The sequence below is a fragment of the Bradyrhizobium sp. USDA 4474 genome, assembly GCF_054057515.1.
The window spans coordinates 6,015,648-6,129,435 of sequence record NZ_JBSRZJ010000002.1; the positions used below are offsets into that span (position 1 = coordinate 6,015,648).

At 64.6% G+C, this 113,788-nt stretch carries 100 protein-coding genes and 6 pseudogenes (1 of these 106 running past the window's edge); 50 read left to right on the top strand and 56 right to left on the bottom strand.

Annotation, left to right across the window (positions count from 1 at the left end; all coding sequences use genetic code 11):
• Positions 1 to 22: 22 nt before the first annotated feature.
• Positions 23 to 709, bottom strand: a complete 687-nt coding sequence (locus ACVW16_RS29820) for a hypothetical protein (protein ID WP_456734535.1) — start codon at positions 707 to 709, stop codon at positions 23 to 25.
• 291 nt (positions 710 to 1,000) lie between these two features.
• Here ACVW16_RS29820 and ACVW16_RS29825 point away from each other — a divergent pair, with 291 nt between their 5' ends.
• Positions 1,001 to 1,546: a sigma-70 family RNA polymerase sigma factor gene (locus ACVW16_RS29825; protein WP_456702583.1), complete on the top strand. Its 546-nt coding sequence runs from the start codon at positions 1,001 to 1,003 to the stop codon at positions 1,544 to 1,546.
• A 2-nt stretch (positions 1,547 to 1,548) separates the two neighbouring features.
• On the top strand, positions 1,549 to 2,187 hold the full coding sequence (locus tag ACVW16_RS29830) for an NrsF family protein (RefSeq protein ID WP_456702584.1): 639 nt from the start codon (positions 1,549 to 1,551) through the stop codon (positions 2,185 to 2,187).
• Here the strand turns inward: ACVW16_RS29830 and ACVW16_RS29835 are convergent.
• Positions 2,184 to 3,284 (bottom strand): DUF2336 domain-containing protein, encoded by a 1,101-nt coding sequence (locus ACVW16_RS29835; RefSeq protein WP_456734536.1) that lies wholly within the window; start codon positions 3,282 to 3,284, stop codon positions 2,184 to 2,186. The two genes, ACVW16_RS29830 and ACVW16_RS29835, sit on opposite strands and share 4 nt — an antisense overlap.
• Positions 3,285 to 3,344: 60 nt before the next feature.
• Positions 3,345 to 4,502, bottom strand: a complete 1,158-nt coding sequence (locus ACVW16_RS29840; protein ID WP_456734537.1) for a GGDEF domain-containing protein — start codon at positions 4,500 to 4,502, stop codon at positions 3,345 to 3,347.
• A gap of 436 nt (positions 4,503 to 4,938) precedes the next feature.
• Here ACVW16_RS29840 and ACVW16_RS29845 point away from each other — a divergent pair, with 436 nt between their 5' ends.
• The 4 genes from ACVW16_RS29845 (at position 4,939) to ACVW16_RS29860 (ending at position 8,996) form a co-directional block, all read left to right on the top strand.
• Positions 4,939 to 5,508: a sigma-70 family RNA polymerase sigma factor gene (locus tag ACVW16_RS29845; RefSeq protein WP_456702587.1), complete on the top strand. Its 570-nt coding sequence runs from the start codon at positions 4,939 to 4,941 to the stop codon at positions 5,506 to 5,508.
• Positions 5,505 to 6,197: a hypothetical protein gene (locus tag ACVW16_RS29850; protein WP_456702588.1), complete on the top strand. Its 693-nt coding sequence runs from the start codon at positions 5,505 to 5,507 to the stop codon at positions 6,195 to 6,197. The genes ACVW16_RS29845 and ACVW16_RS29850 overlap by 4 nt, the downstream gene beginning before the upstream one ends.
• Before the next feature lie 16 nt (positions 6,198 to 6,213).
• The gene (locus tag ACVW16_RS29855; RefSeq protein WP_456734538.1) at positions 6,214 to 7,917 is read left to right on the top strand and encodes a S8 family serine peptidase; all 1,704 of its coding nucleotides are present in this window, start codon (positions 6,214 to 6,216) and stop codon (positions 7,915 to 7,917) included.
• A gap of 494 nt (positions 7,918 to 8,411) precedes the next feature.
• The gene (locus tag ACVW16_RS29860) at positions 8,412 to 8,996 is read left to right on the top strand and encodes a TIGR03809 family protein (RefSeq protein WP_456734539.1); all 585 of its coding nucleotides are present in this window, start codon (positions 8,412 to 8,414) and stop codon (positions 8,994 to 8,996) included.
• A 122-nt stretch (positions 8,997 to 9,118) separates the two neighbouring features.
• Here ACVW16_RS29860 and ACVW16_RS29865 read toward each other — a convergent pair whose 3' ends face one another.
• The 13 genes and pseudogenes from ACVW16_RS29865 to ACVW16_RS29925 all read right to left on the bottom strand — a co-directional run bounded on the left by ACVW16_RS29865 (position 9,119) and on the right by ACVW16_RS29925 (position 21,766).
• Positions 9,119 to 10,489: a TIGR03808 family TAT-translocated repetitive protein gene (locus tag ACVW16_RS29865; RefSeq protein WP_456734540.1), complete on the bottom strand. Its 1,371-nt coding sequence runs from the start codon at positions 10,487 to 10,489 to the stop codon at positions 9,119 to 9,121.
• A gap of 85 nt (positions 10,490 to 10,574) precedes the next feature.
• Entirely contained in the window at positions 10,575 to 11,237 is a 663-nt protein-coding gene (locus ACVW16_RS29870; protein WP_456702592.1) for a pyroglutamyl-peptidase I family protein, read from the bottom strand.
• The gene (gene meaB, locus ACVW16_RS29875) at positions 11,234 to 12,223 is read right to left on the bottom strand and encodes a methylmalonyl Co-A mutase-associated GTPase MeaB (RefSeq protein ID WP_456702593.1); all 990 of its coding nucleotides are present in this window, start codon (positions 12,221 to 12,223) and stop codon (positions 11,234 to 11,236) included. The genes ACVW16_RS29870 and meaB overlap by 4 nt, the downstream gene beginning before the upstream one ends.
• 54 nt (positions 12,224 to 12,277) lie before the next feature.
• Entirely contained in the window at positions 12,278 to 13,264 is a 987-nt protein-coding gene (locus ACVW16_RS29880; RefSeq protein WP_456734542.1) for a tripartite tricarboxylate transporter substrate binding protein, read from the bottom strand.
• Between the two features lie 113 nt (positions 13,265 to 13,377).
• Positions 13,378 to 14,139 carry an RsiV family protein gene (locus tag ACVW16_RS29885; protein WP_456770925.1) on the bottom strand — a complete coding sequence of 254 codons (762 nt, stop codon included), beginning with the start codon at positions 14,137 to 14,139 and terminating at the stop codon, positions 13,378 to 13,380.
• Positions 14,140 to 14,366: 227 nt separating this feature from the next.
• Positions 14,367 to 16,523 (bottom strand): methylmalonyl-CoA mutase, encoded by a 2,157-nt coding sequence (scpA, locus tag ACVW16_RS29890; RefSeq protein WP_456802536.1) that lies wholly within the window; start codon positions 16,521 to 16,523, stop codon positions 14,367 to 14,369.
• 16 nt (positions 16,524 to 16,539) lie between these two features.
• Positions 16,540 to 17,004, bottom strand: coding sequence for a GFA family protein (locus ACVW16_RS29895; RefSeq protein WP_456702595.1), 465 nt, complete (start codon positions 17,002 to 17,004; stop codon positions 16,540 to 16,542).
• Positions 17,001 to 18,875: pseudogene (locus tag ACVW16_RS29900) on the bottom strand (methylmalonyl-CoA mutase family protein). Before ACVW16_RS29900 ends, ACVW16_RS29895 begins: the two are co-directional and overlap by 4 nt.
• A gap of 81 nt (positions 18,876 to 18,956) precedes the next feature.
• Positions 18,957 to 19,448, bottom strand: a complete 492-nt coding sequence (folK, locus tag ACVW16_RS29905; RefSeq protein ID WP_456702597.1) for a 2-amino-4-hydroxy-6-hydroxymethyldihydropteridine diphosphokinase — start codon at positions 19,446 to 19,448, stop codon at positions 18,957 to 18,959.
• A 1-nt stretch (position 19,449) separates the two neighbouring features.
• The gene (folB, locus tag ACVW16_RS29910; RefSeq protein WP_456702598.1) at positions 19,450 to 19,818 is read right to left on the bottom strand and encodes a dihydroneopterin aldolase; all 369 of its coding nucleotides are present in this window, start codon (positions 19,816 to 19,818) and stop codon (positions 19,450 to 19,452) included.
• The gene (folP, locus tag ACVW16_RS29915) at positions 19,815 to 20,675 is read right to left on the bottom strand and encodes a dihydropteroate synthase (protein WP_456702599.1); all 861 of its coding nucleotides are present in this window, start codon (positions 20,673 to 20,675) and stop codon (positions 19,815 to 19,817) included. Before folP ends, folB begins: the two co-directional genes overlap by 4 nt.
• 290 nt (positions 20,676 to 20,965) lie before the next feature.
• Positions 20,966 to 21,373, bottom strand: coding sequence for a DUF4332 domain-containing protein (locus tag ACVW16_RS29920; protein ID WP_456702600.1), 408 nt, complete (start codon positions 21,371 to 21,373; stop codon positions 20,966 to 20,968).
• 27 nt (positions 21,374 to 21,400) lie between these two features.
• Complete coding sequence (locus ACVW16_RS29925; RefSeq protein ID WP_456702601.1) at positions 21,401 to 21,766, bottom strand: DUF2267 domain-containing protein; 366 nt, start codon at positions 21,764 to 21,766, stop codon at positions 21,401 to 21,403.
• A gap of 345 nt (positions 21,767 to 22,111) precedes the next feature.
• Here ACVW16_RS29925 and ACVW16_RS29930 point away from each other — a divergent pair, with 345 nt between their 5' ends.
• The 4 genes from ACVW16_RS29930 to ACVW16_RS29945 all read left to right on the top strand — a co-directional run bounded on the left by ACVW16_RS29930 (position 22,112) and on the right by ACVW16_RS29945 (position 27,700).
• A complete protein-coding gene (locus ACVW16_RS29930) occupies positions 22,112 to 23,731 on the top strand; it encodes a helicase HerA-like domain-containing protein (protein ID WP_456734546.1) in 1,620 nt (539 codons plus the stop codon).
• Positions 23,732 to 23,869: 138 nt separating this feature from the next.
• Positions 23,870 to 25,294 (top strand): glycosyltransferase family 87 protein, encoded by a 1,425-nt coding sequence (locus tag ACVW16_RS29935; protein WP_456734547.1) that lies wholly within the window; start codon positions 23,870 to 23,872, stop codon positions 25,292 to 25,294.
• On the top strand, positions 25,242 to 26,636 hold the full coding sequence (locus ACVW16_RS29940) for a M20/M25/M40 family metallo-hydrolase (protein WP_456734548.1): 1,395 nt from the start codon (positions 25,242 to 25,244) through the stop codon (positions 26,634 to 26,636). The genes ACVW16_RS29935 and ACVW16_RS29940 overlap by 53 nt, the downstream gene beginning before the upstream one ends.
• Positions 26,637 to 26,751: 115 nt before the next feature.
• Positions 26,752 to 27,700, top strand: a protein-coding gene (locus ACVW16_RS29945) for an IS630 family transposase (protein ID WP_456738136.1) whose coding sequence is annotated in 2 segments (ribosomal slippage) — positions 26,752 to 27,087 and positions 27,089 to 27,700 — 948 coding nt in all. Because the reading frame shifts where the segments join, the coding sequence is not laid out codon by codon here.
• A 190-nt stretch (positions 27,701 to 27,890) separates the two neighbouring features.
• Here the strand turns inward: ACVW16_RS29945 and ACVW16_RS29950 are convergent.
• Together ACVW16_RS29950 and ACVW16_RS29955 are read right to left on the bottom strand one after the other, a co-directional pair.
• On the bottom strand, positions 27,891 to 28,670 hold the full coding sequence (locus tag ACVW16_RS29950) for a class II aldolase/adducin family protein (protein WP_456702605.1): 780 nt from the start codon (positions 28,668 to 28,670) through the stop codon (positions 27,891 to 27,893).
• A 180-nt stretch (positions 28,671 to 28,850) separates the two neighbouring features.
• Positions 28,851 to 30,500: a glycosyltransferase family 39 protein gene (locus tag ACVW16_RS29955; protein ID WP_456702606.1), complete on the bottom strand. Its 1,650-nt coding sequence runs from the start codon at positions 30,498 to 30,500 to the stop codon at positions 28,851 to 28,853.
• Positions 30,501 to 30,813: 313 nt separating this feature from the next.
• On the opposite strand from ACVW16_RS29955, the gene ACVW16_RS29960 reads away from it, so the two are divergent.
• Both ACVW16_RS29960 and ACVW16_RS29965 read left to right on the top strand, forming a co-directional pair.
• Positions 30,814 to 31,719 (top strand): DUF308 domain-containing protein, encoded by a 906-nt coding sequence (locus tag ACVW16_RS29960; RefSeq protein WP_456734549.1) that lies wholly within the window; start codon positions 30,814 to 30,816, stop codon positions 31,717 to 31,719.
• A gap of 177 nt (positions 31,720 to 31,896) precedes the next feature.
• Entirely contained in the window at positions 31,897 to 32,313 is a 417-nt protein-coding gene (locus ACVW16_RS29965; protein ID WP_092226764.1) for a MucR family transcriptional regulator, read from the top strand.
• Positions 32,314 to 32,317: 4 nt separating this feature from the next.
• On the opposite strand, the gene ACVW16_RS29970 is transcribed toward ACVW16_RS29965, so the two are convergent.
• Together ACVW16_RS29970 and ACVW16_RS29975 are read right to left on the bottom strand one after the other, a co-directional pair.
• On the bottom strand, positions 32,318 to 32,746 hold the full coding sequence (locus ACVW16_RS29970) for a SufE family protein (protein WP_092226763.1): 429 nt from the start codon (positions 32,744 to 32,746) through the stop codon (positions 32,318 to 32,320).
• A gap of 71 nt (positions 32,747 to 32,817) precedes the next feature.
• Complete coding sequence (locus ACVW16_RS29975) at positions 32,818 to 33,246, bottom strand: DUF5330 domain-containing protein (protein ID WP_456702609.1); 429 nt, start codon at positions 33,244 to 33,246, stop codon at positions 32,818 to 32,820.
• Between the two features lie 386 nt (positions 33,247 to 33,632).
• Here ACVW16_RS29975 and ACVW16_RS29980 point away from each other — a divergent pair, with 386 nt between their 5' ends.
• The 4 genes and pseudogenes from ACVW16_RS29980 to ACVW16_RS29995 all read left to right on the top strand — a co-directional run.
• The gene (locus tag ACVW16_RS29980) at positions 33,633 to 35,483 is read left to right on the top strand and encodes an ATP-binding protein (protein ID WP_456734550.1); all 1,851 of its coding nucleotides are present in this window, start codon (positions 33,633 to 33,635) and stop codon (positions 35,481 to 35,483) included.
• The gene (locus ACVW16_RS29985) at positions 35,476 to 36,180 is read left to right on the top strand and encodes a peptidoglycan-binding protein (RefSeq protein ID WP_456734551.1); all 705 of its coding nucleotides are present in this window, start codon (positions 35,476 to 35,478) and stop codon (positions 36,178 to 36,180) included. The genes ACVW16_RS29980 and ACVW16_RS29985 overlap by 8 nt, the downstream gene beginning before the upstream one ends.
• A gap of 63 nt (positions 36,181 to 36,243) precedes the next feature.
• Entirely contained in the window at positions 36,244 to 36,588 is a 345-nt protein-coding gene (locus ACVW16_RS29990) for a DUF1491 family protein (protein ID WP_456705223.1), read from the top strand.
• A gap of 37 nt (positions 36,589 to 36,625) precedes the next feature.
• Positions 36,626 to 36,902, top strand: a pseudogene (locus ACVW16_RS29995) (amidohydrolase family protein); the annotation flags it as partial.
• A 19-nt stretch (positions 36,903 to 36,921) separates the two neighbouring features.
• On the opposite strand, the gene ACVW16_RS30000 reads toward ACVW16_RS29995, so the two are convergent.
• Positions 36,922 to 37,899, bottom strand: a complete 978-nt coding sequence (locus ACVW16_RS30000) for a DUF2336 domain-containing protein (protein ID WP_456734552.1) — start codon at positions 37,897 to 37,899, stop codon at positions 36,922 to 36,924.
• 252 nt (positions 37,900 to 38,151) lie between these two features.
• Here ACVW16_RS30000 and ACVW16_RS30005 point away from each other — a divergent pair, with 252 nt between their 5' ends.
• Both ACVW16_RS30005 and ACVW16_RS30010 read left to right on the top strand, forming a co-directional pair.
• A complete protein-coding gene (locus ACVW16_RS30005) occupies positions 38,152 to 38,340 on the top strand; it encodes a hypothetical protein (RefSeq protein ID WP_456734553.1) in 189 nt (62 codons plus the stop codon).
• A 15-nt stretch (positions 38,341 to 38,355) separates the two neighbouring features.
• A complete protein-coding gene (locus ACVW16_RS30010) occupies positions 38,356 to 39,117 on the top strand; it encodes a hypothetical protein (protein ID WP_456702613.1) in 762 nt (253 codons plus the stop codon).
• A 10-nt stretch (positions 39,118 to 39,127) separates the two neighbouring features.
• On the opposite strand, the gene ACVW16_RS30015 is transcribed toward ACVW16_RS30010, so the two are convergent.
• On the bottom strand, positions 39,128 to 40,102 hold the full coding sequence (locus tag ACVW16_RS30015; RefSeq protein ID WP_456734554.1) for a dienelactone hydrolase family protein: 975 nt from the start codon (positions 40,100 to 40,102) through the stop codon (positions 39,128 to 39,130).
• Positions 40,103 to 40,195: 93 nt separating this feature from the next.
• Between ACVW16_RS30015 and ACVW16_RS30020 the strand changes: the two genes are divergently transcribed.
• From ACVW16_RS30020 to ACVW16_RS30045, 6 genes are all read left to right on the top strand, one after another.
• Entirely contained in the window at positions 40,196 to 43,615 is a 3,420-nt protein-coding gene (locus tag ACVW16_RS30020) for a CHAT domain-containing tetratricopeptide repeat protein (RefSeq protein ID WP_456802537.1), read from the top strand.
• Positions 43,616 to 43,640: 25 nt separating this feature from the next.
• Complete coding sequence (locus ACVW16_RS30025; protein ID WP_456734556.1) at positions 43,641 to 44,084, top strand: hypothetical protein; 444 nt, start codon at positions 43,641 to 43,643, stop codon at positions 44,082 to 44,084.
• Positions 44,081 to 44,278: a zinc-ribbon domain-containing protein gene (locus ACVW16_RS30030; RefSeq protein WP_456734557.1), complete on the top strand. Its 198-nt coding sequence runs from the start codon at positions 44,081 to 44,083 to the stop codon at positions 44,276 to 44,278. The genes ACVW16_RS30025 and ACVW16_RS30030 overlap by 4 nt, the downstream gene beginning before the upstream one ends.
• A 2-nt stretch (positions 44,279 to 44,280) precedes the next feature.
• On the top strand, positions 44,281 to 45,045 hold the full coding sequence (locus ACVW16_RS30035) for a hypothetical protein (RefSeq protein ID WP_456734558.1): 765 nt from the start codon (positions 44,281 to 44,283) through the stop codon (positions 45,043 to 45,045).
• 790 nt (positions 45,046 to 45,835) lie between these two features.
• Positions 45,836 to 46,261, top strand: coding sequence for a hypothetical protein (locus tag ACVW16_RS30040; protein WP_456702619.1), 426 nt, complete (start codon positions 45,836 to 45,838; stop codon positions 46,259 to 46,261).
• Between the two features lie 123 nt (positions 46,262 to 46,384).
• A complete protein-coding gene (locus ACVW16_RS30045; protein ID WP_456734559.1) occupies positions 46,385 to 48,346 on the top strand; it encodes a PAS domain S-box protein in 1,962 nt (653 codons plus the stop codon).
• Positions 48,347 to 48,378: 32 nt separating this feature from the next.
• Here ACVW16_RS30045 and ACVW16_RS30050 read toward each other — a convergent pair whose 3' ends face one another.
• A complete protein-coding gene (locus tag ACVW16_RS30050) occupies positions 48,379 to 50,436 on the bottom strand; it encodes a LuxR C-terminal-related transcriptional regulator (RefSeq protein WP_456802538.1) in 2,058 nt (685 codons plus the stop codon).
• Positions 50,437 to 50,747: 311 nt separating this feature from the next.
• Between ACVW16_RS30050 and ACVW16_RS30055 the strand changes: the two genes are divergently transcribed.
• The 3 genes from ACVW16_RS30055 (at position 50,748) to chrA (ending at position 53,858) form a co-directional block, all read left to right on the top strand.
• On the top strand, positions 50,748 to 51,566 hold the full coding sequence (locus tag ACVW16_RS30055; RefSeq protein WP_456734561.1) for a chromate resistance protein ChrB domain-containing protein: 819 nt from the start codon (positions 50,748 to 50,750) through the stop codon (positions 51,564 to 51,566).
• Positions 51,567 to 51,756: 190 nt separating this feature from the next.
• A complete protein-coding gene (locus ACVW16_RS30060; RefSeq protein WP_456705224.1) occupies positions 51,757 to 52,617 on the top strand; it encodes a DUF1259 domain-containing protein in 861 nt (286 codons plus the stop codon).
• A gap of 56 nt (positions 52,618 to 52,673) precedes the next feature.
• Positions 52,674 to 53,858 carry a chromate efflux transporter gene (gene chrA, locus ACVW16_RS30065; RefSeq protein ID WP_456702623.1) on the top strand — a complete coding sequence of 395 codons (1,185 nt, stop codon included), beginning with the start codon at positions 52,674 to 52,676 and terminating at the stop codon, positions 53,856 to 53,858.
• 149 nt (positions 53,859 to 54,007) lie between these two features.
• Here the strand turns inward: chrA and ACVW16_RS30070 are convergent, their stop codons facing one another.
• Positions 54,008 to 54,247, bottom strand: a complete 240-nt coding sequence (locus ACVW16_RS30070; RefSeq protein WP_456702624.1) for a DUF1127 domain-containing protein — start codon at positions 54,245 to 54,247, stop codon at positions 54,008 to 54,010.
• A gap of 796 nt (positions 54,248 to 55,043) precedes the next feature.
• On the opposite strand from ACVW16_RS30070, the gene ACVW16_RS30075 reads away from it, so the two are divergent.
• The 4 genes from ACVW16_RS30075 to ACVW16_RS30090 all read left to right on the top strand — a co-directional run bounded on the left by ACVW16_RS30075 (position 55,044) and on the right by ACVW16_RS30090 (position 56,682).
• Positions 55,044 to 55,283, top strand: coding sequence for a hypothetical protein (locus tag ACVW16_RS30075; RefSeq protein ID WP_456702625.1), 240 nt, complete (start codon positions 55,044 to 55,046; stop codon positions 55,281 to 55,283).
• A gap of 389 nt (positions 55,284 to 55,672) precedes the next feature.
• Positions 55,673 to 55,882, top strand: a complete 210-nt coding sequence (locus tag ACVW16_RS30080; RefSeq protein ID WP_456734562.1) for a hypothetical protein — start codon at positions 55,673 to 55,675, stop codon at positions 55,880 to 55,882.
• Positions 55,883 to 55,897: 15 nt separating this feature from the next.
• Positions 55,898 to 56,062 (top strand): hypothetical protein, encoded by a 165-nt coding sequence (locus ACVW16_RS30085; RefSeq protein WP_456734563.1) that lies wholly within the window; start codon positions 55,898 to 55,900, stop codon positions 56,060 to 56,062.
• Positions 56,063 to 56,499: 437 nt separating this feature from the next.
• Positions 56,500 to 56,682, top strand: a complete 183-nt coding sequence (locus tag ACVW16_RS30090) for a hypothetical protein (protein ID WP_456702628.1) — start codon at positions 56,500 to 56,502, stop codon at positions 56,680 to 56,682.
• A 12-nt stretch (positions 56,683 to 56,694) separates the two neighbouring features.
• Here ACVW16_RS30090 and ACVW16_RS30095 read toward each other — a convergent pair whose 3' ends face one another.
• From ACVW16_RS30095 to ACVW16_RS30120, 6 genes and pseudogenes are all read right to left on the bottom strand, one after another.
• Positions 56,695 to 56,850, bottom strand: coding sequence for a hypothetical protein (locus ACVW16_RS30095; RefSeq protein WP_456702629.1), 156 nt, complete (start codon positions 56,848 to 56,850; stop codon positions 56,695 to 56,697).
• Positions 56,851 to 57,020: 170 nt separating this feature from the next.
• Complete coding sequence (locus ACVW16_RS30100; protein WP_456702630.1) at positions 57,021 to 57,284, bottom strand: hypothetical protein; 264 nt, start codon at positions 57,282 to 57,284, stop codon at positions 57,021 to 57,023.
• A 1,060-nt stretch (positions 57,285 to 58,344) separates the two neighbouring features.
• Entirely contained in the window at positions 58,345 to 59,112 is a 768-nt protein-coding gene (locus ACVW16_RS30105; protein WP_456734564.1) for a hypothetical protein, read from the bottom strand.
• Positions 59,113 to 59,693: 581 nt separating this feature from the next.
• Complete coding sequence (locus ACVW16_RS30110; RefSeq protein WP_456702632.1) at positions 59,694 to 60,278, bottom strand: DUF1254 domain-containing protein; 585 nt, start codon at positions 60,276 to 60,278, stop codon at positions 59,694 to 59,696.
• Positions 60,275 to 60,853 (bottom strand): DUF1214 domain-containing protein, encoded by a 579-nt coding sequence (locus tag ACVW16_RS30115; RefSeq protein WP_456702633.1) that lies wholly within the window; start codon positions 60,851 to 60,853, stop codon positions 60,275 to 60,277. The genes ACVW16_RS30110 and ACVW16_RS30115 overlap by 4 nt, the downstream gene beginning before the upstream one ends.
• A gap of 9 nt (positions 60,854 to 60,862) precedes the next feature.
• Positions 60,863 to 63,155 (bottom strand): annotated as a pseudogene (locus ACVW16_RS30120) (transglycosylase domain-containing protein).
• Positions 63,156 to 63,445: 290 nt separating this feature from the next.
• Between ACVW16_RS30120 and ACVW16_RS30125 the strand changes: the two are divergent.
• Positions 63,446 to 63,961: a YcgN family cysteine cluster protein gene (locus ACVW16_RS30125; protein WP_456702635.1), complete on the top strand. Its 516-nt coding sequence runs from the start codon at positions 63,446 to 63,448 to the stop codon at positions 63,959 to 63,961.
• 18 nt (positions 63,962 to 63,979) lie between these two features.
• Here the strand turns inward: ACVW16_RS30125 and ACVW16_RS30130 are convergent, their stop codons facing one another.
• Positions 63,980 to 64,282: a hypothetical protein gene (locus ACVW16_RS30130; RefSeq protein WP_456802639.1), complete on the bottom strand. Its 303-nt coding sequence runs from the start codon at positions 64,280 to 64,282 to the stop codon at positions 63,980 to 63,982.
• Between ACVW16_RS30130 and ACVW16_RS30135 the strand changes: the two are divergent.
• Positions 64,173 to 65,703, top strand: a pseudogene (locus ACVW16_RS30135) (MDR family MFS transporter). The gene ACVW16_RS30130 and the pseudogene ACVW16_RS30135 sit on opposite strands and share 110 nt — an antisense overlap.
• Positions 65,704 to 65,709: 6 nt before the next feature.
• Here ACVW16_RS30135 and ACVW16_RS30140 read toward each other — a convergent pair.
• From ACVW16_RS30140 to ACVW16_RS30160, 5 genes and pseudogenes are all read right to left on the bottom strand, one after another.
• Positions 65,710 to 67,386, bottom strand: a complete 1,677-nt coding sequence (locus ACVW16_RS30140) for an alpha/beta hydrolase (protein ID WP_456734566.1) — start codon at positions 67,384 to 67,386, stop codon at positions 65,710 to 65,712.
• A 50-nt stretch (positions 67,387 to 67,436) separates the two neighbouring features.
• Positions 67,437 to 71,009, bottom strand: coding sequence for a GAF domain-containing protein (locus ACVW16_RS30145; protein ID WP_456738495.1), 3,573 nt, complete (start codon positions 71,007 to 71,009; stop codon positions 67,437 to 67,439).
• 95 nt (positions 71,010 to 71,104) lie between these two features.
• Positions 71,105 to 72,751: pseudogene (locus ACVW16_RS30150) on the bottom strand (thiamine pyrophosphate-requiring protein); the annotation flags it as partial.
• A gap of 106 nt (positions 72,752 to 72,857) precedes the next feature.
• A complete protein-coding gene (locus ACVW16_RS30155) occupies positions 72,858 to 73,202 on the bottom strand; it encodes a hypothetical protein (RefSeq protein ID WP_456734568.1) in 345 nt (114 codons plus the stop codon).
• Between the two features lie 131 nt (positions 73,203 to 73,333).
• On the bottom strand, positions 73,334 to 74,233 hold the full coding sequence (locus tag ACVW16_RS30160; RefSeq protein ID WP_456734569.1) for a LysR family transcriptional regulator: 900 nt from the start codon (positions 74,231 to 74,233) through the stop codon (positions 73,334 to 73,336).
• 99 nt (positions 74,234 to 74,332) lie between these two features.
• Between ACVW16_RS30160 and ACVW16_RS30165 the strand changes: the two genes are divergently transcribed.
• The 3 genes from ACVW16_RS30165 to ACVW16_RS30175 all read left to right on the top strand — a co-directional run bounded on the left by ACVW16_RS30165 (position 74,333) and on the right by ACVW16_RS30175 (position 76,816).
• Positions 74,333 to 75,538: an arabinose transporter gene (locus ACVW16_RS30165; protein ID WP_456734570.1), complete on the top strand. Its 1,206-nt coding sequence runs from the start codon at positions 74,333 to 74,335 to the stop codon at positions 75,536 to 75,538.
• A gap of 90 nt (positions 75,539 to 75,628) precedes the next feature.
• Complete coding sequence (locus ACVW16_RS30170) at positions 75,629 to 76,318, top strand: carboxymuconolactone decarboxylase family protein (RefSeq protein ID WP_456734571.1); 690 nt, start codon at positions 75,629 to 75,631, stop codon at positions 76,316 to 76,318.
• 102 nt (positions 76,319 to 76,420) lie between these two features.
• Positions 76,421 to 76,816 (top strand): (R)-mandelonitrile lyase, encoded by a 396-nt coding sequence (locus tag ACVW16_RS30175; protein WP_456738137.1) that lies wholly within the window; start codon positions 76,421 to 76,423, stop codon positions 76,814 to 76,816.
• A 43-nt stretch (positions 76,817 to 76,859) separates the two neighbouring features.
• On the opposite strand, the gene ACVW16_RS30180 is transcribed toward ACVW16_RS30175, so the two are convergent.
• The 4 genes from ACVW16_RS30180 to ku form a co-directional block, all read right to left on the bottom strand.
• Positions 76,860 to 77,024, bottom strand: a complete 165-nt coding sequence (locus tag ACVW16_RS30180; protein WP_456705227.1) for a Flp family type IVb pilin — start codon at positions 77,022 to 77,024, stop codon at positions 76,860 to 76,862.
• Positions 77,025 to 77,208: 184 nt separating this feature from the next.
• Positions 77,209 to 77,427 carry a hypothetical protein gene (locus ACVW16_RS30185; protein ID WP_456734572.1) on the bottom strand — a complete coding sequence of 73 codons (219 nt, stop codon included), beginning with the start codon at positions 77,425 to 77,427 and terminating at the stop codon, positions 77,209 to 77,211.
• Positions 77,428 to 77,561: 134 nt separating this feature from the next.
• Complete coding sequence (locus tag ACVW16_RS30190) at positions 77,562 to 77,798, bottom strand: hypothetical protein (RefSeq protein WP_456702644.1); 237 nt, start codon at positions 77,796 to 77,798, stop codon at positions 77,562 to 77,564.
• Positions 77,799 to 77,856: 58 nt separating this feature from the next.
• On the bottom strand, positions 77,857 to 78,831 hold the full coding sequence (gene ku / locus ACVW16_RS30195; RefSeq protein ID WP_456702645.1) for a non-homologous end joining protein Ku: 975 nt from the start codon (positions 78,829 to 78,831) through the stop codon (positions 77,857 to 77,859).
• A gap of 233 nt (positions 78,832 to 79,064) precedes the next feature.
• On the opposite strand from ku, the gene ACVW16_RS30200 reads away from it, so the two are divergent.
• From ACVW16_RS30200 to ACVW16_RS30260, 13 genes and pseudogenes are all read left to right on the top strand, one after another.
• Positions 79,065 to 79,220, top strand: a complete 156-nt coding sequence (locus ACVW16_RS30200; RefSeq protein ID WP_177242965.1) for a hypothetical protein — start codon at positions 79,065 to 79,067, stop codon at positions 79,218 to 79,220.
• A 231-nt stretch (positions 79,221 to 79,451) separates the two neighbouring features.
• Complete coding sequence (locus ACVW16_RS30205) at positions 79,452 to 80,126, top strand: response regulator transcription factor (RefSeq protein ID WP_092226734.1); 675 nt, start codon at positions 79,452 to 79,454, stop codon at positions 80,124 to 80,126.
• Between the two features lie 95 nt (positions 80,127 to 80,221).
• Positions 80,222 to 81,598 carry an ATP-binding protein gene (locus ACVW16_RS30210; RefSeq protein ID WP_456734573.1) on the top strand — a complete coding sequence of 459 codons (1,377 nt, stop codon included), beginning with the start codon at positions 80,222 to 80,224 and terminating at the stop codon, positions 81,596 to 81,598.
• Positions 81,599 to 81,747: 149 nt separating this feature from the next.
• Positions 81,748 to 83,152 (top strand): annotated as a pseudogene (locus tag ACVW16_RS30215) (hypothetical protein).
• A gap of 99 nt (positions 83,153 to 83,251) precedes the next feature.
• Positions 83,252 to 83,521 carry a hypothetical protein gene (locus tag ACVW16_RS30220; protein WP_456738138.1) on the top strand — a complete coding sequence of 90 codons (270 nt, stop codon included), beginning with the start codon at positions 83,252 to 83,254 and terminating at the stop codon, positions 83,519 to 83,521.
• Positions 83,522 to 83,652: 131 nt separating this feature from the next.
• Positions 83,653 to 84,768 carry a c-type cytochrome biogenesis protein CcmI gene (ccmI, locus tag ACVW16_RS30225; protein WP_456734574.1) on the top strand — a complete coding sequence of 372 codons (1,116 nt, stop codon included), beginning with the start codon at positions 83,653 to 83,655 and terminating at the stop codon, positions 84,766 to 84,768.
• A gap of 37 nt (positions 84,769 to 84,805) precedes the next feature.
• Positions 84,806 to 85,315: a cytochrome c maturation protein CcmE gene (gene ccmE, locus ACVW16_RS30230; protein WP_456702649.1), complete on the top strand. Its 510-nt coding sequence runs from the start codon at positions 84,806 to 84,808 to the stop codon at positions 85,313 to 85,315.
• A complete protein-coding gene (locus ACVW16_RS30235; protein ID WP_456702650.1) occupies positions 85,312 to 87,294 on the top strand; it encodes a heme lyase CcmF/NrfE family subunit in 1,983 nt (660 codons plus the stop codon). Before ccmE ends, ACVW16_RS30235 begins: the two co-directional genes overlap by 4 nt.
• Positions 87,295 to 87,298: 4 nt before the next feature.
• Positions 87,299 to 87,781 carry a cytochrome c-type biogenesis protein gene (locus tag ACVW16_RS30240; RefSeq protein ID WP_456734575.1) on the top strand — a complete coding sequence of 161 codons (483 nt, stop codon included), beginning with the start codon at positions 87,299 to 87,301 and terminating at the stop codon, positions 87,779 to 87,781.
• A gap of 250 nt (positions 87,782 to 88,031) precedes the next feature.
• Complete coding sequence (locus ACVW16_RS30245) at positions 88,032 to 89,609, top strand: Do family serine endopeptidase (protein WP_456702652.1); 1,578 nt, start codon at positions 88,032 to 88,034, stop codon at positions 89,607 to 89,609.
• A 276-nt stretch (positions 89,610 to 89,885) separates the two neighbouring features.
• A complete protein-coding gene (locus tag ACVW16_RS30250) occupies positions 89,886 to 90,566 on the top strand; it encodes a response regulator transcription factor (RefSeq protein ID WP_092226828.1) in 681 nt (226 codons plus the stop codon).
• Positions 90,550 to 92,010, top strand: a complete 1,461-nt coding sequence (locus ACVW16_RS30255; RefSeq protein WP_456702654.1) for an ATP-binding protein — start codon at positions 90,550 to 90,552, stop codon at positions 92,008 to 92,010. Before ACVW16_RS30250 ends, ACVW16_RS30255 begins: the two co-directional genes overlap by 17 nt.
• Positions 92,007 to 94,982, top strand: coding sequence for a bifunctional [glutamine synthetase] adenylyltransferase/[glutamine synthetase]-adenylyl-L-tyrosine phosphorylase (locus ACVW16_RS30260; protein WP_456734576.1), 2,976 nt, complete (start codon positions 92,007 to 92,009; stop codon positions 94,980 to 94,982). The genes ACVW16_RS30255 and ACVW16_RS30260 overlap by 4 nt, the downstream gene beginning before the upstream one ends.
• Here ACVW16_RS30260 and ACVW16_RS30265 read toward each other — a convergent pair.
• From ACVW16_RS30265 to ACVW16_RS30290, 6 genes are all read right to left on the bottom strand, one after another.
• Positions 94,977 to 95,252: a glycoside hydrolase family 3 C-terminal domain-containing protein gene (locus tag ACVW16_RS30265; RefSeq protein WP_456702656.1), complete on the bottom strand. Its 276-nt coding sequence runs from the start codon at positions 95,250 to 95,252 to the stop codon at positions 94,977 to 94,979. The genes ACVW16_RS30260 and ACVW16_RS30265 overlap by 6 nt on opposite strands.
• A gap of 73 nt (positions 95,253 to 95,325) precedes the next feature.
• On the bottom strand, positions 95,326 to 95,565 hold the full coding sequence (locus ACVW16_RS30270) for a formate dehydrogenase subunit delta (protein ID WP_456702657.1): 240 nt from the start codon (positions 95,563 to 95,565) through the stop codon (positions 95,326 to 95,328).
• Positions 95,549 to 96,382: a formate dehydrogenase accessory sulfurtransferase FdhD gene (gene fdhD, locus ACVW16_RS30275; protein WP_456734577.1), complete on the bottom strand. Its 834-nt coding sequence runs from the start codon at positions 96,380 to 96,382 to the stop codon at positions 95,549 to 95,551. Before fdhD ends, ACVW16_RS30270 begins: the two co-directional genes overlap by 17 nt.
• A 4-nt stretch (positions 96,383 to 96,386) precedes the next feature.
• On the bottom strand, positions 96,387 to 99,260 hold the full coding sequence (fdhF, locus tag ACVW16_RS30280; protein WP_456734578.1) for a formate dehydrogenase subunit alpha: 2,874 nt from the start codon (positions 99,258 to 99,260) through the stop codon (positions 96,387 to 96,389).
• Positions 99,261 to 99,270: 10 nt separating this feature from the next.
• Complete coding sequence (locus tag ACVW16_RS30285) at positions 99,271 to 100,827, bottom strand: formate dehydrogenase beta subunit (protein ID WP_456734579.1); 1,557 nt, start codon at positions 100,825 to 100,827, stop codon at positions 99,271 to 99,273.
• A complete protein-coding gene (locus tag ACVW16_RS30290) occupies positions 100,824 to 101,312 on the bottom strand; it encodes a formate dehydrogenase subunit gamma (protein ID WP_456734580.1) in 489 nt (162 codons plus the stop codon). The genes ACVW16_RS30285 and ACVW16_RS30290 overlap by 4 nt, the downstream gene beginning before the upstream one ends.
• A 224-nt stretch (positions 101,313 to 101,536) precedes the next feature.
• Here ACVW16_RS30290 and ACVW16_RS30295 point away from each other — a divergent pair, with 224 nt between their 5' ends.
• Positions 101,537 to 102,430, top strand: a complete 894-nt coding sequence (locus ACVW16_RS30295) for a LysR family transcriptional regulator (RefSeq protein ID WP_456734581.1) — start codon at positions 101,537 to 101,539, stop codon at positions 102,428 to 102,430.
• A 206-nt stretch (positions 102,431 to 102,636) separates the two neighbouring features.
• On the opposite strand, the gene ACVW16_RS30300 is transcribed toward ACVW16_RS30295, so the two are convergent.
• The 10 genes from ACVW16_RS30300 to oxlT form a co-directional block, all read right to left on the bottom strand.
• Positions 102,637 to 104,967 (bottom strand): PAS domain-containing sensor histidine kinase, encoded by a 2,331-nt coding sequence (locus tag ACVW16_RS30300; protein WP_456734582.1) that lies wholly within the window; start codon positions 104,965 to 104,967, stop codon positions 102,637 to 102,639.
• Between the two features lie 224 nt (positions 104,968 to 105,191).
• Positions 105,192 to 106,565 (bottom strand): cation diffusion facilitator family transporter, encoded by a 1,374-nt coding sequence (locus ACVW16_RS30305; protein ID WP_456734583.1) that lies wholly within the window; start codon positions 106,563 to 106,565, stop codon positions 105,192 to 105,194.
• A gap of 271 nt (positions 106,566 to 106,836) precedes the next feature.
• Positions 106,837 to 107,808, bottom strand: a complete 972-nt coding sequence (locus ACVW16_RS30310) for a zinc-binding dehydrogenase (protein ID WP_456734584.1) — start codon at positions 107,806 to 107,808, stop codon at positions 106,837 to 106,839.
• 25 nt (positions 107,809 to 107,833) lie between these two features.
• Positions 107,834 to 108,829 (bottom strand): NAD(P)H-dependent flavin oxidoreductase, encoded by a 996-nt coding sequence (locus ACVW16_RS30315; protein ID WP_456802539.1) that lies wholly within the window; start codon positions 108,827 to 108,829, stop codon positions 107,834 to 107,836.
• Between the two features lie 214 nt (positions 108,830 to 109,043).
• Entirely contained in the window at positions 109,044 to 109,718 is a 675-nt protein-coding gene (locus ACVW16_RS30320; protein WP_456734586.1) for a hypothetical protein, read from the bottom strand.
• A gap of 58 nt (positions 109,719 to 109,776) precedes the next feature.
• Positions 109,777 to 109,980: a hypothetical protein gene (locus ACVW16_RS30325; RefSeq protein ID WP_456702668.1), complete on the bottom strand. Its 204-nt coding sequence runs from the start codon at positions 109,978 to 109,980 to the stop codon at positions 109,777 to 109,779.
• A gap of 386 nt (positions 109,981 to 110,366) precedes the next feature.
• A complete protein-coding gene (locus tag ACVW16_RS30330) occupies positions 110,367 to 111,152 on the bottom strand; it encodes a fumarylacetoacetate hydrolase family protein (protein ID WP_456734587.1) in 786 nt (261 codons plus the stop codon).
• Positions 111,152 to 112,171, bottom strand: a complete 1,020-nt coding sequence (locus ACVW16_RS30335; protein ID WP_456734588.1) for a 2-dehydropantoate 2-reductase — start codon at positions 112,169 to 112,171, stop codon at positions 111,152 to 111,154. Before ACVW16_RS30335 ends, ACVW16_RS30330 begins: the two co-directional genes overlap by 1 nt.
• A gap of 101 nt (positions 112,172 to 112,272) precedes the next feature.
• On the bottom strand, positions 112,273 to 112,698 hold the full coding sequence (locus tag ACVW16_RS30340) for a CBS domain-containing protein (RefSeq protein WP_092226710.1): 426 nt from the start codon (positions 112,696 to 112,698) through the stop codon (positions 112,273 to 112,275).
• A 184-nt stretch (positions 112,699 to 112,882) separates the two neighbouring features.
• A protein-coding gene (oxlT, locus tag ACVW16_RS30345) for an oxalate/formate MFS antiporter (RefSeq protein ID WP_456702671.1) crosses the window boundary here: on the bottom strand, positions 112,883 to 113,788 show its 3' portion. 441 nt of this gene lie beyond the right edge of the window; only the last 906 of its 1,347 coding nucleotides appear in the window; its start codon lies off the right edge, out of view; the stop codon is at positions 112,883 to 112,885.

Below are 113,788 nucleotides of genomic sequence, written 5' to 3' on the forward strand. Positions count from 1 at the left end.
GAGGTGAGCGCGTCCCGAGGACTCAGGCCATGAACATGCGCGCGGCGGAGGCCAGCGTCAGCAGCGTGCCGACGCCAATGAAGATCTTGCCGATCAGGGAGCTCTGATCCCAGGCCGAGCTCGGCTGGCTGCTCGCCATCACTGGCGCCGGGCGCGGCTGTGCGTCGGTTGCTGCGATCACCGTCTTTTGCGCCCCCGGGTTGTCCTGTTGCAGGGCTCGGTCGAGGTCGTTGAGCTGATCGGCGGCCACGACCTGGTTCTCGGCGCCAGCCGCAGCGGGACTATCGGCCGCCGCCTGCATATCGTCGTTGGCGCGGCCAGTCATCGCCGACGCCGCGGCCGCAGGCGTCGTGTCGGCCGCGGCGACCTGCGCGTTGGCATTGGCAACTTCCGGCGGCATCTGGTTCGACGGCGGGGCGTCGTTGGCGGCCTTGTTGTCTGCCTGTTTGTCTGTCTTGGCCTCGTCCGCAGGGGGCGTCGCGTCCGCGTTGTTGGTCTTGTCGTCGGATTTCTGCGCCGTCTTGCTGTCGGTGTGGCGGCGAGAGGCGTGGTGCCGGTGCTTGCTTGGCTTGGCCGCATCGGTCTGTTTGCTCGCCTCTTCCGGCTTTGAGCCTGTGGCAGAACTCGGCGCGGCCTGCACTGCCGCTCCGAACAGCAGCAATAGTCCGGCCAAAACGATCCATGCCGCGCGCCCGCTGGCTTTCATCATGTTGACGATCTCCCCAATTCGCCCGTCCCGGTACCGAACAGAGACCCCGCTGCATGACGACAGCGGGGCAAAATATGGGAATCTTCGGGCCACACCGGGCAAATCCGGGGCAAACCGGCCGGCCGCGGCGGCCTGCCGGATGCGGGAGGCTTCGATCGGTGTTATGAGCCCTGACGCAGCTTCTGCGGCTGCTTCGGGGCAGGATCCGGCTATGATCACGACTTCGTGATCGTGCGAGCCGGGGCGTAACAAATTGAAAAAGCGGCCGAATTGCAATGATGAGGGGCGCGCGTGCGCGGACGTGAGGACGAATGGACCGGCCTGATGCGGTCGGCCATGGCAGGCGATGATGCGGCGTATCATCGGCTGTTGAAGGCGGTCACGCCGGTGCTGCGCGCCGCCGCGAGGCGCGGCCTGGCCCGGGCCGGGCAGCCCCCTGACCAGGCTGAGGATATCGTGCAGGAGATTTTGTTGGCGGTGCATCTGAAGCGGCACACCTGGGACAGCGAAGCGCCCTTCGCGCCCTGGCTGTTCGCGATCGCGCGCAACAAGCTGATCGATGCGCTCAGGCGCCGCGGTCGGCGCATCTTCGTCAACATCGACGATTTCGCCGAGACGCTGCCCGGCGAAGCGCCACAGGAGACGGCCTCGACGGGGGAGATCACCACGCAGCTCAACACGCTGCCGCAGCGCCAGCGCGACGTGTTGCAGTCGATCGCGGTCGACAGCGCCTCGATCAAGGACACGGCGGCGAAATTTGCGATGAGCGAAGGTGCGGTGCGGGTCGCGCTGCATCGGGGGCTTGCGGCCCTGACCGCCAAACTACGGGACCGCTAGGCATGGACACCGATCAACTCATTCGCACGCTCGCGGCCGACAACGCCCGCCGCGCCCCGCGCGTGGGCGCCTTGCTGACCACGGGACTGCTGGTCGCGGCGCCCTTGTCGATCCTGATCTTCGCGACGTTCCTCGGCGTGCGCTCGGACGTGATGAGCGCCATGCACAACCCGTTCTTCGACATGAAGTTCGCGGTCACGCTGTCGCTCGCGATCCCCGCGATCATCATCAGCCTGCATCTGTCGCGGCCGGAAGCCTTGATGCGCGGCTGGGGCTGGCTCCTGCTGCTGCCTGTGGGATTGCTTGCAGTCGCGATCGGCAGCGAGGCGATGATGGCGCCGGCCATGCCGATGGCGATGCGTCTCGTCGGCAAGAACTCGCGGGCGTGCCTGTCGGCGATTCCCGCAATGTCGCTGCCCTTGCTGGCGGGCGCGTTGTTCGGCCTGCGCCACGGCGCGCCGTCCCGGCCTGCGCTGGCCGGCGCGCTGGCCGGCCTGTTGTCGGCCGGGCTCGCCGCCACCCTTTACGCCTCGCATTGCACGGACGACTCGCCGCTGTTCGTCGCGACCTGGTACACCATCGCGACCGCGCTGGTGACCGCGATCGGCGCGGTAGTCGGGTCGAAGGTCTTGCGGTATTAGGCCGCCGACGTCGTGCCCTGCATGCGGTGGAAGCGCAGCACCTGCTGGGCAGTGGAGCTGCGCAGGCCCTCATAGGTGTCGCGCAGCGTCAGCATGTCGGCCTTCGGCCCGCCCGAGAGTTTTTCGCGCATGGCGATGATCGCGCGAACGCTCGCCCATTGCATGCCGGCGACCTTGGCGAGGATCATCAGACCCTCGACCTGACTCTCGATCATCATGTTCTCGGCGGTCTCGACCGGAACGTCGGCGAGCGCCGCGAGCCCGGCATTGGCCTCGTCGAACTTGCCCTGCTCGGCGAAGGTCGCGACCTGGATTTCGGTCAAACGGCCGTCGTCATGGAGCGATTTAACCAGCGCGCGTGCCATCTCGGTCTGCTTGGTCATGGCGGCGGCGCGGACCCGCTGCGCGGCCTCCTGGACCACGCTGGAGACTTCGTCCGCGAGTCCAGGATGGGCGGCCTCCAGCTTCCTGCGGACGCTCAGCGACGCCTTGGCGACCAGTTTCAGATAATGATGCCGCGGCAGGTCGGGCCGCAGGCCGATGCAGGCGGCAAGGTCGTCGTCGCGCTCGGCGCGGGTGACGAGATCGGTCAGGCTGCCCTCGGAGAGCCGCGCGCCCGGATTATTGACCGTCGACTGCACCACGTCTTGGTTGCCGCGCGTCACCAGCACGTCGGTCAGTGCTTCGGACAGCACTCGCCGCAGCGAGATCGCCTTGAGGTGGGCCTGGCTCTTGCGGCGCGCGATATCGATCAGGGTCGTTTCGTCCAGCCGCTCTGATTTCGACAGCACGGGACCTGCGACCTCGATGACGTCGTCGAGCGCAAGCGTACGGATGATCTGCGGCGGCGCGGCTGCGACCGGGGCGAGGCGGTCGGCGAGCAGCGCCCTCGCCGAGGTCTCGATCTGCTCGATCAGGCATTGGAAGACGTCGTCGAACACCCGGACATGGTCCTCGGTATAATCCGCCACGTTGTTGAGGAAGAGATCGGTGACCCGGCGCAGCGTCTCGACCCGTCGGGCTACGGTGCCGTGCGCGAGCGCCGACTGCAATTCGTCGAGGATGTTTTCTGATGATTTGACGGATTTGGATGTCATGGCCCTGTCCTGGAGCGTTCGGTCCGGCGCGTTCATGCCCGCCGGCAAAAAATGGATTGGTCAGCTCGTGGCAATGCGGTTGCGCCCCTGAGCCTTGGCGGAATAGAGCGCGCTGTCGGCGCGCGCGAGAAATGTGTCGGCAGTATCATTGTCGCGCAGCGTCACGACGCCGGCGGAAATCGTCACGCGCATGCCGGGCGAGAATGCGCTCCAGTCGAGATCGGCGACGATGCCGCGCAGCCGGTCGAGCATGTGCGATGCGGCGTTGCTCTCGGTGCCCGGCAGCAGGAGCAGAAACTCCTCGCCGCCATAACGACCGAAACGGTCGCCGGGGCGGATGTTGGCGAACATGGTGATGGCGAAGGTCCGCAGCACCTCGTCGCCGATGGGATGGCCGTGGGCGTCGTTGATGCGCTTGAACCAGTCGAGATCGATCAGCGCGATGGCGCATGGCGCGGCGGCCTGCCGCGACTTCTCGATCTCTGCATCGAGAAGCCGCATGATGCTGCGGCGGTTGTAGGAGCCGGTCAGCTCGTCGAGCTCGGCGAGCTCCTCGATGCGCCGATAGGCCGCCTTCAGCTCGATGCTGCGCCGATACAGGATCTTGCGGAGCGTGGCGCCGAACAGGCCGAGGAAGGCGCACTGGCCGATCACCAGCACGAAGCACAGCATCGACGCGATCCGTTCGAGCCGGGTCGCAACCGGCATGCCGATCGGCAGATCGGAGCCGAGGAACACGGCCGCAAGCGCGACCGTCGCGATTGCCCATGTCAGCATCGCCTGGGCCGGGGTCATGCGCAGCGTGCCGAAGGCGAAGATCAGGAACAGCACGCTGATGAAGGCGATCCCGATCGTCGGCACCGACACCAGGAAAATGAATTGCAGCGCCATGTGCGCCGAGATCTGGAAGACCGTGAGATAATGGTCGTCGCGCTTCTCGCCGACGCCGGCCTCCGACATCACGGTGAAGATGCCGATGATCAGGAGGCCGCCGACCCAGAACAGCGATGGAACGTTGATGTGGATGGCGCCGTCATAGGCATAGAGCAGCAGCACGGCGGCGCCGAGCGAATAGCTCACGGCCTGGCCGATATACATCTGGCGGCGCTGGCGGGCCCGGCGCGCCAGCACTGCGGGTGCGGCCGCCTCGGGCGCGAGGACGATATCCGCGACCTCTGCGGCACTCCTCTCCGGAAAGGACGTCGCGGCCGTGCTCATGGTCCTCGCCAAAGGGTGGATGTCAGCCTAAAAAATCTACGTGGCAAGCCTTTAGGTTTGGTATCCTTTTGCACCGAATCCCGGGGGCGCCGCGCGGAGAAGGGTGTTGTGGCAGCACGGGATTCGGCGGTCATTAGGATCCCCAGGCGATATCGCCGGACCAAATACGGCGCCGCGCGACATATGGTTCACATGGCCGTGACGCATCGGCGCATCGAGCCGTCCGCGTCGGCCACGGTAAGTCCGCAACAGAGTATTTCCGTATTATGTTACCGTCCTCGAGCCCCAACACCGACCGCCTCCGGTACGACGAGAAAATCGCGCGCATGTGCGGTAGATCACACAGTTCCCGGCATGACTTGGATAGGTTGGAGAATTTCGCGCCTCCCGTCGAACCGTCCCCCGCCTCGACCCGACCAATCTTGCGAGACGGGCTTTGAGCGTGACACAGGCGGCTACGGACGAGGTCCTGATCGCCAGGATCGCCCAGGGTGACCGGCTCGCCATGCAGGTGCTGTACGGGCGGCACCATGTCAGGGTTTACAGGTTCGGGCTGAGGCTCGTGCGGGACGAGCAGACGGCGGAAGACCTCATCAGTGAGGTTTTTCTGGATGTCTGGCGTCAAGCCGGCAAATTCGAGGGCCGATCCGCCGTTTCCACCTGGCTGCTGGCAATCACCCGATTCAAGGCCCTCTCTGCGCTTCGTCGCCGAAAGGATCTTGAATTGGACGACGAGGCCGCCAATGCGATCGAGGATTCATCCGACAATCCAGAAACGGCGGTTCAGAAGAAAGATACCAGTGAAGCGTTGCGGGAGTGTCTGACGGGCCTCTCGCCGGACCATCGGGAAATCGTCGACCTCGTCTATTACCACGAGAAATCGGTGGAAGAGGTGGCCGAGATCGTCGGCATCCCGGAGAACACGGTAAAGACGCGCCTCTTCTATGCGCGCAAGAAATTGGCCGAACTGCTGCAGGCAGCCGGCATTGAGCGAGGCTGGCCATGATGGCTTTGAGCAAGAAGATGCTGGAGCGAGAGCCCGGGGAGATCGAGTTGCTGCTGCCGTGGTACGCCGCCGGAACGCTGAACCCGCGCGACACCCGACGCGTCGAGGAAGCGCTTGCCGGCGATCCGGAGCTCGCAAAGCAATATGCGGCGATCCGCGGCGAATACGAAGAGACCATCCACCTGAATGAGAGCCTGGGTGCTCCGTCGGCGCGCGCGATGCAGAAGCTGTTCGCCGCAATCGACGCTGAGCCCGCGCGGGCGACCCGTTCGTTGCCGCTCCCGGCGCGTATCGCCACGTTCTTCGCGAGCCTGTCGCCGCGCACGCTGGCCTGGTCCGCGACCCTTGGCGCGATCGCGCTGCTGCTCCAGGCCGGCATCATCGGCGCCGTCTTGATGCAGACCCAGCCCGCGACCTTCCAGACTGCTTCGCTCTCGACCGGTGCGCCGGTCATGCGCGAGCTCGGGGCGGCTACACCTTCGCGGGCGCTGGTGCGCTTCACGCCGGAGGCGCGCGTCGCCGACATCACCGCGCTGCTCGACAATTACCAGGCCTCGATCATCGGCGATGCCAAAGGCGGCATGTTCCGCCTCCAGTTCGACAAGGCGATGAGCCAGGACGAGCTCACTGCGTTGCTCGCCAGAATGCAGCGCGAGAAGTTCGTCAACCTCGCCGTCGCGGCGCCTTAAGGCCGCCCCTGCAGCGATGACGCGCAAGTCCCAGAGCCTGTTGCGAACCGGGGCCTATGCTTCGTCGCTCGGGGCCGCGCTCCTGCTTGCCTGTCCCGGTCTCGACGTCGCCCACGCCCAGGCGATCATGCGCACGCCGACGATCAGCATTCCCACGCGTACGCCCACGATCTCACCGGGCGTCGCGGCGCGTGTCGCGGGAGGCGATCACGGTCCGCATGTGACGCCGCACGTGACGCCCACGGTTCATAGCATCGCGCGGATCGCCCCGAATTCCGTCAACCCCGTGCTGCCCTACGCGCGCTACTCGCCAAATCTCTATCCGGCCTGCTCTAACGCCTCTCGCGATGCCGATGGCGAGTGCCTCGGCCAGCCGAATGGCGGCGGCGACGGCTCCGGCAAGTCGGTCAAAAAGAGCGCCCGCAAGGGACGTGGCAACGCGACGCCGGTTGCCATGACCTCGCGCAATTTCGCCAATGAATTCGTGGCCGAGATCGATGGCGCGCTGTCGCCGACCGAAGCCGACGAGCTTGCGCGACGCCACGGCTTGATCCGCATCTCTTCGGAGAATTTCCCGCTGATCGGGGCTACGGTCGGCCTGTTTCGCATCAGCGACGGCAGGCCGTACGAGACGGCGCGCCGCGAGTTCGCCGCCGATGGCAGCGTACGCTCGCTGCAGCCGAACTTCCGCTATTTGCTGCAGGACGAGAAGCCGGCGGTGCCGACCGAAGGCGATCCGGCGCAATACGCGCTCTCGAAGCTGCGGCTGCCGCAGGCGCACACGCTGGTGCACGGCGCCAACGTGACGGTTGCAGTGATCGATTCCGGGATCGACGCAAAACATCCCGAGCTCGCCAATTCCATTGCCGACGTCTTCGACGCGCTCGGCAGTGGCGAGGGCGCCCATATCCATGGCACCGGCATTGCCGGTGCGATCGTGGCCCATGCCAAGCTGATGGGCAGCGCGCCGGAAGCGCGCATCATCGCCATCAGGGCGTTCGGCGGCACTATCGGCGGTGCCGAGAGCTCGTCCTACATCATCCTGCGGTCGCTCAATTATGCCGCGGAGCACGGCGCCCAGATCGTCAATATGAGCTTTGCCGGTCCCAAGGACGCGGTCATCGAGCGCGCGATCGCGGCGAGTGCCGAGCGCGGCCTCGTGCTGATCGCGGCGGCCGGCAATGCCGGCGCCAAATCGCCGCCGCTCTATCCCGCGGCCAATCCCAACGTGATCGCAGTGAGCGCAACCGATCGGCAGGACAAGTTGTTCACCGCGTCGAACCGCGGCAACTACGTCGCGCTGGCCGCGCCGGGCGTCGACATCTTCCTGCCGGCGCCCGACGGCAAATATCAGATCACTTCGGGTACCTCCTTCTCGGCCGCCTACGTCTCCGGCGTCGCGGCATTGCTGCTCGAGCGCAACTACTGGCTCAAGCCGGAAGCGCTGCGCATGACGCTGGCCAAGACCGCGCGCGACCTCGGTTCACCCGGGCGTGATGATCTCTATGGCGACGGCGAGCCCGATGCGTTTGCTGCGGTGATGGCCATTCCGGTCGACGGCACGACGCCGGTCGCCGCCGCGTCCGCTACAACTAAACGTGAAGATGCCGAGAAGCGTCGCGAGGACCCCGGCATCCGCGCCCTCGAGCAGCGGCCCTCGCTGTCGAATTCCGGCGATAAATCCACGATTTTTCAGGCGGATAGGCCGCCAGCGCAGTAACGGCCGCAACAACATTGCGCGTCGGCCCAGGGTCGAAAAATCGAACGCCGCATTGAACGTTCAGCGTGCTGCCACGACCAAATTATGTGGGAGCGGTCATCCCTCCCCATCAGTCATATCAGGCGCGAGCGCCCATCCACCCCAAGCGCCCATATGGCTCGACCCGTCCGGTTGTCCCCCCGGACGGGTCTTTTCTTTTGGTCCCATCCGATGTCTTGAAGCGCGATGTGCAAGCGCCAGGTCTGATCAGCCTGCGGTTGAGGCCGCAGCTGCGGTCGTCGTCGCAAGGCCGGCGCGGGACGCGGCAAGCCCGCTATGCTTGTTCGAAGCTTGACTCGCAAACCCCTGAGAACTCCGCACGACTACGGTATTTCGTGACGAGAGCCGTGGCGTTGCTGGACAAGTCAAAACTTTTCCACAAAATATTCACGTCGCGTCTAAATTGATTCGTGTGCGTTGCGTCGCGTCCGTATTTTCTCCTGACGGGCTGGTTTATGACACATCGCCAAAGCACGGCTGTTGACCGCGACCTTGCGGCACGCTGGTGCGTTCTTGCCGAACAGCGGCTGGAGCATCTCTCCGAAATGTTCGAGACCGGACGCTGGCGCCGCTATCATTCCGAGCTCGCATTCCTTGAAAACATTCAGGAAGCCAAGCGTGCGGTCCAGACCTGGCGCGCGCTTGCGAGTGGCGGGGACGTCGCCGCGGCTGCCGCGAGCGTGACCTCCGCATTCGGCTGGTCGCCGGCGACCATGCCGCGCGTGCTTCCGCGCGAGCAGGCTCAGACCGTGCAGCCAAAGGCCGTGCACATCGCGCCCGAGACCACCGTGTCGGTCACGCTCGAGCCGACGCCGGGCGTGCTCGCAGATGTCGTCGAGGCGCCCATCGCACCGCTCGTCCCGATGGCGCCGCCAGCTCGAATGGCGCCGACTGCGCCGGCGGAGTCGATCGTCGCGTTCCTGCAGACCTTCGCGCCCCCCGCTGACAACATCGTCGCCGCCCCCGAACGCGTCGTCGAATTCACCTTCAGTCTCGATGGCATCGAGGCAAAGTACCCGCTGCTGCGCAATGCGTTCTAGGCTCAACGTTCCAGAGACCGCCGCGCTCTTCTCCATTCCGGCATCCTGAGGTGCGAAGCATGGGACGCAACGCGTCCCATGGAGAGCCTCGAAGGATGCACGGCCCGACTGCCAACGCGGCGCTACTGCCGCACCGCGTTGCCGCCGATCATCACCTGCGTAAAACGCTGCGCGCCGTCCGCCGACAGGTCCGAGGTCACGGCACGCGCGTGGTCCAGGCCGACGACGGCGCCGCGTGGGGTTTCCGAGATCATGTTGTTGTTGACGAGCGCGGCGCCGGCGCCCGGCGCGACGGAGACGCCGATGCCGGCGAGCGCCTTGCGGATCACATTGCCCGTGATCGCGACGTCGCGCAGATATTGGCCCCAGCCTGCGACGATGCCGTAGGACGGCGCATTCTCGATCACATTGCCTGTGACCGACGTGTCGGCCTCGACGTAAATGCCGATGCCGGCATCGTCATCCGGCGCCGTGCCGATCGGCCGCTTCGGGATCAAATTGCGGATGATGTTGCCCTGGACCACCGCGATGCGGCCGCCTTCGTTGAAATTGCAGACGGAGATGCCGACGGCCGCGCCATCGACCGTGTTGTTGGCGATCACTGCTGCCTCGAACGAAAACTCGGAATAGAGCGCGACCTCGCGCACGTCGCTGACGCTGTTGCCTGATATGTGGATGTTCGAAGCCGAGTTGCCGCGCACCGCGGAGTAGTCGCAATTCCTGATGCGGTTGCCGCGCACGATGACGTTGGCCGCGCGAAAGGCGTTGATGGCGTTGCCATACTGGCCGGAGCCGCCGGGGCCTGCCTTGATGTCCTCGATGCGATTGTCGGCGACGAGAGTGCCGTCGTCGCCGATTGCGGTGCGCAGGATTTCGATGCCGTTGTCGTTGGTGCCGGCGATGGTGTTGCGGGAGACGCTGAGACCCTTTGCGTCGAACGAGACCACGGCAGTCACCGCGATGTCGGTGAAGATGTTGCCGGCGATTTCGCCCGACACCTGCTCGAGCCAGATGCCGCTGCCGCCGGAGCCGGTGATCTCGCAATCGGTGATACGGACATCGCGGCCGCCCAGGACATGGATCAGCCCGCGCCGGGTCGGCAGTGGAATGCCGGCTCCTTCGAAGGTAATGCCAGTGAGGCCGATCGCGTCAGCGCCGTCGCTCTGTATCGCAGATGCTCCCCCGGTGAAGACGAGTTTCGTCGCGCCGCGCACGCCGATCAGTTGCGCTCCATCAGGCAGCCGCAACAGGCCAGTGCGATAGACACCGGGAGGCAGAGCAAGAGGCATCCGTCCGCGCGAGGCTTCGTCGATGGCCCGCTGGAGCGCGCGGGTCTGGTCCTCGCTGCTGCCGGGGCGCACGCCGTATTGGGTGGCATCGCGGCCGAGCAACGACGTCAGCGGCGCGGCGCGCGCGGCGTCGACCGGCATCGCGAGCGCGCCGGCCACGCCGGCGGTCGAAGCTCCAATGAGATGGCGGCGGCTGAGGTCCATGATGCGTCCTTCGGCGGACGCGGGATGTCCGCGAGAGTTAGGTAGCGCAGGGCGGAGGAGGCCGTGAGGATTGTTCGTGGTAGGGTTAAATGTTTACGCAACCGAATGTGCGTTCCTTGCGGGCCAAGTGCACCATCTCCATCAACATCGCTTCGCCGGCATCCACCAGTTCCTCGAGCGTGATCCGGGGCGCGCCCTTGCGCCGCACTGCGCCGCTGCGGGCAAGCAGCGGAATGTGGATGAATGCCGCCAGCCTCGGGCCGCCTGCCTTCACATTCTCGATCGCGCGCCAGCTCAGGTAATTGCAAAGATAGGCGCCGGCATCGCGCGAGGGCCGCGCATCGATGCCGGTGAGGCGCGCGGCGCGCAGCAGCCTTGCCGTATGCGGACCGAACGTCATGGCGTCGGCATGACCAGCGATGCCGCGCTTGCTCGACCGCGTGTTGGCGGCATCGGGCCACAGCATGGTGACGGCGTTACGCGCGCGGCTCTCGATGCGCAGGTAAGGCGTGCGTGCGGCGAGGCCGAACATCAACAGCGCATCCGGCTTCACCTGCGCCAGCACATCAGGCAATTGGCGGTCGACTGCGGCGTAGGTCACCGGAAAGATATGGCTGAAAATCTCGACGTCATCGAGCGCGGGACGGCGCAGTTGCGCCAGCCGCGTCACCAGGGGCCGGGTCGGATTGTGCGGCGCGCCCGGAAACGGCCCGAAGCCGGTGAGGAGAAGGCGGAGTTTTTCGCTCATTGCAGCAACTCCAGAATCCGCTCGGCGGCGAGCGCCGGGGTGAGATGGCCGTCGGCGACTTCCGCCTCGATCTTTTTGACCCTGGTGCGCACCGACGCCTCGCTCCGCAACCGCGACAGCATGCGGCTTTCCAGCATCGACCACATCCATTTCACCTGCTGGTCGCGCCGGCGCGCGGCGAACTCGCCGGAGGCATTCATCGCGGTGCGGTGATCCAGAACCTTCTGCCAGAGCTTTGCGATGCCGTCGCCGGTCAGCGCCGAATACGTCTCGACAGGGGGATGCCAATGCGCGGATCGGGGGCTCAGAATATGCAGCGCGCCGCGGTAATCCGCGGCCGTGATGTTGGCGCGCTTGACGTTGTCGCCGTCGGCCTTGTTGATCGCGATCATGTCGGCGAGCTCGACAAGGCCCTTCTTGATGCCTTGCAACTCGTCGCCGCCGCCCGGCAGCATCAGGGCCAGGAAGAAATCAGTCATGTCGCAGACCGCGGTCTCGGACTGGCCGATGCCGACGGTTTCCACCAGCACGACGTCGAAGCCGGCCGCTTCGCACAGAAGCATCGCCTCGCGCGTCTTGGCCGCGACACCGCCGAGGGTGCCTGATGACGGCGAGGGGCGGATGAAGGCATCGCGGGACGCCGCGAGTCGCGCCATCCGCGTCTTGTCGCCGAGGATCGAGCCGCCGCTGCGTGCCGAGGAGGGATCGACCGCAAGCACCGCAACCTTGTTGCCCCGTTCGATCAGGTAGCTCCCGAGCACATCGATGGTGGTGGATTTGCCGACACCGGGCGAACCCGTGATGCCGACGCGAAATGCCTTGCCGGTATCGGGCAGCAGCATCTGCACCAGCTCGCGCGCCTGCGCCTGGTGATCGCCGCGCCGGCTCTCCACCAGCGTGATGGCGCGCGCCAGCGCCGCACGATGGCCGGCGCGCAAGTCGCGGGCGAGGGCGGTGATATCAAGCGACGTCTTCTTCTCAGCCATGCCCTGCTTTACAACGGCGGAAGCGGGCGGGCGAGGGCCCCCAGACCTGGTAAATCAGGCTTTGGCAAAGCCGGCCGCCTTCATGGCCCGTCCCATCCGGCGATCCGCCTGGTCCATGAAGGTCGCGAACTGGCCGGCATCGCGCCAGACGGCGCCGAAACCGCGTCCGGTCATGAAGTCCTTGAATGCGGCGGAGTCGTATACCTTCTTCAAGGCTGCGGTCAGGCTGGTGGCGATGTCGGGAGGCAAGCCCCTGGGTCCGCCGATGCCGCGCCATGAACTGGTGGAGTAGTCAACGCCCAGCGCCTCCTTCAGCGTCGGCACGTCGGGGAAGATCGGATTGCGCGCCGGCGCCATGATCGCGAGGCTCCGCGCCTGTCCGGCATCGATCGTCGCGCGCGCCTCCGGCACCGAGCAAGTGGTGAGATCGAGGCTGCCCGTGACGAGATCCTGCATCGCCGCTGCCGCGCCATTCGACGGCGACCACGCGACCTGGTTGGCCGGCAGTCCCATCGCCTGCATCCAGCCGACCAGCGCAAGATGCCAGATGCCGCCTTGTCCGGTTCCTGACGCCTTGAAGCGTCCCTGCGGCGCCAGTCTCATGGCCTCCATGAGCTCCTTCGCCGTCTTGTATGGCGAGGAGGTGGACACCTGGATGCCTGGCGGATCTTCATTCATCATCGCCAGCGGTTCAAAATTCCGCGGTGTCAGATGCGTCGCGGCCTGCCAATGCAGCATCGCGATTTCCACGGTCAGCATGCCGATCGTGTAGCCATCGGGCGGTGCGGTTGCGATCTCGGCGTGGCCGATGACGCCGGACCCGCCGATGCGGTTGACGACGTTGAACGGCTGGCCGAGTTCCTTCTCCAGCAGCGTCGCGATCATGCGCGCCGTCGCGTCCGAGCCGCCACCCGCGCCCCAGGGCACGATCAGGCTCACCGGCCGCGCCGGATAGGATTGTGCGCGTGCACGCGGGAGAACAGCGGACGTGGCGGCAGCCACCGAAGAAGCCGCAAAAACGCGGCGGGTGATTCCTGGCATCAATAGTTCCGGCGGCGCCCTCGGGAATCGGGCTCGTGTCAATGCAATAAGCTACGCAGTTTTGCGCTGATGTCGCAAGCGGCCGTCCCGCGGCGCGGTAAGCAATGGTTTCCCTAGTGTTGCTCGTCAGCGTCGGCTTTGGGCCGCGCTCCGCCGAAAATGCGTGCGCCTTCCGGCGCGAGATAGGGCTTCAAAGTCTCCCACGGAACGAACGCGACATATTGCCCCTCGGCATAGGGGCCGACGGCATAGGGCGGGTAGTGAAACGTAAGACCGGAGCTCTTGTCCGGTTCGGTCGAGGGCGCGAGCGTCACCGCGCCGATCTTGGACAGGCTCGGTTCGACGCCCTTGAACCATTCAGTGGTCGCGGTGTCGCTGCCGTCGCGCTTCTTCTTCTCGATTTTCAGTGAGGCGATGATGGCCTTTGCCATCGCCTTCAGGGTTGGGCCGTTGTCTGCAGTCTCGGCGAAGAACGGCCGGATCGAGATCCGCTTGCTCTCGGACTTGTCCCAAAGAATCGTGTTCACGTCCGAGTTGGGATGAGCGCCATGGGTATCCATGTAGTCGTCGCGCAGCACGCTGACATAGCGATCGGCAACGACGGAGCGGATCGAATATTTGCGCTCGAAATCCCAGCCACCTGCCGTGAAGAATTGCGGATCCTGCTTGCGCGAGGCGGCAGCGTCGGCTGCGTTCTTGTCGAGCCACTTCTTGCCTTCGGCCAGGCAATCGGCAGCGAGCGCGGCATCCGCCTTGATCTTGTCGTCGAGGAAGACGCGGGCTTCGATGTTCCTGTTCTTGACGAGTGCGTCAGGCTTGGCGTCGGCCGCGAGGGAGGGGGAGGCCAGCGCGATGGTCGCGATAGCTGAAAGAATCGCGACAGAGCGCGGGAAAAACCCTGCTCGCCTGTTTGCACAATGATACGTCACGTCAGTATCCATCAACTCTCTATCCGAACGTCGTCGAGGCGCACGGACGTTTGCTTGAGCGCAACGATCGCAAGATGAACCAGCGCAGAACGCGCAGCGCGCACACCAGGACGTGATGATTGTCGCGACAGCACGCCTGCTGGTTTGATGCTGGGAGCCTGAAGGCGGCGGAATTACTCCGCCGCCTCGCTGTGCCCGAGCCGGGCATTCAGCTTGCGGATCAGCTCCTCGGCGGCATCAGCGATCACGGTGCCGGGCGGGAAGATCGCTTCGGCGCCGGCCGCGTAGAGCGCGTCGTAATCCTGCGGCGGGACCACGCCGCCGACGATGATCATGATGTCCTCGCGGCCCTGCTTTTTGAGCGCGGCTTTCAATTCCGGCACGGCCGTGAGGTGCGCAGCCGCGAGCGAGGAGACGCCGAGGATGTGGACGTCGTTCTCGACCGCTTGCCGCGCCGCCTCATCGGCGGTGGCGAACAGCGGCCCGATGTCGACGTCGAAGCCGATATCGGCAAAGGCGGACGCGATCACCTTCTGGCCGCGGTCGTGGCCGTCCTGGCCGATCTTGGCGACGAGGATGCGCGGACGGCGGCCCTCTGCTTCCTCGAACGCATCGATCAGCGCCTGAACCTTCTCGACCTGGTTGCCCATGCTGGACGCCTCCCGCTTGTAGACGCCGGTGATGGATTTGATCTCGGCGCGGTGGCGGCCGAACACCTTCTCCATCGCGTCCGAAATCTCGCCGACGGTTGCCTTGGCGCGCGCCGCGTCGATCGCGAGCGCGAGCAGATTGCCCTTGCCTTCGCCGGCCGAGCGCGTCAGGGCAGCGAGCGCGGCATCGACGTCCTTCTGGTTGCGCTCGGATTTGAGCCGCGTCAGCTTGTCGATCTGCAAGCGCCGCACATTGGTGTTGTCGACCTTGAGGATCTCGATCGGCGCCTCATCCGTAGGCTTGTACTTGTTGACGCCGATCACCGCCTGCTTGCCGGCATCGATGCGCGCCTGGGTCTTCGCCGAGGCCTCCTCGATGCGCAGCTTCGGCACGCCGGCCTCAATGGCCTTTGCCATGCCGCCGAGTTCCTCAACCTCCTGGATGTGGCTCCAGGCCTTGGCCGCAAGATCGCACGTCAGCCGCTCGACGTAATACGAGCCGCCCCAGGGATCGATGATGCGGGTGGTGCCGCTCTCCTGCTGCAGGAACAGCTGGGTGTTGCGGGCGATGCGCGCGGAGAAGTCGGTCGGCAGCGCCAGCGCTTCGTCGAGCGCGTTGGTGTGCAGCGACTGGGTGTGGCCTTGCGTGGCCGCCATCGCCTCAACGGTCGTGCGCATCACGTTGTTGAACACGTCCTGGGCGGTCAGCGACCAGCCCGAGGTCTGGGAATGCGTGCGCAGCGACAGTGAGCGGGGGTCTTTCGGGTTGAACGGCTTCAAGAGCTTCGCCCAGAGCAGCCGTGCGGCGCGCAGCTTGGCCACCTCCATGAAGAAGTTCATGCCGATCGCCCAGAAGAACGACAGCCGCGGCGCAAAGCGGTCGACGTCGAGCCCTGCGGCAAGCCCGGCGCGCAGATATTCGACGCCGTCGGCAAGCGTATAGGCGAGCTCGAGGTCCTGCGTTGCGCCGGCCTCCTGCATGTGATAGCCGGAGATCGAGATCGAATTGTACTTCGGCATCTTTTGCGAGGTGTACGCAAAAATGTCCGAGATGATCCGCATCGAGGGCGCGGGCGGATAAATGTACGTGTTGCGCACCATGAACTCCTTCAGAATGTCGTTCTGAATGGTGCCCGACAGCTTCTCCGGCGGCACGCCCTGTTCCTCGGCGGCGGCAACGTACAGCGCGAGGATCGGCAGCACCGCGCCGTTCATGGTCATGGACACGCTCATCTGGTCGAGCGGAATGCCCGCAAACAGCGTGCGCATGTCGTAGATGGAATCGATGGCGACGCCGGCCATGCCGACGTCGCCGCCGACGCGCGGATGATCTGAGTCATAGCCGCGATGCGTGGCGAGATCGAAGGCGACCGAGAGGCCCTTCTGACCGGCAGCCAGGTTGCGGCGATAAAACGCGTTGGAGTCCTCCGCCGTCGAGAAGCCGGCATATTGCCTGACCGTCCAGGGCTGGTTGACATACATCGTCGGGTAAGGACCGCGCAGGAACGGCGCGATGCCCGGATAGGTCTCGAGGAAATCGAGCCCGGCGAGATCAGCCTCGCCATAGACAGGCTTTACCAGAATGCCCTCGGGCGTCAGCCACGGCTCGGCGCTGCCCGACGGCGCAACGGTTGCGGTCCGCTCGAACGCGACATCAGCGAAATCAGGAATGCGGCTCATCGCTTCAACCATATCCTCAATCATGGTCCGGATGCTGGTGGCTGACGATGGTCGCCATCTTCTCCGGCCCGTAGTTCTGCTGCGTGGTCTGGCTCGGCAGGTTGGAGATGCCGACCACCCAGCCGAGGCGGGACTCGGTGCCGAACTGACGCGTCGGCACCAGGCGATCCGGCCGGTCGAAAGCGCCGGTCATGATCTCGATCCGCTCGCCGTCGATGCGGCCAAAACTCAGCGGCGTGCCGCAAGCCGCGCAATAGCCGCGATCGGCGATCGTGGAGGAGCGGAAGAACGACGGCTCTCCCTTTGTCCAGACGAAGTCCGTGCGGTTGATGTCGGCGAAAGAAGCGAACGGCGCTCCGCTCGCTTTCTGGCACATCCGACAGTGGCAGATCGAGACCCGGTTGGGCGTGGCCGAGATCGCAAAGCGCACTGCGCCGCATTGGCAGCCGCCGGTGAGAACGGGTTTGCTCGCGTCGGTCATGCCTGCTCCATCCGCAAATAAGCGTCCTGCAACATGGCAAGCGCATCGCCGCCGGCAAACACGAAGCCGGTGACACCGGCGGCACGCAAGGCCGCCTCGGCTTCCGCGGGGCGGCCTGCCAGATAGATATGTCGCGCCCCCGCGGTTTGCAGGGCCCCGGCGGCGGCCTCGGCGTGTTCCGCATAGATCTTGTCGCTGGAACAAAGGCAGACGAGTGGGGCGCCGGAGGCCTTGAAGGCGGCAGCCAGCGTGGCGGGATCGGCAAAACCCTCGCTGTCGATCGCCTGGATACCGCCGGCCTCGAAGAAGCTTTTTGCAAAGGTTGCGCGCGCGGTGAAATCCGCAGGCGTGCCGAGAGTGGCCAGGAACACGCTCGGCCGTGCGCCGTGCGCCTTCAGGACCGCGTCGGACTTATCGCGCAAGGCCTCGAACGGTTGTGCCAGCCGGATCGGGGCAAGTGCGTCGAACTTGTATTTTGGCTCGCCGTAAGGCGCGAGCGCGATCGGCGTCGCCTTCAGCACCGCCGTCTCGTTCTCATGCAGGTTCGGAAACTCGCTCGCGCCGGTCAGCACGTCGCGGCGCTTGGCGATGTTGGCGTCGCGCGCGTTTCGCGCGGCTGCGACCTTGCCCTGGAACAGCCCCTGCCGAAGCGCGGCGAAGGCGCCGCCGGCTTTCTCCGCCTCCTGGAACAGCGTCCAGGCGGTGTCGCAGAGCTGCGCAGTCAGTGTCTCGACGCCGCCCGCGCCGGCAGCGGGATCACTGACCTTGGCGAGGCTGCTTTCCTCGAGCAGCAGAAGCTGGGTGTTGCGCGCGACACGCGCCGCGCGAACGGATCCGGCAGACCAAGCGCCAGCGTATGGGGCAGCACGGTGACCGCATTGGCGCCGGCAAGTCCTGCGGCAAACGTCGCGATCGTTGCACGCAGCATGTTCACATAGGGATCGCGCTGCGTCAGCATGCGCCAGGCGGTATCGGCCGCAACGAACAACGGTTTTGGCGTGAGCCCACACGCGGCCTCGATGCGTGCCCAGAGCAGTCGCAGCGCGCGGAACTTCGCCATGGTCAGGAACTGGTCGGCGTCGGCCGCCAGCCGCGCATAGACCATGCCTTGCGCCTGCTCCAGCGGAATGCCCGCGCTTTCGATGACACGCAGATAAGCGACGCCACAGGCGAGCACGAAGGCGAGTTCCTGAACCTCGGAGCCGCCGGCGTCGTGGATCACGCGCCCGTCGGCTGAGGCAAACGGCCCTTTGAAGCCGAGCGCGGCAAGGCTCTTGATGGCGCCGGCGACGGCGGGCGTGATCTCCTCCCAGGTGAAGGGGCTATGACCCCACACTGCGCAGGCCGCGAGCGGATCGAGTCCGAAGCGGATGTTGCAGGCGGCGGGATCGAGGCCTGTGCTCTTGACATATTCCGCAATATGGATCGCGGCCATCCGCGATTGCGGTCCGACCTGGAGCTCGATGCCGATGCCGGCGTCGAGGTGAATGTCCCTCAAGACTTTCGCGATCGCCTCGGCCGTCGGTTCCAGGCCGAAACCGTGGCTGCCGCTGCCGCCGGCGAACACGAGCGCGAGCCCGGTCGCACCGTTCTCGAGATCGGTCAGCGCTTGCGTATTGGCCATGCCTGCATCGGGATGATCGATCCGCTGGACGATCTGCCACGGCGCCGCTGCAGGCCGTCCCACCACCGGCGCGACGTCCGTGGCGCGGGGATAAAGTGGATCGATCTTCAATCCGTCATAGGTCTTGCCGACCAGCTTCTCGAACGGCCCGCCCTTCAACACGCCGTCGACCAGCTTGCGCCAGTCGTCAGCGCGTCGCCTTGGGAAAATCAGCCGCCAGCGGCAGATCGTCGGTCACGGAGGTCATACGGCCAAGGGCTCCCAAACGTATCGACATTCGCAGGCGAAATTGCCACGGCGGAGCGCCCCTGCAAACGGTTGTTTTTGGTTAACCGGTATCCGAAAGCCGCTCAATGCCTTGCGTCGAGACGCTGGCGAGCCCGTCACGCACACGAATGCCTGAGATCACGCGGTCCGGCGCGATTTCGGCCAGCGGCACCAGCACGAAGGCGCGCTCGAACAGCCGCGGATGCGGCAAGGTCAGATCGGGCTTCGCCATCGACACATCGTCATAGGCGATCATATCGAGATCGAGCGTGCGCGGGCCCCAGCGCCGAGCCTTGCTCCGCGTGCGTCCGAATTTCTGCTCGACCTTCTGCATCACGAACAACAGCGCGTGCGGATCGAGATCAGTCTCGATCTCGACACAGGCATTGATGAAGGGATCCTGGTCCTCATCGCCCCAGGGCGGCGTCGTGTAATCCGACGAGCGCGCGATCACTGCTGCCTGCGCCATGCCGCAGATGTGGGCGATCGCCTTGGCGAAGGTCGTGCGGACATCGCCGACATTGCCGCCCAGTGCGATCAGCACGCTTGCCATATCAGGGATGCCGCGAGCGCGTCAGCACGACGCCGACGTCGTCGAAGATCGCGGCGATCGGCGCATGCGGCTTGTGCACGGTGATCTTCACGGCGCGGATGCGCGGAAAGTTCGACAGGATCGCATCGGCGACGGCGCCGGCCGCGCGTTCGAGAAGCTTGTAATTGGTGTTCTTGAAGGCCGCCGTCGTGGTCGCCACCACATCGGCATAGGAAACGGTGTCCGCGAGGCGGTCGCTGCGCGAGGACTCCGACAGATCGGTGTAGAGTTCGAGGTCGATGACAAACCGCTGGCCGACTTCGGTTTCGTGATCCAGCACGCCATGGCGCGCATGGATCGAGAGGCCGCTGACGAAGATCGTATCGGTCATTGCTTGCTCTCGATTGCGTGCGCCACCCGCAGGGCCTGCAAGGTCTCGGCGACGTCATGGGTCCGGATGATCCTAGCACCCTTTTGCGCGGCGATCAGATGCGCGGCGATCGAGCCGGCGAGGCGTTCCTTCGGTTGCGAGGGCGACACCGAAGCGATGAAACGCTTGCGCGAGGCGCCGACCAGGACCGGCAGGCCGAACATGTCCAGCTCCTGGAGCCGTGCAAGTGCGATCATGCTCTGCTCGGGGGTCTTGCCGAAGCCGATGCCGGGATCCAGCACGATCTTGTCGCGCGCGATGCCGGCCTTGGCGGCGATATCGAGCGAGCGCAGGAAGAACGCCTTCATGTCGGCGACGATGTCGATCGCAGGGTCCGCACTGTCGCGATTGTGCATGACGATGACAGGCACACCTCGCGCTGCGACCAGCGGCGCCATGTCGGTGTCGCGCTGCAACCCCCAGACGTCGTTGGCGATGGCCACACCCTGGTCGAGCGCGAAGGCTGTAACCTCCGCCTTCATGCTGTCGATCGAAACCGGCACGCCGAGCGCCACGATTTCAGCCAGCACCGGTTTCAGCCGGGCCAGCTCGTCCGCTACCGTCACCGGCTTGGCGCCTTTGTAAGGGCGGGTGGATTCGGCGCCGATATCGATGATGTCGACCCCGGCCTCGATCATTGCCCGCGCCCGCGCCAGAGCCTGATCCGGCGCGACGAAATCGCCGCCATCGGAAAAGGAGTCCGGCGTCACGTTGAGCACGCCCATCAGCACCGGCAGAGGCCGGCCCACGAGCGTCCGTAGCGCATCCGGCCCGGCCGAGCCGGCCGGCGGGACGGATGGGGAGGGCGAGGCGTTCATGCGGGTGGCTTTGCGCGGTCAGAGAGGGGGAGTCAAGACGGGATCGGCGGCTGAGCCGATGCCACGCCGTAGCGCCAGCCCCGCGCAATGACGAAGTCATTGTCGCTGGAGGTCCGAGCCTCTTCGGCGAGCCTCGAAGGACGACGCGCGGCTCTCTCCGTGCAGATGTAGCGGCGGCCGCGCATCGTGCGACGCTCCCGGCGGCGCGATGCATCGCATCGCGCCAATCGCACCTCCAGCGACACCCGCTTCGCGGTTGCGCGGGATGTCGGATCAAGACGGCGCTACGATCAATAGGTAATCTTCGGCGGCAGCTTCTTGGCCTTGGCGATGATGTCGCCGACCGACTTCTCGGAAGGAAGAATGCGGACGAGCTTCTTCCGGTCGTTGGCCTCGCGCATGCTCTGAGCCAGCCTTGCCGGATTCCGATAGGCGAGCTCGCGCACGGTGGTCACGCCGGCGGCGCGGACCAGGCCGATCTTGGCCCGGCCCATGCCGGGAATCCGCATGTAGTCGGAGACGTTGGCCCACTCGAGGAGCTGCTGCTCGCTGATGCCGGTGCTGGCCGCGAGCGCCTTGCGTCCCTTGGCGGTGCTTGCGGCTTCCAGCAGCGCGTCGGTGGTGCGGATTCCCTGCGCCTTCAATTTGTTGGCAGCAAAGGCCGGCAGGCCCTGAATCTCGGAGATGGGATATGTCATGGTACTCGGCGTGAAATGACGACAGCTTCAGGCGAACTGGCTAAGGCCTGGCGTCCCTGCAATGATCTTGCCCATGTGATCCGCTCCGACTTTGTCTCGGCCATAGCGGAAAAGTTCACGGGCCACGTTCTGAATGTCGGACATGCCGAGACCAAGTCCCATCAGGCGCGTGCCGACCGCCATCAGACCGCCGCCCATCAGCCGCGACAGTCCGCCGCCGCTGGTGGACGCTTCGATCGCGCCTTCTGCACCAGGGATCTGGTCGATCAAGGCCTGCACGCTGTCGGAGGGACCTTCGCTGCGGAGGAATCCCAGGATAATGCCGACGGTCTTTTCAGCGACAGCACTATCTATACTGGCGCTTGTCGCCAGCCGTCCGATCAGCTCGTCCATATGGGCCTGCCCCTCAGCCGGTTCACATGCCGGAGATTATCTTCGAAAAATGATCTTGAGCCGGTGCGATGTGAAATTCAAGCGATGAACGCGCGCTACGTTCCGATTCATTCTCGAATACGGGAAAGGTGTTGCAGCAATGCAAGATCGAAGAAGAAATGGTTGCAAAGTTGCCGCGAGGCGAATGTATCGCTCCGACTTTCGACGCATACCGCGCGCGGTGTCTCCGACAAAGTCTTGATGTCAACGCGGTTTTTGAGCGGTTTCAATCGCCCTGCGACATGCGGTAGACTACGGAACTGGCGGGCTCGAGTTTCGATCCGCGAAACAACCATAGAGAAACTGATGACGGCGCAGGACAATAAGCTCGGCGATACCGACGACAAGATCTTCGTCGGCAAGGGAGACGAGCAGGCCTGGCTGACGCTGGCACTCGCCAATCGCCATGGCCTCGTCACCGGCGCGACTGGAACGGGCAAGACGGTCACGCTGCAGGTGATGGCGGAAGGATTTGCGCGCGCCGGTGTTCCGGTGTTCGCCGCCGACATCAAGGGCGACCTCTCCGGCATCTCCGAGGTCGGGCAGGCAAGGGATTTCATCATCAAGCGTGCCACCGAGATGGGGCTGAATTTCCAGCCGGACCAATTCTCGACCGTGTTCTGGGACGTGTTTGGCGAGCAGGGCCATCCGGTGCGGGCCACCATCACCGAGATGGGGCCGCTGTTGCTCGCCCGCATGCTCGATCTCAACGACGTGCAGGAAGGCGTGCTCAACGTCGCCTTCCGCGTCGCCGACGATAATGGCCTCGCCCTGATCGACATGAAGGATCTGCGAGCGCTGCTCGATGCCATCGTGCCTGACAGCGGCAAGAAGGGGCCGGACGCGGAGGAGGATCCGCTCGCGCCGATCCGCAAGGCAGCCCAGGGCTTCGGCAACGTCACCAAGGCGACCGTCGGCACCATCCAGCGCCAGTTGCTCGTGCTGGAGAACCAGGGCGGCACCAAATTTTTTGGCGAGCCGGCGCTGACCCTGAACGACTTCATGAAGACCGACCGCGACGGCCGCGGTATGGTCAACATCCTCGTTGCCGACAAGCTGATGCAGAGCCCGCGGCTTTACGCGACGTTCCTGCTATGGATGCTGTCAGAGCTGTTCGAGGAACTGCCCGAGGCCGGCGACCTGCCCAAGCCCAAGCTGGTGTTCTTCTTCGACGAGGCGCATCTCTTGTTCAACGACGCGCCGAAGGCGCTGATGGACAAGATCGAGCAGGTGGTTCGCCTGATCCGATCCAAGGGCGTCGGCGTCTATTTCGTCACGCAAAACCCGATCGACGTGCCGGACCGCGTGCTCGGGCAGATGGGAAACCGGGTCCAGCATGCGTTGCGCGCCTTTACCCCGCGCGACCAGAAGGCGGTCGCCGCCGCCGCCCAGACCTTCCGGCCCAACCCGAAGCTCGATACCGCCAAGGTGATCATGGAGCTCGGCAAGGGCGAGGCGCTGGTGTCGTTCCTCGAAGGCAACGGCACGCCGGCGATGGTCGAGCGTGTCATGATCCGCCCGCCTTCGGCCCGCATCGGGCCGATCAGCCCGGAGGAGCGCAAGGCGATCATGGATGCGAGCCCGGTGAAGGGCAAATACGATACCGCTGTCGATGCCGAGTCGGCGTATGAGATTATCCAGAAACGGATCGCGGGCACCGCGGCGCCGGCCGACGCTCAGGCAGGCGGAAGCGGCGGCATCCTCGGCCAGATCGGCTCGATCGTGGGCACCGTCTTCGGCACCAATACCGGGCGCAACCGGCTGACGACGGGACAGCGCATCGCGCGCGACGTCACGCGTACGGTCACCGACAAGGTGGTCGGCGGCGTCGTGGCCGATCTCGGCAAATCGGTCGGCGGCCAGCTCGGCGGCTCGGTCGGCCGCGCGCTCGTCCGCGGTGCGCTGGGCGGCCTGCTGCGAAGGTAGGCAGCCGAGGGAATCCTTGAAACGGCTTTCCGCGCCGTCGCCGCTCACCTCGCGGCGTATGGGAGGAAGTGCGCACTTGCGGCATGTGTCTGTCTGGACATATACCGACGTTTCCCCCGGCCGCAGATTGAAGGCATTGTGACCGCATCCCGTCCGTCCAATAAGCCCGGCGCGCTCAGATCGCTGTCGCTGCGCGCGCCGCTCGATCTGCTTTTCCTGGCCTGCTGCGTTCTCCTCACCGCCGATGTTCTCGGTCCGGAGATATTCGGCCACGGCAAGACCAAGGATTATGCGCTGTGGTACTGGGCCGGGCAGCAGGTGCTGGATGGCGGCCCGCTCTATCCCCGCGACTTCCACGAATATTTCGAGTTCATCTATCCACCGCTGTCGGCGATTTTGCTCGCGGTCCCGAGCTGGTTCGGCAAGATTCCGCTCTACCTCGTGCTGTCGGTGCTGAACGCGGTGGCGTGGTGGTACACGGGGATGCTCTCCAATGCCATGACCGGATCGGACCGCAAGCCCGGCCCGTGGCTCGAAGCCTTGCCTGCGCTCGTCACCGTGACCTTCGTGTTCGACATGTTCGATCTCGGTCAGCCCAATCTCGTTCTGCTGGCCATGACGCTCTATGGCTTCTGGTGCCTGCAGCATCAGCGGCCCTGGTTGGCGGGCTTCGCGTTCGCGCTCGCCACCGCCATCAAGGTGTTTCCGGTCGCTGTGCTGCCCTATCTGGTCTGGCGCAGGCAGTGGGCGGCGGTGGTCAGCATGCTCGCCTTTGTCGGCATCCTTCTCTATGTGGTGCCGGCGCCGATCCGCGGCTTCGAGCGCAACGCCGCCGAGCTCAACACCTGGTATCAGGGCATGGTGGGGTCGAGCTCGGAGAAGGGCTTCGGCCAGCGCGACGAGCAGAACTGGTCATGGGTCAACCAGTCCATCATCGCGATGACGCACCGTCTGGTCAGGCCGATCAACTACAATCAGGAGGACCCCAGTAAGCCGGCGCGCACGATGAATCTCATCGACGTCGACTACAGGACGGCGAACTGGATCGTGCTGGCGATGTCGACGTTGCTCGGGCTCGGCTTTGTCGCCGTCATGCCGCGGCAGGCGCAGCGAAATGCGCGCTCGGACGCCGAGGAGCTCGGCATCCTGTTCTGCCTGATGACGGTGGCCTCTCCGCTGGCGCGGCAATACTACTTCATGTGGCTGTTCCTGCCGTTGACGGTGCTGATGCATCGGGCCGCCTTCGATGTACGGCCGAAGGTTCGGCTGGGAACCTGGTTTGCGCTCGTCGCAGCCGGCTTCCTCATGCTGCTGTCGCTGCCGCCGTTTCCCAATGTCCTCCAGGCCTGGGGCAATAATCTGATCGCCACGGCGATCCTTGCACTTTGCCTTGCCTGGCACATCAGGCATCCGCCTGATGCGGCTAGCTCCGACGCCGCGGCAGAGCTAAAATCCAAAGCAGCTCGAAACTCAAGCGGTCTCGAGACTCGAACCGTCAGGGAATCCGACCATGGCCAACGCGCAGCTTCAATCCGTGCTCGACCACATCGACAAGGACTTTGACAACAGCCTCGAGCGCCTGTTCTCGCTGTTGCGGATCAAGTCGATCTCCGCCGATCCGGCCTTCGCCGGCGATTGCAAGGCGGCGGCCGAGCATCTGGCCAGGGACATCGCAAGCCTCGGCGTCGCGACCGAGGTGAGGCCGACCGCCGGCCATCCCGCCATCGTCGGCAAGACCGCGGCCGGTGGGCGGCCGCATGTGATCTTCTACGGCCATTACGACGTGCAGCCGGTCGATCCGGAAAATCTCTGGCACCGTCCGCCGTTCGAGCCCGTCGTGACCGATCATGCCGACGGCCGCAAGATCATCGTCGCGCGCGGCGCCGAGGACGACAAGGGCCAGGTCATGACCTTCGTCGAGGCCTGCCGGGCCTGGAAGAAGGTGACGGGCTCGTTGCCGATCGACGTCACCTTCCTGATCGAAGGGGAGGAGGAGGTCGGCTCGAAGAATTTCGTGCCCTTCATCGAGGCCAACAAGGACGAGTTCAAAGCCGACTACGTGCTGGTCTGCGACACCGGCATGTGGGACGGCGACACGCCGGCGATCACGACGTCGCTGCGCGGGCTGCTCTATGAAGAGCTGAAGATCACCGCGGCCAATCGCGATCTGCATTCCGGCGTGTTCGGCGGCAGCGCGATGAACCCGATCCGGGTGTTGACGAAAATCCTGGGCGGCCTGTTCGACGACGACAATCGCATCACCATCCCCGGCTTCTACGACGGCGTGAAGGATCTGCCGCCTGATATTCTGGAGCAGTGGAAGAAGCTCAACCTCACGCCGGAGATGTTCCTGAAGCCGATCGGGCTGTCGATCCCGGCGGGCGAGAAAGGACGGCTGTTGATCGAGCAGGCCTCTTCGCGTCCGACCTGCGATGTCAACGGCATCTGGGGCGGCTATATCGGCGAAGGCTCCAAGACCGTGATTCCGTCGCATGCGTCCGCCAAGGTCTCGTTCCGCCTGGTCGAGGGGCAGGACCCGCAGAAGATACGCAAGGCATTCCGCGATTACGTCACGGCGCGGCTGCCCGGCGATTGCAAGGTCGAGTTCGGCGATCATTCCGCCGCGCCTGCGGTCGCGCTCGACTGGAACATGAAGCCGCTCGCCGCCGCCAGCAAGGCGCTCGCCGAGGAATGGGGCAAGCAGACCGTGCTGATGGGCTCCGGCGCTTCGATTCCGATCGTGGCCGATTTCAAGCGCACGCTTGGGCTGGACTCGTTGCTTGTCGGCTTCGGCCTCGACGACGACAACATCCATTCGCCGAACGAGAAGTACGATCTGCGCAGCTTCCAGAAGGGCATTCGCTCTTGGGCAAGGATTCTCGCCGCGTTGGCTGAGGTAAAATAGGGGCGAGCTGCGTAGGGTGGGTTAGAGCGGTTCACGAATTTATTGAATCGGAAGGGATTCCGGATCGGAGACGAATATGATTCAAGATGCTGGCTGGGATGGAGGCCAGCATCCGATGGTCCGACCAATTTCCAATGATCTGCGTAAGCGTGCGGTTGCGGCAGTTGTAAAGGGCGAGAGCTGCCGCTCGGTAGCAACACGGTTTGGGGTTGCGGTTTCGTCGGTTGTGAAGTGGTCGCAGCGTTATCGGACGACCGGCTCGGTAGCGCCCGGAAAGATGGGCGGCCATCGCAAGCCCGTGCTTGAGCCACATCGCGCCTTCATCAAGGAGCGGATCAGTCAGACGCCGCATTTGACGCTTCACGCCCTCAAGGACGAGCTTTTCGCGCGCGGGGTCAAGGTCTCCCACAATGCGGTTTGGCTGTTTCTACGGCGCGAGGGACTGCGGTTCAAAAAAAACGCTGCTCGCCCTCGAGCGAGCTCGCTCCGACATCGCGCGTAGACGCCAGCGCTGGCGCTCATGGCAGGCCAAACTCGATCCCCGGCGCCTGGTCTTTATCGACGAGACCTGGATCAAAACCAATATGGCCCCACTGCGCGGATGGGGACCAAAAGGCGAGCGGGTGCGCAGCTTCACGCCACATGGTCACTGGCGGACGCTGACATTCCTTGGCGCATTGCGCTGTGACCGTCTCACCGCACCCTGCCTGTTCGATGGCCCGATCAACGGCGAATGCTTCCGCGCCTATGTCCAGCAGGTTCTCGTCCCGCAGCTTCAGCCGGGTGACATCGTCATCTTGGACAATCTCGGCAGCCATAAATCGGCTGCCCTGCGCAGCCTGATCAAAGCCGCCGGCGCCAGGCTCTGGTACCTACCGCCATACTCCCCCGACCTCAATCCGATCGAACAAACCTTCGCCAAGATCAAGCACTGGATGCGCTCCGCCCAGAAGCGCACGATCGACGACATTTGTCGCCATATCGGCGGCCTCATCACAACCATCCAGCCCAACGAATGCAGCAACTACTTCGAAAACGCCGGATACGCTTCCATCAAAACGTGAAACGCTCTAGCGAAGCGTATCCCACCAACTGCGCTACGCAATCGCCGCGGCGTGGTGGGTTACGCCTTCGGCTAACCCACCCTACGAAGTCACCCCCAAAATAAAAACGCCGCCCGGAATATTGGGCGGCGTTTCATTCCATGACGTGCAGAGGTAGTTGATCGCTACCCTACACGAAATCCGCAAAATCTCAAGACCGGTAACCCGGCAGCTCGCGGTCGAGCTTGCGCAGCAGCGGCGGCCACACCAGCGTCGTGGAGCGCAGCTCGGCGCGGTCGCGGTTGGCAAGCAGCTCGGTGTTCTTCTCGATCGCGATCTCCTCGACCGGGTAGACCGGCGTGCCCAGCGCGCGTGTGCGCACCTGCATCGAGCAGGCGCGCTCGAGGTGATACATGCGCTCGAAGGCCGAGGCGACCGAGCGGCCGACCGTCAGTGTGCCGTGATTGCGCAGCAGCATGTGGTTGTGGTCGCCGAGATCCTTCTGCAGCCGCGGCCGCTCGTCGTGGTCGAGCGCGATGCCTTCGTAGTCGTGATAGGCGAGGTCGTGGGTGACGAGCTGCGCCGTCTGGTTCAGCGGCAAGAGGCCCTCGGCGCTGCTCGACACGGCGGTGCCGTCGAGCGTGTGGAGATGCAGCACGCAGATCGCGTCCTCGCGCACCTCGTGGATCGCCGAATGGATGGTGAAGCCGGCCGGGTTGATGCTGTACTCGCTCTCGGAGAGCTGGTTGCCGTGCAGATCGACCTTGACCAGGCTCGAGGCCGTGATCTCGTCGAACATCAGCCCATAGGGGTTGATGAGGAAGTGGTGGTCGGGGCCGGGCACGCGCGCGGAGATGTGGGTGTCGACCAGATCGTCCCAGCCATACAGCGCGACGAGACGATAGCAGGCGGCGAGATTGACCCGTTGTTGCCACTCGGCCTCCGTCATGTCAGACGGCACTTCCTTCAGGCGCGCTTCCGCTGGTGACATGGCATTTCTCTCCGAACCCAGTTGTTTCGGACAGGAGCCTAGTCTTGCAAACTGCCGGCCGCAAGGTGACGAGATCGCAGCAGCCAAGCGTAGCCCGCATGGAGCGCGAGCGGAATGCGGGTTGCCTCACGAGCGGTCCCGGATTTCGCTCCGCTCCATCGCGATCAAGAGAGAAAATTACTACGGCGCCGGGATCGACAGCAGGCTGGAAATGCTGCGGCCGCGGATGTCGTAGACCCGCGCGAACACCACGTCGTCGCGCTTGATCTCGACCATCACGGGCGCGGTGAGGCCCTTGCAGTAGAACTCGCCGAGCGTCATGGCGAAATCGGCCGCATGCGAATCCCAGCCGATGGTGAAATCGGGGCCGAGCGCGACCTGGGCCGGACGCTGCGGACCGCACACCGCGACCTTCCATTTGCGATTGCGCGGCGGCACTTCCTGCCGCTCGACCAATTGCTCGCGCAGGCCGTCGGAGGCCTGCTTCAGCGCCAGGCCCCAATAGTCCAGCATGAAGCGGTCGTCGGCGGCGCGCACGGTGCCGGCGATGTGGTTGAAGTGGGTGTATTGATAGGGATGCAGCCGGATCATCTCGGCGAGCGGCAGCGCCAGGCCGAAGCAGAAGAGGGCGAGCATCGCCGGCTGCCAGGCGCGATGCTTGGCGCGCAGGCGCTCCATGGTCCAGGCGAAAGCGACGCCGCCGAGCACCGCCATCGGCGGGATCACGAACACGAAGTGGCGAATGCCGTTGTAGAGCGCCGGACGCTTCACCATCGCGATCGCGAGCGGCAAGGTAGCCGCCAGCGTCACCATCAGCAGAATAGTCTTGCGGCGCGCCGGAACCTCGCTGCGCGCCAGCATGGCGAAGGTGCCGACCACGCAGCCTGCCATCAGCACCAGCATGACTTCGGGCAGCTGCAGCGCGAACAGCGTCGGCAGATACGACCAGGGCATGTCGGGCACGGAGACGATCGCGCCGTCGAACATTTCCTTCCAGGGCTTCTCGAAGAACTGCGAGAAATAGGTCAGGGCTTCGAAGGGATTGCCGGGCTTCATGATCGACCACGGCCAGATCAGGCCCATCACGAGGTAACCGAGCGCGAGGCCCGGCAGCAGCACATAGACGACATGGGCGAAGCGCCTGATGGCCTCGCGCGCGCCGCCGGTGCGCAGTTCCTCGAGGAACAGCGGGACGAAGCCGATCATCGCATAGACCAGCGCGAGCCCGCCGAGAATGCGCGTGCCGAGCGAGAGGCCGGCACCCAAGCCGACGATCAGGATCGTGCGCGGCGATGGTTGCGGATATTCCTCGGCAAGACGAACCAGGCCCAGCATCAGGATGATCATCGCCACCGCGAACGGCGCATCCTTCGGGTTCATGAACATGTGGCCGTAGAAGATCGGGCAGAGCGCGAGCAGCAGGAGCGAGCCGAGGCCCGCAAGAGGTCCACCGATGCGGCGGCCGAGCCGCCACGTCACGGCAAGTCCGATCACGCCGACGATCGCGCCGACCAGGCGTCGCGTCTCGAACAGCTCGAGCGGAATGACCTTGTGCAGGAGGGCGGCGATCATGTCGAAGCCGCCGCCATACATGTAGAGGTTGGCGAAGGAGAGGGCCGATGTGTCGCGGAAACCGGAGCCGTACATGCGCAGCAGCAGGTCGGCATATTCGGCGTGGGTGTAGTCGTCCCAGCCGAGACCGTAATCGCGAAAGGTCAGGCCTGCGATGACGGCGACGGCAGCCAGCACCAGCATGGCGAGATCGTCGCAAGTCCGCTCAACCGAGCGCCGGAGAGGCGTGTCGATCGCCGAAGTCGTGATAGATGTCATGGCTATTGGTGACCCGGAATCCCCTCGTGGCCCTGCTGTTGCGCGCGGGCCTGCTCCCCGGAATCCCTATAGCGCAGTTCCATTACCAAGTAATTGGGCATTATGGCTAAATTCCTGATGCGACGCAGCAATTTCTGGCCAATATGGAGCCCCTGAGAGGTAGCGGACCGTTGCTGAAGGGAATGTGAATGGTCCCTGATATCCTTCCCCCCTGTTCGGAATGGCGGCAATTGGTCATTGGCGAGGAACGCGGTATGACGGTATTGTGGCGTAACGGGCGTCGCGCATGGATGCGCGGCCGGGGGTGTGTTCGATGAGCTTGGCTTTGTTGATTGCAGGGATTTTCGCCGTGGCGGCGGGCCTCCTTGCGGTCGCCTTCGGCTATTCGATCAGGGATTTCAGCCTCGGCAGCACCCTCATAATCTCCGGTGCGATTGGCGTCTGCTCCGGAATGTTACTGGTCGGCCTCTACGTCGTGCTGCTGGAACTGCAAGCCATCGCTCGCCGGTTGGCCGGCACGGCTGCAGCATCGGAGGTTCGGGTCAGGCCGGTGCTGCCGCCGGGCCTCGCCTCGCCAAGCGGGCCTGCTGCCGCGCCGGTGCCTGTTCCCGCAATGCGTGTTGAGCCGCAGCCATCGCCAGCCGCGCCGCCATGGCAGGACGATGTGCCCGCAGCGGCGCTCCCGCGTGAGCGCCCGCGCGCCGAGGCACCGGCCGAGCCGGAAGCGCCGCAGCCCCCCGCGGCCCCGGAACCACCGCGCCGGCGCAACCTGATGTTCGCCTCGAGCTCGCGCAAGGAGCGCGAGCGCGCCGGGGCCAAAGAGACCAAGGCAGCCGAGAGCGTGCCGCCGCAAGCCCTTGCCGAGCCCACAGAGGCGGCCGCGCCCGAGGCTCCGCCGGCGCCGGCGAGCTTCGACGACGCCTGGCCGAAGCCGGACCGCACGCGGCCGCCGGAGCCGCCCGCCGCGCGTCGCCCGCCGCCACCGCCGCTGCGTCCGTCCTCGAGCTTCGAGCCGGTTGCACCCCAGCCCGCCACCGCACCGCCCGCACCCGAGCCGCCGCCCGCACAGCCGGCGGTGACGGTGCTCAAATCCGGCATCGTCGACGGCATGGCTTATTCGCTCTATTCCGACGGCTCGATCGAGGCGCAGATGCCGGAGGGCATGATGCGCTTTGCCTCGATCGACGAGCTGCGTGCCCATCTCGACCAGCGCGGCTGAAGGCCTTTGGCGTTGGAGCCCAGGCGCTCAAGTAAAACGGCGCGCTCGTTGTCGCGAGTTCAGTAATCGCCTCATATTCGCCAGTCGTCGTATTTCGGCCAAACGTATTGTTGACAGAGATTACTTCGCTGCCGCCAATGCAACGCGACGGAATCGGATTGAAGAGAGGTCGCCCCGATGTCGGATGCCGCCGGCAAAAATTTCATTGAGCTGACGGCGAACATCGTCTCGGCCTATCTCAGCAACAACCCGACGCCGGCCGCCGAGATTCCGAATTTGATCAGTCAGGTGCACGGCGCGTTGACGCGGGTGTCGTCGGGGCGCGTGGAGGCGCCGCTCGAGCCGGCAAAGCCGGCGGTCTCGCTGAAGAAGTCGATCGCGCCTGACTATCTCGTGTGTCTGGAAGACGGCAAGCGCTTCAAGTCGCTGAAGCGTCATTTGCGCACCCAGTACAACATGACGCCCGAGCAGTACCGGGAGAAATGGAGCCTGCCCGCGGACTATCCCATGGTCGCGCCGAACTACGCGGTGGCGCGTTCGCAGCTGGCAAAGAAGATGGGCTTGGGACAGCAGCAGCGGAAGAAGGGGAAATAGCTTCCTACGAAGCTTCCGCGAGCGCCTCTTTCGCATCGGTCTTGATGCGCTCGACCATCGAGCGCAGGCCGTTGGAACGCTGCGGCGTCAGATGGTCGCGGAAGCCGAACTCGTCGAACACCGAGATCGCATCGGTGGCAAGAATCTGCTGCGGCGTGCGTCCCGAATAGAGCGCGAGCACGATCGCGACCAGGCCCCGCACGATATGCGCGTCGCTGTCGCCGCGGTATTTCAGGATCGGCGTGCCGCCATCGCGCTCGACCAGCTTCTGGAGCCAGACCTGGCTGACGCAGCCATTCACCTTGTTGGCGGCGGAGTGTTCCGCCTCGGGCATCGGTTCCAGGGTGCGGCCGAGCTCAATGACATACCGGTAGCGGTCGTCCCAATCTTCGAGCAGCTCGAAATTGTCCCTGATGTCGTCGATTGCAGTCATTGATGGCCCATCATTTCTCGCTTGCCGCCAATATAGGGACGGGGGCTCTCGAAATCGATAGGATTCAAGCCCTAATTGGCCGTCTCCGGGCCGTGCCATTCCAGCGCAAGATCGTCCTGGGTCAGCGTGTCGCGCGGCGCCTCGGTGGTCACTGCATCGCCTTCACCGGCGACCGTGATCGAGCCGGTGTGGTCGGGCGCCTTCTTGGTGTCGTTCTTCTCGTTGGTGATCTGCTCTTTCTTGTCGTTGATGATCTGGTAGATCTTGCGCGCGCCGTCCTGCGCCCGCTGGCCGATGATGGTCGCGGCTTGTCCGCCGACCTCGCAGGCCGCCGGCTGGCGCTTGCAGAATTGGCTCATGTCGGACACGGCCGCGGTCGCGGCCTGCACGGCGTCGGCAGCGCCGATATTCGGCAGCTTCTCCGATTCGGGCGTCTTGTCCCGCGGCAGGAGCACCAGCACCAGCCCGAGCCAGAATGTGATGCGGAGCAGAAAGCGCATCTTGCGACCTGTCTGTTAGATCTGGCCCGCGGCGATCCCCGCGCGGCGCCAGCGACCTAGCAACTCTCGATAAATCGCAAGTGATTGCCTTGAGCTTAATTCGCGGAAAATCGACGCAAAAATCTTCGCGGATCAAGGCCTCGTGAATTTTCGATTGATCCGGCCACCGTGGTCGTCCGGACGGCATCTCCACCAATTCGAAACCATGAGCGCGACGGCGAAACCCTGTGTTCACCATCCCGGCCGAAGACGCCGCGAAATCGTCTAAAAAGCCGCGTGACGACATCGTGTCCGGCAGCGGGCCGATCGGCCTTAGCACTCGTTTAAGGTCGCTCTGACACGGTGGCTCAACGACAAGGAGGCGTTCCGGCGCGTCTTCTCGACGAATGAGCCGAAGCGCGAGACCCGTGACAGTTTTGAGTATCATCCGCGATTGTCTCGATGCGCTGCTGCATCCCTCCGCGCGTTCCGACGCGCTGACGCGTGCGCGCCATCGGGCCTTCATGGCGCCGCGGCTTCTCGGAAGCCTGGCCGCCTTTGCCGCATTTCCCGCTTATCTCGTCCTGCGCGGCGCGCCGAGCGCGATCGAGGTCGCTGCCTTCGCCTGGTTGATCGCACCGATCCTCTTGTCCTGGTTCCTGTCGCGCACCGGTCGTTACGAAGGCGCTCATGTGCTGTCGTCGCTGGCGCTCGCCGGCCTGATCATGGCGATCGCGGCCACCACCGGCGGCATCGAATCATTCGCTGCGATCTGGCTGGTCGTGGTTCCCCTGGAGGCCGCGCTGTCGGCCTCGCGTCGCGTCGCCGCCTTTGCATCGATGCTCGCGCTGTCCTGCGCGGGCCTGTTGATCCTGCTCAGCCAGTTCGGCTGGCTGCCGGCCGGCGATCTCGGCAGCGCGGAACGCGGCGTGATGATGGCGTTCGGCGTTGCTTCGGCAACGCTCTATGCCGCAGGCCTTGCCTTCGGCGCCGAGTCGCTCGCCCGCACCAGCGTCACGCTGCTGTCGCGCGAGGAGGAGCGCTATCGCCTGCTGGCGCGCAACATGAGCGACGTGATCTCGCGGCATCAGCGCAATGGCGCGGTGCAGTTCATCTCGCCGGCGGCGGAAGCCATGCTCGGCATGCCCGTCGCACAGCTGCAGGGCCATGGCCTGTTCGATCGTGTCCATGTCGCCGATCGTCCGGCCTATCTCACGGCGCTGTCGGACGCCGCGCGCGGCGAGGTGCGCAGCGTCGAATTCCGGCTGCGGCGGGAGCCTGATGGCTCCGAGCGTGGCCAGGTCGCCTTCGTCTGGGTCGAGATGCGCTGCCGGCCGTTCGATCAGGATCTCAGTCGGGATCTCACGCGCGAGGCCGAAGTCGTCGCCGTGATGCGCGATATCACGGATCGCAAGCTCTCGGAGCAGGCGCTCGACCAGGCGCGCAGCGCGGCGGAAGCCGCCGATGCCGCCAAGACGCGCTTCCTCGCCACGATGAGCCACGAGTTGCGCACGCCGCTCAACGCCATCATCGGCTTCTCCGACATGATCGCGCAGGAGCAGGCCTTGATGCTCGCCGCGAGCCAGCGCAAGGAATATGCAGAACTGATCAACGCCTCCGGCCAGCATCTATTGTCGGTCGTCAACGGCATTCTCGACATGTCCAAGATGGAATCGGGGAATTTCGAGATTTCGTCGGAACCGTTCGCGCCGCGCGCGGCGCTGATGCATTGCTGCAACCTGCTGGCGCTGAAGGCGCGCGAGAACGGCATCGATCTCATCACCGATGCGCCGCAGGATCTGCCCGTGATGACCGGCGATCCCAGGGCCTTCAAACAGATCGTGCTCAATCTCGTCGCAAATGCCGTCAAGTTCACGGAGCGCGGCGGTCAGGTCACGGTGTCCGCGTCGGCATCCGCCTCGCAGCTCACGCTGCGCATCAGCGATACCGGCGTCGGCATCGCGCCTGACGATCTCAAGCGCATCGGCGCGCCGTTCTTCCAGTGCGGCAAGACCTATGAGCGTCGGCACGAAGGCACCGGCCTCGGCCTTTCGATCGTGAAGAGCCTCGTGACGTTGCATCTCGGCGAATTGACGGTACAAAGCAAGCTCGGCGAGGGCACCGCCATCACCGTCAAGCTGCCGCTCGTCCATACGCCGCCGCAGGCAAAGCCGGTCGAGAGCAAGATCGCGACGCTGACGCCGGTGTCGCGTCATGAAGTTCAGGACCAATCCGCTCTGGTGAAGAAAAGTGCCTAGAAAGTCTGCCAAGGACGAAGCCGCTCCGCGCCGCCGTGGTGCCAAAGCCGCGGTCGTGGACGTCGAGACCGAGCGCAATCTCCTGATGCGCGCGCTTTTGCACAGTCCCAAGGACACGCTGGCCGGTTTCGTCGCCGCAGCCGCCGTCAGCGCCATCGTTGCGAACGCGCTGTTCCTGCAGACCGGCCGGCATCCGGCGCCGATGTTCGGGACCGTGATCAATCTGCCCGCGCCGTCGCCTGTGTCGCTGTCCAGTCCCTTGCCGCGCCCGCGCCCCGTCGGCGCCGATACGTCGCCGCTAGAGCCCAAAGCCACCGAGTTCCGCGTCGAGCCGAAGCCGGCTGAGAAGACGCCGGAGAAGCCCGCCGAGACGACGGCTTCGACGTCGCGCGGGGGCGATCCCATGACCAATCTGGTCATCAAGTCGACCGCACCGACGCCGCCCGCCGTCGCCATCGCCCGTCCGCCGGCGCCGATCCCGGTGCAACAAAGCCCGGCCGCGCGTCGCCTCGCCGGCGTGCAGCGTGCGCTCGCCGAATACGGCTACGGGAATTTGAAGATTACCGGAGCCATGAACGGCGAGACCCAGGCGGCGATCCAGGCGTTCGAGCGCCAGCACAAGATACCCGTCACCGGCCAGCTGTCAGACCGCCTGCTGCGCGAGCTTGCCGCCGCGATCGGTCATCCCGTCGAATAATCGTCGTCCGATCGAGAAGGCTCAAGGCTGGTGCTGGTTGCAGCCCTGGCCTATCGTGCGCTCATGCGTTTGAAATCGAACATCTGGGTCTCAGCTTACCTGCGGCGGTGCCAGACCGAAGGCGTGTTCGGCGCGGTGCGCCGTCGCGGCGCCGAGGAGGCGGGCGCGGTGTTCGTGAAGGTGTCGCTGCTCGACGGCAACGCGATGCTCTACGTGCCGGCGCCGCAGACCGTCTACGACGAGGGCCGGCCGGTCGATCGCTTCTTCGTGCCGATCGCGCCGCAGCCCGTGCCTGAGCCGGCCGTCGAAGAGCGCCTGACCAAGGAGCTGCGTTTCGATCCCGATGCCTGGATCGTGGAGACCGAGGATCGCGCGGGGCGACACTTCCTCGATCTGGCGAAGAGCTGACCAGCGACGCGGATTTATTGAGCCGCAGTAGGGGGCTGGGACCGAAGCCGCCATCGATTCAGGATTGATCGCTGGGCCCCGGATACTCGGGAGCCATGATCACGGTGACCAGTGGACATGGGGATTTTCGTCAATTGTCGGAACTGCCGCGAACGATCGGCGGCATGCTCAGCCGCATGGAGCAGATTGGCGGCAGCATGGTCGCCGACAGCCCGGACGAGGTCCGCGTCCGCGTCCGCGAGCAACTCATGCAAGGTGCCTCCCAGATCAAGCTGACGGCCGGCGGCGGTGTGTCCTCGCCGTTCAGCCCGATCGCTCAGGTGGGTGCGCTTCCTAGCTCTCCGACGATCCGCCGCTGCCCGTGCGCACGGCCGGGCTCGAGCCGGGCTGCACGCTCGGCCGCGACTGGCTGGACGTGCCGCGGACGCGCTGGCGCTCGCTGTCGTGCAGCGACGGCTGATACTTGGCGCGCGTGACGGCGAGCGTCGAGCCGCGCCAGGCGGCCAGCATCACCAGCGCGGAGCGCTCGCTGAGACGGTCATACAGCCGCGACAGCCGGTAGACCTCGTTCACGGAATTGCCGATCGCGGGCTTGAAGAACAGCAGGATGCGCTGAAAGTTCGGGCTCGGCATGTCGATCGCGCGCGCAGCGACCGCGAGCGCCTCGCCGCCGGCATCGTCGGCGATCTGCGCCGCGACCCGTGAGGAGAGGATCAGGGTATCGCTGAGCTCGTAGGTGAAACTCTCGACGTCGCCGGCGATCGCGGCCATTTCCAGGATCTGGATCGCGCGCTTGGCGTGCACGGTCGGAATCCGCGGCGCGGCCTTGAGCGGCGACTGCGCCAGATTATGCAGGATCTGCGCACGTTGGCTCGCATCGGCGCGGAAGAACATGTCGTGGATCTCGGCGGCCTCCTTCGGCTGCATCGCCATGTCCGCGGCCATACGCGCTTCCGCATCGGTTGGCGTGCGGGCAGGCGGGGGGACGGGCGCCGGCTTCGGGATTGCGCGCGCGAGCGGCACCCTGCGGCCTTCTTGCGCCGCGACCAGCCCCAGCTTCTGGAGCACGGGGACGGGTGTCTGCGGATAGATCGCAAGCTTCGCCTTGACGGAAGCGCGTGTCGCGTCGTCGACCTGGTCGATCAGCCGCGTCGCAAGCTCGATGAATTGCCGCTGCTCGTCCTCGCTGTGGGTGCTGGCCTGGACATACAGGTCGGTCAACACGCGCAGCAGCGTCGGGCGAACATCGACGCCCTCACGGCGGGAGAGTGTCATCAACCCGTCGAATCCGGGAAACAGCGACTTCGTCATGGAGGCGTACGCAACTCGGGAATATCTGTTGCCTCAGCCTATCAGCGCTTCGTTTAAAGGCTCCTTAAGGAAAACGAAGTGTGAAGCAAACCCGCTCATTTCGACCGTTTTCCTGCGGCTCACCGGATGGCGCCGGCGGCCCGTGCGGTTACGGTCCAAAGCCCGTGTTTACATCCCGTTAACCATAAACTGATCCTAATGACCGTCATGTTGCAGGGGCGCACTTGTCGCGCGGCAATTGAGAGAGCTGACATGGGGACCATCATCGAATTTCCGGCCGGTCGCCGGGTGGGCTCGTCGGGGGACGTCACACCGCGCGCGGACACGGGAACGATTTTCATCCTTCCCGTCGTCCGCATCGAGCGCGAAGCGGACGAGACCAGCGGCGATCGTGGGCCGGAAGCGGGCACAGCGCCGGGGCGCCGTCGTCGTCGCCGCTAAGTTGCGGTTCTTGCAATGCCGCGCTCCATCCGCCAGATTCGCAACCTCGTATCGGCCATCCTGCTCGCAGCTTCGGGCGCGACGCTTGCCGCCTGCAGCGGCGGTGATTTCGGCCGCACCCGCGCCGACATGCGCAGCGACGACATGCATCGCTGGCTTGGCCTCGAGGCCACCGGCAGCCTCGGCCTGCAGGCGTCCCAATTCCAGCTCACCGAAGAGGAGCGTCAGCTTCGCGACCTCGCCTATCCCATGATCGAGCCGCCGCTGTCGCGACCGGCCTGGAAGAGCGTGTTCGGCGACTACAAGGCTTTGCCGTCGCCATGGCGCCAGAAGGTCGTGTTCGACCGCACCATGTACGGGCGCACGCTGATCGATGAGCCGCATCGCTCGCACGCCTCGCGCTACGCGCAGCTGATCGAGGACGTCCGCAACGACATCACGCGTTTTGAACCGTTCTTTGCCTCGGCGATCCGCGTCATCGATCTCGACAGGAAGCGTGAGGCCAGCATGGCGCGCGTCTCCGAGCTGTCGCCGAGGGAGAAGGCGGACGCAGTCGCGCGCATGCAGGAGAATTCGCTGATCATCCAGTGGGTGCAGCTATCCCTCGAGCAGCGCGTCTCGTCCTATCGCTGGGCGCTCGAGCGGCTGGTGATCCAGGCGCCGGACGGCATGGCCGCCGACGCCGATCGTCTGATCGGCGAACTCGCCGCCCAGACCGCCAATCCCCCGGTTCAGTCGCAGCCGGCCTACGGCCATGCCGTCGTGTCGAAGGGCTGAGCCTCGGCCGCTACGGCCGTCCTGGCATGGCGCGATCGAGGAACTCGAACAGCCTGCGCCGGGAATCGTCGGTCACGTCCTGGCGAAAATGATACTCGACCTGACTGCCGCGGATGTCGATCTTGCGCAAGCCGTCCAGTTGTCGGCAGTCCCAGCAATGCGTTGTGCCGGCGTAGAGATGCCATTCGACCGGAGCGCCGCCGCGCTTCAGGACTGCGAGCTTGTCGAGACATTCCTGCGCCGGCGTCTCGGTATCTGCATCGCCCATCAGGACCAGCAATGGTCGTGAGACATCTTCATTGACCAGATCGAAAGGCGGCCGTTGTTGCGGCGTGATGCGGAAGCAGCCGGGATAAAGGCTCGCGACAGCCGCAAATCCCGAGCCCGCCTTCAAGGCATCGACGTAATGAGTGCTGGCGGCCAGCAAGCCGACCATCGCCCCCCACGAAAAACCGACGAGTGCAATTCGCTTGCTGTCGACATCAGGCCTTCGGCGCAGATGTTCGGCCGCTTGTAGCGCATCCCGCGCACCTCGAAAGAAGTTCACGCCGTTTCTTGGACCGAAGCAGACGCTCCTGACATCGCGCGGCTCCAGGCTGTCGACAAGCAGGACGACATAGCCATGTGAGGCGGCGGCGCGAGCCCAGGCTGCAACCGCAGGGTTCAGCCCACCGCATTGATGCATCAGAACGACGGCCGGAAACGGGCCGGGACCGGTCGGCTTGATCAGCGCCATCCGCGGTGACACAAGGCTGTCGACGGTCTCGACGACGTCGGGAAGAACGAGGTCAGGGGCGATCGTTGCGCCCCGATAGATCGCATCGGCATCCCAGACCGCGGCCTTCCGTTCCTGCTCGTCCGCCGCGCCTGCGAGATCCAAGCTTCCGATCAGCCCGACAAGCAGCGCGATCAGCCCGAGCGGTCCCATCCGGCATGCGAGCCCGGGAAACCGGCGTCCATCGCTGCCGCCAACCCTCTTGAGCATTCCGCCATCCTACTGATTGGTGATTGTCCTTCAGGGCAATAGGGGTAAAACTATCGCGTTTCTTCAAGTGATTTCACCAAAAGGCCCTTCGAGATGAGCTTAGACGCCGCGAGTCCGTTTAAGAGCCGCCTGGATGTCACCTTCCCGCGACAAGTGCTGGTCCTCGCGGTCCTGCTCGGATCGACCGGGTCCGCCGCCGCGCTGACCAAGGAGGCGGCGCTCGAGACCTGCCGGATGAGCGTCGGCAAGCCGATCGTGCAGGCCTGCATGCAGGCCCAGGGCGGCCGCAAGGCCGGTGCCGATATCGAGGGGTGCCGCGCCAAGGCCAAACCGCAGGTTCGCGCTTGCGTGCTCGCTGCCCTCAATGCCGCGAACGGACGCGCCAACATCGCCGTTGAGGTGCCGAAGGAAGAGGCGCCCAAGCTCGCGGCAGGGACCGCACTGCCCAAGGACTTCATCGCGCCGCCGCGCACGATCTCCGACATCACCGCGATTCTCGACAGCGAAAAGCCGAACGAAAAGCTGATTGCGGAACTGAAGGCGGATGCGGATTCGACGCCCACGGGCAAGGAGTCCCGCGAGGATCTCGCCCAGTTCTATTTCGATCGCGCCAATGCGCGCGCCCAGCTCGGGCGGCTTGCCGAATCCATCACCGACGCCAACAAGGCGGTCGAGGTGGGACGCGGCGCCGTCAGCGCAAGCATGATGGGCCGCCTGACACAGCTTGCCGCCCTGCAATATTCGACCGTCGGCGATCCAAAGCGCGCACTCGAAATCATGCAGAGGCAGTTGCGCGAGGTCGCCACCATGCCGGGCGCGAAGGGGTATCTGTTCAATGCCAATCGCTCGATCGCCGGCATTCTCATTCAAATGGGCGACATCCCGCAGGCCGAAGGCTATCTTCGCCGCAGCTTGGCCGGCATTCAGGAGGCTCGCACCAGCGGCCTCCCCGGATGGCGGACCTCATATGCGAAGATGGGGCAGAATTGGGAGGCGGAAATCGAGGCCGCCCGCGCCATGATCTTCGAGGCGCGCGGCCAGTTCAGCGAAGCCGAAGCCTCCTATCGCCTGGCCGAGCAGCGCAAGCGCGCCGGCATGAAGGCCATCATGGACTCGGATAATCCTCCCGCCGAAACCGTCGTCTTGCAGTCAATCGACTTTATGGTTCTGAACCAGGCGCGCATGAAGGCGCGGCAGGGCAGGCTTGCCGAAGCCGAGGTCGATGCGCGGCGGGCGTTGTTGTCGCGCCTGAAGGACACCGGCAAGTATAATCCGGTGATGCCTCGCTATGTGATGGGATTGGCCGGCGTTCTGGTCGACGAGGGCCGTTACGAGGAAGCCGAGCAGCTCGGCCGCGTCGCGCTCGAGATCAACAAGACGGTCGGCGTGCCTGATGACTCGCAGTCGACCGTGCAGCTGCTGTCACAGCTCGCCGGCATTCTGAACCTGCGGCGCAAGAATGCCGAAGCCAACGAGATGTTCGCGCGGATCGACAAGGCTGTCGCCAATTGGGATCCGCAGCGCCGCCAGGTCATCGAGCTCAATCCGGGGCGCATTCTCGCGCTCTACAATTCCGGACAGCTCGACGCCGGCATCGCCGCCGCCGAGCAACTGGTCAAGAAGCAGGTCGGACGGGTCGGCGAGAACCATTTTGATGCGGCTTCGGCGCGCGGCACCCTGGCGATCGGATTGATGCGCGCGCGGCGCGACGCCGACGCTATCCGGGAGTTCAAGGCGGCCATTCCGATCATGATGGCGAACGCGAACGAGAATGCCGACGACGAGAACACCACGGTGCTGGCCGCGCGCAGCCAGCGGCTGCAGACCATCGTCGAGAGTTACCTGCTGCTGCTCGCGCGGTCCGAGGGCACCGGCGGCGCGGTCGGCGAGGAGACCTTCAGTCTGGCAGATGCCATCCGCGGCCGCTCCGTGCAGCAGGCGCTGGCGGCCTCCAGTGCGCGTGCGGCGGCAAAAGATCCCGCGCTGGCCGAGCTCGTCCGCAAGGAGCAGGATCTGACAAAACAGGTCAACGCCCAGCTCGGCACGCTCAACAACGTCCTCGCCATTCCCTCGGCCGAGCGTGACGAGAAGGGGGCGCAGCAGATCCAGGCCTCGATCGCCGCCCTGCGCGGCGAGCGCGACAAGGCGCGCCGGGAGATCAAGCAGAAGTTCCCTGTTTACGCCGATCTGGTCTCGCCGAAGCCGCCGAGCGTTGCCGATATCCGCGCGACGTTGTCGGATAACGAAGCCATGCTGTCGTTCTATTTCGGACAGAACGGCAGCTTCGTCTGGGCCGTGCCGAAGTCTGGCCCGGTGGCGTTCGCCGCCGTCAACGCCAGCAGTGGTGAGATCGAGACCAAGATCCGCAAGCTGCGCGAGGCGCTCGAGCCGCAGGCGGCGATGATCTCTGACATTCCGCCATTCGATCTCAAGCTCGGTTACGAACTCTACGCGCTGTTGCTGAAGCCGGTCGAGAGCGGATGGAAGCCGGCCAGGAATTTAATCGTGGTGACCAACGGCGCGCTCGGCCTGCTGCCGCTGTCGCTGTTGCCGACGGCGCCGGTCGAACTGGCGGCAGACGAGGATCCGCTCTTCGTCGGCTATCGGAACGTGCCGTGGCTGGCGCGAACCCACGCCGTCTCGACGGTGCCATCAGCTGCCGCGTTGCGCACGCTGCGGCAATTGCCGCCGGGCAAGCCGGGCCGCGGCGAACTCGTGGCGTTCGGCGACCCCTATTTCAACAAGGATCAGGAAGCCGAGGCCGAAGTGAGCGACGGCAAGCTTCAGGTGGCCGATGTCGGTGGCAACGTCACCCGCGGCATGCCGCTGAAGCGCCGCAGCAGCCCGAAGCTCGACGGCGTCGACAGCGCCGAGCTCGGCCTCTTGCCCCGCCTTCCCGATACAGCCGACGAGCTCAAATCGATCGCGCTGGCCTTGCAGGCAGATCCCTCGAAGGTGCTGTTCCTTGGCAAGAATGCGACGGAGAACGCCGTCAAGACGATGAATCTCTCCGGCTTCAGGATTCTCGCCTTCGCCACGCACGGTCTTGTTCCCGGCGAGCTCAACGGATTGACGCAGCCGGCCCTCGCGCTGTCATCGCCGGCTGTCACGGGTGAGGGCGGAGACGGCCTCCTGACCATGGAAGAGATTCTGGGCCTCAAGCTCGACGCCGACTGGGTCATCCTGTCGGCCTGCAACACCGGTGCCGGCGCCGGTGCCGGTGCAGAGGCCGCCTCCGGCCTTGGCCGCGCTTTCTTCTACGCGGGAACGCGGGCCTTGCTCGTGACGAACTGGTCGGTCCATTCGCAGTCGGCCCGGCAACTGGTGACCGATCTGTTCAAGCGGCAGGCGGACGACCCAAAACTGTCGCGAAGCGAGGCGCTGCGGCAGGCGATGATGGCCTTGGTCGATGGTCCCGGTTATCTGAACAGCGAGGGCAAGACCGAGTTCGCCTATGCGCATCCGCTGTTCTGGGCGCCCTATACGATCATCGGTGATGGCGGCGTGCGTTGATCGACGAGAGAAGGTTGGAAGGACAATGATGCGGAATGTCTCGCTGGGGCTGGTTGCGGCAGGTCTCCTGTTTTCGGGAACGTCGCGGGCCACGCAATTGATCACAGAGGACGAAGCCAAGCTGCCTCCGCCGAAGGGCGCGGTCGCGGCTGACCGGCGTGGTATCCTGCGCGGTCCGAAGGTGGAGTTCGTCTCGCCCGGCGAATCGGTCGCCTCTCCCTTGAAACTCCAACTGAAGTTCGAGTCGTTCGGCGGCGCCAAGATCGATCCTGATTCGGTCAAGGTGACTTTCCTCCGCACGCCGAACGTCGACTTGACGTCGCGGGTCAAGCCGTTCGTGCAGGCTGACGGGATCAACATGCAGGACGCGGAATTACCGCCCGGCGATTACACCGTGCGGGTCGACATCAAGGACAGTGATGGGCGGCCCGGCACCGCCATCTTCACCCTCAAGGTCGCACCGAAGTGACGTGTCCCTACTGCCAGGCGGAGAATGCGGATAACGCGCTGGTTTGCGCGTCCTGCGGGCGCGACATCGCCGTCCCGGCGACGCTGATTGCAGAGCGCGACGATCTCCTGCGCAAGCGGGATCAGCTGCGCGACGAGCTGACGCGGGCCAGGGACGAGGTCGAAGCCATCATGCGGCGCAGAAAGTCGCGCTGACGATGGAATGTCCCTTCTGCGCCGAGACGATCAAGGACGAGGCCATCGCCTGCAGGCACTGCTCGCGCGATCTGCGCGTCGTGCGGCCGACGCTTCTGGAGATCGATGACATCGTTGGCGAGCTGGACAGGCTCAGGCGCGATCTCGATCGCGTCAACGTCCGGCTCGAGCGCCATAAGAACCCGCTGCGCTATTTCGCAACGCATGCCTTTCTCTACGTCGTCGTTCCGGCCGTCCTTCTGACGATCACCCATATTCTGATCACCATCACCTTCAACCTCTCTCCGATCCCGCTCCGGATCGCGTCGATCGTCGTCCCCCTGCTATTCGGGTTCGCAGCCTATCCCCTGCATCGGGTCTCGGCGCTGGGAGCGCTCGTGCTGGGCTTGCTGCTCGCCAGCGTCAGCATCCAGGCAATGCTGACCGTGACGGGCCTTCACGACGGCGTTCCGATCCTGCCGACGGTGTGGGTCGAATGGCGCGAAGTATTCGAATACGGTGCAAGCATCCTGCTCGCCTTCGTGTCCGGAAACATTCTGGGAGTCGTGGTCTTCCAGGTTTTGCCGCGCGTTCTAGGCCAGGGCGGGAAACCCAATGCTTTCGCCTTTCGGCTGGCGCGCCTGCTCGGGCAGCATGTCGGCGACGAGCAGCTCCGCCGCCGGGCGCGGTTGATCCAGGACCTGATGCAGACCGTCGGGCCTCTGGCCGGCGTCGCCGCGACGGCGGTCGGCTCGATCTATGCCGGCCTGAAGGGCTTGCTCGGATAGCGGGTAAGTCGACGGGATCGGCGGGCGCGGACTCGGGCTCGTCGACCGTCCTGCCCCGGCGGCAGCCGCGCGAACCGGAAATTGCAGTGGCTGGTGCCGCCGGCCTTCTGCGTCCGTTCCAGATGGATGCCGCGCGCTGCGTAGGCGTCGCGGCTAATTCAGGCTTCGGTTGCAACAAGACGCGTCGTCTTGGCCAGCGCCACCTGACATTCGCAACGTGCAACGGGAGCGCACTGGCAGCCTGTGCGCGTCCAGGCCTTCTGCGGGTGTTTTTCGCATACCCAACCCAGTCCCTCGCACACGCGGCAATTCGGATTAATCATTGCTGCCCTAGAAAAGCATTGAGAGGTATTTGCGCCTCGTACTGGCGAGCCTTTTCAAGAAGAACGTCTCGCAGCTGTCCATTCGGGAGAAGCTCTGCCTGCTCGCGCGCTTCGCGAGCCGCGTCAGCGAGTCTCTCGCTCAAGGTCTTCTCCTGCCAAACTCTTCGTCGTACTTGGCTCATCTACGCCTCAACGCAGACCGCGTCTTCGGGTTCCAGTAGGGAGCACGCCTCCGGGCCAGATCTCCTCGGCTCGGATTGGTGAGCTAAGTCGATAGTCTTACCTGCCTTGATCGGCTGAGTGACAGGAGCGGGTGATCGGAGCGTTCCAAACCCTCGGCGTCGCCGGGCCGTTTCGACCCGCAGCGTCCGTTGTCCACACCCACGATACGCAGTAGCGGCTTGAGGATCCGACCTACCAGCCATCGATAATTTGCCAACGCGCCTCCGCATCGCTTTGATCGCGGCATGAGCACCAAATCACGCGAAGTCATCTGGAGCGGCCGCATCATGGGCGCGGAAATCTCCGCCAAGCACGCCCGTGAAGAGGCGAAAAAGGCCGTGCGTGAGGCCGACCGCGCCGAAGCTGAAGCCTGGTCGGTTCGCATGGAAGGTTACGGCGGTCCCGCGCAGCCGTCGCCGACGATCGCGCAATGTCTCAACGGCGGCCTGGGCTGGCTCGAGGTCGAGTGCGTCAGATGCAAGACGCGCGCGAGCCTGCCGCTCGACGCGATCCGTCGTCCGCGCGACACGCCGATCTGGAAGCTGGAGGCCTCGCTGAAGTGCCGGTCATGCCGGAAGGGACGGTCCGCGCCGCCCGTTCACATGATCAAGCTGACCGCAACGCGGAGCATCACGCCCTACAAATGGGTGCACCCGACGGAGGAGCGTTAGCACCGCGCTGGCAACACCATGATGAACGATCGCCGGCCGTCGTGAGCGGTACCATTGTGTGTTAGGAAGGAACATTTACCGAATGCCAAGCGTTTGGACCGATCCCTCCCTTGAGTTCGATCAATGCAAACGACATCCGGCGAAGATCCCCGCAGCCTCGAACTGCTGATCAACGCGATTGTCGATTATGCCATCTTCATGCTCGACATCGACGGCGTGGTCAGGACCTGGAACAAGGGAGCCGAGCGCCTCAAGGGGTATGCCGCCGAGGAGATCATCGGCAAACATTTTTCGACTTTTTACACCCCGGAAGACCGGGACAAGGGGTTGCCCGACCGAGCGCTGGCAACAGCCGCCGAGACTGGCCGCTTCGCGTCCGAAGGCTGGCGTGTCAGGAAAGATGGCAGGCAGTTCTGGGCGCTCGTCGTTCTCGACGCCATTCGCGACGAGAAGGGCGCCCTGATCGGATTTGCCAAGGTCACGCGCGACATCACTGAACGACACCAGGCTCACGTCGATCTCCTGGAGAGCGAAAGAAGATATCGCCGGCTTGTTGAAGCTGTGGTCGACTACGCCATTTTTCAGCTCGATCCCTCCGGGCAGGTCGCGACCTGGAATCCCGGAGCCGAGCGCATCAAAGGCTATCGGCCCGAAGAGATCATCGGTCGGCATTTCAGCACGTTCTACACGCCTGAAGATCTTGAAAAAGAAGTGCCCAAAAAGGCCCTGGCAGAGGCCGCCGAAAACGGACGGTTCGAAGCCGAGGGTTGGCGCATACGCAAGGACGGCACGCGGTTCTGGGCCTCCGTCATCATCGACCGGATTACCGACGAGAGCGGCGCGATCGTCGGCTTCGCGAAAGTCACGCGTGATCTCACCGAGCGCAAGCAGGCCCAGGACGAACTTCAGCGGGTGCAGGAACAGCTTGTCGCATCCCAGAAGCTGGAGGCGGTCGGACAACTCAGCGGCGGCATCGCCCACGACTTCAACAATCTGCTGATGATCGTTCTCGGAAACCTCGAGAATGCCGAACGCAACAGCCGCAACCACGGAGGGCCCAACCTCCACCGCGCGCTGGCGAACGCGAAACGTGGGGCTCAGCGCGCTGCGGCGCTGACAAGCCGGTTGCTGGCTTTTTCGCGCCGCCAGGCTCTCGATCCTAAGCCGATCAACCTCAACGGCTTCCTGAGTGGCCTGCAGGAGTTCCTGCAGCGCACGCTGGGCGAACGTATCGAGGTGCAGACCGTCGGCGGCGCCGGCCTTTGGCAGATCGAAGCGGACGTGAACCATCTGGAATCGACGATCGTCAATCTGGCGATCAATGCCCGTGACGCGATGCCGAACGGCGGAAAGCTGACCATCGAGGCGGCGAACGTCTCCGCCGACGAAGATTATTCGCGTGCCAACCCGGAGCTCGCGGCAGGCCAGTATATCGTGATCAGCGTGAGTGACACGGGCTCGGGCATGACCCCGGAGGTTCTAAATCATGCATTCGAGCCATTCTTCACGACGAAGGAGCCGGGGCAGGGAACCGGACTCGGTCTCAGTCAGGTTTATGGCTTCGTCAAACAGTCCGGCGGACATGTGAAGATCTACAGCGAGGTGGGGGAAGGGACCAGCATCAAGATGTATTTCCCCCGCTACTTCGGCCATAGGCAGCCAGCGCCGGACGAAACCGACGAGTTCACGGCCGAAGGCACCAGCGTCGAGACCATTCTCGTGGTTGAAGACGATGCCGATCTCAGGGGTTACGTTTCGGATGTGCTGCGCGAGCTCAACTATCGGGTTTTATCTGCCGCAAGTGCTCAGGCCGCTTTGACCATCCTGTTGCAGGAGGATCAGCAGGTTGATCTCGTTCTGACCGATGTGGTCATGCCCGGCATGAACGGCCGCGAGATGGGCAGGCGAGCGCAGCAGATCAGGCCGCATCTCGGCATCCTCTACATGACCGGTTACTCGCGCAACGCCGTCGTTCACCAGGGACGGCTCGATGAGGGCGTCGATCTCCTGGAAAAGCCGGTCACTCAGGCCAAGCTGGCGCTGAAGGTGCGCGAGATGCTGGACCGGCGAAATCCGGGTGAATGACGGAACGCTTGCGTGCGCGAGCACGACGATCGCTACACGAAGAGATCGTGCGCGTGCGCGTGATGAAGGGCGCCTTGCTCCGCGCCTGAAGCGCCGATCAGCTCGATATCCTGGATCGACGGCAGAACGTCGTTTCCGGTCGTGTGCGCACCATGTTCAACGAAATCTGGAGCGTGGCCACCATGGGCCTCAGACAGATATGAAGAGTTGGACGGCGCATTTTCATTCTTGAAATGAAAGGAATCTCCGAGTTCCGGCGCGGCTGCCTTGTGGGCCTGACGGGAGTCCTCGCCGGTTTGGTCCTCGGCTCCAGCGTGCTGGCTCAAACTCGCGTGGGGGTCGGCGGCATTTTGAGACGCCTCGTGCGACTCGCGGTGAGATTGGTCGGAATTCGTGCCGCCCGCCGGCTTCGAGTCATCATTGGCATGCTGCTCGGCAGCGGCTGGGCGGCCTTGTGAACCGTGTGAATCACGCTGCGTTTGTCCAGGATCGGAGTCGTCTCCCGTCGTGTCGTGCTTGGAATGCTGCGTGGCGGCGACCGGGCCGTCTTTCGATTCGTTCAAATCACGCTGCGATTGTCCGTGAGTGGAATCGTCGTCCGCTGAGTCCTGCTTTCCGTCCTGCTTGGCGGCTGCGCCGCCGTCCTCACCCTGAGAACCGTGTTGCGATTGAGCGGGATTGGACTCGTCTCCCAGGCTCGCTTGGATTCCGTCATGTTCGGTTTTTCCAAACACGCCGGTCGCGGCCGCCTGCTCGCAACCGCCGTGATCGATCGGTGCGTCGATGAATCCGGATCCGACATGCGGATTGCCGTTGCCGCTGGCGCCATCGTCACCCGCCTCTGCGCCGATGATCTGAGGGGCATCGTCATGTCTGACAAGCGTATCGTTTGGGTGGGCCACGAAGGCAAATGCTTGATGGTCTGTTTCAGGATGCCACCAAGCGAGGTTGTTGGGGCTGTCGAGATTTGCAGCGACGCTGCCGAGAGAACTGACAGGAGAATGGACGACTGCCCATTCGCCTGTACCGCTTCCTGTCGCTGATGCAAGAACGGTCAGGGTATCGTCAACCTTGGACGCTTGCGCGGCGCTGTGGAGCAGGTCGGAAATCCAGACCGCGGCCGCCGTCATCATGAAACTACCGAAACTGCTCAGGGCAGGTCCTGCAGAGCTGGCCGCCGGCAGCGTGATCGTGCTGAAGGCACTATCGACACTGGATTGGATGGTCTTGCTGGCCCGTGCCGGCATCTCAGCGACGGGATTCTCGATGCGGCCGCCCTTGAACACGGATTTGGCCGTCTTCTCCGAAGCGGATGTCGTCGTTTTGGGGCTGATTTTGAGGGTGATGACCCCGGCGCTCCCGTCTGGGGTCAACATCGTAAAGGTATCGGTGGGCTCGTGGCCGGCTGCGGCTGCGTTGGCCGGCTGAACGTCGTCCAGCGCGGCGTAAAGCAAAGCCGCAAGCGCGCCGATTCCGCCGTAAAGCCGCGACAGTGCGAACACTGCAATCTCGGCGCGGCTTCTGATCTCGAGCTGTGTCGAGAGGTGATCGAGCCGCGCCTTGATGATGTCCGGGGAGACGTCGAGCTGGCGTGCGATCTGCTTGTTCGACATACCGTAAGCGACCAGGCGCATGATCTTGCGCTCCTGGTCCGTCAGCGACGCCGCTCCATTTTCGCCCAACCCGCCATTTTTCTTCCGGCCGGGAGCCGCCCGAACGGGCGGGGGTGCCACCAGCCGCAGCGATTGCACCAAGGTTTCGGGCTCCTCGCGCATTGAAATCGCGCAGCAAGAACCCGCTGCGATGGCGGCGGCGAGATCGCCATGGGCAACGGATGCCGTGTAGAAGACCAGCCGTGTCGGAATTTTTTCGGCCTTGACGATCGCGAGCATGTCAGAGGCCGTCACGTCAGAAAATCCGTCCTCGACGAGGACCAGATCCGGCGTCAAGCTCCGAACTGCCTTGAGGCAACCGGCTCCATCGAGACACGACGCGACGATCGCGAAATCGCGCTCTGCCGCAAACAGCGATGCAAAGCCCTGCAGAACGATCGGGCGCCGATCTGCTATCACCAGACGGATGGGAGCCATGTGCGCTTTCATCGCCTGCAGCTCAATGAATGCGTTCTGAAGTTCAGCGGCGTGCCACTTTCAAGAACGTCGCGGCAACGCATGATATCCCCCAGTGTTCCTAAGGAAAAGCCCCACCTTCAGGACGGTGCCGCGAGAGCACGTCCCGATCCCCCGATCGCGGAAATCCTGGCCGTTGATTTCTTTGCCCTCTTTCGCGGAGCCGGGTTGACAGCCCGGTCATCAGGGCCTTTATTCGTGCCACGGGGAATTGCGATCTCCCCGCGAGGCGACATGCCAAAGAATCGCGTCCTGTTCACCAAGGGCGCCGCATGTCATCATATACCTCCATCTCACCCGACAAACTTTCCCGCCTGATCGGCACGGCCAACGCGCCTGCGCTCATCGATGTCCGCATCGACGAGGATTTTGCGGCCGATCCGCGCTTGATACCCGGCGCGGTCAGACGCTCCCATGTCGACGTTCAGGACTGGGCCTCGCGCTTGACGGGACAGTCCGTGGTCGTCGTCTGCCAAAAGGGGCAGAAGCTCAGCGAAGGAACGGCCGCGTGGCTCCGCTATGGCAAGGTTGCCGCGGAAGTCCTGGAAGGCGGCCATCTCGCCTGGACGGAAGCGAAGCTTCCAACAGTTCCGATGGACAAAATCCCGAAGCGGGACGGGCGTGGCCGCACGGTCTGGGTCACACGGGCGCGCCCCAAGATCGACCGCATTGCCTGTCCCTGGCTGATCCGGCGCTTCGTCGATCCCGCCGCCGTCTTCCTTTACGTGGCATCCGCGGAAGTCGAGGCCACGGCCGAGCGCTTCAACGCCACACCGTTCGACATTGAGAACGTGTTCTGGAGCCATCGCGGCGAACGCTGCACCTTCGACGTGATGGTGCAGGAGTTCGGTCTGTCGACGCCGCCGATGGAACGGCTCGCGGAGATGGTGCGGGCCGCGGACACGGCCCGGCTCGATCTCTCTCCGGAAGCTCCAGGCCTGCTTGCCGCTTCGCTCGGCTTGTCGCGCATGTTCGACGACGACCTCGAACAGCTGAATGCAGGCATGCTGCTCTACGACGCGTTCTATCGCTGGTGCCGCGATGCCACCAGCGAGACGCACAACTGGCCGACCAATAAGGTCAAGCGATGATGGACACGGCTGTTCGTTTTCATTGCATCGTGCCGTCGTCGCCCGGGCCGCGGCGACACCGATCGAACTGGGCGGGAGCAACACCAGGAGAACCATCATGCCGAAGCAGATCATCTCGTTTGCAGCTCTGCTCTTGGTGAGCGCCTGCGTCGCCATCCTCGGCGCGAATGGCCAGAAAATCGACCGGGATATGTTCGCGCCATTCGTTTCGACCGCCCATGCGGCGGATGGCGTCGATTGGCCAAAAATCGACGAGACGCTCGGCCGCAAGCCGGCCGTCTCCGACGATGTCCACCGCTACGGCTTTCCCCGCACGGACCTCTCTGTGACTTTGGACGGTGTGACGATCAAGCCGGCGCTGGCGCTCGGCGGCTGGGTGGCGTTCAAGCCCGCTCACGGCGGCGCCATGGTGATGGGCGACCTCGTTCTGCTGGAGACCGAGATCAACCCGGTAATGGCAAAGATGATCGCGAGCGGGCTCGAGATCACTGCTGTTCACAATCATCTGCTGCGCGCGAGCCCGGCAACCTTCTACATGCATATCGCCGGACATGGCGACCCCGTCAAGCTGGCCTCGGCGATCCACGATGCGCTCGCCGAAAGCAAGACCCCGCTCACCGTCGCAGCTCCGACGAGCCCGCCGCCACCTGTCGATCTCGACACCGCGAAGCTCGACCAGATCATCGGCGTCAAAGGTCTGGCGAATGGAGGCGTGTACCAGTTCAACGTGAAGCGGCGCGACCCGATCACGGAAGAGGGGATGCCGCTGACGCCTGTCGGTCCGATGGGCGTTGCGATCGGCATCAACTTTCAGCCGACCGGCGGCGGCAAGGCCGCGATCACCGGCGACTTCGTTCTGACGGGCGACGAGGTCAACCCGGTGATCCTGGCGTTGCGGACACACGGCATCGAGGTGACCGCACTCCATAGCCACATGCTGGACGAGCAGCCGCGCCTGTTCTTCATGCATTTCTGGGCGAACGACGACGCGGTCAAGCTCGCCGAAGGCTTGCGGGCGGCGCTCGACAGGACGGCCAGCACCAAGAGTTGAGGCAAAGGTCGCAAGACCGGGCGGTAGGCTGCATATTGCGGTAACGGGGACAAGTGATGACGACGACAACGACGGACATCGAGCGTGGAAACATGGGCGAACTGGTCCGCTATTTCCTGCGGCTGGGCTTTCTCGGGTTCGGCGGACCGGTCGCGTTGGTCGGCCAGATGGAACGTGAGCTCGTCGACGGCAAGAAGTGGCTCACCAAGGAGCAGATGCGCGAGACCATCGCCATTTGCCAGTCGCTGCCGGGGCCGCTCGCCATTCAAGTCGGCATCTTCATCGCCTATCTGCGCGGCGGCTTCTGGGGGGCGTGGGCCGGTGGTTGGTCCTTCATCCTGCCCAACTTCGTCATCGTCGCGGCCCTCGGCGCGCTCTATGTCCATCTCGGAGATCTCAAGGCGGTCACCGGAATCTTCTATGGCGTCAGCCCCGCCGTGATCGCCCTGATCCTGCATTCCTGCTATCGGCTCGCCAAGCTCGGCATGGAAGACTGGCTGCAATGGGCAATCGCCGCGGTCTGTCTCGCCGTGACCGTGATCCTGAAGGCTGAGGTCGCATTTCTGTTCATCGGGGCAGGGATCGTCGGGATTATCTATTACGGACACATCAAGCGCGCGCCGGTCGCACTCCAGCTTGCGGTGATCCCGGCGGCGGCGCCCGCGGCGATGCCGGCTGCGACGGGCTCGACGCTCGGCAAGTTGCTGCTGTTCTTCCTCAAGGCGGGCTCGCTGACTTTCGGCAGCGGTCTCGTGATCGTTCCGTTCCTCGAACAGGGGCTGGTGCAGCAATATGGCTGGCTCAACGAGCGCGAATTCCTGGTGGCCGTCGCGATCGGCATGATGAGTCCCGGGCCCGTCGTGATCACGGCGACCTTCGTCGGCTATCTGGTCGCAGGCTTCTGGGGCTCTCTCGTGTCCACGGTCGGCATCTTTCTTCCGTCCTTTCTGTTCGTCCTGATCGTGGCGCCCTTGCTGGCAAGGCATCGCAAGAATCCGAACGTGCAAGGTTTCGTGAAGGGCGCCTATGCGGCGGCGATCGGAACCATCCTGGGGGCGAGCTTCCTGCTCGGCAAGATCGCGATCGGCGACTGGCTGACCGCGCTGATCGGCATCGTGTCGCTCGCCGCGCTGTTCCGCTGGAAGATCAGCAATCCATTGTTGATCGCTGCCACGGCAGTCATCGGGCTAATCGCCTATCCGATCCTCCAGCCGGCGTGGGTGCTGACCGGCCTCAAATGAGGACGATGCACACGGTGAAATGGCTTGCGGCTGGGAATGTGCAGCCTACCCATGAGATGGACCTCCATCCAGTGTCAGTGCGCGGAGAGGAGCAGGCGCCGCTCCTGCAGCGGCCAGGTGCGGCGCCTGATCGACGGAATGGCCTGAGATCACCGATTGTCGCGCCAATCAGAGAACGAAGACCTCCGGGCCTCCGCAATCATCGTTCTCGTCACGCCAATGTCTGCGAGGAACCGATCGTCGAGATCGAGAAGCTCGTTGTATTGGCGCCGACGTTCTATTCCGTTCAAGATCGCGAGCGGGATCTTCCAGAGCCAGCTCAGATTTGGAGAAGAGCGATGGGCTGCGAGGGATGTGTCGGCCGCGCCGATGGCGCTATTGCAAGACATGTTTCACCTCCGGAGTGGAGCGAAACAACGCTTGGCTCGAAAGCTCGTCGGGCGGTTGTATGTGGCCCGAAGCCCATATTTATCATGCGTCACATTCGCGTACAAGCGATCCCCGCGATCTGCCGGTCGCGACCGGCTCGGCGCGGTCCAGCAGCGGCTTCTACTACATCTCTGCGCTGAAGCTGTTGCTGTGGCGACGAGCGTCGCCCAGCTCAGTAAAAGGCCCGGGCCGCTGACCCGTTCGGCCCCGAGTGTTTTTCATGAAGCTTTCGGCCTTGCCATAGTCGAAGGGATTGCCTCGCGAGGTCCGCACGAAAGAAGCTACGCGAGCCGGGCGAGATCATGGCCGGCGCATTGATCGCCGCCATCGCTGTGGCTGTTGCCTACAATCTATTCCTCGATCGCTTCATCGCCGGCGGCGCCGTCAAGTAGCTGCAGGAGTGAAGCGGTCACGGGACCCGGCGGCCGATCACCTTCTCGCCGGCTGTGGCGCCTCTGACGCGGCGCCCCATGGCCCAAGGTCCGGCATCCTTGGAGACTCCGGTCACCGCACCCGCAGGCGAGGAATTGAACGGGCTTGAATACCGTTGCCCACGGCCTCGCGGTTGTTCCAGATTTAACTTTCCGCGGCGACATCAAGCTTAACCCGCGTCTTTGATTGCACCGGGGTCACGAAAGGCTAACCTCTCCGCACCGGACATTGCCCTTGGTCCGGGTCCCAAGTGGCGAAGCCGTTGCGCCAATATACTCGGCGCGGCGGCTTCGTTTGATCGTAGGGCTTTTGCGCGAGCTTGATTTGAAAAAGCAGACGGACCATGAAACGCTCGATCTCATCGAGATGCGTCGGCAGCTCACAGCACTGCGCTCGCGACACTCGGACAATCTTCCAATTGTGTCGGTGTTGAACCGCTTCCTTGTGAAGGTCGCATTTCTGACCGAGCCGGCAGATCTCGCGCACGAGCAGTATCTCCGATCGGAATTCGAAAGAACCCTGACAAGGGTCCAAGAGATTTGTGCACGGACAAAACCCGACTGAGCCACTGCTGCGCAGGACGGCGCGGGCGGATGGCAACCGGTGCTGCCGGGCGAGTTCGATCAGGCGCTTGCGATTGTAATTGAAGAAAGGTGACGCAAAGGTTGCGACACCGTTCGCACCACGCGTAACAGCTGCAGGCCGACGCGCTTCGGGCCAGTTTCAGACTGGCGCGCCGCAGCGCCCAGCCCAATTGCAAACAGAGTCAGCGTGCGTGACCTGACCGCTATTTGTGCGCCTGTGATGTGAAATGCTTCACCGTGGTTTTGCAACTCGGTGCTAAACTCGGTCAGCGATGAGACTTGGAAGAGCGAATCGCGCCTTTGAAAATTTCGCGCCCGTATTGTCTGCAACATTGAATTGATCTGAGCTATTTTCGCGGAGGTCTTCCCATGGATTACCTTGGTGAGCATTCTGCACGCGTTTTCAGACAACCTGAACCTACCAACGAACAAGACAGGATCACCCATCACCGTTGGACGAGAGCGGTACTGGCCTTCTACGGCGGCCTGGTACTGATCGGGGCGACAATCATCGGTGTGCAAAGCCACAGCAGCACACCATCAATTGCCCTGGAACAACATGCCAAATTGAACCGCTAACGAGGGATTCAAGCCATGGCAATGTTCACAACAAGCACGTCGCCCCATTTCGACGAGCGGAGGGTCATCGCTGCCTACAGCGTGGCCCTTGTCCTGGTCGCGGTTGCTGCGCTCTGTTTTGCCGCAGCTGGTCCGGGCAATAACGAGGCGACCCTCGCATTGATGACGGCTTTGCCCTAGCCTGAGGTCTGAGATGCGGGGGTTTCTTATCCTCGTTGTCGTCTTCGCAGTTATGCTGGTCGCGCGAGGGCATGATTTCACGATGCTTCCGACTGGCCCTATGCCAGCGGTCAACGTGCCGTAGCGCAGCCGCATGGATGCTTGGCCAATAAAACGCCGCCCGCTTGAAATCTAGCGCAGGCGGCAACCTTTCCAGCCGCGGGTGGGTATGATGCAAACCTCAGCAAAGGTGGGCAAGAACCGGATTTACCTAGTCTTGGAATTTGGCACTACTTGATATCGCGTGAGCCCATACAGCCCACACGGACACAGGTGGATCACTCACGTCGCGCAGGGCAAGTTCCCCAAAGGACAATTGTTGAAGTGTGCAGCGCGATCGATACTGAATTCGAAATGGCTGGCGCGTGTCACTGTCCTGCAAGCAATGGGGCGAAACAATGCGGGCATTCAACGAGCAGCTTGAAGCGCTTCGTATCGAAGCCATCGAATGCGCATTGATCCGTGACTTATCCACCGACAGTAGGAAGCGCGAGTTCTTTGCCAAACTAGCAGATCACCTGACCCAATTAGCCGACGATGTAGAAGGCGCGATAGAGAAGAGTGAGCGCCAGCCTGCTTAGTCGTCCAGGTTGTCAGGTTTCTTCCGCACTTTTGTCCTGCTCGTTCCCAAGCCAGGTCGTTAAGGCGCTGGACGGAATGATTTGTTTGGGTGCATGCGGATTGAGGGTGCCCGCTGTCACTACCAGCCCCTGATCGAGCTTCTCTTTCGCAAACAGCTTGGCTTCCATTTCCGTTTCAAACGTTTTGGTCAGCCGTGGGTGTCTTGGCCTTGGCAAGATGCCGGTACTTTGTACCTCAAACGTCACGTACCAACTGTGTCGCATCGATTGCTCGACATGCAACGGGTCGCACAGCTGCCTTGCTGGGAAGTGCTGCGCACGTGACCCGCAACCCGGCATTACCGCCGCACTCCTACACGATTGACACCGCCGTTGGCATTGCCACCGACGTTATGACGGACCGCAGCGCGCGCCACCGGACGAGGTCTGAGCACGACACCTGCTCGCGCGACGCAGCCCGCCGGGTAGTCAACATACGTGCAGTAAACCACTGCCTGAGCCGGGGCCGAGCTGAGAGCGACACCAGCGAGGCCAAACATAGCGCTGACAGCAATCCCTGTCACTGTCATTGACCGAATCGAAAGATGGCTCCCTCGTTGCATTACAGTCGTCCTCACATCTTGAAGGTGGCGGCCGCCTGAATGCGGCTGAAACCCAATGTGAGAAGCATGAGAGGCAGCCAGGGCTCTTGATTTGAATCAAGGGGTTTTCAACGGCCTACATCAGGCTTTATGGGCCCTACCGGCGCGGGCAGTGCTGCAAAGCGCAATGGGGACGCCGTCTGCAATTCGAGATCGGAGGAACGGTGCAAGAGGCGCCGCCGTCGCGGGGTGTTCGGACGGTGTGCTGCGCCATGGCAGCGTGTGATGTCGACAACGACCGGAGGCAACGATGGCCGAGTCCGAAGGCATGGGCATTCCTGCGCGGTTGTGGATGCGCAGTTTCTGCTGGCGATTAAGAAATGGCGCAAGTGAAGGAGGCGTTGAACGCCTTAAGTGTTAGCATCGACCGGCTCGGCAGCGCCAACTTGGGGCAGTCCAGCAAGAGAGGCAGTCATGATTTCTCGACGAAAGCTTCTTTCTTCCTTGGGCTTGGCGACCACCTTAGCCGCGCTCCCGAGCGTGCTGATGGTACCCGACGCCGAGGCGCAGACCGCCGGCATGGAAAGGCGGCAAGATCGACGTGAGGGGCGCCACGAGCGCCGCGAAAATCGTCGTGACGCGCGCCAAGTGCGCCGCGAGGGTCGCCGTGACGCGCGCGAAGTGCGGCGAGGAGGCACACCCGGGACGGCAGACACAACTGCGACGGGAGTTACGACGGGAACAGCTAAGTAGCTGAGCCTGGTGTCCTGCCTAGCCATCATCCTGCTCACGGTCCTGCGCAGCCTCGATGAGTAGGTCGCCTGCGTGAAGGGAGTTGGTCTAAACGCGTGAGCGCACTTCCCTTTACCCAGCGGTCCGCGCGCTTCGCCGTGAACCTATCAACGCGGGCTCCGCACTGTCGTTGCCGACTTTGCGGCGCGTGAGAACAGCAGGCATCGCGCGACTCCCAAGCCAGCCAACCAGCAACGAAGATTTGACAGCGAACAGAAAGCTAGGTCCCCCAGACACGGAGGTCAGGGTTTTTGAGGTTTCAAACAATCATGCTTGTCAAATGTCGGGATTAGCGCTGAGACCATGGCCATACCGGTGGCTGCGGTTTGCTCGCCTGCGGTCGCGCCGCTGCTGACACCGGCTTGTGTGTCTGGGCGAGATTGGTCGGCCGCGGACGCGGCACTGGTGTTTCGGGCACTGCCTTCGGCTCTTCGGGACTGCCCTTCGGCTCCTCAGGGCTCATCTTCGGCTCCGAACTGGTGGCGATGATGAGGGCCAGCTGTTTCTGGCTTTCGTTAAGGCGCTCGGTAACCGCTTGGCTTTCGCGCTCTGCCTGTGTTTGGGAAGCCTTGATCTGCTCGACGACAATGTTGTTGCGCGCGATTTCCGCCTGGCTCTCCTTGAGCTGGCTCGCGACATTTTCATTGTCGCGGACCAGTTGTCCTTGCCTCATCTCGAGCTGTGCGACCGCTTGCCTCAAGGCAGCGAGATCGTGCTCCATCGGTTGAAGCTGCTGCGCGAAGTCGGGAGCCGGTGCGACCGGAGTCGCCGCGGGCTGTGTCAGGGGTACTGGGTCTGGGCGGGCCATGGTTTCGGTATGAGCCGAGGACGACCACCACCAGGCGGCGACACCGATGGATGCTGCCAACAGAGAACCGACGCAAGCCAGATAGCGCCAATCGGCCAATTCCTGAATCGTTGGCGGAGGGCTAAACGTCTTCATGCCGGTCGGCAGCTCCGAAGGATTGCCGCCGGCTTCGCGCGCCAGGTTCAGAAGTTGCTCTTCCAGGCTCGCAAACATTCCTTCCGAGAGTTTGTTGTCCAGCGTGGAATCCATTGGCTGCTCCGTATCAAACGCGCGGTATGACGATCTAACATTGAACGGGACGCAGATAGTCTTTGCAGGCTACGAACCTTCGCAGGGATTGGATCATGCAGCCTGCATGTCCCATCCTCGTTTTTTTGAGGGGCGCGTCCTTGAACTATTCCTGCGGGTTTAACCCAGCCGGCGCGGCAGAACTATGTTCACGGCGAGAGAACTACGAAATTACCAAGAAGGCCCGATGCGAAGCCGCCGCGCTTGGCGTCGATGGCATCTCAGATCTTGGGCGCTCCCCACCCGCGCACGCACGAGCTTCCCTGCAAAGCAGAGCGTCGAGAGCTATTTCCGGATTGTCGGACTGGCGACGGCTGATCGGGGCAAGCCGTGCTCCCACACGAAATCGCCCGCGACGGATTGCTCCACGCGGGCGATACGAATTTCCAATGGTGCCATTTTGCCGTTGTTTTGCCCGACGTGTCAAACCGTCCAGATCGCGGGCGCCGCGGCTCCGCCGCTAGTCGAGTGATTTCAACACGCCGCTACTGTGCATGGGGTTGTTTCCAGCTTTGTTCGAGGCCGCCTCGACTGCTCGCGCGTCAGCGCCGGCCGCGCGGCGTCTCGGCCTTCGCGGGCGCTTCGGTCTGCGGCGCGCAAGTGGCAGCGGCGAGCGTTGCCTGGGCCTGCGGCATCAGGCCGGGCTCGGCGGCGAGCGCCTTCATCAGGATCAGGCCTGTCGTCGTCGGGGAATCGATGATCAGACGGTCGGCCGCGGTGACCTCTTCGTCTTCGGGCAGCTCGTTGTGCTGCGCTTCCGTCATCAGGTCGAGCTCGATCACCTTCTTGCCGGCCGAGCGGTCGTTGATCGCGTAATAGGCGATCTCGTTGCGCGTGTAGAACGACACCGACGTATAAGCCTGACTCACCGGGACAGTGAGCTTGATCGGGCCGCCCGAAAGATCGTAGCGGCAGATCGCGAGTGCAAAGGCGGGATCCATGAACGGCATCGGCGAAGTCTGCGGATCGGCGAGCGGCAGCTGCGTCACGCCATTGAGCTTGGTCATCGGCGTCAGCCGCGAATAGGCGTCTTGCGTCGCGATCCGCGGCAGGGCGAGCACGCTGACGAGATGGACCACGAGGCCCAGAACCACGCCGGCGAGGATGGTGAACGCGAGGCGGATCATGAGCAGCCCACCGTCGCGATGGCAGGCATCGGCGCGTCGCGCTTGGTGCGGGTCGCGACACCGACGGGGGTGTCGTAGAGGCGGAACATCAGCGCATAGCGCTCGATGCCGCCGGTCGGCAGCCAGTTGCCGGCGCGCGAGCGCGCGGCGATGTGAATCTCGAACGAGCCGTCGGACTGGCGCACGATCTCCTGGCTGGTGAAGCCGTAGCGTTGCAGCGAGTTGGCGACGAGATGGCCTTTGCGGTCGTAGAGCGTCAGGGTCCAGAACCGCGCCGGCGGCGTCACGCCTGAGACGACGACGTCGCAGCGGCCGTCGAGCGCCTTCTTGTTGTCATCGGTGGTTGCGGTGAACGCGACGCCGTCACCGGTGCCGATCGGCAGCTCGCCGTTGCGCACGATGGTGGCGCGCGAATAGGGATCGACGTCGGCGGTGCCGGTGCGGGGGCGGGCGGTCCAGGCGCCGATAGTCAGCGCGCCGATCTCGGTGCCGCGCGTCGTCGTCATCCAGGTTGCACCAACGCCGACCACGGTCGCGAGCAGCAGGGCCGTCAATATGATCAGGATCAGCCGCACGGGATCAGATCAGTTCTTGCGCGGGGTGGATGAATTCGCGTTCTCCTCCGCCGCATAATTCTGCGGGAACGCGAGCGCGCTCGTCGACGACGCGGGCTTGGCCGGGCCGCTGTCGTCGGCCGCCGATTTGGTCGCGGTCCTGGCGGCGTCGTCGAGCATCTTCTCGACCCGCACCAGGACGTCGGCGCCGCGCTTGGTCAGCACCGGCGGCGGGCCGGGCTTGGTCTCCAGCACCTTCGGTGCCGCATTGGCCTGCGCGTTGGCAACCTGCTCGCGCGGCAGCTTCTGGCCCATGCCGACACCGGGAATTTCTCTGATCTCGACGCCCTGATGCGCGGCGACCATGATGTCGTGCCAGGTCTGCGCCGGGAGCGAGCCGCCGGTCATGCGGTTGGTCGGCGAATAGTCGTCATTGCCGTACCAGACCGCACAGGTGAAGTTGCCGGTGTAGCCGACGAACCAGGCGTCACGATACGCATTCGTCGTGCCCGTCTTGCCGGCGGTCGGAATGCCGTCCAGCGCGGCGCGGCGCGCGGTGCCTTCGCTGACGACGTGGCTCATCATGCCGGCCATGTCGGCGGCGATATTAGGCGGAATCGCCTGCTTCGGCTTTGGGCCGTCGCGGTCCCAGCGCCAGACCAGATCGCCTGCGCCGGTCCGTACTTCGAGGATCGAATGTGGCGTCACCGCCTTGCCGCGGTTCGGGAAGGTCGCATAGGCCACCGCATGCTCGAGCACGGTGACCTCGTCCGAACCGATCGGCAGCGACGGCGTATCGGGCAGCGGCGCCTTGAGGCCGAAACGGCGCGCGACCTCGACGATCTTGGCCCGGCCGATCTTGGCCGGGTTCGGCGCCTTGGGTTGTTCCTTCTGGCCGATCGCGATCGACAGCTTCACCGGCACGACGTTGATCGAGCGCGTGATCGCCTGCGTCAGCGTCACCGCACCGGAATAGGAATGGCCATACATTCTGCGGGCACCAATTGCCGATGCAGACAGGCCCGTCGACCACGACCGAGTTCGGCGTGAAGCCGTTGAGGAGCGCCGTGGTGTAGACGTAAGGCTTGAACGACGAACCGGGCTGGCGATAAGCGTCGACGGCGCGGTTGAACTGGCTGGCGCCGTAGTCGCGGCCGCCGACCATGGCGCGGATACCGCCGTCGAGGTCGGACACGACGGTCGCGGCCTGCGTCGCGTGATAGTCGCGGCCGAACTGGCGCAGCTGGTTCTCGATCGCGTCTTCCGCCGCCTTCTGCACGTTGGTGTCGATCGCCAGCCGAACCACGAACACGCGCTCGGTGTAGGATTTCGGGAAGGTGTCGACGAGCTTGCGCATCTCGTCGAAGGCGTAGTCGAGATAATAGTTCGGCGAGGCCTCGTCGCGGCGGTCGACCGCGAAGGCGGGGTTGCGGCGGGCGCCGAACACCTGGCCCTCGGTCATGAAGCCGGCATCGACGAGATTGTCGAGCACGACATTGGCGCGGGCGCGCGCGGCAGGCAGGTTGATGTGGGGCGCGTATTTGGTCGGCGCCTTGAACAGGCCGGCGAGCATCGCGGCCTCGGCCAGCGTCACGTCGCGCGCCGATTTGTTGAAGTAGAAATGCGCGGCGCCGTCGACGCCGAAGGTGCCGCCGCCCATATAGGCTCGGTCGAGATAGAGCTTGAGGATCTCGTTCTTGGTCAGGCGCCATTCCAGCCAGACCGCCAGGAAGGCCTCGTTGATCTTGCGCTCGATCGTGCGCTCGTTGCTGAGAAACAGGTTCTTGGCGAGCTGCTGGGTGATCGAGGAGCCGCCCTGGCGCACGCCGCCGGCTTGCGCGTTGGTGACGAGCGCGCGCGCGGTGCCGGCGATGTCGATGCCGAAATGCTCATAGAAGCGGCGGTCTTCGGTCGCCAGCGTCGCCTTGATCAGCACGTCGGGAAAATCTTCCAGCGGAATCGAGTCGTTGTGCTTGATGCCGCGGCTGCCGATCGGGTTGCCGTAGCGGTCGAGGAAGGTCACGGCGAGATCGGACTTCTTCAGCCAGTCCTCGTCCGCCGTCTCGCGGAAGGCGGGGATGGCGAGAATGAGCATGAGCACCATGCCGCCGAGGCCGATGGTCGCCGCTTCCGACAGCGGCTCGATGAAGACCCAGCGCTTCCACCGACCGACATAGAAGCGGTCCATGAACGTCGAGTAGCGCTCGTAGAGCTCGCGGATGCCCTTCGCCGAGGAGAACAGCGAGGAGTCGATACGCGCATCGAGGTCCAGGAAGAAGTTCCTGATGCGAGTCTTCCAGTTGGATGGTGTGTTCTGGACCACCTAGAACCCTTGAGGCTCGCTGTGAAAGCGTTCAAGCACCCGGCGGGGCGGCATCGAGACGTCTTGCGGGATTGTTGCGGCAAACCCAAGGCGCCCGTTTCGCGTCCGAGGGGACTTGCTGTTGTTCTAGCCGAGCGGGGCCTATAAACCAATGGTCAGGCTCGCAATTTTGAACAAACGGCTTAATTGAACCCCGGTTCATTACGGGCCTTTCGGGGACGTTCCTTGCAGCCTGGCGGCTACGCGCCCTAGATGGCCCGACCGTAGCTCTTTCGAACCGTAATAGGCGCATGACCGCAGCTCCCAAACGACCTTCAGACCAGGATGGATTCTTCTGGAAAACCAAGAAGATGGAGGACATGTCGACGGCCGAATGGGAGAGCCTGTGCGACGGCTGCGGCCGCTGCTGCCTGAACAAGCTCGAAGACGAGGATACCGGGGAGATCTATTTCACCGATGTCAGCTGCAAGATGCTCGATTCCTGCACGTCCGGCTGCAAGGACTACGCGAATCGCTTCGACCATGTTCCCGACTGCGTTGTCATGACGCCGGCGAGCGTCCGGGACCTGAAATGGCTGCCGCCGAGCTGCGGCTACAAGCTGGTCGCGGAAGGGCGCGATCTCTATTGGTGGCACCCGCTGATCTCGGGCGATCCCAATACGGTGCACGAGGCCGGCGTCTCCGTGCGCGGCCGGGTCGCCGGCACCGAGGTCGAGATCCCGGACGACGAACTGGAGCACTATCTGGTGCAATGGCCCGGGCAGCTGCCGAAACGGGCACGCCTGAAGCGACGCCCCAAGGACTGATCCGTCCGCTCTCGCAGATCAATTGTTCGGGATGACCGCGGTGCGGGATGCACCCATGCGCCGTGGTGCCTGCCCGAGAAGAACTTTGCTGTCTAGATTGCCGTCATAGGCCGATTCTTTCGCGGCTTTGCGCCGCAATACGCTCCATCTGACACGCCCCGAGATGAACCAGTTCACACGGCAGAGCAGCCAGTCTGCCGACATCCAGACGTTGCCCGACGATATCGCGGAGGAACTGACCCGCCTTCCGGCGGAGGTCACGAGCGTCCGCAACTCGCCGCCTCCGACGCTGTCATCGGATGAAGTCCGCACCATCGTCATCAGCCTGATGCTGACGATGTTCCTGGCTGCGCTCGACCTAGACCATCGTCGCCACGGCGCTGCCGACCATCGGACGCCAGTTCCAGGATGTCTCGAACCTGTCCTGGGTCATCACCGCCTATCTGCTCGCCTCGACCGCCGTCGCGCCGGTGTTCGGGACGCTGAGCGACATCTACGGCCGTAAGGCCATGATCATCGTCTCGTTGAGCCTGTTCATCGCCGGCTCGATCCTGTGCGCGGTCGCGCCGAGCATGCCGATGCTGATTCTTGCACGCGGTCTGCAGGGACTGGGTGGCGGCGGCATCATGCCTGTCGTGCAGACGGTGATCTCCGACGTCGTGAGCCCGCGCGAGCGTGGTCAGTATCAAGCCTATTTCTCCAGCGTCTGGATGGTCGGCGGCATCCTCGGCCCCGTCATCGGCGGCGTGTTCGCCGAGCATCTGCACTGGTCGATGATCTTCTGGATCAATTTGCCGCTTGCAGCCGCAGCGCTCGCGTTGTTGCTGCCGAAGATGAAGAAGATCCCGGTGTTCCACCGCAAGCGCAAGGTCGACTGGCTCGGCGGCGTGCTGCTGATGGCTTCTGCCGTGGTCTTCATGCTGGTGTTGACCTGGGGTGGCACGCGCTATCCCTGGCTCTCGCCGACCGTGCTGTCGATGGTGGGCGGCGCAATCGCGCTGGCGCTCACCTTCGTCTGGCATGCGCGCCGGGCCGACGAGCCGTTCCTGCCCCTGCCGCTGCTCTCGGGATCGGTCGCGCCGTTCGCGCTGACTGCCGGCGGCTGCGGCCTCGGCGCGATCACCGGCCTCACCGTGCAGCTGCCGCTCTATTACGAGTCGGTCTATCACCTCAGCGCCAGCGAGGCGGGGCTTGCGCTGATTCCGCTTGCCGCGGTCTCGACCTGCGGTGCGGCGATCGCGGGCCGCACCATGGCGCGGGCCAAGCACTACAAGCGCGTCGCCATCATCGGCACCTCCTGGGCTGCCATCTGCGCCTTAGGCCTGACCGTCACCACGCTGCCGCTGTGGGGATTGCTGACGCTGATGGCCGCGTTCGCGCTCGGTCTCGGCACGACCTTCCCGGTCTGCGTGGTCTCGCTGCAGAATTCGGTGGCCCGTCCGCAGGTCGGTACCATCACCGGCGCGATGAACTTCTTCCGCTCGCTGATGTCCTCGTTCACGGTCGCAGCGTTCGCCGCAATCCTGCTGATTGCGCTCGGCGCCGACATTCCGCTGGCCGGCGAGCATCACGCCGCCGGCAGCATCCCTGCGATCCCCACTGAAGACATGCGCCGTGCCTTCCGCTACGTCTTCGCGGCCGCGACCGCGCTGATGACGACAGCCTCGCTCTGCCTGATCATGATGGAGGAGCGGCCGCTGGCCGGTCCCACCACGACGCATGCCGTCGAGATGGCGGAGTAGGCGGCGCTAGCCGCCCCGGTTGGAGTAGGCGTCTTCGTCGGCATTGCCCGCGGCGCCTTTCCGCGCCTCCGCTGCAAGATGGCTCTTCAGCCGCGCCAGCGCCTCAGCGGACCAGTCATGGACATCGGTGACAGCGACCCAGGCATCGACGTAGTGCTCGGGCGCATAGACATGGCCATAGCCCAGCGGTGTGCCGTTCGCGACCGCCATGTCGAGCGCGAGCTGCAGCATCGTCACGATCGGATACCATCGCAATTCCGGCGACACGTCGGGCCCGCGCGGCGTCGACATCCAGGCCGGCGCCTGGAACGCGTCGCCGTAGTCAAAGAACGTGATCGCGTCGCTGGCATATTGCAGATAGACCACGCGCATCGGCCCCCAGGGCGCATTTGCGGGCACTAGCGGCCCATTCTGGTTCATGAAGCGGACCAAGCGGCCGTCGCGGAACTCCGGCAGCCACGCCAGCGAGCCCGGATTGCGGTTCGCAACGATCGAGCGCCAGATGCGGCTCGCGAACGGCGGCCCGCTCCAAAGCGCGCCTGCAATGGGATCGCCGATCGTCTCGAACAGCTCTGCGGATTTTTCCGAGTTGAGGGCGCCCAGACTCAGCCCATGCAGATACAGCTTCGGCCGCATCTCCCTGGGTAGCGTGGTCCAGTAGCCGTAGATCTCTGCAAACAGGGCCCGCGCCGCTTCCGCGCCGTATTCGGGCTGAAACAGCAGTGACAATGGGCTGTTGAGATAGGAGTACTGGACTGCGACGCTCGCGACGTCTCCATGATGGAGATATTCCACCGAATCCATCGCGGCCGGATCGATCCAGCCGGTGCCGGTCGGCGTGACGACGATCAGGGTCGAGCGCTCAAAACCGTGCTGCCGCTTGAGCTCGTCGAGCGCAAGCCTCGCGCGCGCCTGCGCCGTGCCGGCGCCGGCGAGGCCGACATAGACGCGGACAGGTTCCTGCGCACTCTGTCCGGTAACGGCGCTAATCTCGGCTCGGGTCGGGCCGGAGGCAATGAACCGGCGACCCATGCGCCCGAGCTCCGTCCACTTCACCAGCGATGCCGCGCTGCCCGTCTTCCCGGGGCTGGTCGGTTGCGGCCGCTCGGGCTCGAACAGGCCGTCGAATTCGCGAAAGGACGAATCGAGCGCGCGAAACGCCATGCCGATCAGGAGATTGTTGGCGATCGACCAGAACAGCAGGCCTGCCATCACGACGCCGAGGACATTGGCGACCTTGCGCGGAATGATGCGCTTCGCGCCGACGGTGAGGAACCGCGAGGCGAGCACGAACAGCCGGCCCAGCGCCAGCAGCACCACGAAAGTGATCAGGGCGATGGCAGAAATCTTGAGCGGATGGGCGGTCTCGACCGGTGGCATCTTCATGACGGCGCGGATCGAGTTCTGCCATCCGGCGGCCCGCCATAGATAGACGATGACGACGATCACGCAGCCGGCCGCGACCAGCGCATTTGCGCTGGATCTCAGCTGCGCCGAGGGCTCGGGCAGTTCGAGATAGTGCCACAGCCAGCGCCAGAGATTTCCGGCGAGGTAGCCGATCGCAAAACAAGCGCCGGCGAGGGCGCCTTGCGTGAGATAGCTCCGCGGGATCAGGGTCGGCGTCAGCGCGGCGGCGAAGAACAGGGCGCCGAGCACCAGTCCGACGCCGGACAGCGACTGCATTTGCCGCCGGATCAGCCAAACCGGTTTCTGGAAGGCTCCTGGCGACAACGCTAGCCCCTGTTGTTGTCTGAAAACCCACTCTTCCGCGGCAGCCGAATCGTAAACTCCGTGAACACGCCGGGCTCCGTCGCGACCTCGATGGCGCCGCCATGCTGCTTCACCACGATGTCGTGGCTCATCGACAGCCCGAGACCGGTGCCTTCGCCGGCCGGTTTGGTGGTGAAGAAGGGATTGAACATCTTCGCCTTCACCTCATCGGGAATGCCGGTACCGTTGTCGCGGATACGGATCTCGATGCTGTCGCCGCGGTCGCGCGTCGTGGCGGTCACGACCGGCTCGAAAGCGCCGGCATCGCCTTCGGCCCGGCGTTTTGCCAGTGCGTAAAACCCGTTCGAGACCAGGTTCAGCAACACCCGCGTGATCTCCTGCGGGAACACTTCGGCGACGCCTGCTGCCGGATCGAGGTCGCGCTTCACCGTGACGTCGAAATGCGGCTGCTCGGCACGGGCACCGTGATAGGCAAGGTCGAGGCTCTCCTCGACCAGCGCGTTGATGTCGGCCGCCCGGTGTTCGCCACTGCCTTCGCGCGAATGCAGCAGCATGTTCTTGACGATGGAATCGGCGCGCTTGCCGTGCTGCACGACCTTTTGCAAATTGTCCTTCAGCATCCCCGTCAACTCGTCGACATCGTTGCGGACATCGTCGCCGAGCGGAACGGGCGCAAGCACCTCGTTCAGCTCGTCCGTCAACTCGGCGGAGAGCGCCGCGAAATTATTGACGAAGTTGAGCGGGTTCTTGATCTCGTGTGCGATGCCGGCGGTGAGCTGGCCGAGTGAGGCCAGCTTCTCGGTCTGGATCAGCCGGTCCTGCGCCGCCCGCAGATCGTCGAGCGATCTGGCGAGCTCCTGCGTGCGGGCCTGCACTTCGTCGAAGAGGCGCACATTCTCGATCGCGATGACGGCCTGGTCGGCGAAGCTGGTAACGAGCTCGATCTGCTTTTCGCTGAACGGCCGGATTGCGCGACGTGCGAGAACAATTGCACCTACCGTGCTGCCTTCGCGCAGCAAGGGCACACCGAGGAAGCTACGCGGATTGCCGCTCAATTCCTGGCCTTCAAAGAAGTACTCGGGGTCTTCGAGCACGTCGGTGACATGGACCACCTTGTCGCCGAGCAAAGTCCGCCCCGTGATGGTGCGCCTGTCCGGCCTGACCGGGAGATCTCTTACATATTCGACGAATTCGGCTGGGAAGCCGTAGGAGCCCGCCCGGAAATAGCTGCTGCCGGACTTGCGGGTAATCGCCGCCATATCGGCTTCGCATAGTCGCGCCGCCGATTCGACCAGCGTATCGAGCACGGCCTGCAGGTCGAACGCCGAGCGGCTGATAACCTTGAGCACCTCGGCTGTCGCCGTTTGCTGTTGCAGCGACTCGGTCAGATTTTCGGTGCGCTGACGCAATTCGCCGAGCAGTCGCGCGTTCTCGATGGCGATCACGGCTTGCGCCGCGAACTGGTTCAGCAAGGTGATCTGCTTCCGGGAGAAGGGCCGGTTCTCCTGCCGGAAGATCATGACGTTGCCCACTACGCGCTCGTCCTGGAGCAACGGCACCGCGAGCAGGCTGCGCGCGCCGCCGAGATCGACCAACGCCCGCCGGTTCGGCTCTCCGCTGCGATAGACGTCCGATTCCAGGAGGTCGATCATTTCGACGAACGGTTCGCCCCTCAACAGGCGCGCCGGTGCGGTGGCCGGACCATAGTTGAGAGGCGCCTTGCGCCGGAATTCATCGTAGGCGGGAGGCAAGCCGTAAGTGGCGGCTGTGTGGAACTGCGTGCCGTCATAGGTATTGAGCACGCCGAAACTGGCGCCGCAGAGCTGCATTGCCTTGCCGAGCATCGCCTCGAACACGGGCCTGAGATCGCCATTCGACCGGCTGATGACGCTGAGCACCTCCGATGTCGCGGTCTGTTGCTCCAGGGATTCGGTAAGCTCCCGCGTGCGGTCCTGGACTTCGTTGAACAGCCGTGTGTTCTCGATCGCGATCACGGCCTGGTCGGCAAAGGTCTTGAGCAGACTGATCGCCTTGTCAGGGAAAGAGCCGGCCTCGCGCCGCGTCACGCCGATGGTGCCGATCGCAACGCCGTCGCGCAGCATCGGGACGACGAGGATGCTGCGGTAGCCGCGGGTCCGCGCCAGCTCCCGCATGGCCTCGGTCAGGTCTGGCTCGTTCTGCATGTCGCTGCGGAAGGCGTACTCACCGCTGGTTGCGACGCGGCTGTGAATGCCTGACGAGGCCAGCGGCGCCGGGAACGTGCTCAGCAGCTCCGCATTGCCCGCTTCGTTGTCGGTGGTGAAGGCCGCCAGATGCAGCATGCCGCCGATGACGCGGGTGACGGTGGAGGAATGTCCGCCGACCAGCGCCTTGGCGCTGTCCGAGATCGCCTGGAACACCGGCGTGACGTCGGCCGGCGAGGCGGCAATCACCTTGAGGATGTCGGCGGTCGCGGTCTGCCGTTCCAGTGCCTCCCTGGTGGCGTTGAACAGGCTGACATTCTTGACCGCGATCACCGCCTGGTCGGCAAAGGTCTGCAGCAGCCGTACATGATGCTCGGGGAATGCGCCGGTCGTGCGCCGCGTCGCGATGATGACGCCTCTGGCTTCACCTTCGCTCATCAGCGGCGTGAACAGCATGCTGCGAAAGCCACGGGCGCGCGCGATGTCGCGGGTGGCCGGTTCGAGCTCGGTGTCGGGTACTTGCGCCGAGTCACCGTTGGCCGTGAGCTCGTAGGCGGGAAACTGCGCGAACGGCACCGGGAACGAGGCCTGCAGCACACGGTCGCCCTCGGGATCGACGGGCGTGAACGCCGCCAGGTGCGCTGCGCCATCGATGTAGCGCAGCACGGCGGTGGAGAAGCCGTCGATCAGCCTGTTGGCATTGGCCGCGATGGCATCGAACACCGGCTGCACGTCGGATGGTGAAGCCGCCATCACCTTCAGGATGTCGGCCGTCGCGGTCTGGCGCTCGAGCGTCTCGCGCGTCGCGTTGAACAGGCGCGCATTCTCGATCGCGATCACGGCCTGGTCGGCAAAGGTCTGCAACAACTGCACCTGATCGGGCGCGAATGCGCCTGTTACGGCACGTGTGACGCTGATCATGCCGACCGCCGTGCCGCGGTTCATCAGCGGCATGAACAGCACGCTGCGAAAGCCGCGCAGTCGCGCCAGGTCACGGTTCAGCTCGGGGACGTCAGCGGCCTCGCTGTCCGGAAACTGGATCGTTTCGCCGCCGCGGACCAGTGCGAAGGTTGGAAAATCCTCGATCCGGCGCGGGAACGACGCCTTCAACCCTTCGTCGCCTTCCGGGCTGGTCGGCGTGAACGCCACCAGATGCAGCTCGTCGCCGATGAATTGGAGCACGGTCGCGGAGAAGCCGCCGAGCAGGCGCTTTGAGCTCGACGCGATCGCCGCGAATACGGGCCGCGCGTCCGACGGGGAGGCCGCGATGGTGCGCAATATCTCGGCGGTGGCACTCTGGCGATCGCGCAGCCGCGCGTTCTCGGCTGCGGCCGACAGCAATTGCCGCTTGAGCTCGTCGATCCCGGCAGCATCGTTGGAAGGGGAGGTCATTCGCATTCCGGCTGAATGCCGCGGCAGGCGCGGCACGGGGCCGGATTATCACATCTCCTGCGGCGCGTGCCAGCGCCTGCGGCACTGCGGCTGGTTCAGGTGCCCGGCCGCGACACCTCGGTCTCCTTGCTGGTGATGAACTCCAGCAGCACCGGCACGCCTTCCCTCGTTTTCTGGATGCCGCGCTTGATCGCGGGGATGATGTCCTCCGGGTTTGTCACCCGCTCGCCATGGCCGCCGAAGGCGCGCGCCATCGCGGCGTAGTCGCCGGAAATGTCGGTCGAGCGGTACTTTTCGGTCGAGATCGGCATCACTTTCAATTCGATCGCCATGGAAAAATTGTTGAGCAGGATCGACATGATCGGGATGCGCTCGCGCACCGCGGTCTCGAAATCCATGCCGGTGAAGCCGATCGCCGCATCGCCCCAGACATTGATGCAGAGCTTGTCGGGCTTGGCCAGTTTTGCGCCCATCGCGAGGCCAAGGCCGTAGCCAAGCTGCGTCGTCTTGCCCCACCCGAGATAGGAGAGGGGTGTGACCGCTTTCCAGAACGGCGAGAGCTGGTCGCGCGGGCTGCCGGCATCATGGGTGATGATGGTGTTCTCGACGTCGACGGTGTGTTGCAAGTCCCAGAGGACGCGATAGGGGTTGAGCGGTGCATCGTTGCTGGTGAGTTTCGGCATCCACTTCGCCAGCCACTCCTTGTGCGAGGCCGCGATCTCGGCCGCGATCGCCGAAGCATCGCGATCGGCGGTCACGGTCTTGCTGATCTCCTTCAGCAGCGCATCGAGCACGAGACCGGCGTCGCCGACGAGACCGATCTTCGCTTCCACATCCTTGTTGAGATGATTCGGATCGAGCGTGGAGTGGATGATGGTCTTGCCCTTCGGCATCGCGATGCCGAAGCTGGTCTCGGTGAAGGAGCAGCCGATGCCGAAGATGACATCGGCTTCAGTGAGGAACTTCGGCACCGCGCGGGGCACCGCAAGGCCCCCCGAGCCGAGCGAGAGCGGATGCGTCTCTGGAAACGATGATTTGCCGCCGAGGCTGGTGGTGACGGGGATGGCGAGCCGCTCCGCAAGTCGCTTCAGCTGCGGCCACGCCTGCGCGTAATGCACGCCCTGGCCGGCATAGATCACGGGGCGCTCGGCGTTGATGAGCAGGTGCGCGGCTTCTGTCACATGGACGGGGTCGGCACCGTAGCGCGTGCGCAGCACCGGCGTGTAGTTCAGCGGTTCCGGCACCTCCTCGTTCCACATGTCGGCAGGGATTTCGACGATCACAGGACCGCCACGGCCGTTCTTCAACTTGGTGAAGGCGCGTCGAAAGATGCTGGCGACCTCCGCCGCCAGGATGATCGGCTCGGACGATTTCGAGAACGGCCTCATCGCTTCGCTGGAATTGAAGTTCGGCTCGATATGCGCGAGCCGGCGCTGATAGCCCATCGGCAGCACCAGCACGGGCACGGATTCGCCAAAGCATTGCGCGACGCCGCCCATCGCGTTCTCCGCGCCAGGGCCGTGCTGCATGCAGAACGCACCGATCGTGCGCCCCGAGGTCACGCGTGAGATCGCATCCGCCATGTGCAATCCGACGCGCTCCTGCCGCACCATCACGGGCCTGATCTCGGCCTTTGCCGCGTGCTCGATCAGATGATTGACGGGGTAACCACAGAGGATCTCGATCCCCTCTCGCCGCATGATTTCCGCAATGGCGGTGCCGAGCTTCATGGCGTCTCTCTCCTGATGTGGCCGGTTGGTCCGGCTGTTGGGAAGAGAGGATCAGGAAATAGGGGAAGGGTAAAGCGTGAGCAAGTGACCGCCAGCTATGCAGCGAGCCGCCGGCCCGCTATTTGCAGTTCTTGCAAATCGTCAGCTTGCGCTTCAACGCCTCGTCTTCCTGATCGACCAGCGTCTGCGCGTCGAGGCCGGTGTCTCTTGCTGCGCGCGGCCTCGCAGGAGGCGTCAGCCGGCTCGGTGCGTCATTTTCGTCGGTACCGGCGTTGAAACCGTCATAGTCGGCGGCCGGATTTGGCAATGCCGCCAGCCCGCCGGTCACAGCTGGCGAAGGCTCTTTGCCGGACGCGGCCAGCTTGGCGTTTTTGGCGCTCGCATGCGGCGGTGCATTGGGCGCCGCCAGCGAAACGGGCGGCGCGGTCGAACTCTGTCCTCGCGCGCGGTCCTGGGACCCCACGCCAACCACCATGAGGCTAAGAGCCAGGAGCGCCACGCGTCTCATCCGCATCCTTCGAGCAGTTCCGGTCCAACGATTGGCAGCAGAATATCAGGCCTCGCATGGCCGTCAAAGTTGACGGAAATGGGTCGCTATCTCCGTCGGTATCGAAGCGCATCGACAAGCAGCGAGAAGGCCGGCGAGGGCTGGCGGCGGCTCGGATAGTAAAGGTGATATCCGGAGAACGGCGGGCACCAATCGGAGAGCACGCGAACCAGCTGTCCGCGGGACAGGTAAGGCTGCACGTTTCCCTCGGTGAGATAGGCAAGGCCGAGCCCCTTCAGCGCGCCGTCCAGCAGCAGGCCCGCGCTGTTGAACACGAGTTGCCCTTCCACGCGCACGTTGAGCTCACGGCCATTCTTTTCGAACTCCCACGCATAAAGGCTGCCGCCGTGGGTAGGCAGGCGAAGGTTGAGGCAGTTGTGCTGGGTCAGGTCCTGGGGAATTTTGGGCTTCTTGCGCGCCGCAAAATAGGATGGCGAGCCGACGACCGCCATGCGCAGGTCGGGACTGACGCGGACCGCGATCATGTCCTTGGCGACAAGCTCACCCGGACGGATGCCGGCATCGACCTGCTGCGCGACGATGTTGGCGAGCCCGTAGTCGACGATGATCTCGACATGAATGTCAGGGTATTTCGGCAAAACCTTCCCGAGCGCCGGCAACAGGATCTCGCGCGCGGCATATTCCGTGGCCGTCAGCCTGACAGTTCCGGCCGGCTTCTCGCGGAATTCGCCGAGCGCGGCGAGATCCCGATCCATCTCGTTGAACTTGGGGCCGATGCTCTGGAATAGCCGCTCACCGGCCTGGGTCGGCGTCACGCTTCGCGTCGTTCTGTTCAGGAGGCGCACGCCCAGCCGCTCCTCGAGATTGCGGATGATCTGGCTGAGCGCGGATTGTGTCATGCCGAGCTTCGCTGCCGCCCGCGTGAAGCTGTGTTCCCGTGCCACGGCGAGGAAGGCGAGTAGATCGCTCGCGTCGTCCCGGTGCATTGATTAGCTGTCCTAATGACTACATGCGAAATCTATCACCTAATCACGGGTGCGCGGAAGTCTTAGGTTCGGAGCGGTCATCAGGAGCTCTGAATCGGCATGTCAATCACGGCCATCCAGCCCGTCGCGTCGTCTCGCGTCACCGTGACGTTGCTGCCGATCATGGCGGTGGTGTTCGCCGCCTTCCTCGTCATCGGCGTCGCGATGCCCGTGCTGCCCGTTCACGTCCATGACGGATTGGGGCTTGGCACGTTCGTGGTCGGTCTGGTCGCCGGCAGCCAGTTCGCGGCGTCCCTTGTCTCGCGGCCTTGGGCCGGTCATTTCTCCGATCGCCGGGGTGCGAAGCGCGGTGTGATCGCGGGCCTCATTGCGGCTGCGGCTTCGGGGCTGCTGTACTTGCTGTCGCTCGAGTTCACCGGGGCGCCGCTGACCTCCGTTGCGATTCTGCTGCTCGGGCGTGGTGTGCTGGGTGCGGCGGAAAGCTTCATCATCACGGCGGCGGTCAGCTGGGGACTTGCAAGGGTCGATACGGGCAATACCGGCAAGGTCATAGCCTGGGTCGGCTCGGCCATGTTCGCCGCGTTCGCGATCGGCGCGCCGGCGGGCTCGGCGCTCTACGCCGCCTACGGCTTTTCCGCGATCGCGGTTGCCACCGCGATCGCGCCGCTCCTTGCTCTGTTGCTTGTCGTGCCGCTTCCAGCTGCCGCTCCGATGCAGCAGGCGCGTTCTTCATTCGCCAAGGTGCTCGGCTCGGTGTGGGTGCCGGGCCTCGGCTGCGCTCTCGGCAGCGTCGGCTTTGGCGCGGTGACGACGTTCGTCGCGCTGCTGTTCGCGAGCCGGGGATGGGCCAACGGATGGCTTGCCTACACCGCCTATGCGGTCGCCTTCATCCTGGCGCGGGTATTTTTCAGTCATCTGGCCGATCGGATCGGCGGCGCTAGGGTCGCGCTTGTGTGCGCTTTGGTCGAAGCCGCCGGACAAGCTCTCATCTGGGTGGCTGTCCGACCTGAAATGGCGCTGGCGGGCGCCGCGCTCACCGGCTTCGGCTTCTCACTGGTCTACCCAGGCTTCGGTGTCGAGGCGGTGCACCGCGTTCCGGCACAGAGCCGGGGCCTCGCCATGGGCGCCTACACCGCCTTTCTCGATCTCGCCCAGGGGCTCGCCAGCCCGGCGCTTGGATTGATCGCGACAAGCGCGAGGCTGAACGTCCTGTTTCTCGCCAGCGCGGTCACCGTGCTCTGCGCCGCGCTGGTGGCGGGGTGGCTGTCGGCACATCCGTTCAGGATGGAAGGACGTCCGCAATGAGAGCGTTCATAACTGCATTGTTGTCGGTCTGGCTGGCTGCCGGCAGCCCGGGCGACGCTGAGCAAGAGAAATGTCGGAGGAGAAAATTCCATGTTGAAGTCGGAAGACATCCGCGCCGTGGCGCCCGCGCTTGAAAAATATGCACATGATTTCGTTCTCGGTGAACTCTGGAAGCGGTCCGGCCTTTCGCCGCGCGACCGCAGCATCGTGACGCTCGCGGCGCTGATCGCGCGCGACCAGAGGGCAGAGCTGCCATTCTATCTCGGTGCCGCGCTCGACAACGGCGTGACGCCCGCCGAGATCTCCGAGATCATCACGCATCTGGCGTTCTACACCGGCTGGGCGAACGCGATGGAGGCTATTCCGGCGGCGAGGGACGTCTTTGCCACACGCCACATCGGCGCGGATCAACTTCCGCCGGCGTCCGGGCCCCGGCTTCCGCTCGATGAGGCCGCGGAGAACCAGCGCGCCAGCCGCGTCGGGGAGCAATTCGGCGACATCACGCCGAGTCTCGTTCAATACACGGCCGATGTCCTGTTCCGCGATCTCTGGCTGCGACCGGGGCTTGTGCCGCGGGACCGAAGCCTCGTCACGGTCAGCGCGCTCGTCGCGACGGGGCAGGTCGCCCAGATCACCTACCATTTGAACCGGGCGATGGATAACGGATTGACCCGCGAGCAAGCCGGCGAGCTGCTGGGCCACCTCGCCTTCTATGCTGGCTGGCCCAACGCATTCTCTGCCGCTCCTGTGGTCAGGGACGTGATCGAAAAGCGGCGGTGATCACCCGCAGAGGCGTGCTGATCTGCGGCAACGCAGCCGTGTTGATCGATGATGGCCGTTGGAGGCGCAGTCGTTGGTCGTTCAAAGGGGGGTAGCATGGATATCGATATCAAGAGAAACGGCGCCCGGCCCTCGCAGAAGGGCCCGCCGGACTGGTTTACGGGCACCGTTCGGATCGACCCGCTATTCCAGGCCCCGGATCCCGCGCGCGTCGGTGCGGGCGAGGTCACGTTCGAGCCCGGCGCGCGTACGGCCTGGCACACGCATCCGCTCGGGCAGACGCTGGTCATCACGGCCGGGCTCGGCTGGGTGCAACGCGCGGGCGGCGCGGTCGAGGAGGTCCGTCCCGGCGATGTGGTCTGGTTTCCGCCAGGGCTGAAGCACTGGCACGGCGCCTGCGCGACGAGGGCGATGACGCACATCGCGATCCAGGAATCCCTTGATGGCAAGAACGTCGACTGGATGGAAAAGGTCAGCGACGAGCAATATCGGAAGTGAGCTCGCGCACGCGCGCTGCGTCACAAATGATGACGCCTCGGCGTTACTTCATGGCCGTGCTGATCGCGTTGAACTTGTTGCTGAGGAGGGCGCTGCCCGTGTTGGTCACGACGGTGACGATGGCGAGTGCGATACCGGCGGCGATCAGGCCGTACTCGATCGCGGTGGCGCCCTTCTCATCGGCAAGAAAAGACCTGAGCACAATCATCGCCAACTCCTGTTCGTCCGGTCCAATGTAGGCGCGCGTCGTTATCAAACTGGTAAGGTGATCGGCGAGGCGCTTTTCGCGCATCAAAATCGGGTGCGGCCGACGTAGCCTGTCGTTTCTTAACGTAACAGCCGTTAAACGAACGTTTCATTATCCAATTCAAATGGACGGAAGCGGGACGTGCTCAACTCGAGGTGGAGCGTCCGGGCGCAACCTTTGCAGGGCGTCCCAGCGCGGCCGCAAGGCGACCGACCAGATAGTTCACGACATGCGGCTGCGCCTGCACCGCCGTGTCGGCGATGCGATCGTCCTCGGCGGTGTCACTCACGATGCCGATGTAGTTCTTTCTGGCGTCCTGTTGCGGCACGGTCGTGCGACCCCCGGTTTTTCGACGGCCGGACATTGATGCACGCAAGGGGAATCATCGGTTAATTTTGCGTCCCGTAGGAATACCCGGTGCGGCGACAAGTGATCCAGCCGCTTAAGGGTTTGTTGAGGCTGTTCGTCGAGCGGTCGGGCCAGCATGCCGAGCGCGGCTCATCGATGCCTGCTATCCGCGTTCAACGCGCGTAGCATGGCGATGCGAGCGAATATCCGCCAGCCGCCGCCGGCCTCGGCTGCGTTGATCAGCATCTCGATCGCGGTCTGCCAGCGCGGCTCCTGCTGCTCAGCCTCGGGCAGCTGCATGATGAAGTCGGCAGCTTCTTGCAAGGTGCGCAGCTTGGCGCCGCCGCGCAGGCCGATCGGATCGTCGAACGGCGTCGACCAGGGCATGTCAGGACGCCCGATCGGTGAGGGAAGACGTCACGGCGCGATCGGCGATGCGATGGCGTCAGCCGGCCTTCTTCGCTCGCGTCGTCGCACGCACCTGCTTGTCGGCCTTCCTGGGCGCCGCTTCCCTGCCGGCTGCGTCCTTGCCGGCTTTGCCCGAGATCGGCAGCAGCATCTCGCGCTGGCCCGCCACGCGCTTCTTCGGCTTCTTGCCCTTGACCGTCTCCTTGGCGACCTTCGCGGCGGGCGCCGCTTCCTGTTCGCTGGCGAGGCTCTTCTTCAGCGCGTCCATCAGGTTGATGACGTTACCGCCGCTCTTCGGCGTGGACTTGACCGCGATCGGCGCACCGCTGCGCTTCTTGTTGATGAGATCGATCAGCGCGGTCTCGTAATGATCCTCGAACAACTCCGGCTCGAACGCCCCGGACTTCTTCTCCACGATGTGCTTGGCGAGGTCGAGCATGTCCTTCGTCAGCTTCACGTCCTGGATCTCGTCGAAATATTCGGTCTCGCTGCGCACCTCGTAGGGATAGCGCAGCAGCGTGCCCATCAGCCCGCTCTCGAGCGGCTCGAGCGCGATGATGTGCTCGCGATTCGTCAATACCACACGGCCGATCGCAACCTTGTCCATGCTGCGGATGGTCTCGCGGATCACCGCATAGGCGTCGTGGCCGACCTTGCCGTCGGGAACGAGGTAATAGGGGCGGATCAGATAGCGGTTGTCGATGTCGGTCTTCGGCACGAACTCGTCGATGTCGATCGTGTGAGTGGAGTCGAGCGCGATATCGTCGAGCTCGTCCTTGGTGACCTCGATGTAGGTGTCGGTATCGACCTTGTAGCCCTTGACGATGTCCTCGGAGGTCACCTCGTCGCCGGTCTCGGCGTCGACCTTCAGATATTTGATCCGGTGGCCGGTCTTGCGATTGATCTGGTTGAACGAGACCTTCTCGGTATCCGATGTGGCCGGATACAGCGCGACCGGGCAGGTCACGAGCGAGAGACGCAGAAAACCCTTCCAATTGGCGCGGGGGGCCATGGGCTACTCCAAACGCAACGGGGACAGACCTATGAGAATACCATCGGGGAACACCGAATCCTACACAGGTTGGATCGGAATCTTGCAACTGCGTTAACCAGTCGCTGCCCCTGCGGTTCGGGCCGATTCAGTCCCAAAAACCGGAACATCAAATCGGATCGGGCGTTGGCTTCCGACACTGGCTGCGAAGAACTCGCGGTCACCGGGGGCGGCACCGAGAGATTGAGGGCGTCATGGCAACCACGCGAGAGCAGAACCGGATCGTCGAAACCGCGACCGAGGCACGCCAGGGCGAACCCGGGCCCTCCGTGGCCGCGCTGCTCGCCATCTCGACCGGGCTAGCGATCCTGATTCTTGCCGTCATCTGGTTCGTATTCTTCAGGACCTGACGGCTCAAACAGCGGGAAGGGCGGACCTTCCGACCAGCCGCTATCAGCGGCACATTGCGCCCGCCATGCTTCCGGTCCGTCCGGTGGGCTGGCGGGCGTAGTCGCGTTTGTTCCTGACACGTCGTATATGACCAAAAAGTAACGCCGGTGGTTCCCCGCGTTCATATCCAGTTCACGCCGGAATTGATCATCTCTGGCAATCGATCGTGCAGTCTATTTCTGGAGAGAAGCGTGCGCCTGCTTGTTGTTGAGGACGACCCCGATCTCAATCGCCAGCTCACAAAGGCGCTGACGGACGCCGGTTATGTCGTCGACCGTGCCTTCGACGGAGAGGAGGGGCACTATCTCGGCGACAACGAACCGTATGACGCCGTGGTGCTCGACATCGGCCTGCCCAAGAAGGACGGCATCTCGGTGCTGGAGGCCTGGCGCCGCAACGGTCGCACCATGCCGGTTTTGATCCTCACCGCGCGCGACCGCTGGAGCGACAAGGTGCAGGGCTTCGACGCCGGCGCCGACGATTACGTGCCAAAACCGTTCCATCTGGAGGAGGTGCTGGCGCGCATCCGCGCGCTGCTGCGCCGCTCCACCGGCCATGCCCAGAGCGAACTCAGCTGCGGCCCCGTCACTCTCGACACCCGCACCGGCCGCGTCAGCGTGTCGGGCAATCCGGTCAAGATGACCTCGCACGAATATCGGCTTCTGGCCTACCTCATGCACCATTCCGGGCGGGTGGTTTCGCGCACCGAGCTGGTCGAGCATCTCTACGACCAGGACTTCGATCGCGACTCCAATACGATTGAGGTCTTCGTCGGCCGCATCCGCAAGAAGCTCGATGTCGACATCATCCAGACCGTCCGCGGCCTCGGCTATCTCCTGACCCCGCCGCCGACGCCGGGTGCTTGAGCGGTGTGGGCTTGACGGGCGGCCCGACACGGGCCTTGGTCCTTGATATGACCGCCGACGCCATGCCACCACCTCGCGCCTCCGGGATCATTCCGATGCCCGCCAGCTCGCTTGCGAACCGCCTGTTCCTGTCGGCGACCGCCTGGCTCGTGGTCATTCTGGCCATAACCGGCGTGGTGCTGTCGTCAGTCTACAAGAATGCGACCGAGCGCGCCTTCGATCGCCGGCTCAACCTTTATCTGCGCACCCTCATCGCAGAGGTCGCAACGCCCGATGAACCGCCGGATCGCCAGTTCCAGTCGCTGGGCGAGCCCCTGTTCGAGCTGCCGTTGTCCGGCTGGTACTGGCAGATCACACGCACCGACACCGAGAAGCCGGAGGTGCGCTCCTCACGCTCTCTCTGGGACAAGAAGCTGCCGAAGCTGGAAGACCAGGGCGCCGAGCTCACCGCAGCCGGCATTCGTCTCGCTTACGTCGACGGGCCCGAGGGGCAGAACCTGCGCATGGTCGAGCGTCCCGTCGATCTCGGCGCCGACGGCAAATACCTTGTCAGCGTCGCCGGCGACGACACCGAGATCTTCGATGAGACACGCAGCTTCGACTACTATCTTGGCGGCACCTTCACCGCGCTCGGGATCGTGCTGCTGCTGACGACCGTGTTCCAGGTCCGCTTCGGCCTTGCGCCGCTCAAGCGCATCTCCGAATCCATCGCCGATATCCGCTCCGGACGGGCCGAGCGGCTCGAAGGCGAATTTCCGGTGGAGATCGCGCCGCTGGCGCGCGAGACCAATGCGCTGATCGATGCCAACAGGGAGATCGTCGAGCGCGCCCGCACCCATGTCGGCAATCTCGCCCATGCGATCAAGACGCCGCTGTCGGTGATCGTCAACGAGGCCGGCGCGCATGCCGCCGATCCGTTCTCGGCCAAGGTGATGGAGCAGGCCGATGTGATGCGTAACCAGCTCGCCCACCATCTGGAGCGCGCTCGCATCGCAGCCAGGGTCTCGATCGTCGGCACCGTGACGGAGGTTGCGCCGGCCATCGAGGCGCTGCGGCGGACCATGGAGAAGATCCACCGCGGCCGCGGCATCACTGTGGAGGCCAAGGCGGATCCGGCCGCGAAATTCCGGGGCGAGAAGCAGGATCTGGAGGAGATGGTCGGCAACCTCGTCGACAATGCCTGCAAATGGGCGGCCTCGCGCGTTCTCATCGAGGCGCTGGTGGAGGCCCCGACCCGTGCAGGCACAGGCCCCAGGCTACGGCTCATCGTCGATGATGACGGGCGCGGCCTCTCCGAGGCCGAGCGCGCCCAGGCCTCCCGCCGCGGCCAGCGGCTGGATGAATCCAAGCCGGGCTCGGGACTTGGGCTGTCCATCGTGACCGACCTCGCTGCGCTCTATGGCGGCAGTCTTTCGCTCGGCAGCGCGCCGATTGGCGGCTTGCGGGCCGAGCTGGTGCTGCCCGGAATATAATCCTCTGTTCCCAAACCGCTATTTGGGCTGTCGGGCGAAACCGGAGGGGTTTCGGAGCGACTTCCTCAACGGCTTCTTAAGGCGCGCCCGCCTATGATCGGGGCGGGACGCATCCTACGTCGCCAGTTTACCGTGCATTACCCGGGCGCATGAGCCAGACATCGATCGAGCGGTTGAGGGACTATCTCGCGCAGCTCCCGCCGCAGGCGCAGGCGCTGCTGATGCGGGAGTTCGAACGCGCGCTCGAGCGCGGCCAGGACACGGCTGTGGCGACCTTGGTGCTCGAGCAACTTCGCAAGATCGTGCGCAAGACGGAGGCCGACGAAGCAGCGCCGCCGCGTACCGACGACCTGTCACGGCTGCTGTTCCGGATTGTGGAACCGTTCCTGGTCGAAGCCGGCGCTCCGATCCGTGTCGGCCAGATCCGGCGGTCCTCGTTGAATCCGATCTGGCAATGGCTTGGCCGCGACGGTGCCCCGGACAAGATCAACGAGTTCGAAGCAGTCCTGGCGCGCATGCCGGCAACTGACAGTTCGGGCCAGGTCGAGGCACTGACGCTCAAGCTCCAGGCCGTGGCTGCGGACGCCATCTTCCAGCTGACGGGACCGGGCGGCGGCGACAAGTCGCGCGCGCTCGCCCGCGTCGGTCCGCCCAACGTGATCGAGGATCTCTATTCGATCGGCGCGGTGCTCGCCGTTCGCGAGGCCATGGCCACGCTGAACGAAAAACTGCCGCGCTTCCTGCGTACGTTCGGCGATCCCCAGATCGCCTCCGTGACGTCTGCGCTGAATATTCCCGTGCTTCAGACCCCGCAGATGCTGCCCTTTGCGCTATCGCTCGTCGTCCAGCGCATGACCGCGCCGTGGCAGATCATTCGTCTTGCCATCAAGATCGCCGCCTCCGATGACGAGATCCGCGTCGCGGCCACGCCCTATGGCGTCGCCGTCACGATGGCCCTGCACGATCTGTCCCGCGTGGCCGCCAATCTGCGCATGGACATCAAGCGCGGCCATTTCGAGACGGTCGCCGACAATCTCAAAGCGCTGCACGACGGCGTCCGCGGCCTGCGCACGGAGCTCGACCTGCGCAACGATTCCCCCTGGGGCAAGCAGCTGACCTCGATCCGCGCCGACATCTCCAACGCCCTGCAATCGGAGATCGACAGTGTTCCCGGCCGCGTTCGCCGCATCCTGCGCCAACGTCCGGAGAAGGACATTCCGCCGGGGCGCCCGGGTCGATACCACAGAAGTCGAGGAAACCGTCGCGCTGATCGACTTCGTCGCCACCTGTCGCAACTATGCCAGCGAGCTTGCGATCAACGAGGTGACGCTGCGTACCTATTCCGACCTGCAGCAATATGTGGAGCGGTCGACCGAGCAGGCGGTGCAGTCGCTGCGCGGCGCCGATCACAAGGTTCGCACCTACCGTCAGCAGCAGGTGCAGGCCGCGATCCGCTTCTGCCAGGTGCTGTTCGGCGACGATTACGCCTCGCTGATGAGCCGTGCCGCGGAGAACGCGGCCACGGGCGAGCGAAAATCGACGCGCGCAAGCTGATCCAGGTGCATTCTATTGAAATCACAATTTCTAATTGACGATGCCAGGTGAGGGCCCTACGGTTCCGTGCAAGTTTTTGGAATTGCTATCTGCGGGCGCATGAAACCCATTATCAGCTCCATCGAAATCGAAAACCGTATCATTGTTGCCAAATATCAGCGTCTGATGGTCGGCGCGAAGCTGGTGCTGGTCGAGAAGGCAAGCGGTCGGCGGCTGCCCGAGACCGCCACACGGATCACATCCCAGGTTCCGCTTGGCGCGCTGCGCATTCGCCTGCCCGACGCAATCGCGCCCGGAACATACTTCCTGAAGGCCATCAACGGGCACGGCGAGGACGCCGCTCGAAGCGCCGACTTCGAGATCATCTAAGCCGTTGGATTGTCACCATTTCGGGACTGTGTGCGCTCGCGCCAAATTGACAATTGTCAATTGCCGCATTGTCCGGCCGTGGTGTAAAGCCACCTGTAGGCGCGGATCGCGCGCCCCCGGAAGCTTGCCAGATGACGCTATGGTTCGTGTTCGCGCTGATGACGGTCGCGGCGATATTCGCCGTGCTCTGGCCGCTCGGCCGTGGCGGACGTCCTGACACTCAAGGCAGCGAGGTCACGGTCTACAAGGACCAGCTGGCCGAGATCGAGCGTGATCTCGCCGCGGGACTGATCGCGCGACCCGAAGCCGAGGCCGCGCGCGTCGAGATCAGCCGCAGGCTGCTCGCCGCCGCGGGCAGCGAGGCGGAGCTGGTGTCGACCTCCAGTCTGAAATGGCGCCGCGCGGCTGCCGTGCTGGCGCTGATCGGTCTGCCTTTGGCGGCGGTGGGGATCTACGTTCCGCTCGGCTCGCCCGCGCTTGGCGACTTCCCGCTGGCGCAGCGCGAGCGCGGGGCCGGCTCCAACATGGCGCAGTCGCTCGAGAACCTCGTCGAACAGGTCCAGCAACACCTGGAGAAGAATCCAACCGATGGCCGCGGCTGGAACGTGCTTGCGCCGGTGCTGGAGCGGCTCGGCCGCTTCGACGAGGCCGTGCGCGCCTATCGCAATTCGATCACCTATAACGGCGAGAGTGCGGAGCGCCGTTCCGACCTGGGCGAGGCGATTGCAGCCGCAGCCAGCGGCGTGGTGACGGCAGAAGCCAAGACCGAGTTCGAGCGCGCGCATGCGCTCAATGCCGACGACCCCAAGGCGAACTACTTCCTGGGCCTTGCTGCCGAGCAGGACGGGCGCAGGGATGACGCGGCCGATATCTGGCGCGCGCTGCTGGCGAAAGCACCGGCGAATGCGCCGTGGCGCCCCCTGGTACAGACCTCGCTCGCGCGGGTCGGGGGTGGCGGCGTGACGATGCCGGCACTGTCCGACGAGACCATCGCGGCTTCCAGGGACATGAACGGCGGTGATCGCAACGCGATGATCCGCGGCATGGTCGAACGCCTCGCCACGCGCCTCAAGCAGAACGGCGACGACGTCGAGGGCTGGCTGCGTCTGGTACGCGCCTATCTGGTGATGGGCGATCGCGACAAGGCCATGGGCGCCTCGGCCGATGCGCGCCAGGCGGTCGCGAAGGATTCCGAGCGGCTGCGCCAGCTCAACGAAGGCCTCAAGACTCTCGGGCTCGACGGATGACGGTTGCAGCACGAGACGAGCGGAGAACCGATACGCCATGACGCGCAAGCAGCGACGTATGATCATCATCGGCGGTTCGCTTGCCGTGCTCGCGCTCGCGGCGGCGCTGGTGCTCAACGCGTTGCGCGACTCCATCGTGTTCTTCTCGACCCCGACCATGGTGGCCGAGAAGCACGTTCAGCCCGGCAAGCGTTTTCGCCTCGGCGGATTGGTGCAGCCGGGTTCGCTCCAGCGCGGCGACGATCTCGCGGTGACGTTTGAAGTTGCCGATGGCGGTGCCAAGCTGCCCGTCGCCTACAAGGGCATCTTGCCCGATCTGTTTCGTGAAGGGCAGGGCGTGGTCGCCGAGGGCGCGCTCGACGCCAATGGCGTATTCAAGGCCGACACCGTGCTCGCCAAGCACGATGAGACTTACATGCCCAAGGACGTCGCAGACGCCCTGAAGAAGCAGGGGCACTGGAAGGACGATTACGGCGCCAAAGCTTCCAACGGCATCACGCCTGCGGCGACGACCGCGCAGGGCAATTCGCAGGGAGCCGTGCGGTGATCGCGGAAGCCGGACATTACGCCCTGGTGCTGGCTCTCGCGCTGGCATTGATCCAGTCCATCGTGCCTGTCATCGGGGCGCGTTTGCGCGATCCCGCGCTGATGAACGTGGCGCGCTCCACGGCGCTCGCACAATTGCTGTTCGTCGGTGCCTCGTTCGTCGCGCTGGTGACGCTGCACGTGATCTCGGATTTCTCCGTCGCCAACGTCTACGAGAACTCCCACTCCATGAAGCCGTTGATCTACAAGATCACCGGCGTGTGGGGAAACCACGAAGGCTCGATGCTGCTGTGGGTGTCGATCCTGGCCCTGTTCGGCGGGCTCGTTGCGGCTTTCGGCAACAATCTGCCGCTGTCGCTGCGCGCGCACGTGCTGGCCGTCCAGGCCTGGATTGCGAGCGCCTTCTATCTGTTCATCCTGATCACCTCCAATCCGTTCCTGCGCATCGTCAATCCGCCGATCGAGGGGCGCGACCTCAATCCGGTGCTTCAGGACATTGGTCTGGCCGTGCATCCGCCGATGCTCTATCTCGGCTATGTCGGCTTCTCGATCTCGTTTTCCTTTGCGATCGCGGCGCTGATCGAGGGGCGGATCGATGCGGCCTGGGCGCGCTGGGTGCGGCCGTGGACGCTGGTCGCCTGGATTTTCCTGACGCTCGGCATCGCGATGGGATCCTACTGGGCCTATTACGAGCTCGGCTGGGGCGGCTGGTGGTTCTGGGATCCGGTCGAGAACGCCTCGCTGATGCCGTGGCTCGCCGGCACTGCGCTGCTGCATTCGGCGCTGGTGATGGAGAAGCGCGACGCGCTGAAGGTCTGGACCATCCTTCTTTCCATCCTGACCTTCTCGCTCTCGCTGCTCGGCACTTTCCTCGTGCGCTCGGGTGTCATCACCTCCGTGCACGCCTTCGCCAACGATCCGACCCGCGGCGTCTTCATCCTGCTGATCCTCTGCCTCTTCATTGGCGGCAGCCTGTCGCTGTTCGCGGCTCGCGCGACGTCGTTGAAGCAGGGCGGCCTGTTCGCGCCGATCTCGCGCGAGGGCGCGCTGGTGCTGAACAATCTTCTGCTCACCGTCGCCTGCGCAGTCGTGCTGTTCGGCACGCTGTATCCGCTGGCGATGGAAGTGCTCGCCGATTTCAAGATGTCGGTGGGCGCACCGTTCTACAATCTCTCCTTCGTGCCGTTGTTCGCTCTGCTGCTGATCGCCGTCCCGTTCGGGCCGATGCTGGCGTGGAAGCGCGGCGATTTGCTCGGGGTCACCCAGCGCCTGCTCGCGGCGGGCGTCGCTGGCCTCATCGTGGTTGCCATTGTCTGGGCCTGGACCCGTGGCGGCAGTGCGCTCGCGCCGTTGGCCATCGGGCTTGGTGTCTTCGTCGTCGCTGGCGCCGCAACCGACCTGACCGAGCGAACCGGCCTGTTTCGCCTGCCGTTTGTCACGGCGCTGCACCGCGCCCGCGGCCTGCCACGTTCGACCTGGGGGGGCGCCCTTGCGCATGCCGGTCTGGGCATCGCATTGATCGGGATCGTCTGCGAGACCACGTGGAACAGCGAATATATCGCGACCATGAAGCCGAACGACGTCGCGCAGGTGGCTGGCTATGATCTGAAGCTCGACGGGCTGCTCGAGCGGCAGGGGCCGAACTACCGCGAGATGGTCGCCAAGTTCAACGTCAGCCGGGGTCGCGATGCGCTCAGCGTCATGACGCCGTCAAAGCGCAGTTTTACCACGCGGGGCTCCTCGACCACCGAGGCTGCGCTGCTGACCCGCGGTGCGAGCCAGCTCTATATCTCGCTCGGTGACGTCACCGCTGATGGCGCGATCGCCGTGCGCATCTATCACAAGCCGATGGTGCTGCTGATCTGGTGGGGGCCTGTGCTGATGGCATTCGGCGGCATGCTGTCGCTGTCCGACCGGCGCTTGCGCGTCGGCGCGCCGAAACCGGCGCGGGCCAGGCAACGCCTGCAACCGGCGGAGTGACCCGATGCGCCGGATGATGGCCGCGATCGTTGCGCTTGTGCTGCTGGCTGCGCCTGCGGTGCATGCCGTGCAGCCCGACGAGATCATGTCGGATCCCGTGAAGGAGGCGCGCGCGCGCGAATTGTCGCGCGAGCTGCGCTGCATGGTCTGCCAGAACCAGTCGATCGACGATTCCGATGCGCCGCTGGCGCGCGATCTGCGGCTGCTGGTGCGCGAGCGCATCGCAGCGGGCGACAGCAATTCCCAGGTGCTGGACTTCCTGGTCGCGCGCTACGGCGAGTTTGTGCTGCTGAAGCCGCGCTTCGAGCGGCAGACCATGCTGCTGTGGCTGCTCGCGCCTGTGCTGCTGGCTGCCGGCGGGCTTGCGCTGTGGTGGCAAAACCGGCGCCGCGCGCGAAGTGGCGCTGATGGTGCAGCATTGCCGCTCACGCCCGACGAAGAGGCGCGGCTCGCCGCCCTGACGTCCGACGACGCCCCATCGCGGTAACGGCCTCGGCTCGTTGGCCCGTCAGCGAACCGGCGACAAGAGCGCTTCGGCGGCGGTTGCCGGAACCCTCATAAGTTCCTGTAAATCTGCGCTTTTTTAACCTGCGCCAAACTGCCGCAGCGCTGGCGGCCTTCATTACAAAAGTTTAACCTCGCAGCCAGCCCACGGTAAGGCGGAGATCCCCATGTTCAGGTCCGTAAGGTGCCGCTGTCAGGCATCGCATGAATTTCAAGGCCCTGGAGACCTCCGTATGACCGACCGTCCCGACCTCACGAACCTTCCGTCCTACCGGCAGCCCCGCCGTTCGGTGTTTTCCGCGCGCAGAATTGCGCTGATGGCCTCGGTCGTCGCCGGTCTCGGCGTCGCCGTTCATGGCTTCAGCCCGTCGACGTCGCCCGCCGATTTGTTCTCCAGCCCGGCGCATGCGCAGGTCAATAACGAGGTCAAGAAGGTCGAGCGTCCGATCGGCTTTGCCGACATCGTCGAGCGGGTGAAGCCCTCGGTGATCTCGGTGAAGGTCAACATCAAGGAGAAGACCGCGAGCAATGATGACGGCGATGATTCCGCCTCGCCGTTCCAGCCAGGCTCGCCGATGGAGCGCTTCTTCCGTCGCTTCGGCGGTCCTGATGGCATCCCCGGTCTGAAGGGCGGCCGTGGCCGCGTCGTGCAGGGCCAGGGCTCCGGCTTCTTCATCTCGGCGGACGGATTTGCCGTGACGAACAACCACGTCGTCGACGGCGCCGACAAGGTTGAGGTCACCACAGACGACGGCAAGACCTACAGTGCCAAAGTGATCGGCACCGACCAGCGCACCGACCTTGCCCTGATCAAGGTCGAGGGCGGCTCCAACTTCCCGTTCGCGAAACTTGCCGACGGCAAGCCGCGGATCGGTGATTGGGTGCTCGCGGTCGGCAATCCCTTCGGCCTCGGTGGTACCGTGACCGCCGGTATCGTCTCGGCCAGCGGCCGCGACATCGGCAACGGCCCGTATGACGATTTCATCCAGATCGACGCCCCCGTGAACAAGGGCAATTCCGGCGGTCCGGCCTTCAACACCGACGGCGAGGTGATGGGCGTCAACACGGCGATCTACTCGCCTTCCGGCGGCAGCGTCGGCATTGCGTTCTCGATTCCCGCCAACACGGTGAAGAGCGTGGTCGCCCAGCTCAAGGACAAGGGCTCGGTCAGCCGTGGCTGGATCGGTGTGCAGATCCAGCCCGTGACATCCGACATCGCCGACAGCCTCGGCATGAAAAAGGCCGAAGGTGCGCTGGTGGCCGAGCCGCAGAAGGATGGCCCGGCTGCAAAAGCTGGCATCGAATCCGGTGACGTGATCACGTCGGTCAACGGCGAATCCGTCAAGGATGCCCGCGAGCTCGCCCGCACTATCGGCGGCATGGCACCCGGCGCGTCCGTGAAGCTCAACGTTCTGCACAAGGGGCAGGACAAGGTCGTGAACCTCACCCTCGGCCAGCTGCCGAACACGGTCGAGGCCAAGGCCGACACCGATAACGACAGCGGCAGGGGCGCGAGCAAGGGCACCGATGTGCCGAAGCTCGGCATGACGGTTGCGCCCGCCAACTCCGTCGCCGGCGCCGGCAAGGACGGCGTTGTGGTCACCGAAGTCGATCCGAAGAGCGCCGCGGCCGAGCGCGGCTTCAAGGAGGGTGACGTGATTCTCGAAGTCGGCGGCAAGAGCGTGAGCACTGCCGGCGACGTCCGCGAGGCCATCAATACGGCCCGCTCCGACAACAAGAACAGCGTCCTGATGCGCGTGAAGAGCGGCGGCCAGTCGCGCTTCGTCGCGGTGCCCATCGCCAAGGGCTAAGGCGCCTCAGGAGGCTTACGAAATGAAGGTGTCGCCGGCATCAGTCGCCCCCGCCGTCGGCACTCTTCCGGGGAGCAGCGCAACGCTTGCTCCCCGCGCCTACCTTCCGGTGGAATTACGCCCCCCTCCGTCGGAAGGCCTAGGGCGGTGAGGTCCCCCCAGCTTCACCGCCCGCCCTTTTTGCCTGGCCAGGTCTGGTTCGCCTGGCTTGCATGCGATTGCCGCTCGCGCCATGTTTAGAGAAGGTTGACCTCCTTGACCGCCGCCGAACGCACGATGCGCCTCCTCATCATTGAAGACGACCGCGAGTCCGCCGACTATCTCGTGAAGGCGTTTCGCGAGGTCGGGCATATTGCCGACCACGCCGGCGACGGCGAGGAGGGCCTCGCCATGGCCGAGAACGGCGATTACGACGTGCTGGTGGTCGACCGCATGCTGCCCAAGCGCGACGGGCTGTCTCTGATCGGTGCGCTGCGCGACAAGGACGACCCGACGCCAGTGCTGATTCTCTCCGCGCTGGGCCAGGTGGACGATCGCATCAAGGGACTGCGCGCCGGCGGCGACGACTATTTGCCGAAACCGTATTCGTTCGCCGAGTTGCTCGCCCGCGTCGAAGTGCTGTCGCGCCGCCGCGGCGGCCCGGCGGAAGACACGCTCTACCGTGTCGGCGACCTTGAGCTCGACCGGCTCTCCCACCGCGTCGCCCGCGGCAAGGACGAGCTGACGCTGCAGCCGCGGGAATTCCGCTTGCTCGAATATCTGATGAAGCATGCCGGACAGGTTGTCACGCGCACCATGTTGCTGGAGAACGTCTGGGACTATCATTTCGATCCGCAGACCAACGTGATCGACGTGCACATTTCGCGGCTGCGCTCCAAGATCGACAAGGGATTCGAGCGGCCGCTGCTGCACACGATCCGCGGCGCCGGGTACATGATCCGTGACGGCATTCGGTAAACTCGTCCGCACCACGGCATTCCGGCTGACGCTGGTCTATCTGCTGCTGTTCGCGATGTTCGCCGCCTCGCTGCTCGGCTATTTCGCGTGGAACACGCGGCGGCTGATCACCGAGGAGATCACCCAGACGGTCAATTCCGAGACCGCGGAGATCAACGAGATCTACGGACGCCGCGGCCTGTTCGGCCTCGTGCGCACGATCGAATATCGGGCGCTGCGACCGGGCGCCAATCTCTACCTCGTCACCACGCCGACCGGACAGGCGGTCGCCGGCAATGTCGGCTCGCTGGCCCCTGGCGTGATGGCGACGCGCGGCTGGTCGGAGACCGCCTACCGGCGCCTCGAGGATGCGGATGACCGCGACCATCGCGCGCTGGTGCGCGTCACCGAATTGGAAAACGGTTTCCGTCTCCTGATCGGCCGCGACCTCGCCGAGCGGCGACGCTTGTTCAGCATCGTCGCCAAGGCGGCGCAATGGTCGATCCTGATCGTCGTCGTGCTTGGTCTCGGCGGCGGCGTCTTCGTCGCGCGCCGGGTGCTGACGCGCATCGACGCGATGTCAGGTACGGCGCATCGCATCATGACCGGAGATCTCAGCGAGCGCTTGCCGGTCGGGCGCAGCGGCGACGAGCTCGACCGCCTCGCCGAGAACCTCAACGCCATGCTGGAGCGGATCGAGGCGCTGATGGCGGGGTTGAAAGAGGTCTCGGACAACATCGCCCACGACCTCAAGACGCCGCTGACGCGCCTGCGCAACCGCGCCGAGGAGGCGCTGGCGAAATCGGGTTGCGAGACCGATTATCGCGCGGCGCTGGAACGCACCATCGAGGAATCCGACGGGCTGATCCGTACCTTCAACGCGCTGCTGATGATCGCGCGCGCGGAGTCCGGCCAGGCGCGCGGCAACATGGATGATTTCGATGCGGCCGATGTCGCCGGCGGAATCCACGAGCTTTACGAGCCGCTCGCCGAAGACGACGGCATGACCTTGAAGGTCAAGACCCAGGCTGCACCCATTCACGGCAACCGCGAATTGATCAGCCAGGCGCTCGCCAACCTCGTCGAGAACGCGATCAAGTACGGCAAGCCCGCCACCCAGTCGGCGGGGTCAGTGATCAGCATGGACGCACGTCAGATCACGATCGAGGCCAGGCGCGAAGGCGATCAGGTGCTGCTGAGTGTCACCGACCACGGCCCCGGCATCCCCGAAGCCGACCGCAAGCACGTCGTCGAGCGGTTCGTGCGGCTGGAGGCGAGCCGCACCATGCCGGGCTCGGGCCTCGGCCTCAGTCTCGCGTCTGCCGTCGCCACCTTGCATGGGGGCGAATTGCGGCTGAGCGACGCGCAGCCCGGTCTCGTCGCCACGCTGCTGCTGCCGGCGCGCGCCGGTGCGGGCGACAGGGTTGCTCCTCCAGTAGCGGATGTGCCACAGAAGGTGGCATGAACCACTCCGCGCCGGGAAACGCGGACAAGCATGGTGAGAGCCTCGCCGCCCGCTTCGCGGAGGCTCCCCATATTGCCGCTTCCGCATCAGACGAACGACGTTTTGAAAGTTGGCTGACCGAACTCGAGCCCGCACAACGGGCCCGTGTTGAAGCGCTGCTGGTCCATCGCTTTGCCCGGCCTGTTCTCTGCGGAATCGCGGAATTCTCGCCTTATTTGTTTGATCTGATGCGCGCTGATCCATCGCGCCTGGTCCGGCTGCTCGAATGCGAACCGGATACGCATCTCGCTACGTTGATCGCGGAAGCGAGGGCCGCTGTGCTGGCCGCACCTGACGAAGCCGAGGTGATGCGTCTGCTCCGTCGCATGAAGGCGGAGGCGGCGCTCCTGATCGCGCTGTGCGACATCGGCGGGGTCTGGCCGGTGATGCGGGTGACGGCCGCGCTGACCGACCTCGCTGTCTCCGCGGTGCAGGCTGCGCTCCAATATTTGCTGCGACAGGAAGCCGCACGTGGAAAAATCCAGCCGCCGGATCCGGAGGCGCCGGAAGAGGGCTGCGGCCTGATCGTGCTTGCCATGGGCAAGATGGGTGCGGGCGAGCTGAACTATTCCAGCGACGTCGATCTGATCGTGTTCTTCGACCCCGATGCCACGACGCTCGCGCCAGACATCGAGCCGCAACCGTTCTTCGTCCGGGTGACACAAGGCATGGCGCGCATCCTCCAGCAGCGCACCTACGACGGTTATGTGTTCCGGGTGGACCTGCGGCTGCGGCCCGATCCCTCCTCGACCCAGGTCGCGATCTCCCGCGACGCGGCGTTGAACTATTACGAGCGGGAAGGGCGCACCTGGGAACGCGCCGCGATGATCAAGGCGCGGGCCTGCGCCGGCGATCCCAAGGCAGGCGAGGCGCTGCTGGCCGAAATCGCGCCCTTTGTCTGGCGCAAGCATCTCGATTTCGCCGCGCTTGCCGATGTGCACGATATGAAGCGGCAGATGCAAACCTACCGCGGCCAGAGCGAGATCGCCGTCGAGGGCCACAACGTCAAGGTCGGCCGCGGCGGTATCCGCGAGATCGAGTTCTTCGCCCAGACCCAGCAACTCATCGCCGGTGGCCGTAATCCGGAGCTGCGGGTGCGGCCGACGCTCGCCGCGCTCGACATTCTCGCGTCCAGCAACTGGATCACGGATTCCGCACGTGACGAGTTGACCACCGCCTACGAATTCCTGCGCCGGGTCGAGCATCGCCTCCAGATGATCGCGGACGAGCAAACCCATGCGCTGCCTGAGGCCAAGGAGGCGGTCGAACGTTTCGCCTGGTTCTTCGGGTATGAGAGCCGCGAGACGTTCGCGCGCGATCTGCTGCGCCAGCTCGAGATCGTCCAGGGCCATTACCAAAAACTGTTCGAAGGCGACGATCCGGCCGGCTCAGCGAGCCTGCCCCCGATCGACTATCGGGCTGGTCCGGACGATCCGCGCCTGCTTCAGCATTTGGCAACGCTCGGCTTCAAGAAGCCCGCCGCCGTGGCGCAGACCATCTGCGACTGGCTCATCGGCGACTATCGCGTGTTCCGCAACGAGCAGACGCGGAACGCCTTTGTCGAGTTCGTGCCGGCGCTGATTGACGGTCTCGCGCATGCCGAGGAGCCGGACCGCGCCGTCGTGGCGTTCGACCATTTCCTCCGGGCGCTCCAGCGCGGCGGCCGGCTGATCACGCTGCTCGGCCAGAACCGCGACCTCGTCGCGCTCGTGGCTCTCGTGCTTGGCGCGGCGCCCCGCTTGGGCGAGATGCTGGCGCGGCAGCCGCAGCTGATGGATGGCCTGATCGATCCGCGCTTCTTCGGCGCGATGCCGAACAAGCAGGAATTGTCGGCGCGGTTGGCGACCACGGTGCAGGACGCGAGCTCCTACGAGGAATTTCTGGACCGCCTGCGTCTGTTCGGACAGGAGAGCCTGTTCCTGATCGGCACGCGCATTCTCTCGGGCACCGTTTCGGCGCAGCAGGCGAGCACGGCCTTTGCGGATGTCGCGGAAGGCATCGTCGACACCGTGCACGGCCTCGTCGCCGAGCGTTTCGCCGACCAGCACGGGCGGATCAAGGGCCAGCAGACCGCCATCATCGCGATGGGCCGGCTCGGGAGCCGCGAGATGACGGCGTCCTCGGATCTCGATTTGATCCTGCTTTACGATTTCGACAGCGACAATCCGGACTCCGACGGCGAGAAGTCGCTCCAGGGCGCGCATTATTTCGCGCGTTTCACCCAGCGTCTGATCAGCGCCTTCACCACCCGCACCAATTACGGCGTGCTCTATGAGATCGACATGCGGCTGCGGCCCTCGGGGCGCGCAGGTCCGGTGGCATCGAGCCTCGTCTCCTTCGCGGACTACCAGGCCAATGAGGCCTGGACCTGGGAGCACATGGCATTGACGCGCGCGCGCGTGGTCTCGGCGTCGCCCGAATTTGCTGCGCGGATCGAGCGCATCATCCGAGAGGTCCTGACCCGCCGCCGCGACCCCGTGATCACCGCCAACGACGTCGCCGACATGCGTCGTGCCATCGCACAGGAGAAGGGCGAGACCGACCATTGGGACCTGAAATACGCCTCCGGCGGCATGGTCGATATCGACTTCATTGCGCAATATCTCCAGCTCGTGCACGCCCATCACAAGCCTGACATTCTCGACGTCGGAACGGTGCAGGTGCTGGAAAATGCCGCAAGGCTCGGCGTGCTGTCGCACTCGGAAGCGGAAATCCTGCGCGCGGCGGCGCGGCTCTATCACGATCTGACGCAGATCCTGCGGCTCTGCGTCAGCGACCGCTTCAAGCCGGAGACGGCGGGCACCGACCTTCAGCGCGTGATGGCACGCGCCGGCGACGCGCCGGATTTCTCCTCGCTGGAGGCGCGGGTGCGGGAAACGCAGGCCGAGGTGAGAAGGGTATTCCGGGAGATCGTGGAAGGTGGCGCTTCATAGGCCGAGGCATTGCATCGCCGAGCTGCAGCGATCCATCGACGCGTCCAAGTTCTCGTCTTTGGCTGGACAGGTGACTGGCAGCCGGCCGCTCGGATTGACGTCGCCGAACAGGACCGCGGCCAAGGCCGCAGCGCCGTGCGATCGAGCCATGGCCGGTCGTCGGCGAGAGCTTTGCCGGCGGTCCAGCTGAGTCCAAGTGCAAGCCAGGTCGCAGCCGTCAGGCGCATCGCGATGGGGCGAAGCCGGATGTTCCGCGTCATGAAAATCCATCCTCGTGGCGGGTCCCAAAAGGATGGGGCATTCAGCCGAGAAAAGGAAGCGCAGCGCGAGCTGCGGCGCGTGTTCAGTGCGCTTCCGGAAGGGACGTCGTCTGCTTGAGCGAGGTCAGGGCTTCGAGCACGTTCGGCTCGAGGCCCGCGCCGCCGGCATCGAGATGTGCGAAGATCGCGCGCTTCATGCGGGGATCCCAGAACTTTTTGATGTGGTCGGCGATCCCAGGCACGGCCTTGTCGTGGCCCTGGCTGCGAAAAAACGTACCGATCTGGTTGGCCATGTAGATGAGGCGGTCAGCAGGCGACGACATCAATGATCTCCGGAGCACGATGAGCCGTGATGCGGCCCTGGTGCGTGAACGCTTCAAACCCGTCGCTGCGGGCAATTGCAATCAGCGTGATGCCGGCCGCAGCCGCGGTGCGCACGGCAAGCGCGGTAGGGGCGGAGACCGCGACCATGACGGGCGCACCGATGGCGGCCGTTTTCTGCACCATCTCGACCGAGAGGCGGCTCGTCAGCAGCACGACCCCGGTGCTTGCGTCCGTCCGGCTGCGCGCCAGCGCGCCGGCGAGCTTGTCGAGCGCGTTGTGACGGCCGACATCTTCGCGCAGCGCCACGATGCCGTTCGAGGCCGACCAGAAGGCGGCTGCATGCACCGCGCGGGTCTGCATGTTGATCGATTGCAGGGGCGCGATCGCCTGCATCGCCGTCATGATCTGTTGTGGCGCGAAGGTCTGCCCCTGCGGCACGACAGCGGCGGGCCGCACGGCCTCGGCGATCGACTCGACGCCGCAGATGCCGCAACCGGTGGGACCGGCGATGTGGCGGCGGCGTTCGCTGACGCGTGCGGCGTTGTCCTGCCCGAGCCACATGCGCAGCTCGATGCCGTCATCGAGGCGAACGACATCGAGGGACTTGATGTCGTCAACCGATCCGATGATGCCCTCGTCCAGGCTGAAGCCGACGGCGAAATCTTCCAGGTTCTGCGGCGTCCCCATCATGACGGCGTAGGTGCCGCCATTGTAGGTCAGCGCCAGCGGCGTTTCCTCAGGGATCAGCCGCGTGCCTTCGGACGTGACACCGTCGCGCCAGATCTCGCGGTCGAGGGCCTGGACCGGCACGTGCATGCGGCTACTCCGCGGCCTCGGCGGGCGCGATGCGGCGGGACTGCCGGGCCTGCTCGTCGTAGCTCTTCTGCCAGTCGGACGGGCCGTTCGAAGGCGAGATCTGCACCGCCGTCACCTTGTATTCGGGACAGTTGGTCGCCCAGTCCGAATAGTCGGTCGTGATCACGTTGGCCTGCGTGTCCGGATGATGGAAGGTGGTGTAGACGACACCAGGCGATACGCGGTCAGTGATCTCCGCGCGCAGCGTGGTCTCGCCGGCGCGGCTCGCCAGCCGAACCCAGTCGCCGTCGCGCACGCCGCGCAACTCGGCATCGTGCGGATGGATCTCCAGCCGATCCTCGGCGTGCCAGACCACGTTCTCGGTGCGCCTTGTCTGCGCGCCGACATTGTACTGGCTGAGGATGCGGCCTGTGGTGAGCAGCAGCGGGAAGCGGGGGCCGGTGCGCTCGTCGGTCGCGACATATTCGGTGATGATGAACTTGCCCTTGCCCCGGACGAAACCGTCGATATGCATCACCGGCGTGCCCTCCGGCGCCGTCTCGTTGCAAGGCCACTGCACCGAGCCGAGCTCGTCGAGCTTGGCGTAGGAGACGCCGGTGAAGGTCGGCGTCAGGGCCGCGATCTCGTCCATGATCTCGGAGGGATGGCTGTAGTTCATCTCGAAGCCCATCGCCTTGGCAAGGCCGATGGTGACCTCCCAGTCGGCCATGCCGTTCTTCGGCGACATCACCTTGCGGACGCGCTGGATACGGCGCTCGGCATTGGTGAAGGTGCCGTCCTTCTCGAGGAAGCTCGAGCCGGGCAGGAACACGTGAGCGTAGTTCGCGGTCTCGTTGAGGAAGAGGTCGTGAACGATGACGCATTCCATCGCCGACAGCGCCGCCACCACGTGCTTGGTGTTGGGGTCGGACTGGAGAATGTCCTCGCCTTGCACGTAGAGGCCCATGAACGTGCCTTCGATCGCGGCATCGAACATGTTGGGGATGCGCAGGCCCGGCTCGGGGTTGAGCTTGACGTCCCACATCGCCTCGAACTGCTCGCGCACGGCATCGCCCGCGATGTGGCGATAGCCGGGTAGCTCGTGGGGGAACGAACCCATGTCGCAGGAGCCCTGCACGTTGTTCTGGCCGCGCAGCGGATTCACGCCGACGCCGGGTCGGCCGATGTTACCGGTCGCCATCGCAAGGTTGGCGATCGCGATGACGGTGGTCGAGCCCTGGCTGTGTTCGGTGACGCCGAGGCCATAATAGATCGCACCGTTGCCGCCGGTGGCGTAGACGCGAGCCGCTTCGCGCAACGTTTTCGGATCGACGCCGGTGAGGATGGCGGTGGCTTCCGGGCTGTGCTTCGCTTGCACGACGAAGGCGGCCCATTCCTCGAACTCGCTCCAGTCGCAGCGCTCGCGCACGAAGGCTTCGTCGACGAGGCCTTCGGTGACGATGACATGCGCCAGCGCGGTGACGACCGCGACGTTGGTGCCGGGCATCAAGGGCAGATGCAGCGCCTTCACGTGCGGCGATTCCACCATTTCAGTGCGTCGCGGATCGATCACGATCAGCTTGGCGCCCTGACGCAGCCGCTTCTTCAGGCGGGAGGCGAAGACGGGGTGAGCCGAGGCCGGATTGGCGCCGATGATGACGGCGACATCGGTGTCCTCCACCGAGTCGAAATCCTGCGTACCGGCTGACGTGCCGAAGGTGACCGAAAGCCCGTAGCCGGTCGGCGAGTGGCAGACGCGCGCGCAGGTGTCGACATTGTTGTTGCCGAAGCCGGCTCGGATCAGCTTCTGCACCAGATAGGTTTCTTCATTGGTGCAGCGGGACGAGGTGATGCCGCCGATGGCATCGCGCCCGTACTTCTTCTGGATGCCGCGCATCTTGGCCGCGGCAAACGAGAACGCTTCGTCCCAGGACACTTCCTTCCAGGGATCTTCGATCCGTTCGCGGATCATCGGCTTGAGAATGCGTTCCCCGTGGTTGGTGTAGCCCCAGGCAAAGCGTCCTTTGACGCAGGAGTGGCCTCGATTGGCCTTGCCGTCCTTGTACGGCACCATGCGCACCACTTCCTCACCGCGCATCTCGGCCTTGAACGCGCAGCCGACGCCGCAATAGGCGCAGGTGGTGACCACCGAATGCTCGGGCTGGCCGATCTCGATGACGGACTTCTCCGTCAGCGTCGCAGTCGGGCAGGCCTGCACACAAGCGCCGCAGGAGACGCATTCCGAGCCAAGGAAGCTCTCGTTCATTCCGGGGGAGACGCGGCTGTCGAAGCCACGGCCGGAGATGGTCAGCGCGAAAGTGCCTTGCACTTCCTCGCAGGCGCGGACGCAGCGGGAGCAGACGATGCATTTGGACGGATCATAGGTGAAGTAGGGATTGGACTCGTCCTTCGGCATCCAGGCGGCATTTATCTCGCCGTCGGACTTGGCGAAGACGTGGTTCTCGCCCTCATAGCCGTAGCGCACCTCGCGCAAGCCCACGGCGCCGGCCATGTCCTGCAATTCGCAGTCGCCATTTGCGCCGCAGGTGAGGCAGTCGAGCGGATGGTCGGAGATGTAGAGCTCCATCACGCCCTTGCGCAGCTGCTTCAACCGCTCGCTCTGGGTGTGGACGACGAGGCCGTTCATCACAGGCGTGGTGCAGGAGGCCGGGGTGCCGGCGCGGCCCTCGATCTCGACGACGCAGAGCCGGCAGGAGCCGAACGCATCGACCATATCGGTCGCGCAGAGCTTTGGAATCTGGTGGCCGGCATCCATCGCGGCGCGCATGATCGAGGTACCCTCGGGCACCGTGACCTCATTGCCGTCGATGGTCAGCGTCACCATCGTTTCCGACTTGGAGCGCGGCGTGCCGAAGTCGATTTCTTCGATCAGGGACATGGTCGTTCTCCTATTCCGCGGCCTGAAGCGTGGTCGGGGCCGGGACAAAATCCTCCCGGAAATGCCTCAATGCGCTGAGCACGGGGTAGGGCGTGAAGCCGCCGAGTGCGCAGAGCGAGCCGAACTTCATGGTGTTGCAGAGGTCTTCGACGAGCGCCAGGTTTTCGGTGACCCGCTCGCCGCGGATGATCTTGTCGATGGTCTCGACGCCGCGGGTCGAGCCGATGCGGCAGGGCGTGCACTTGCCGCAGGACTCGACGGTGCAGAACTCCATGGCGAAGCGCGCCTGCTTGCGCATGTCGACGCCGTCGTCGAAGACGACGATGCCGCCATGGCCGATCAGGCCGTGGCGCGCGGCGAAGGCCTCATAGTCGAACGGGGTGTCGAACAGCGCGCGCGGAAAGTAGGCGCCGAGCGGGCCGCCGACCTGAACGGCGCGAACCGGTCGGCCTGTGAAGGTGCCGCCGCCGATGTCATCGACGAGTTCGCCGAGTGTCACGCCGAACGCGGTCTCGAACAACCCACCGTGGCGGATGTTGCCGGCGAGCTGAATCGGCATGGTGCCGCGCGAGCGCCCCATGCCGAAATCGGCATAGGCCCTGGCGCCTTCGGCAAGGATGAAGGGGATGGCGGCGAACGACAGCACGTTGTTGATGACCGTCGGCTTGCCGAACAGGCCGTGATGCGCCGGCAGCGGCGGCTTGGCACGCACCAGGCCGCGACGGCCTTCGAGGCTTTCCAGCAGCGAGGTCTCTTCGCCGCAAACGTAAGCGCCGGCGCCGACGCGCACTTCGATATCGAAGCTGTACGTCGAGCCGCCGATCTTGTCGCCGAGATAGCCGCCCCGCCTTGCCGCTGATATCGCGGCCTTCATCGCTTCGACCGCGTGCGGATATTCGCTGCGGATGTAGATGTAGCCCTTGGTGGCGCCGACCGTGATGCCTGATGTCGTCATGCCCTCGATGACGAGGAAGGGATCGCCTTCCATGATCATGCGGTCGGCGAAGGTGCCGCTGTCGCCTTCGTCGGCATTGCAGACGATGAATTTGCGATCGGCCTTGGCTTGCGCGACCGTCTTCCACTTGATGCCGGTCGGGAAGCCGGCGCCGCCGCGTCCGCGCAGGCCTGACGCCGTTACTTCGTTGAGGATCGCGTCCGGGACCAGCGACAGCGCGCGCTCGAGACCCTTGTAGCCGCCATGGGCACGGTAATCCTCGAGCGAACGCGGATCGATCACGCCGCAGCGGGCGAAGGTGAGGCGGGTCTGGCGCTTCAGCCAGGGAATTTCGTCCGCAACGCCGAGCCGCAGCGCGTGCGGTCCGTCGCTCGCCATGGACTCGAATACGGAGGCGACGTCTTCTGCGCTGACCGGGCCGTAGGCGATGCGACCCTTCAGCGTTGCCACCTCGACCATCGGCTCCAGCCAGCAGAGCCCGCGTGATCCGGTCCTGATGATCTCGACCGGCAGGCCGCTGATGGCCGCGGCCTGCTCGAACGCGACGGCAATCTCATCGGCGCCGACGGCAATGGCTGCGGCATCGCGAGGAATGAAGATCTTCATGTTCATCGCTGCGCCTCCGCGACCAGCGCGTCGATGCGCTTCTCGTCGAGCCGGCCAACGAGGCGGCCATCGAGCATCGCGGACGGCGCGGTCGCGCACAGCCCGAGGCAGTAGATCGGTTCCAGCGTGACGCGATCATCCGCCGTGGTGTTGCCGAGCGAGACCCCAAGCTTCGCCTCGGCGCGCGCTGCCAGCGCATCGCCGCCGGCGGCCTGGCAGGCCTCCGCGCGGCACAGCTTCAGCACATGGCGGCCGGCCGGCTTGTGGCGGAAGTCATGGTAGAAGGTGAAGACGCCGTGGACCTCGGCGCGCGACAGGTTCAGCGCCTGCGCCACCATGGGAATCGCGGCCTGCGGCACGTAGCCGAATGCCTCCTGAAGCGCGTGCAGAATCACCAGGGTCGCGCCTTCCTGACCGGCATGTTCGGCGATGATCTCCGCGCCGCGCGTCTCTTCCCAAGAGTCGTAACAAGGCTCGTAAACCGCTGTCATTCTTCGTTCTCAAATTGAGCGTCCGTTCCGCGCAAACTATTTGGAATCGTTCGAAGATCAATAAAGCTGTCTCATGCTGCGATTGCGAATTCAGATCGATTGGAAACCGCAATCGATCGATACGATCAGGTAATGAAACTTGAATCGCTCGAGGGTTTTTGCGTGTTGATGCAGGCCCGGCGTGATAGCTTGCATGCCACGACAGATGCGCAGGGGACGGACGGTTGATCGACAAGCTTGAACTGCTGCTGGCGCTGGCCAAGGAGCGGCATTTTGGACGGGCCGCGGAGGCCTGCGGCGTTACCCAGCCGACCATGTCGACCGGGCTCAAGCAGCTCGAGGAGATTCTGGGCGTGATGCTGGTGCAGCGTGGGTCCCGGTTTCAGGGCTTTACCCCCGAGGGCGAGCGAACGCTCGACTGGGCGCGGCGGATCGTGGGCGATGCGCGCGCGATGCGCGACGAGATCAACGGACTGAAGCGCCAGCTCTCCGGCGAGATCCGCATTGCGGCGATTCCGACCGCGCTCGGCATGGTCGCGTCGCTGACGACGCCGTTCCGCGCGCGGCATCCCGAGGTGCGTTTCAGCATCCGCTCGACGACCTCATCGGAGGTGCTTGGGCTGCTCGAGAATCTCGAGGTCGATGCCGGGCTGACCTATATCGAGAACGAGCCGATCGGGAAGGTGCGCACCATTCCGCTTTACAACGAGAGCTATCGCCTGCTCACCGCGCCCGATGCGATGTTCGGCGACCGCGAGACGGTGACCTGGACCGAGGTCGGGCAGGTGCCGTTGTGTCTGCTGACACCTGATATGCAGAACCGCCGCATCATCGACCGTGCGCTGCGCTCGGTCGGCGCCGAGGCGACGCCCACCCTGACCTCGAACTCGCTGCTGGTACTGTTCACCCATGTCAAGACCGGACGCTGGGCCAGCGTGATGCCGGCCAAGCTCGCCGAGACCCTCGGTCTGTCCGACAAGGTCCGCACGATTCCGATCGTCGACCCCGAGGTCAATTACAGCGTTGGCCTGGTGATTCCGCAGCGCGACCCGATGACGCCGCTGATCGCAGCGCTGGTCAATGTCGCGCGCGAAGTGGCTCCGAGCCTGCAATCGTAAAGCTGATCGCATCTGGTGTGCACGATGGGGCGGCATCGGCACTGGGCTCGCTTCCCGCTTGCGGGAGAGGGTTGGGGAGAAGGTGTCTCCGCAACGGGACAATCCCCAAGAGGAAAGAACCCTCGCCCCGCCACGCTCTGCGAGCGTGTCGGCCTCTCCCGCAAGCGGGAGAGGCGGAGCAAACCCGCAAACAGTCCTCGTGAAATTCACGCCGCCGCCGATATCCCGGCGCCGGCCTTGATCGCATCGCGCGGCAGCGTCACGCGGACCACGGTGCCGGCTTCCAGCCTGGAGCGCAGCCGCATCGAGCCGCCGTGGAGCTGCGCCAGCGAGCGGGCGATCGCAAGGCCAAGGCCGGAGCCGTGATAGGTCTTGGTGAGCTGGCTCTCGACCTGCTCGAAGGGGCGTCCGAGCCGGGCCAGCGAGTGCGGCGCGATGCCGATCCCGGTGTCGGCGATCATCAGCACGATCTTGTCCTCGAGCTGCCGGCTGCGCACCACGATGCGTCCGCCGTCGGGCGTGAACTTCACCGCGTTGGACAGCAGGTTCACGACGATCTGCTTGGTGGCGCGGCGGTCGGCGACGACGGAGATGGATTTCTCGATGTCGGCATCCAGAGTCAGGTTCTTGTCCTGGGCCCGGCCGGAGACGACGCGCAGGGATTCGGCCAGCGTCCGCGACAGGTCGAGCTCTTCCATGTCGAGCTTCATCCGGCCGGCCTCGATCTTGGACATGTCGAGGATGTCGTTGATGACCTCGAGCAAATAGTGCCCGCTGGTCAGGATGTCGTGGCAATATTCCTGGTACTTCTCTGAGCCGAGCTCGCCGAACATGCCCGAGCCCATGATCTCGGAGAAGCCGATGATGGCATTGAGCGGCGTGCGCAGCTCATGGCTCATATTGGCGAGGAATTTCGACTTGGTCTGGTTGGCTTCCTCGGCCCGGGTCTTCTCGCGTTGGTACTTCTCGGCGAGATCGGCGAGCTCGATCGTCTGGCGTTCCAGCGCCGCCTGCGAGCGCTTGAGGTCGATGACGGTGGCGCGCAGGCGCAGATCGTTGTCAACGAGCTTCTGTTCGTGCTCCTTGATCCTGGTGATGTCCGTGCCGACGGAGACGTAGCCGCCGTCCTTGGTGCGGCGCTCGCTGATATGCAGCCAGCTGCCGTCGTCGAGCTGCGCCTCGAAAGTCCGTGCGCCCGGGCCTTGGGCCGCGGTCTCGTTGTGGCGGGTGCGGACTTCAGGCATGCGGCCGACTTCCAGCACGGTCTCGTAGGAGGTGCCCGGGATCACGGCCGTATCGGGTAGCTTGTGCAGGCGCTGGAAGTGCGAATTGCAGAGCACCAGGCGGTCGCTCGCGTCCCACAGCACGAAGGCTTCCGGAATGGTCTCGATCGCGTCGCGCAGGCGAAGGTCGGCTTCCACGGTGCGCTCGGCGAGGCTCTTCTGCTCGGTGATATCGACCGCGATGCCGATCAGGTGCATGCCGGCATCGCTGGCGCCGCGGGTCCGCTCGCAGCGGACGCGCAGCCAGATCCAGTGGCCATCGACGTGCTGCATGCGGAAGATCTGGTCGATGTGGTCGATCTTCCCGGAGATCAGCTGGTCGGCGATCTCGAACAGGTCGATGTCGTCGGACTTCACCAGCGCGTTGACCTCGCCGAAGGTCAGGAGCTCGTTGCGGCCGTCGAGGCCGAGCATCGAGAACATCGACTGCGACCAGAAAATCCGGCCGCGCGACAAGTCCCAGTCCCACAGCCCGCAGCGGCCGCGATTGAGCGCAGTGTCGATTCGGCCGCGCACGGCATCGTTGATGAGGTCGCCTTCGCGGGCGCGGGTCGACTGCCAGTGGAAGGCGAAACCGAGGATCAGGACGACGAAGCCTGTCGTCGCGGACAGCGTCACCGACAGCGCCGCGTCCGAGCCCCAGATCGGTTCGTTGCGCTCCTGGATCACGGTGACAAGGCCCGGCAGCGACTTGATCGGCCGCGAGGTCGCCAACGCGGCGTTGCCATCAGGCAGCGTCATGCTGGAGACGTCATTGTCGCGCGGCGGCGCGGCGAGCAGCTGGGCGGTGGTGATCGCATCGAGCAGGCGGTCGTTGCCGGCGGGATCATTGTCGATCGGGATGCGGGCAAGGATGCGGCCGTTGACGCCCGCCGAGGTGACGACGACATGGCGGCCCGAGATCCTGGCCCGCGGCGGAATCATGTCGGGGAGCAGTGCCGGCAGGTTCTCGATGTTCTTCAGTCGCTCGCCGCGCACGGAGGTGACGCGGTCGATGCGTTCGGCGAGCAGCTCGGCGAGGGATGAAATGTCGTTCTGGATGACCAGGCGCTTCTGGCGCGTCTGGTCGACGACCTGGACGAACGCGCCGAGGCAGATCGTGATGAGGAAGGCGATGATGAGCGTCGGCACCGCGCGACGCAGCGCCGGCTCTGCGATCAGAAGCCGGTGATAGGCAGGTTTCGCGATCGATTGCGCCAATCCCTTGATCGAATCGGATTGGACGCACGCGTTCGCGGCGTCTGCGCGCGCCATGCCTTCGGCCCCCTGAAAACCTGCTTGCGACGAATTTCGAAAGCAGCCCCACGTCGCTTTCGAATCACAGCGATTTGAATCCACTTTGCGCAGGCTGTCGAGAGTCAACGAAACGTTAACGCGAAATAATTCTTATCCAATGGAGAGTTTCGTGCTGCGAGCCCGCAAACCCACGTGGACGAGGAGTCCGAAACAGGAACGTGCGACTCCTCACACCGTCGCCATCACGCGCGCGGCGGCTCGGCGTGACTGATGACGCGCTTCACGCTCGGGAATGCGCGACGCAGCCGGCGTTCGATCGCGTCGACGTGCTCGTGCACCTTGATCACGCTCATCGATGGCGTGGCGCGGCAGTGGAAGTTGACGATCTCGCCGGCTTCGGTGTTGCGAACGCGCACGTTATGGATGTCGTGGATCTCGCCGCCGGCGGCATATTCGGTCAGCGCCGCGGCGATGGTCTGCACCCTGTCAGGCGCAACGTCGACGCCGAACGGCAGTTCCGGTTCCAGCGGCTCGATATGGACGTCGACCTCGACGTCCGCACCGAACTCTTCCTGGATGTTACGTTCCAGCATGTTGGCGACGTCATGGGCGGCGTCGAGCCGCATCTCGGCGTCGACTTCGAGGTCGATGCTGACGATCAGCTTGGTGCCGAGATCGTGCACCGTGACGTGGTGGATGGCGAGCGCCGAATTGCGCGCGATCACCATGATGCGGTCGCGCACGGTCTCGTTGTCGCGGGCGACGGGGATGGCCGCGAATGAGAGGTCGGCATCGCCGAACGCCTTGCCGAGGGCGGCCTGGGCGTTGCGCTTGATGCTCTCGACGCGGTCGATCGGGTAGGTCCTGGGCACCTTGACGATGCTGTCGATGAAGGTGGTCGCCCCGACCATGCGCACGCGCAGCCGCTCGACCTCGATCACGCCGGGCACGCTGCGGATCGCGACCGTGGCCTTCTCCAGGGCCCCTTCCGGCGCGCGGTCGACCAGCGTGTGCACCGTGGAGCTCGCCATGCGCAGGCCGAGAGCCGCGATCATCACGGCCACGGCGGCGGCTGCCGCGGCGTCACCCCACCAGAAGCCGAAGGCTGCGAGAATCAGGCCCACGATCACGGCACATGAGCCCATCACGTCCGACGCAAAGTGCAGCGCGTCCGCAGCGAGCGCTTCGCTCCTCGTCTCCCGGGCGGCGCGGTGCAGGGCACGGGCGCGCCAGAGATTGACGACGATATCGACGACCAGCAAGACGAACGGGACGGCCGAAATCGTCGGCGGCGGGGTTCCCTCACGCAGATGGCTGTAGGACTGGACCAGAATGCCGCCGGCGAGCACGTAAAGCAGCGCGGTGACGCCCAGCGCCGAGATGCTCTCGAGCTTGCCGTGGCCGTAATGGTGCTCGTCATCGGCGGGCTTGTCGGAGACCCGCACCACCGCCCAGGTGATGATGGTCGCGACCAGGTCGATCGAGGAGTGCAGCGCTTCCGAGATCAGCGCCAGCGATCCGATCGCGATGCCGACGATGAGTTTGGCCGCCGCCATGCCGCCGCTGGCCAGGATCGAGATGGCCGCGACCGATGTCTTGTCGTGTTGTCCGCTCATGGCGGGGGATTTAGCAGCCTAACGGCGAACATCAAGCGACCATCCACAAGCTGTAGTCGCAAGTGAGTTGCAGGAGCGAAGCTGTTGCGAATGCTTCTGAATTGAAGGGCGGTCTACTATGCCACGAGTTCGGTCTTGTAGGGTGGGTTAGCCTTGGGGCTGCGCAAAGCGCAGGCGCTGGGCGTAACCCACCGGTTTGAGCTCCACGGCCAAAGAAGTGGTGGGTTACGCTTCGCCAACCCACCCTACGAGACCGCCGTCGGAACGCCGACTACGGCAGCGTCACCACGATCTTCCCCAGATGCTTGTTCGCCTCCATGTGCTCGAACGCCTTGTCGATGTCGGAAAATGGATAGACCTTGTCGATCGGCAGCTGGAGTTTTCGCGATTCCACCGCGCCCCAGATGTCCTTCCTGACCGCCTCGAAGATCGCGCGGACTTCCTCGAGGCTGCGGGTGCGGAAGGTGACGCCGATATAGCTGATGCGGCGGGCCGCATGCAGGTCGAAGTTGAAATCGGCATGGGTGCCGCCGAGCCGGCCGACATTGACGATGCGGCCGAGCACCTTCGTCGCGGCGAGGTTCTGGTTGGCGACCCGGCCTGACACCTGATCGACGGTGAGGTCGACGCCTTCGCCGCCGGTCGCCTTCAGCACCTCGTCGACCCATTTGGGGTCGGAGGAGTCGACCGCGAGGTCGGCGCCATATTCCTTCAGCCGGCCGCGGCGATAGGCATCGGTCGAGGAGCCGATCACGAGCCTGGCGCCCTTGAGTTTGGCAATTTGCATCGCCATCAGGCCGACGCCCGAGCTGGCGCCCTGGATCAGCACGGCCTGGCCGGGCTGCATGCCGCCGACTGTGACGACGGCATTGTGCATGGTCGCGAGCCCGACGGGCAGGGTCGCGGCCTCCTCGAACGTCATGTCGGAGGGCAGGCGGAACAACCTGCCGTGGTCGGCAAGCGTATACTCCGCGAACGCCGCGCCGCCCGAACCCATGATGCGATCGCCGACCTCCAAGCCCTTGGCGTCCGCTCCGAGCTCGGCAACTTCGCCGGCCCATTCCATGCCAAGCACGGTGCCGACGCCGCCGGCCGCACCGTGCGCGTGGCCCTTGCGCATGCCGGTATCGGCGCGATTGAGACCACAGGCGCGGACCTTGACGAGCACCTGCGTGCCCTCAGGCTTTGGTTGAGCGACGTCGGAAATCCGAGCGCCTTCAGGACCGTAGACATAAGCCTTCATGAATTGCTCTCGCTTCTTGCAGTGATTATTCCGCGGCCTGCGCGTTTGGTTGAGCGATCATGCCTTCGAGCCTGGAACGTATGATGGCCTCCGCTTCGCGCACGATGCGCGAGATGAGCTCGCCGCAGCTCGGGATGTCCTGGATCAGGCCCTGCACCTGGCCGGCCGACCAGATGCCTTCATCCGAATTGCCTGTCGCGTAGACCATCTTGCCGCGGGCGCCGGCGACGAGCTCGCGGATGTCCTCGAACTTGGCGCCCTCCTTCTCCATCGCAACGACCTTGGTCGATATCTCGTTCCTGGCGACGCGCGAGGTGTTGCGCATGGTGCGGAAGATCAGCTCGGTCTCGCGCTCGTCATTGGCCACGATCTTTTCCTTGATGAGCTGGTGGATCGGGCTCTCCTTGGTCGCCATGAAGCGAGTGCCCATGTTGATGCCTTCGGCGCCGAGCGCGAGCGCCGCGACGAGGCCGCGGGCGTCGGCAAAGCCGCCGGAGGCGATCATCGGGATCTTGACCTTGTTGGCGGCGGCCGGGATCAGGATCAGGCCGGGGGTGTCATCCTCGCCGGGATGGCCGGCGCATTCGAAGCCGTCGATCGAGATGGCGTCGACGCCCATCCGCTCGGCCGACAGCGCATGCCGTACGCTGGTGCATTTGTGCACGACCTTGACGCCGTGCTGCTTGAATTCGTCGACATGCTCCTGCGGCTTGTTGCCGGCGGTCTCCACCACCGTGATGCGGCTGTCGATGATGGCGGCGCGGTATTCGGCGTAAGGCGGCGGCTTGATCGCGGGCAGGATGGTGAGGTTGACGCCAAACGGCTTGTCGGTGAGGTCGCGGCAGCGTGCGATCTCCCTGGTCAGGTCCTCCGGCGTCGGCTGGGTCAGCGCGGTGATGAAGCCGAGGGCGCCGGCATTGGCGACCGCGGCGACCAACTCGGCTCGCCCGACCCATTGCATGCCGCCCTGGACGATCGGGTGCTCGACCCCGACGAGCTTCGTGAACCGTGTCTGCAGCATATGTTTCCCCCGCCTGCGTGGCAGGCTCTGTTATCGGTTGATGGGGAAGAGGATGCCGCCGGGGTCGGGAAATGTCTATTGTTGGGGCGTGCGGCGAGGGCGGGGCTGCCTAGCGTAGCAATCCAGGCTGTGCCGTCGCGGACGGCCGGATTGCTTCGTCGCCAGCGCAAGGTTGCCTTGCAATTTTGACGCGGCGTCCTCGCAATCACGGCGGCTACTCCGCCGACAACCGCACCATCTGCCGGCCGCCGTTCATCTCTTTCAGGCTGTTGACGAAGTTTTCGGGGCGCTGCCAGCGATTGGGGACTTTCAAACCCATATACTCGGCGATATCGCCGATGAAGCCCGTGCAGTTGGTCGTCTCTGCGTTCCAGACCGGAGAGCTCGCTTTCAGCTTCTCGATATAGGCGAACACCCGCTTGGCATCGGCCTCGTTGAGGTACACGCGATAGCTCGCGGTCAGATAGTCGGGATCGAGATCGCCGTAGCTTGCGCCGGTCTCTGACGGTACCCAGGTGAAGTAGCCGAGCACGTAACTCCAGGTGTCACCGGCCGGCGTAAGGCCCGCAACCTCGACCGCGCGCTCGCTGGTCTTGCCGTACCAGACGAAGGCATGCCCCCAGCTCGCCGCCGTCCGCGCGCGGAAGTCGACGTAATAGGGGCCTTTCTCGGCGTGCGCCAGCGAGCGCCGCGCCGCTTGCGGTGAGGAGCGCGCCGCGGTGTCGGTCGTGACAAGCGCACTGGCATCGGCCATGCGCTTGTTCGTTTCGCCGTTCGCGCCTTGGTTCGTACCTTGCGCCGAAGCCGAGGCCATCATGCATGCGATCAAGGTCGCAAGCGCGAGGCCCGCAAGGATGCAGGATCCCGATCGATCAGGTTTGTTCGTCACGTTGAGCCCCTCGACTGTCGGCCGCTTCTCGCAGATCCCGCGCGTCGTTTGCGGTGCCTCAGTAGCGCGCGGCGACCGGGGCGGGCGCCTTGCCGATGGGAGCCTTGCCAACCGGGCTCTTGCCGATCGGCATCTTGCCGATCGGGGCCTGTTCGGCCGGATAGACCGGCACGGGCTGGCGGCGCGGCAGATCCGCAGCGTTTGCTGCCGTCACCAGAGCAAGCGTGGCACCCAGAACAATTGCAATCTTCTTCACAGTCATACCCCTAGAAGGTTTGGTCCAAACACGGCTGGTCCGTGCCCCCAGACACGCCCTACAAAAGGGCTGCCGAATGCGTCCACAGTGCGGCATCCCTGCGACAAGTTGGCGGCATTGATCGGCGCGCAGATGTCATGTGTTTCGAAATGTGCGTGGGCACATCAGGCGGCGTCAGGCTGACGGCGCGGTGGCGCGTCTTGTACGTCAGCGAGGCCGTGGAAATGATCGCCCGGCGGTCGCCATCATGTGCGCGCCGAGCCCGCGAGCGCGCCGAGCAGACCGGAGAGGAAGCCGAGGATGAAACGCATGGGCTGTTGGTCGCAGGCAGGCCCATCGTGGTTCGAACCGGATTGTAATTCCGGCCTCCCCCCGAAGCACTGCCCGTGCAACTACAACCTGAACTCGTTCGTCAGTTCGCCGATGCCGTCGATCGCCACGGTCACAATGTTCACCGGCTCCTTCATGACGCCGACGCCGACCGAGGTCCCGACGGCGATGAGGTCGCCGGGCAGCAACGTCATGTCGTGTGAGATCTTGCTGACGAGCGCTTGCGCGCTGAAGATCATGTCGGAGATCGGATAATTCTGCCGCTCGGCGCCGTTGAGGATGGTGCGAACCGCGAGCCTGGCCGGATCGAGGCCGGTCGAGATCACGGGGCCGAACGGGCCGTAATCGTCGATGCCCTTGGCGCGGGCCCATTGCGGGAAGGTGGGATCGCTGGTCAGGATGTCGTTGGCGGTGATGTCGTTGACGCAGGTGTAGCCGAAGATGAAGCCGTCAGCTTCGTCGGGCGAAACGCGCGCGCAGGTCTTGCCGATGACGATGCCGAGCTCGCCCTCGTAGGTGGTCTTGCCGTCGTAGTAGGAGGGACGGCGGATCACGGCACCCGGCGTCGTGATGGTGGTGGTGGCCTTGAGCAGATAGAGCGGCTCCGGTGGCTCGGGCTGGTTCAGCTTGGCCGCGAGCGCGTGAAAATTATTCCAGAGCGCGACGATCTTGCTGGGGGCGCTAGGAGCGAGCAGCTCGACCTCCGACAGCGCCAGCGTCTTGCCCGTCGCAGTATTGCGGCCGAACATCTCGCCCTCATGGACGCTGATTTCAGCTGCGGTCAGCGTGCCGAAGCCGGTGCTGCCGGCGTGGCGGAAGCGCAGCCATTTTTTCGTCTCGGTGCCCATCACGCCACCGCCAGCGCGCGAGGATCAGACCGCGCGGAGACGCCGTCATAGAGGCCGGCGACGCGGGCGCGCTGGGTCACCATCGCCAGCACGGAATCCAGCGCCGGGGTGGGGATTTTGGTCAACCGGCCCATCTCCTGCACCACGGTGACGAGCGGGTCGATCTCCATCGGACGGCCGCGCTCGAGATCCTGCAGCATCGAGGTCTTGTGCGCGCCGACCTTGCGGGCGCCCTCGATGCGGCGCTCGACATCGACGCGGAACTTGACGCCGAAGGTTTCGGCGATGGCTTGCGTCTCCACCATGATCGCCCGCGACAGCGCCCGCGTGGACGGATCGGTGCAGATCACGTCGAGCGTTGCATGGGTCAGCGCGCTGATCGGGTTGAAGCAGACATTGCCCCAGAGCTTGAGCCAGATTTCGTCGCGGATGCGGTCGAGCACCGGCGCCTTCAGGCCGGCCGCGACGAACAGGTCGGCGAGCCGCTGCACGTCCGAGGTGATCTCGCCGGAGGGCTCGCCGAGCGGGAAATTGGTGCCGTAGACGTGGCGGATCACGCCGGGCGCCTCGACCTCGGTGGCGGGATAGACGATGCAGCCGATGGCGCGTTCGGCCCCCAGCTCGCGCCATTGCCGCCCGCCGGGATCGATGCTCTCCAGCGTCGAGTTCTCGTATTCGCCGCCATGCTTGTAAAAATACCAGTAGGGAATGCCGTTGACGGCGGTGACGATGCGGGTGTGGGGCCCGAGCAGCGGCGCCATCTTCTCGATCACGCCGGTGATCGAATGCGCCTTCAGCGTGACGATGACGTAGTCCTGCACGCCGAGCTCGGCCGCGTTGTCGGTGCAGCGGGGATGGACGGTGTGCGTCTCCTCGCCGGCGAGCAGCGTCAGGCCGCGCTCGCGCATGGCGGCGAGGTGCGCGCCGCGCGCGACCAGGCTGACATCGGCGCCTGCGCGCGCCAGCTGCACGCCGAGATATCCGCCGATCGCGCCGGCGCCGTAGATGCAGATCTTCATGAAATCCTCGCGGGGGTAGCGGAATTTGACGACGAGAGATCCGGTCCGGCCCGGATGTGTCCGAGCCGGCCAGGCAGTTGCAGGGAAGAGGCGTGGCCGCTTTAGGCGGCTTGCGGCGTGCTGTTGGTCGCCTCGTCGACGGCGGCCGCGATGTCGCGCATGCTGATGACGGAGACGAGGCTGTAGTCGTCGATCACCGGCAGGTGCCGGATGTGATTCCGATTCATCAGATGCCGGACATGCTCGATCGTGTCGGAGGAGGTGCAGGAGACGAGCTGCTGCACCGACACGAGCTGCGAGACTTTCACGTTGACTGCATTGGCGCCGTGCTCGGCAACCGCGCGCACCACGTCGCGCTCGGTGAACATGCCGACCGCAGTGTTGCCTTCCGAGCGGACCACGTCCTTCACCACCAGCGCGCTGATGTTGTTGGCCCGCATCAGCTTGGCGGCGATACCCACCGTTTCGTTCATTCGCACCGTGACAACGCGCGGCGTCTTCTTGCGCAGAATGTCTCCGACCAGCATGGCAACCTCCCTGGGGTGAACGTGGAGGGAGTGTGGTATACATAATGCCAATCGTCAAGCGCTGGATTTGGCTGATCCGAAAAATCTTGCGGCAGCGATGCTGACGTTTGTTCTCGCAAAACAAAGAAAAAGGGGCGCATCGCTGCGCCCCCTTTCATCAGTCGTATATGGGGGGTCTGGCGGCTCAGGCCGTCCCGGTCTTGGCGCGGGTCTTGGCAGGTGTCTCGGCGCTGCCGGCAGCCGCATTGGCGCTCTCGGCTTCGTTGCCCAGGATGAAGGAGCGGCGCATGGGCTTGATCACGAAGATGGCCATCAGCGCCGCCGTCGCGTTCAGCGCCACGGCCACCACGAACACGGCTTTCCAGCCATAGGCGGCCGAGATCACGCTTGCGAGCGGAACCAGCAACGCGGCGGTACCCTTCGCGGTGTAGAGCATGCCGTTGTTGGTGGTCGCATATTTCGAACCGAAGGTATCACCGCTGGTGGCGGGGAACAGCGAATAGATCTCGCCGAACACGCCGAAATAGACCGCGGTCGCCAGCACGAAGACGAGCGGGATGTGGCCATAGGTCGACAGGGTCAGGAGCATCAGCGCAGCGGTGCCGAACGCGATGAACATGGTGTGCTCGCGGCCGATCGTATCCGACACGAAGCCGAAGAACGGACGTCCGAAGCCGTCGAAGATGCGGTCGAGCGAGATCGCGAAGGTCAGGGCCGCCATCTCGAAGCCGGCGAGCGAAACAGGCGTATCGGCGATCTTGAAGTCGTGCGCGATCGGCGCGATCTGCGCCGCGGTCATCAGACCGCCCGAGGCGACCATCACGAAGACGAGGTACATTACCCAGAAAATAGGGGCGCGCAGCACCTGCGGCGGGGTGAAGTCGACCTGGGTCTGCGGCAAATTGAGCCGCTTCTTCTTCGGCGGGATCGAAAGCCGCGGCGGCTGGATGAAGAAGGCGAGCAGGAACACGATCACGCCCTGGCCGATGCCGAACGTGAAGAACGCGCTTTGATAGCCGCTCGCTGCGATCATGTGCGCAATCGGCACCACGGTGAGGGCTGCGCCCGCGCCGAAGCCCGCGGCCGTGGC

Excerpts from the sequence above, each read along its gene's own strand:
- ACVW16_RS29820 (WP_456734535.1), bottom strand. The coding sequence starts at position 709 with ATGATGAAAGCCAGCGGGCGCGCGGCATGGATCGTTTTGGCCGGACTA.
- ACVW16_RS29830 (WP_456702584.1), top strand. The coding sequence starts at position 1,549 with ATGGACACCGATCAACTCATTCGCACGCTCGCGGCCGACAACGCCCGC.
- ACVW16_RS29835 (WP_456734536.1), bottom strand. The coding sequence starts at position 3,284 with ATGACATCCAAATCCGTCAAATCATCAGAAAACATCCTCGACGAATTG.
- ACVW16_RS29840 (WP_456734537.1), bottom strand. The coding sequence starts at position 4,502 with ATGAGCACGGCCGCGACGTCCTTTCCGGAGAGGAGTGCCGCAGAGGTC.
- ACVW16_RS29850 (WP_456702588.1), top strand. The coding sequence starts at position 5,505 with ATGATGGCTTTGAGCAAGAAGATGCTGGAGCGAGAGCCCGGGGAGATC.
- ACVW16_RS29855 (WP_456734538.1), top strand. The coding sequence starts at position 6,214 with ATGACGCGCAAGTCCCAGAGCCTGTTGCGAACCGGGGCCTATGCTTCG.
- ACVW16_RS29860 (WP_456734539.1), top strand. The coding sequence starts at position 8,412 with ATGACACATCGCCAAAGCACGGCTGTTGACCGCGACCTTGCGGCACGC.
- ACVW16_RS29865 (WP_456734540.1), bottom strand. The coding sequence starts at position 10,489 with ATGGACCTCAGCCGCCGCCATCTCATTGGAGCTTCGACCGCCGGCGTG.
- ACVW16_RS29870 (WP_456702592.1), bottom strand. The coding sequence starts at position 11,237 with ATGAGCGAAAAACTCCGCCTTCTCCTCACCGGCTTCGGGCCGTTTCCG.
- meaB (WP_456702593.1), bottom strand. The coding sequence starts at position 12,223 with ATGGCTGAGAAGAAGACGTCGCTTGATATCACCGCCCTCGCCCGCGAC.
- ACVW16_RS29880 (WP_456734542.1), bottom strand. The coding sequence starts at position 13,264 with ATGCCAGGAATCACCCGCCGCGTTTTTGCGGCTTCTTCGGTGGCTGCC.
- scpA (WP_456802536.1), bottom strand. The coding sequence starts at position 16,523 with ATGAGCCGCATTCCTGATTTCGCTGATGTCGCGTTCGAGCGGACCGCA.
- ACVW16_RS29895 (WP_456702595.1), bottom strand. The coding sequence starts at position 17,004 with ATGACCGACGCGAGCAAACCCGTTCTCACCGGCGGCTGCCAATGCGGC.
- folK (WP_456702597.1), bottom strand. The coding sequence starts at position 19,448 with ATGGCAAGCGTGCTGATCGCACTGGGCGGCAATGTCGGCGATGTCCGC.
- folB (WP_456702598.1), bottom strand. The coding sequence starts at position 19,818 with ATGACCGATACGATCTTCGTCAGCGGCCTCTCGATCCATGCGCGCCAT.
- folP (WP_456702599.1), bottom strand. The coding sequence starts at position 20,675 with ATGAACGCCTCGCCCTCCCCATCCGTCCCGCCGGCCGGCTCGGCCGGG.
- ACVW16_RS29920 (WP_456702600.1), bottom strand. The coding sequence starts at position 21,373 with ATGACATATCCCATCTCCGAGATTCAGGGCCTGCCGGCCTTTGCTGCC.
- ACVW16_RS29925 (WP_456702601.1), bottom strand. The coding sequence starts at position 21,766 with ATGGACGAGCTGATCGGACGGCTGGCGACAAGCGCCAGTATAGATAGT.
- ACVW16_RS29930 (WP_456734546.1), top strand. The coding sequence starts at position 22,112 with ATGACGGCGCAGGACAATAAGCTCGGCGATACCGACGACAAGATCTTC.
- ACVW16_RS29940 (WP_456734548.1), top strand. The coding sequence starts at position 25,242 with ATGGCCAACGCGCAGCTTCAATCCGTGCTCGACCACATCGACAAGGAC.
- ACVW16_RS29950 (WP_456702605.1), bottom strand. The coding sequence starts at position 28,670 with ATGTCACCAGCGGAAGCGCGCCTGAAGGAAGTGCCGTCTGACATGACG.
- ACVW16_RS29955 (WP_456702606.1), bottom strand. The coding sequence starts at position 30,500 with ATGACATCTATCACGACTTCGGCGATCGACACGCCTCTCCGGCGCTCG.
- ACVW16_RS29960 (WP_456734549.1), top strand. The coding sequence starts at position 30,814 with ATGAGCTTGGCTTTGTTGATTGCAGGGATTTTCGCCGTGGCGGCGGGC.
- ACVW16_RS29965 (WP_092226764.1), top strand. The coding sequence starts at position 31,897 with ATGTCGGATGCCGCCGGCAAAAATTTCATTGAGCTGACGGCGAACATC.
- ACVW16_RS29970 (WP_092226763.1), bottom strand. The coding sequence starts at position 32,746 with ATGACTGCAATCGACGACATCAGGGACAATTTCGAGCTGCTCGAAGAT.
- ACVW16_RS29975 (WP_456702609.1), bottom strand. The coding sequence starts at position 33,246 with ATGCGCTTTCTGCTCCGCATCACATTCTGGCTCGGGCTGGTGCTGGTG.
- ACVW16_RS29980 (WP_456734550.1), top strand. The coding sequence starts at position 33,633 with ATGAGCCGAAGCGCGAGACCCGTGACAGTTTTGAGTATCATCCGCGAT.
- ACVW16_RS29990 (WP_456705223.1), top strand. The coding sequence starts at position 36,244 with ATGCGTTTGAAATCGAACATCTGGGTCTCAGCTTACCTGCGGCGGTGC.
- ACVW16_RS30000 (WP_456734552.1), bottom strand. The coding sequence starts at position 37,899 with ATGACGAAGTCGCTGTTTCCCGGATTCGACGGGTTGATGACACTCTCC.
- ACVW16_RS30005 (WP_456734553.1), top strand. The coding sequence starts at position 38,152 with ATGGGGACCATCATCGAATTTCCGGCCGGTCGCCGGGTGGGCTCGTCG.
- ACVW16_RS30010 (WP_456702613.1), top strand. The coding sequence starts at position 38,356 with ATGCCGCGCTCCATCCGCCAGATTCGCAACCTCGTATCGGCCATCCTG.
- ACVW16_RS30015 (WP_456734554.1), bottom strand. The coding sequence starts at position 40,102 with ATGCTCAAGAGGGTTGGCGGCAGCGATGGACGCCGGTTTCCCGGGCTC.
- ACVW16_RS30020 (WP_456802537.1), top strand. The coding sequence starts at position 40,196 with ATGAGCTTAGACGCCGCGAGTCCGTTTAAGAGCCGCCTGGATGTCACC.
- ACVW16_RS30025 (WP_456734556.1), top strand. The coding sequence starts at position 43,641 with ATGATGCGGAATGTCTCGCTGGGGCTGGTTGCGGCAGGTCTCCTGTTT.
- ACVW16_RS30035 (WP_456734558.1), top strand. The coding sequence starts at position 44,281 with ATGGAATGTCCCTTCTGCGCCGAGACGATCAAGGACGAGGCCATCGCC.
- ACVW16_RS30040 (WP_456702619.1), top strand. The coding sequence starts at position 45,836 with ATGAGCACCAAATCACGCGAAGTCATCTGGAGCGGCCGCATCATGGGC.
- ACVW16_RS30045 (WP_456734559.1), top strand. The coding sequence starts at position 46,385 with ATGCAAACGACATCCGGCGAAGATCCCCGCAGCCTCGAACTGCTGATC.
- ACVW16_RS30050 (WP_456802538.1), bottom strand. The coding sequence starts at position 50,436 with ATGGCTCCCATCCGTCTGGTGATAGCAGATCGGCGCCCGATCGTTCTG.
- ACVW16_RS30055 (WP_456734561.1), top strand. The coding sequence starts at position 50,748 with ATGTCATCATATACCTCCATCTCACCCGACAAACTTTCCCGCCTGATC.
- ACVW16_RS30060 (WP_456705224.1), top strand. The coding sequence starts at position 51,757 with ATGTTCGCGCCATTCGTTTCGACCGCCCATGCGGCGGATGGCGTCGAT.
- chrA (WP_456702623.1), top strand. The coding sequence starts at position 52,674 with ATGACGACGACAACGACGGACATCGAGCGTGGAAACATGGGCGAACTG.
- ACVW16_RS30070 (WP_456702624.1), bottom strand. The coding sequence starts at position 54,247 with ATGTCTTGCAATAGCGCCATCGGCGCGGCCGACACATCCCTCGCAGCC.
- ACVW16_RS30080 (WP_456734562.1), top strand. The coding sequence starts at position 55,673 with ATGGATTACCTTGGTGAGCATTCTGCACGCGTTTTCAGACAACCTGAA.
- ACVW16_RS30085 (WP_456734563.1), top strand. The coding sequence starts at position 55,898 with ATGGCAATGTTCACAACAAGCACGTCGCCCCATTTCGACGAGCGGAGG.
- ACVW16_RS30090 (WP_456702628.1), top strand. The coding sequence starts at position 56,500 with ATGCGGGCATTCAACGAGCAGCTTGAAGCGCTTCGTATCGAAGCCATC.
- ACVW16_RS30095 (WP_456702629.1), bottom strand. The coding sequence starts at position 56,850 with ATGGAAGCCAAGCTGTTTGCGAAAGAGAAGCTCGATCAGGGGCTGGTA.
- ACVW16_RS30100 (WP_456702630.1), bottom strand. The coding sequence starts at position 57,284 with ATGCAACGAGGGAGCCATCTTTCGATTCGGTCAATGACAGTGACAGGG.
- ACVW16_RS30105 (WP_456734564.1), bottom strand. The coding sequence starts at position 59,112 with ATGGATTCCACGCTGGACAACAAACTCTCGGAAGGAATGTTTGCGAGC.
- ACVW16_RS30110 (WP_456702632.1), bottom strand. The coding sequence starts at position 60,278 with ATGATCCGCCTCGCGTTCACCATCCTCGCCGGCGTGGTTCTGGGCCTC.
- ACVW16_RS30125 (WP_456702635.1), top strand. The coding sequence starts at position 63,446 with ATGACCGCAGCTCCCAAACGACCTTCAGACCAGGATGGATTCTTCTGG.
- ACVW16_RS30130 (WP_456802639.1), bottom strand. The coding sequence starts at position 64,282 with ATGACGATGGTGCGGACTTCATCCGATGACAGCGTCGGAGGCGGCGAG.
- ACVW16_RS30140 (WP_456734566.1), bottom strand. The coding sequence starts at position 67,386 with ATGCAGTCGCTGTCCGGCGTCGGACTGGTGCTCGGCGCCCTGTTCTTC.
- ACVW16_RS30145 (WP_456738495.1), bottom strand. The coding sequence starts at position 71,009 with ATGACCTCCCCTTCCAACGATGCTGCCGGGATCGACGAGCTCAAGCGG.
- ACVW16_RS30160 (WP_456734569.1), bottom strand. The coding sequence starts at position 74,233 with ATGCACCGGGACGACGCGAGCGATCTACTCGCCTTCCTCGCCGTGGCA.
- ACVW16_RS30165 (WP_456734570.1), top strand. The coding sequence starts at position 74,333 with ATGTCAATCACGGCCATCCAGCCCGTCGCGTCGTCTCGCGTCACCGTG.
- ACVW16_RS30170 (WP_456734571.1), top strand. The coding sequence starts at position 75,629 with ATGTTGAAGTCGGAAGACATCCGCGCCGTGGCGCCCGCGCTTGAAAAA.
- ACVW16_RS30180 (WP_456705227.1), bottom strand. The coding sequence starts at position 77,024 with ATGATTGTGCTCAGGTCTTTTCTTGCCGATGAGAAGGGCGCCACCGCG.
- ACVW16_RS30185 (WP_456734572.1), bottom strand. The coding sequence starts at position 77,427 with ATGTCCGGCCGTCGAAAAACCGGGGGTCGCACGACCGTGCCGCAACAG.
- ACVW16_RS30190 (WP_456702644.1), bottom strand. The coding sequence starts at position 77,798 with ATGCCCTGGTCGACGCCGTTCGACGATCCGATCGGCCTGCGCGGCGGC.
- ku (WP_456702645.1), bottom strand. The coding sequence starts at position 78,831 with ATGGCCCCCCGCGCCAATTGGAAGGGTTTTCTGCGTCTCTCGCTCGTG.
- ACVW16_RS30200 (WP_177242965.1), top strand. The coding sequence starts at position 79,065 with ATGGCAACCACGCGAGAGCAGAACCGGATCGTCGAAACCGCGACCGAG.
- ACVW16_RS30210 (WP_456734573.1), top strand. The coding sequence starts at position 80,222 with ATGCCCGCCAGCTCGCTTGCGAACCGCCTGTTCCTGTCGGCGACCGCC.
- ACVW16_RS30220 (WP_456738138.1), top strand. The coding sequence starts at position 83,252 with ATGAAACCCATTATCAGCTCCATCGAAATCGAAAACCGTATCATTGTT.
- ccmI (WP_456734574.1), top strand. The coding sequence starts at position 83,653 with ATGACGCTATGGTTCGTGTTCGCGCTGATGACGGTCGCGGCGATATTC.
- ccmE (WP_456702649.1), top strand. The coding sequence starts at position 84,806 with ATGACGCGCAAGCAGCGACGTATGATCATCATCGGCGGTTCGCTTGCC.
- ACVW16_RS30240 (WP_456734575.1), top strand. The coding sequence starts at position 87,299 with ATGCGCCGGATGATGGCCGCGATCGTTGCGCTTGTGCTGCTGGCTGCG.
- ACVW16_RS30245 (WP_456702652.1), top strand. The coding sequence starts at position 88,032 with ATGACCGACCGTCCCGACCTCACGAACCTTCCGTCCTACCGGCAGCCC.
- ACVW16_RS30250 (WP_092226828.1), top strand. The coding sequence starts at position 89,886 with ATGCGCCTCCTCATCATTGAAGACGACCGCGAGTCCGCCGACTATCTC.
- ACVW16_RS30260 (WP_456734576.1), top strand. The coding sequence starts at position 92,007 with ATGAACCACTCCGCGCCGGGAAACGCGGACAAGCATGGTGAGAGCCTC.
- ACVW16_RS30265 (WP_456702656.1), bottom strand. The coding sequence starts at position 95,252 with ATGGATTTTCATGACGCGGAACATCCGGCTTCGCCCCATCGCGATGCG.
- ACVW16_RS30270 (WP_456702657.1), bottom strand. The coding sequence starts at position 95,565 with ATGTCGTCGCCTGCTGACCGCCTCATCTACATGGCCAACCAGATCGGT.
- fdhD (WP_456734577.1), bottom strand. The coding sequence starts at position 96,382 with ATGCACGTGCCGGTCCAGGCCCTCGACCGCGAGATCTGGCGCGACGGT.
- fdhF (WP_456734578.1), bottom strand. The coding sequence starts at position 99,260 with ATGTCCCTGATCGAAGAAATCGACTTCGGCACGCCGCGCTCCAAGTCG.
- ACVW16_RS30285 (WP_456734579.1), bottom strand. The coding sequence starts at position 100,827 with ATGAACATGAAGATCTTCATTCCTCGCGATGCCGCAGCCATTGCCGTC.
- ACVW16_RS30290 (WP_456734580.1), bottom strand. The coding sequence starts at position 101,312 with ATGACAGCGGTTTACGAGCCTTGTTACGACTCTTGGGAAGAGACGCGC.
- ACVW16_RS30300 (WP_456734582.1), bottom strand. The coding sequence starts at position 104,967 with ATGGCGCGCGCAGACGCCGCGAACGCGTGCGTCCAATCCGATTCGATC.
- ACVW16_RS30305 (WP_456734583.1), bottom strand. The coding sequence starts at position 106,565 with ATGAGCGGACAACACGACAAGACATCGGTCGCGGCCATCTCGATCCTG.
- ACVW16_RS30310 (WP_456734584.1), bottom strand. The coding sequence starts at position 107,808 with ATGAAGGCTTATGTCTACGGTCCTGAAGGCGCTCGGATTTCCGACGTC.
- ACVW16_RS30315 (WP_456802539.1), bottom strand. The coding sequence starts at position 108,829 with ATGCTGCAGACACGGTTCACGAAGCTCGTCGGGGTCGAGCACCCGATC.
- ACVW16_RS30325 (WP_456702668.1), bottom strand. The coding sequence starts at position 109,980 with ATGACTGTGAAGAAGATTGCAATTGTTCTGGGTGCCACGCTTGCTCTG.
- ACVW16_RS30330 (WP_456734587.1), bottom strand. The coding sequence starts at position 111,152 with ATGGGCACCGAGACGAAAAAATGGCTGCGCTTCCGCCACGCCGGCAGC.
- ACVW16_RS30335 (WP_456734588.1), bottom strand. The coding sequence starts at position 112,171 with ATGAAGATCTGCATCTACGGCGCCGGCGCGATCGGCGGATATCTCGGC.
- ACVW16_RS30340 (WP_092226710.1), bottom strand. The coding sequence starts at position 112,698 with ATGCTGGTCGGAGACATTCTGCGCAAGAAGACGCCGCGCGTTGTCACG.